Here is a 110,420-nt window from a genome sequence, read left to right as displayed (position 1 = left end):
GAGCTGCTGCTGCACATAGGCCACGGCGCCGATGTCCAGACCCCAGGTCGGCTGGTGCGCGACGATGAGGCGCGGTGCGCGGGTCGGGTATTTCCTGTTGTCGGCATCTTCTGCCTGCTCGGGCGCGAGCAATGCGCGTCCGAGGATCATTTTCTGCATATTCCCGCCGGAGAGCGAACGCGCCGGGGACATCAGGCCGGCGCCGCGCACGTCGAATGCTTTTTCGATGCGCCGCGCGTGCACTCGCGCGGCCGCGCGTCGCACGAACACGGACCAGCGCGAAAACACCGGGCTGCGCAGCCGCTCCGAAACCGCGTTCTCCCACACCGGCATGTCGCCGACCACGCCGACTGCGTGCCGGTCTTCGGGAATGCGTGCCACCCCGCGCTGCACCAGACGAGAGGGCGAGGGCGGCAGCGCGCGGCCCATCAGCAGGGCCGTGCCGGAGACAGCGCGGCGTGTGCCGCACAGCAGTTCGGCCAGTGCGACTTGGCCGTTGCCCGAAACGCCCGCAATGGCGGTGATCTCCCCGCCGCGCAGCGTGAGCGACACCTCCCGAAGCGGGCTTGAATGGTCTTGCGCGCCGCTCTTGGCCGATGCGGTGCTCACACGGTCGAGCACGCAGACCGCATCGCCGACAGACCCGGCTGGCCGCCGCTGCGGAGCTTCGACCGCATGCCCGACCATCCACAACGCGAGTTGCGCCTGAGTGGTGTCGGCCGTGCGCGCCTCGGCCACCAGCTTGCCGCCGCGCAGCACGGCAATGCGCCGCGAGACCCGCAGCACCTCGCCCAGCTTGTGGCTGATGAAGATCACCGAGAGGCCCTGCGCCACCATCTGCGCGAGCGTGGCGAACAACGCTTCGCTTTCCTGCGGCGTTAGCACGGCAGTCGGCTCATCCAGGATGAGAATGCGCGCGCCGCGGTACAACGCCTTCAGTATCTCGACGCGCTGCCGTTCGCCGACGGAGAGGCTGCCGATCTTCGCGTCAGGCTGCACCGGCAGGCCGAAGCGCTGTGCCACTTCGAGCAACCGGGCGCGAGCCGCGGTGCGGCGCGAGAACACGCGCCAGAGCGGCTCCGTGCCCATCATCACGTTGTCGAGCACGCTCAGGTTGTCGGCCAGCGTGAAGTGCTGGTGCACCATGCCCACGCCCGCCGTCAGCGCCGCCTTGGGGTTGCCCGGAGGCAAGGGCGCGCCGAAGACTTCGATGCTGCCTTCGTCCGCGACATAGTGGCCGAAGAGGATCGACATCAGCGTCGACTTGCCCGCGCCGTTCTCGCCGAGCAACGCGAGCACTTCGCCGGCCTGCAGGTCGAGGGAGATGGCGTCGTTGGCGACGAGGGAGCCGAAACGCTTGGTGATGCCTTGCAGGCGGAGAACAGTAGTGCCGTTCATGAAGGTCTTGCTCCTTCCCCTTTCGGGGGAAGGCTGGGATGGGGGCAAACAGCGCTCATAACGTCACTGCGATCGATCGAGCGCCGCATGCCCCCACCCCGACCCTCCCCCGGAAGGGGAGGGAGTGAAGGCAGGGTCACTTCCATGCAGCCAGGAACGCCAGCATGACCTTGGCCGAGTTGTCGGCCGCAATGCCCATGAAGGTGCCCATTTCGTTCGCGCCTTCGCCGCCGCCGGCCAGGTCGCTGAGCGAGCGGAAGGCGATGTAGGGCACGCCATTGCTGTAGGCCACCATGCCCACGGCCGCGGTTTCCATGTCGAGCACGTTGGCCTGGAAGGTCTTGAAGGTGTACTCGCGGTAGGCCTTGTTGTCCATGAAGGCCTGGCCCGAAACACCATTGCCGCCGACGACGAGCTGGGGCTTGCGCGCCAGGCACTTGCCGGCACTGCAGTTCGCCAGGTCGACGTTGCGGATGCTGCGCGCCACCTCGAGCATCTTCGGATCGGCCTCGAACCAGAACTTGCGCTCGATGCCCGGCTTTGCAGCCGAGCGCACCTCTACCGGACGCGGATGCATCATGCCGAAGTTGGGCAGCGTGGCATCCTTGATGAACGGCGGCGCGGTGAACTTGCCCGGCGCGGTTTCGCGCGCCATCAGCACCTCAAGGTACTGGCCCCACTGGGCGGGCACCGTGACGTCGCCGACATGCAGCGATGGGTTCACCCCACCCGCAATGCCGCTGAACACGATGCTGGTCACGCGAAAGCGGTCGAGCACCAGCTGCGTGTTCATCGTCGCATTGGTCATGCTGATGCCCGAGAGGAACAGCACCACGGGCTTGCCTTCCAGCGTGCCGGTGGTGAACTCGACGCCGTTGACGCTGTGCCTGGCCGGCCCCTCCAGTCGGCTCAGCAACAGCTTGAGCTCAGGCTCGAAGGCCGAGATCACCGCGATGCGCGGCGTGTCGTCCAGCCGGATGCCGTTGGCGGTAGTGCCGGCAGGCTTGTAGACGCCGGCGCAGCCCGCAAGACCGATGGCCAGCACGCCGGCCGCAAGAAGAGAACGCCAGCGCATCTTCAACGGTCCTCTCACTTGGCGGTCGATTTGGGCTGGGAGTCGTCGACCTTGATGGTGACCTTGCCCGCCAGGATGTCAGCTTGCTTGGCCTTGACCTTGGCGACGATGTCGGCCGGAACCTTCTTCTCGAAAGTGCCGAGTGGCGCGAGCTCGGAGCCCTTGTGTTTCATGGTCGAGTAAACGCCGTAGTCCTCGGCGGTGAACTTGCCTTCCTTCACGAGCTTGATCGCGCGGTCGGCCGAAGGCTCGAAATTCCACAGGGCCGAGGCAACCACCGTGTCCGGGTACTGCGCCTGCGTGTCGATCACATTGCCGATGGCGAGCTTGCCTTTTTCCTTGGCCGCGTCAGAGACGCCAAAGCGCTCGGCGTACATCACGTCGGCACCCTTGTCGATCATTGCGAAAGCCGCTTCCTTGGCCTTCGGCGGATCGAACCAGCTGTTGATGAAGCTCACGCTGAATTCGACTTTGGGGTTGGTTTCCTTCGCGCCGGCCATGAACGCGTTCATGAGCCGGTTCACCTCGGGAATCGGAAAGCCGCCAACCATGCCGATGCGGTTGCTCTTGGTCATGCCGCCCGCCACCATGCCGCTCAGGTACGCCGGCTCCTGAATGTAGTTGTCGAACACGCTGAAGTTGGGCGCCTGCGGCTTGAGCGACGAGCCCATCAGGAAGGCGACCTTGGGAAAGTCTTTGGCCACCTTGCGTGCCGCCGCTTCCACGCCGAACACTTCGCCAAGGATCAGCTGGTTGCCGCCCGTGGCGTACTCGCGCATCACGCGCTCGTAGTCGGCATTGCTGACGTTCTCGGTCGCCTTGTATTCGATCTCGCCGCGCGCCTCGGCAGCCTTGAGCGCCTTGTGGATGCGGCCCACCCATTGCTGCTCGAAGGGCACGGTGTACACCGCCGCCACCTTGAGCTTGGCCTGCGCCAGCGCAAGGCCGGGTGCGCCCGCCGCAAGGGCCGCGGCAATGGCGGCGGAACGAATGATCAACTGACGGCGTGCTGTCACGGTGCTTCTCCTCGAGGTATGAAAATCTTCTTGTTGCCGACCGAATCGCGGCAGCCGCCGCCTGAGGCATCGGCTTTACTTCGTGCCGAATATGCGGTCGCCAGCGTCGCCAAGGCCCGGCAGGATGTAGCCGTGGCTGTTCAGCTCGCGGTCGATTGCGGCGGTGTAGATCGGCACGTCGGGGTGGGCCTTCTGCATGGTCGCCACGCCTTCGGGGCAGGTCAGCAGGCAGACGAACTTGATCGATTTCGGGTTCAGCTCTTTCAGGCGCTCGACCGCAGCCACCGCCGAGTTGCCGGTGGCCAGCATCGGGTCGACCACGATCACGTCGCGGTTCTCCATTTCGCCCGGCATCTTGAAGTAGTACTCGACGGCCGTGAGCGTCTTGGGATCGCGGTACAGGCCGATGTGGCCGACGCGCGCGCCCGGCACCACGGTGAGCATGCCGTCCAGAATGCCGGTGCCCGCGCGGAGGATGGACACCAGCACCAGCTTCTTGCCGTCGATGACCTTGGCCTGCATGGTCTCGAGCGGGGTCTCCACTTCGATGTCCTGCATCGGCATGTCGCGCGTGACCTCGTAGGCCATGAGCATGCTGATTTCGTTCAGGAGCCGCCGAAAGCTGTTGGTGGAAGCGTCCTTGCGGCGCATCAGCGTGAGCTTGTGCTGGACGAGGGGGTGGTCGACGAGATGGACGTTGCTCATTTGATTTTTCTGCCGTTGCTGGACCCGCGAGTCTAAAAGACGGTGCCGTCGCTTTCGATCAGGAGCGGTGGCGCTCCGTCACGCAAGCGCTGTGCCAGCACGCGGCCCGCCGCCCAGGTGCCGCCCTCGAGCACGCAGGCCAGCGGCAGTTCCTCCTCGGTGCGGTCGAGCATCTTGCGCACGCGGGGCGCCAGCTCGTCGAGCAGCGCCACGGTGAGTGCACGCCATTCGACGATGAACTCGTCTCCGGCTTTCCAGGTGCGCGCAAGAGAAGCCGGGTCTTTCGGCACGATCACGCCGCTGTCGATCAGGAGGCCGCCGTTGCGGTATTCGGGCAGGGCGGTGAGCGCATCGAGCTGGCGCACCTTCACGCCCGCCCACTCGAAGGGCTCGAGCAGCGAATAGGTGAGCCATTGCGAGAGTTTGTGGAACGGCATCCATCCGTTGGTGAGGCCGGGCCCGCGCACCGCGCTGTGGCGCCAGCAGTCGCCAAGCGCAAGGGCCGGGTCGCTCGAACCGATGCCGCCCGTGGTGTCGCTGCCGTCGACGGCAATGCTGTCGATGGAGTTGGCCGAGGGCCAGATGCGCGAGAGCGTTTCGAGCAGCAGCGACAGGATCTGGTGCGCGGTGATTTCTGCTGTGGGCGGTGCGGCAGCGCCAAAAGGAGCGACCAAGGCGTCGAACATGCCGGCCGGCCGGCCGTCGTCGCCGAATGTTTCGGGCTGTTCGCTCATCGCTTCGCCCAGCCGGCGCAGCAGCACGGTGCGGCCGGCAAGGCCCACCAGCGGATTGACGTCGCTCACCTGGAAGGCATCGCCGAGCCGGTCGGTGACCAGGCCGCGCAATCCCGCCGCGTCGGCTTGCAGCGGATGGTCCGGGTCGGACGAGAAAAGCCCGCTCGTGAAGGCATGGAAGCTCGCCACGCCCAGGCCTTCGGATCGCGTGAAACGCTGGCCCGTGGCCGGCTCGGTGTAATGCCAGTTGGGGCCGGCGCCGGCATCGAGCAGCACGCTCACCAGCACCAGGTCGATGTGGGCGCGGGCCCGCTGGCGGGCGTCGATGCGGTCGCCGAGCAGTGCGTCGAGCTGCTTCAGCCGGTCGACGCCGCCAGCCTCGAAGTGGCGCCAGCGGCTGTGATACGGAATGGTGTCCCATGGGTAGCGCTCGCGCGTGACCTCGGCCACGGCGCGGGCCGCGTCGTCCGCTGCATCGTCGCCGCCGATGCGAAACCATCGCGACTCGCCGCTGCGTGCGCGAGCGAGCAGCGCGGCCGCGCGCTCGCGAATGGCACCGGTGGTGCGCAAGAGGGTGGCGGCGCCCGCGGGGCGGCTGGTGTCGGGCGCGAATTCGGTCGCCGGATCGATGTCGCCCGCGCTGCCGGCCGGCAGGTTGCCCGATCCGTCCGCGGGCAGGTAGTTCTGGCTGTGTTCCTTGTTGTCGCTCATTCGCTCAATCCCCGGCCCTTGGCCTTCTTGAGTTCTTCGGCGGTCGGCACCGGGCCGGGCGTGAAATAGCCGGCGGCCATCTTCGCGTCCATCTCGACCCGGGCGTCGGCCGGAATCAGTTCGTCCGGAATGTTCACGCGCTCGCCGATCTCGATGCCCGAGCCGGTGATCGCGTCGAACTTCATGTTGCTCATCGACACGAGCCGATGGATTTTCTTGATGCCGAGCCAGTGGAAGACGTCCGGCATCAGTTCCTGGAAGCGCATGTCCTGCACGCCGGCCACGCACTCGGTGCGTGCGAAATACTGGTCGGCCGTGTCGCCGCCCACCTGGCGCTTGCGTGCGTTGTAGACCAGGAACTTGGTTACCTCGCCGAGCGCGCGGCCCTCTTTGCGCGAATAGGCAATGAGGCCGACGCCGCCGCGCTGCGCGCCCTGGATGCACTCCTCGATGGCGTGCGTGAGGTAAGGGCGGCAGGTGCAGATGTCGGAGCCGAACACGTCGGAGCCGTTGCACTCGTCGTGGATGCGCGCGGTGAGCTCCACCTCCGGGTTGGCCAGGTCGCGCGGGTTGCCGAAGATGTAGAGCGTTTGTCCGCCGATGGGCGGCAGGAAGACTTCCAGGTCGGAGCGCGTGACGAGTTCGGGGTACATGCCGCCGGTTTCCTCGAACAGCGTGCGGCGCAGGTCGGTTTCGGAGCAGCCGAATCGCCGCGCCACTTCGGGCAGGTACCACACGGGTTCGATGGCGGCCTTGGTCACCATGGCGGCACCGCCGGTGGTGAGAAAGTGGCCGTCGGCCTTGAGCCGGCCGCTTTGCAACGCCTCGATCACCTCGGGCAGGATCACATGCGCCTTGGTGATGGCGATGGTCGGGCGAATGTCGTAGCCGGCCGCAAGCTCCGCGGAAAACACATCGGCCACCAGCGCGCCCCAAGGGTCGAGCGAAACGATGCGGCCCGGCTCGCTCCACTGCGGATAGGGGCCGATCACGTCGGTGGGCGCGGTGTTGGTGAGGTCGGCCTTGTGTTCGCGCTTGAGCGCGCCTGCCGCCACGGCAAGCGCGCGGTAGACGCTGTAGGAGCCGCTGTGCGTGCCGATGACGTTGCGGTGCGCCCGCTTGGTCGTGGTGCCGACCACCGGCCCGCGCTCGGTGGCGGTGGCCGCGCCCCATCGGATGGGCAGCGCACCGAAGCCGCCGGCATGGGAGGTCAGCCGGATATGGCCGGTCGACGAGGAAGCGTGGAGCGGGGGAAGGGGAGAGACGGAGATCGCTGGATCCGCGGAAATGCCAGGGGTCGCGGGAGGCGCCGAGATGGAGGAACGGGTCGCTGTGCTATCTGCGGACATTGGAGGCCCTCAAAAAATGCAATGTACCGATGAGCCGCGCCGCTGGCAAGCAGCGGCGCGCTCATGGCACTTGCCTTCGCGGGCACTCGCGGAGCACGCCCGGGGAGGGGCCTGCTTCAGGCGGGCGAGGAGCGCAGTCCGTAGGCCTTGCCGCCGACGAAGAGGTATTCGGCGCGCAGCACCGGATCGCCTTTTTCGCCGGTGAAGGTGAAGCCCAGCACCGAGACGGGAGTGCCGGGCGTGATCTCCTCGACGCCCCACGCTTGAAGACGCGTGAGAGGGGCCAGCTCGACAAGCCACTTGCGGTCGCGGCGGGTGGGCAACTGGGCCTTGGCCAGCAACCCGGGGCCGTCGACGGCCGTGCTCTGCTTGGGCAGCGGGCGCTGCTTCAGGTCGGCGGGCAAGGTCGGGTTCTCGGGCAGTTCCAGCTCCAGCTCGCCATGAGGGTTGCGCCACATGACCTTGGTTGCGCGGCCCTCCAGGTAGAGCGGGCGGTCCTGGTCGAAACTGCTCCAGCCGTGGTGAGCCCACGCCGGAAGGGCCAGGCCCAGCGAACCAGCAACGAACATGCGCCTTTGCATCATCTCGGACTCCTTGTTCAGTTCAGATGTAAGCGATCCAACGCCCGCAGATGATGACAGCGAGCCAAAACCCCAACGACAGCAGGCATTGCACCTTGGGTATGGCGCCGGTGGCCGCAAGGCCGCCGCGCGCGTGGAACCAGGCGGCGTTGGCGCCGGCCAGGCAGATCATGAGCAGCTTGACGCGGAATGCCGAGTTGGCGAGCAGTTCGCCGGGCTGGCTGGCAAACATCGTGAGGCCCGTCGCGGCGCACAGGCCAAAACCGGCCAGCGCCGGCAGCAGCGTAAGGCGGGCCAAATGGCTTTGCGACAGTTCCTTGCCTACGCCGAGCACGCGCAGCTCGAACACAAGCAGCCCGCCGAACAGCATGGCAATGCCCACGATATGCACCACCTCCAGCGCCGGATAGGCCCAGGGGTGCGAAGCGAGGCCGGCCAGCATCCGCGTGCCTCAGGTGCGGGCCGAAGCCGGTTCAGGGGCCAAGGGGCATGCGGCAGCAGGTGGCACGGGCGCTCCTTCAGTGGGTTCGGGCAAGCTTAGCCCAGGACGCGACGCGGCGGACGCCGGGGTCCGGCGGGTAACGGCACAATCCGGCGGAACCTTTTTCTTGAACGGGCTGTAACCAGCCGGTCCGATGGCACGAAACACTATGGACAGCAGGACGCGAATGAGCGACGCCGAGGCGGCGTTGCGGAGCCTGTTCCTGCGGGGCCTTGCCGGTGACGCAGCGGCTTACCGCGAATTCCTGCAAAAACTCAGCGCGCACTTGCGCGCTTTTCTGGGCAAGCGCCTTTTCGGCTGGCCCGACGAAGTGGAAGATCTTGTCCAGGAATGCCTGCTCGCCATGCACAACCAGCGCCATACCTACCAGAGCGACCAGCCGCTGACGGCCTGGGTGCATGCGATTGCGCGCTACAAGATGATCGACCTGCTGCGCGCCAAGTCGGCACGCGAAGCGCTGCATGATCCACTGGACGATGACCTGGCCGTGTTCGCCGAATCGGCCATCGACGCCAGCGATGCGCGCCGCGACATCGGCGGCCTGCTGCAGACCCTGCCTGAGCGCCAGCGCCTGCCCATCGTGCATGTGAAGCTCGAAGGCCTTTCGGTGGCCGAAACGGCAAGCCTGACCGGTATGTCGGAATCGGCCGTGAAGGTCGGCATTCACCGCGGCCTCAAGGCGCTCGCGGCCAGACTCAGGAGCAAGACGCCATGAAAACCGACGATCTCGTGGCCATGCTGGCCACCGGTGCCGCGCCCGCGCCGCGCCGCGCCGCCGGGCGGCGCCTGGCGCTTGCCGTGCTGGCCGGCGTACCGCTGTCGTTCGCCATCCTGCTCACCGAATACGGTGTTCGCCGCGATCTGGTGCAGGCCATGTTCTGGCCGATGTTCTGGGTCAAGGTGCTGTTTCCGCTGTGCATTGCGGCGGCGGCCTTCGTGGCGGTGCAGCGCCTCGCGCGCCCGGGCGTTCCGGTGCGGCGCGCCTGGATCGGCATTGCCGTGCCGCTGCTCGTGGTGTGGGTGCTGGCGGCGATGTCGTGGTTCAACGCGCCGCCCGAAGAACGCATGCCGCTGCTCATGGGCGAGTCGTGGCGCATCTGCGCGGTCAGCATCGGGCTCATGGCGCTGCCCGTCTTCGCGGCGGCGCTGGTGGCGTTGCGGGGGCTGGCGCCCACGCGTCCGGCCTTGGCGGGCGCGGCCGCCGGCGGTCTGGCGGGCGGGGTGGGGGCGGCCGTGTACGCGCTGCACTGCATGGAACTGACGGCACCGTTCCTCGCGGTCTGGTACGTCAGCGGCATTGCGGTGCCGGTGGTACTGGGCGCAGTGCTGGGGCCCCGCTTGCTGCGCTGGTAGATCGCGCCGAGATCGCGCCGGCCGGGCGGGGCCCGGCCTCAGCGCTTCTTGGCCCCGAAGATGCCGCCCAGAACGCCGCGCAGGATTTCCTTGCCGACCGAAGTGCCCATGGTGCGCACCGCCGACTTGGCCATGGTCTGCACCAGGCCGTCACGCTTGCCGCCGCGCGGGCCGGTGCTGCCGAAGAGCAGGTCGTTCAGCATGCTGCCGCCGCCCTCGGAAGATTCCGCCGCACCCTTGGCACCCGGCTTGGCCGCCGGTGCATCTGGCGCGGTCTCGGCGCGGCCCTTGAGTTTTTCGTAGGCCGATTCACGGTCCACCGTCTTTTCGTACACGCCGGCGACAAGCGAATTGGCGATCACGGCCTGGCGTTGTTCGGCAGTGACAGGGCCGATCTGGCTGCCCGGCGGCACCACGAACACGCGTTCCGTCACGCTCGGACGCCCCTTGGCGTCGAGAAAACTCACCAGCGCCTCGCCCACCGCAAGTTCGGTGATGGCGGTTTCGATGTCCAGGCCCGGCTTCTGGCGCATGGTGGTGGCCGTGGCTTTCACTGCCTTCTGGTCGCGCGGGGTGAAGGCGCGCAGCGCATGCTGGACGCGGTTGCCCAATTGGGCCAGCACCGAATCCGGAATGTCGAGCGGGTTCTGCGTCACGAAATAAACGCCCACGCCCTTGGAGCGCACGAGCCGCACCACCAACTCGATGCGTTCGACCAGCGCCTTGGGCGCTTCGTTGAACAGCAGATGGGCCTCGTCGAAGAAGAAGGCCAGCTTGGGTTGGTCCGGGTCGCCGATTTCGGGCAGCTGTTCGAACAGTTCAGACAGCATCCAGAGCAGGAACGTGGCGTAGAGCCGCGGCGAGTTCATGAGCTTGTCCGCGGCCAGGATATTGACCACGCCCTTGCCGCCCACGGTTTGCATGAAGTCGGCAATGTTGAGCATCGGCTCGCCGAAGAACTTGTCGCCGCCCTGGGTTTCGATCTGCAGCAGGCCGCGCTGGATGGCGCCCACGCTGGCCGCGCTGATGTTGCCGTATTCGGTGGTGAACTGGCTCCCGTTCTCGCCCACGTACTGCAGCATGGCGCGCAGGTCCTTCAGGTCGAGCAGCAGCAGGCCGTTGTCGTCGGCAATCTTGAACACCAGGTTCAGCACGCCGGCCTGGGTTTCGTTCACGTCGAGCATGCGGCCCAGGAGCAGCGGGCCCATGTCGGAAACCGTGGCCCGTACCGGGTGGCCTTGTTCACCGAACACGTCCCACAGCGTAACGGGGCAGGCGGCCGGTTCGGGCAGGTCGATGCCGCGTTCCTTCAGCGTGGCCGCCATCTTCTCGCCGATGCTGCCTTTCTGGCTCATGCCGGTCAGGTCGCCCTTGACGTCGGCCATGAACACCGGAACGCCGATGCTAGAGAGCTTTTCAGCGATGGTTTGCAGGGTGACCGTCTTGCCGGTGCCGGTGGCGCCGGTGATCAGGCCGTGGCGGTTGGCCAGGCTGGGCAGCAGGGCGCACTCGGTGGTGTCGTGGCGTGCTATCAGGAGAGGGTCGGCCATTGAGGGCTCCGGGTCGTATCGAAGCGGGCAGTCTAATCAAGCGGCGCTCCTATAATCCACGGCCCCCGAGGTAGTTACGGAAAAAGTTTCAGGAGGTTTTTTTGTCATCGACTGCTCAGCCCCCCATTCCCGCCGTTGGCGATTCACCTGAACAGTCGCCGATTGAAAAAGAGTTGGCCGTCTTGCTCGTGAACGCGCTCAATCTGGAAGTCGCTCCCGAAGACATCGTGCCGACCGACCCGCTCTACGGCGAAGGCCTGGGCCTCGATTCCATCGACATCCTCGAAGTTGCACTCGAGGTGTCCCGGCGCTACGGCTTCCAGTTGCGTTCGGACGACGAGCGCAACCAACAGATCTTCCAGTCGCTGCGCACGCTCGCGACCCACGTCGCCCAGCACCGCAGCGCCTCCTGATCCATGTCTCGATGGCGACTGGCGCTCCTGCTGCTGGTGGGAGTGGCCTATGCCGGCCTCTCTCACTGGATGATGCTGTTCCACCCCACCGAGCCGTGGGCGGTGGTGGTCTTGCTCGGCCCGCTCTGGCTGGCAGCCATGGGTTTTGCCGCCAGCAAGCTCGGCCGTTGGGGCTTCATTGCCGCCATGCTGCTCGGCATAGCGGGCTTTGCGCTCGTGTTCCTGGGTGAGGCGGGCGATACCAATCGGCTCTATGTGTTCCAGCACGTGGCCATCAACGGCCTGCTGTGCGGCTGGTTCGGCGCTTCGCTGCGCGGGCCCGGCCTGCCGCTGATCACCCAGTTTGCCCAGCGCGTGCATCCGCTCAAGGGCCATATGCTGGCCTACACCACGCAGCTCACCCGCATCTGGACCGCGTATTTCGCGCTCGTGGTCGTCTCGTCGATCGTGGTGTACCTGAGCCTGCCTTTTTCGGCCTGGTCGCTGCTGGCCAATGTGCTGACCCCGCTTTCGGTGACCCTGCTTTTCGTGGGCGAGCACCTGGTGCGCTACCGGCTGCACCCCGAATTCGAGCGCACGCGGCTCATTGATGCGGTGCGCGCCTTCCAGGGAACATCGCCCATCGACAACGGCACCGGCAGCCGGTAGAGCAGGGCCCTGCGTGACCGCCGAAACCCGCCTGCTGCCGCTCATCACCAACCGGGACCTCGGCGCGCCCCTGGCCTGGCGCGCCGGCGTGCCGGTGAGCACGCGCCAGTTCCTGGCCGACGTGGCCCGGTTCGCGCCGGTGCTCCCCGCAGAGGGCAAGGCCGTCAACCTGTGCGTCGACCGCTACGCCTTTGCCGTCAGCCTGGCCGCTGCGCTGGTGCGCGGCCATGCAAGCCTCTTGCCGCCCGACGCCCGGCCCGACACGCTCGCGCGGCTGCTCGACTCCGGTGGGTCGAATCTCTTCGCGCTGACCGACGATGTCGGCCTGGCCACCCCCGGCATGCCGCGCGTGCTGATCGAAGACCGGTCCAGCCCCGAAGGCGGCGCCGGGCTCGAGGTGCCGGCCGTCGACGGCGGCATGCACGCCGTGAGCCTGCTGACCTCCGGCTCGACCGGCGTGCCCCAGCCGCACGCCAAGCGGTGGGAAACACTGGTGGGCGATGTGGCCGTGGCGGTGGAGCGGCTCGCCAGCCTGCTCGGGCGGCCATCGCTTGCCGGCCTGACGCTGGTTGCGACCGTGCCGGTTCAGCACAGCTACGGACTCGAATCGTCGGTGCTGCTGGCCATGCTGGGCGGCGCCGCATTCGAAAGCGGACGGCCGTTCTTTCCGGCCGATGTGGTGAAAACGCTGGCCTCGGTGCCGCGCCCGCGTGCGTTGGTCACCACACCTTTCCACTTGAAGACGCTGCTGCTCTCGGGCATCGAGCTGCCGCCTGTCGACCTGATTCTTTCGGCTACCGCGCCGCTATCGCCGCAGCTGGCGGCCCAGGCCGAGCAGGCGCTCGGCGGCGTGCTGATCGAAATCTACGGCAGCACCGAGTCCGGCCAGGTCGCCACCCGCCGCACCACGCAAAGCGAGGTCTGGGAGAACTTCGGCAACATTCGCGTGCATGCCGAACCGGGCGAGGGCGACGGACCCGAGCGCTTCATTTTCAGCGGCGACTTCCTGCCCGAGCCCACGCCCATGGCCGACGTGCTCGAACTTCTCGATGCGCGCCGCTTCCGGTTGTTCGGCCGGGCCAACGACCTGATTCACGTGGCGGGGCGGCGCAGTTCGCTCGCGCATCTGAACTATCACCTCAACAGCATTGCGGGCGTTGAAGACGGCGCGTTCTGGCTTCCCGACGAAGTGGCCGACGGTGTGGTGCGTCCCGTGGCTTTCGTGGTGGCGCCCACGCTCTCGGCCGGCGAAATCATCACGGCGCTGCGGCAGCGGCTCGAGCCGGTGTTCGTTCCGCGGCGTGTGGTGCAGGTCAAGGCTTTTCCGCGCGAAGGCACCGGCAAGCTCACCGTGCGCGCGCTGCGCGAATTCGCGCTTGCGCAGCTTGCGGGAGACGACACCCCGGTGGAGTTTGCCCATGCGGTGCCCGTTGATCACCCGGCGTTCGCGGGCCACTTTCCCGGTCAGCCGCTGCTGCCTGGGGCGCTGATACTGGCCGAGGTCATGGAAGCAGTGCAGCGGGTGCCGGCACTGGTTGCCCGGCTTGGCACGCACCCCACGCTTGCTGCTGCCAAGTTTCTGGCGCCCGTGCGGCCGGGGAGCATGCTCTCCATCGAACTGCAACCCGAGGCGGGCGCCGCGCGCGGCGTGCGTTTCGACGTGCGCTGCGACGGCGTGGTGGCTGTCACCGGCCGCTGGACCGCGGCGCCAGGCTCCGCGTGATGAAGCACACCGAAGCCGAGACGCACGCCGTGAAAGAGGCGTCGCAGACGGGGCAGCGCGGCGACTGGGCGCGCGCCCCCGAGCGCAGCAACATGCTGGCCCTGCGCTTCATCTGCATGATGGCGCTGGTTTTCGGGCGCCACATCACGCGGCTGCTGCTGCCGCCGATCAGCCTGTACTTTCTCTTGTTCGCGCCCACGCCGCGCCGCCACATCAAGCGCTACCTGTTCAGGGCCATTGGCCCGCGCGCGGGGTGGATCGACGGCTATCGCCTGCTGCACGCCTTTGCCTCGACGGTGCTCGACCGCGTGTACTTCCTGCGCGGGCGCATGGATCTGTTCGACGTGAAGGTCAAGGGCAACATGCCGCTGGAGACCGAGGCGCTGCAAGGGCGGGGCGCCTTTCTGCTGGGCGCGCACGTCGGCAGCTTCGAGGCGCTGGGCGCCTGCAAGCACCACAGCCAGCACAAGCAGGAGTTGCGGCTCGCGATGCTGATGTATCCCGACAACGCGCAGCGCATCACGGCCATTCTGAACGCGATCAGCCTCCCTGAAGCGCGGCCTCACGTGATCGCGCTGGGCCGGCCGCATTCGATGCTTGCCCTGCGCGACTGGCTCGACCACGGCGGCCTTGGCGGCATGCTGGCCGACCGTACGCTGCCGGGCAGCGAGGACCAGCCCGCGCAGCAGCGCGGCAACAACATCGTGCTGCCCTTTTTGGGCCAGCCGGCCAGCTTCAACGACGGCCCGTTCCGCCTCGCGGCGCTGCTGCGGCGCAAGGTGTTCTTCATGGCCGGCCTGTACGGCGGCGGTGCGCGCTACGATGTCCAGTTTGACCTGCTGGCCGACTTCAGCGAACGCGCCTCCGACCCCGCCGAGCGGGAACGCCGCATCCGCGCGGCGGTCGAAGCCTACGTGGCGCACCTCGAAGCGCTGTGCCGCGCCTACCCCTACAACTGGTTCAATTTTCATGATTTCTGGCTCGAAGATTCGGTTTGACTGGCTTTGCAGGAGCCTGCTGCTGGCACTGGCCTGCTGCGCCGCGCCCGCGTGGGCTTTCGACTTGTCCGAGCTGATGGGTCTTCTTTCCAAGCAGAAGAGCGGCGAGGCGCGCTTCACCGAGCAGCGCTTCGTGCACGGCCTGGAAGGCCCGCTCGATGCGCGGGGCACGCTGAGCTTCGAGGCGCCGGACAAGCTGGTGCGACGCACCTTGTCGCCGCGCGTCGAAACCATGGCGGTCGAAGGCAACACGCTCACGCTCTCGCGCGGCGGCCGCAACCGCACGCTTACGCTCGACAGCATGCCCGAGCTGCTCGGCCTGGTCGAAGCCATGCGCGGCACGCTGACGGGCGACGGCACCACGCTGCAGCGCTATTTCCGCAGCACCGTGGGCGGGTCGGCCAGCAACTGGACGCTCGACCTCACGCCCATCGACAGCCGCCTGGCGGCGCAGATGCGCAGCATCCGCATCTCGGGCCGCGCCAGCGAAGTGCTGGGCCTTGAAATGGAATTCGTCGGCGGCGACCGCTCGGTGATGAACATCACGCCCGAGCGCGCGGGCGCCGCTCCCGCGGCTCCCTCTGCGCCAGCGGGCGCTGCCGGGCGCACCACGCCGTGATCGCACGCGAGACCGGGGGAGGGCCGCCGAGCTGGCAGCGCCGCGCGTTGGTGCTGCTGGTGTGGGCGCTGGTCCTGATCGGCGGCGGGCTGCAGATCGCGCGCACGCATTTCAGCGCCGACCTTTCGGCCTTCCTGCCCAAGAGCCCCGACGTGCGGCAGCAGGTGCTCATCGAGCAACTGCAAAGCGGCGTCGCCTCGCGCACGCTACTGCTCGGCATCGAGGGCGGCGCCAGCGTGGAGCAGCGCGCCGCGGTGTCCCGCGCGGTGGCCAAGGCCATGCGCCAAAGCCAGCTGTTCGACCTGATCCAGAACGGCGATACGGGGGACTGGACCGAAGCCGGCACCTGGGTCTTCGATCACCGCTACCAGCTCTCGCCGGGTGTCAAGCCCGAGCAGTTCACTGTTGATGGACTGCGCGATGCAATCAACGAGACGCTCTCGATGCTGGGCACGCCGGCCGGCAACGTGATCAAGCCCTTGCTCGACCGCGACCCCACCGGCGAGACGCAGCGCATTGCCGTGGACCTGGCGCCGGCCAGCGCGCCGCGTACGGAGGGCGGCGTATGGATGTCGCGCACCGCGCCCCGCGCGCTCATGATTGCCACCACGCGCGCCGCGGGCAGCGACCTCGACGCACAGGCCGCGGCCATCGCGCGCGTGCATGCGGCCTTCGATGCCGCCACGCGCGGCATGGGCGAGGCTGGGCCCAAGCTGCTGCTCAGCGGCCCGCCGGTGTTCTCGGTGCTGAGCCGGGACAAGATCAAGACCGAAGCGATCCACCTTGCAATCGTGGGCGGCATCGTCATGGGTGGGTTGCTGCTGCTGGCGTTCGCGTCGCCGCGCGCGCTGGTCATCGCGTTCCTGCCCGTGGCCACGGGCGTGGTCATCGGCACTGCCGCGGTGAGCGTGGTGTTCGGCTCCGTGCACGGCATGACGCTGGGCTTTGGCAGCACGCTGATCGGCGAGACGGTCGACTACGCCATCTACTACCTCATTCAGGCGCGCGGCGCGGCCGTGGCCGGCACCGGCTGGGCCAGGTGGCGCGACGTGCATTGGCCCACCGTGCGGCTCGGGCTGCTCACATCGGTGTGCGGGTTTGCGGCGCTGGTGTTCTCTGGCTTTCCAGGCCTCGCGCAGCTGGGCGTTTTCTCGATAGCGGGGCTCGTGGCCGCCGCGCTCGCCACGCGCTACGCGTTGCCCATGCTCGCGCCGGACGGCGCCACCGGGATGGGCATGCGCAAGTACATGGCGCGCGGCGCCGGCCTGCTGGTTCGCGGCCTGCCGCGCCTGCGCTGGGTGCTGGCCGGACTGGGCGTGGCCGCGCTGGCGCTGGTCATCTGGCAGGGCGGCCATCTCTGGCGTGCCGACCTCGGCGCGATGAGCCCGGTGCCCAAGTCGGCCCAGCAGCTCGACGAAATGCTGCGCGCCGACATCGGCACCGGCGATGGCAGCACGCTGGTCGTGGTCTACGGCGCCGACGAAGAGGCCGCACTGCGCAATACCGAGGCAGCCGCGGCGCGGCTCGAGGCGCTGGTCGACAAGGGCGAGCTCGGCGGCTTCGAAACCGTGACGCGCGTGCTCCCGAGCGTTGCAACGCAGGCGGCGCGCCTGGCCAGCCTGCCGGACGACGAGACCCTGCGAACCCGGCTGGCCGAGGCCACGCAAGGCTCACCTTTGCCCGCCACGCGTCTCGGTCCTTTCCTGGCCGAAGTCGAAGCCGCGCGCAAGCTGGCGCCCGTGCGGCGAGCCGACTTGAAGGACGGCCCGCTCGGTTCGGTCGTCAACACGCTCATGTACCAGCGCCCGGGCGGCGGCTGGTCGACGCTGGTGGTTCTTCATCCGGGCCCGAAGTTCGATGCGGGGCGGCTCGAGGCGGCGCTTGCGGGCGCGCCTGAAGTGCAAGTGGTCGATGTGGGCCGCGAACTTGCCGGGCTCTATCAACGCTACCTGCATGAGGCCTTCGTGCAGGTGCTGCTCGGCGCATTGGCCGTGGTGGTGCTGCTCGGCATCTACCTGCGTTCGGGCAAGCGCCTGCTCGCGGTGTGCCAGCCGCTGGTCGTTGCGGTGGTGCTCACGCTCGGCGGCATGGCCGTGCTCCAGGTGCCGCTGGGCATCCTGCACCTGGTCGGGCTGCTGCTGATCGTCGCGGTCGGCTCCAACTACGCGCTGTTCTTCGACCAGCTGCGCGTGGCGGGCCGGGCCGATGAGGACACGCTGGCCTCGCTGATGCTGGCCAACCTGACCACCGTGGTGTCGTTCGGGCTGATCGCGATTTCGGACATTCCGGCGCTGTCGTCAATCGGCCGCGTGGTCGCGCCGGGTGCCTTGCTGGCGCTGCTGCTCTCGGCCGCCTTCGCGAGCCGCATGGCGCCGCCGCCCGCACGCGGCTGATGGGAAAATCCCGAGCCATGTCATCCGCATCCGCCGCACCGTCTGAATCGTGGCCCTGGCCGCCGGCCATTCGCGCGAGCGCGGCCTTGCACGTGGCCGCCATCGGCGCGGGCGCGCTGGTGCCGGGGGCGATGCCCTGGGCCATCGGTGCCGTCGTGCTGAACCATGCGCTCATCACCGGTGCGGGGCTCACGCCGCGCAGCAGTCTTCTGGGGCCTAACGTCACGCGCTTGCCCGAGGCGGCCGGCGCCAGGCGCGAAGTGGCCATCACCATCGACGACGGCCCCGAGCCCGAGGTCACGCCCCGGGTGCTCGACCTGCTGGACGCGCATGGCCAGCGTGCCACCTTCTTCTGCATTGCCGAGCGCGTGCTTGCGCACCCGGCGCTCGCGCGCGAGATCGTGGCGCGCGGCCACAGCATCCAGAACCACACCGCGCGGCACCGGCACAATTTTTCTTTTCTCGGGCCCCGGGGCTTTGCGAGCGAGATTGCGCGGGCGCAGGAAATCCTCACGGAAACCACGGGCCACCGCCCGACCTGTTTCCGTGCGCCGGCCGGCCTGCGCAATCCGTTCCTCGAGCCTGTGCTGCATCGCCTCGGCCTTTCGCTCGTGAGCTGGACCCGCCGCGGCTTCGACACGCGCGAAGGCGACCCTGCCAAGGTCATGGCGCGCCTTGCCCGCAACCTGCAGGCGCGCGACATCCTGCTTCTGCACGACGGCAACGCCGCGCGCACCCCTGAAGGAAATCCCGTGTTGTTGGAGGTATTGCCCTTGTTGCTCGAACGCCTGCGCGCCGAAGGCCTTAGCGCCGTCACCTTGCCCGAGGGCCTGAAGCGATGAGCGCGGTGCTGCCTTCCTCAACCGGCACGACCGACAGCGCATGGCGCGAACTGCACGAGGCCGCCACCATTCCCTACAAGAAGGGTGGCAGCTTTGCCTGGCACTTTGCGCGCGGCAAGCTGGGACGCGACCCGGTGTTTCGTGGGCTGCTCGAGCGCGGCTTGATCGGCCCGGAGCATCGCCGCGTGGTCGACATCGGCTGCGGGCAGGGGCTTTTTGCGAGCCTGCTCGCATCGATGAGCCAGATGCAGGCACAGGGCCGCTGGCCGGCGTCATGGAAGCGCACGCCGGCGGCGGCCGACTACACGGGCATCGAGCTCATGCCCAAGGACGTGGCGCGTGCCGAGGCTTCCATCGGGCATCTGCAACCGGCGCCGAAGCTGGTCTGCGCCGACATGTGCTCGGCGGCGCTGCCGGACTGCGATCTGGTCGTGATTCTCGACGTGCTGCACTACGTGAACATCGAGGCGCAAGACGGTGTTCTGCAGCGCGTGCGCGATGCACTGCGGCGCGGCGGCAACCCGAACGCGCGGCTGCTGCTGCGCGTGGGCGATGCGTCGAGCAAGCGCGGTTTCGCCATCAGCCAGTGGGTCGACCGCACCGTGACGCGCATCCGCGGCCACAAGGTGTCGCCCACCTGGGGCCGTCCGCTGGCCGACTGGATCGCGGTGCTGCAGCGGCTGGGTTTCAGTGTGCAGAGCATTCCCATGAGCGAGGGCACGCCGTTTGCCAACGTGCTGCTGGTGGCCGACCTGGAGCCCTCTGCGTGACAACGGCTCCGCAAACGCTCGACCGTGCGGGCATTGCGCAGCGCATTCCGCACAGCGGCAGCATGTGCCTGCTCGATCGCCTCGAGCGCTGGGACGCCGAATCCATCCATTGCAGCACCCGCACGCATACACAGCCCGACAACCCGCTGCGAACGGCGGGCGGCCTGCTCGCGCCCAACGCCATCGAATACGCCGCGCAAACCATGGCGCTGCACGGTGGTCTGCTGGCCGCCGAAGGAAGTACGCCATCGGCCGGCTTTCTGGCGAGTGCGCGCAACGTACGCTTCTCGGTTGCTCGCCTCGACGACGTTGCCGGCGCACTGCAGGTGCAGGCGCGACGCCTTTCGGGCGACACGAACCAGATCCTTTATGAATTCGCGGTGAAAGACAGCGACGGCCTCATGCTGGCCGAAGGCCGCGCCGTGGTGGTGCTGAACACACCGCTTGCAACCGGAGCCACTGCCTCATGAGCCTCGAAGGAAAACGCGCACTGATCACTGGCGCCAGCGGCGCATTGGGCGCCGCCATGGCCGAGCGCCTAGCACGCGATGGCGCCACCGTGCTTCTGCACGCCAATTCGCGGCCCGAAGCGGTGGAGCAGCTGGCAGCCACGATTGCGGCGGCTGGCGGCAAGGCCGAATGCCACGTTTTCGACCTGCGCAGCGACGAAGCCTGCCGTGTGGCGTGCGAACGGATGCTCGAAGATGGGACGGTCCAGATCGTCGTCAACAACGCCGGCGTGCACGACGACGCCGTGCTGCCCGGCATGCGTGCCGAACAGTGGCACAAGGTGATCGACGTTTCGCTCAACGGCTTTTTTCGCGTGACGCAGCCGCTGCTGCTGCCGATGATGCGCACCCGCTGGGGCCGCGTGCTCAATATCTCGTCGGTCTCGGCGCTGACCGGCAACCGCGGGCAGGTCAACTATGCGGCCGCCAAGGGTGCGCTCAACAGCGCGACCAAGGCGTTGTCGCTCGAAGTAGCGTCGCGCGGCGTCACGGTCAACGCCATTGCGCCGGGCATCATCGCCTCGCCCATGGCCGACGCAACCTTCGACCCCGCCATGGTCAACCAGATGGTCCCGATGAAGCGCGCCGGAACGCCGCAGGAAGTGGCGTCGCTGGCCTCATTCCTGGCCAGCGACGAGGCGGCCTACATCACGGGGCAGGTAATTTCCATCAACGGCGGAATGATCTGAGCTTGCTGCCGGGGCCCTCCGAAGCGCTATCTCTGAAAAGGCGGCGCCCCCCGGAGCTTGCGAAAAACAAGCCCAGGCAGCCGCAGCACGAATTCGACCATCAGCCGCGTGTGCATCCACGTCAGCAGCACGTTGTCGCGCCCATAGCGAAAGTGCGAAACCCCGCCTTCCTCGGCCGTCAGGTACTTCACCGGCGCATCGATGTTCACGGGCTTGACACCCCGCCAGGCCAGCCGCACGACGGCTTCGGTGTCGAAGTCGAAGCGGCGCATCCACGGCTGCCGCGCCATCACGGCGATCAGGTCGGCCACCGGGTACACGCGAAATCCGTAGAGCGAATCGCCGACGCCGGCAAACAGGGTTTCCAGCTGCGTCCAGCCGTTGGACACGCGCCTTCCGCGCACGCGCAGCAGCGGGGCGGAGGCGTCGAACACCGGCCGGCCGAGCACCATGGTTTCGGGCCGCGCCTGCGATGCGGCCATGAACGAAGGAATCAGGTCGGCCGGATGCTGACCGTCGGAATCCATGGTCAGTGCATGTGTGAAGCCGGCCTCGCGTGCCGCGCGCAGGCCGTGCAGCACCGCCGCGCCCTTGCCCTGGTTCTGCGGCAGCAGCCAGACCCGCAGGCCCGGGTCGCGCGCAGCCATTTGCTGCAGGCGTTCGCCGGTGCCGTCGGTGCTGCCGTCCACCACCACCCACACGGGGTTCCATTGGGCTCGCGCCGCTTCGACGGTCGAAAACAGGCGCTCGCCCGTGTTGTAGCTGGGGATCAGGACAAGGTGTGTGCGCGAGGCGTCTGGCATGCGGGGGACGCGTCGGTGGCGCGCTGTTCCATGTTTTGGCGAAAGTATTGTTCCAGCTCCGATTGCAGCACATGGCTGTCTTGCAACGGCGCGAACCGCTCACCCAGCCGCAGCTTGAAGACGATGGGCAGCGGCGGCACGCGCCACAGCGGCCAGCCCTTGCTGAGGTACGGCGAATCGGTTTCGATGAACACGGTCTGGATGGGGGCTTGCGCGAGCTTGGCAATCAGCGTTACGCCGTGCCCGAAGGGGTTGAGCGGCGGCGTTACCGTGCGCGTGCCTTCCGGAAAAATGACCAGCTGCCCGCCGTTGCGAAGGTCTGCCACGGCCAGGCGCACCATGGTGCGCGCCGATTCGTTGCTGATGTAGCGCGCAAGACGCGCACCCGCGCCAAGAAAGATGTTGCGCAGCAGGTCGGCCTTCATGATGCAGGCGCTGCGCGGCAGCCGAGCCACCAGCAGCAGCGCATCGAGCATCGTGGGGTGGTTGGCAACGAAGATCACGCCGGGCTCGCTGCGCATCGGGTCGAGGCAGCTCGCATCGATGCGCATCATTCCGGTCACCGAGGCAAGGCCCCAGAACATTCGGTAGGCAAGGGCGATGGTCAGGCGGCCCAGCTTGCGTGCGGGTGCCTCCGGCATGACCGGATACAGCAGCATGGCGACGAAGTTCCAGACCAGCGAAATCAGGCCCAGGAACAGCAGCAGCGCGTAGAGCATCAACGCGAGCGGAATGGTCGTGAGAATGCGCAGCACGCGGGTCATCGACATCTCGTCGGTCCGGTCGAATCGCAACAACGGGTCAGTCCCGCAGGCGGCCCGGGGCGACGGCATGGGCTTCGATCTCCACCAGCAGGTCGCTGCGGCAGATGTCCGCCTCCAGGTAGACCGCATGGCGGATCATCGGCGCGTCGGCGCCCAGCGCGTTCTCGAGCACGCTGCGCACCGCGTCGGTGTCGGCCGGATGGCGCACATAAACCACGCAGTCGAGCATGGCGAGCGAAAACGTGGCCGTGACCTGGCTGTTGGCCGCCGCGATCACCGCCTCGAGGTTGCGCAGCGTTTCGCGCGTTTGCTCCAGCACGTCTCCCTGGTGAACGGTTTCGTGGCCCACGATGCTCGCGGTGCCCGAGATGAAAAGCGCCACGTCGCCATTGCCGACATCCGCCAGCGCGGCGCGCGAAAAGGTGGGCGAGCGCGGGCCGTAGGTTTCGGGATAGCGGTAGGCCGAAACCTGGCGCGGATTCTCGACCGGCACGGGCGCCGTTTGCCCGGCCAGGAACCGGATGGACAACGCCCCCTGGTGAATGCCCAGCGCGCACGCCGCTGGGGCGCCTTCGAAGGCAGCGCGGCCGGCCTCGAAAAACGCTTCTTGCCGCCCGAGGTTGAACTGGCGGTATCGCTCCAGCCCGCCGCCGTCGGCATTGATCTGCGGCAGGTAGTTCCAGATGCGCAGCAAGTGCGGCGTGGCGGCGTCGTCGAGTGTCTTGAAGAGATCGTGGTACGCGCTGTGCGCGATTTCGGCGAGGTTCTGTTTTTCCGCGGATTCATCGATGTCGATGGCACCGAGCAGCCAGTGGCCGTTGCTGCGCCAGCGGGCGATGCCCGTGGTGCCCGACTGGACCTGCCCGCCGTTCACGTGCCACACGTCGGCCATGGCGCCCTCTGCGGAAAGTACGCGCGCGTTGACCGTCGGCATCCATGCCAGCCCGTGCGGCGTGCCGTAGCCGAGCGCTGCAAAAGGCGCGGTGACGTTGGCGGCCAGCGCAAGGCTGTCGGACAGTGAAAGGCGCTCGACGCGCAGATGAGAAATTTCGCCCTGTACTCGCACGGTCAGCCGGCCTCGACGGTGTTTTCTGGCTTGCGGGCCATGTATTCGGAAAAAACGCCCAGGCTTGCATGCCGGCGCACTTCGGTGAAGCCGGCGGCGCGCAATGCCTCCAGCACGCGCTCGGGGGGAATGCAGGCTTCGATGGTGTCCCAGTAGTAGCGCCACAGCTCCGAGGTGTTGCTGCGGCGGCCGACGACCCGGGCAATCAGCGGCACCACCGCGCGCATGTAGCCCTTGAGCAGGGCGGTGGCGATGCGGCCCTGCGGTTTGGTGATTTCGAGCACCACCAGGCGGCCGCCGGGGCGCAGCACACGGTGGAACTCGCTGAATGCGGCCGCCACGTCGCTGATGTGGCGCATGGCGTAGCCCATGCTCACGAAGTCGCAGCTGGCATCGGGCCGGGGCAGCGATTCCGCCACGCCCGGCACCAGCTCCACGCCCGGCAGGTTGATCTGTTCCATCATGCCCACGCTGGGATCGACGCCCACCAGCTTGCCCGTCGGGCCGATGATCTTGAGCGCCTCGCGCGCAACCAGCCCGGTGCCGATTCCCACGTCGAGCACCTGCGCGCCCGCAACGAGGCCGGCTTGCGTCAGCGCGGCCCGCCGGTATGCCGGGCCGGTGCCGAAGGCGAGCACGCTCTCGATGCGGTCGTAGTCGGCGGCGGTGCTGTCGAAGATGCGGCGCAGAAACGCCTGGTGCTCCGCCTCGTTCTTGTAGTACAGCGGCAAGGGGGTGTGCGGCGGCAGGATGGCCGGATTCCCGGGAGCGACAGAAGGCGATGGCGTCATCGAAGGATTATCACCAAAAGACCTGGCCGCTTCGGCTCCGCCGACGGGCCGTTGCGTGCGCCGGACAGTAAACTCGGAGCCTGCTTTGAAAACACAGGATTGCGAGAAAGAAGTCATGGCCGGACACAGCAAATGGGCAAACATTCAGCACCGGAAGGGCCGCCAGGACGAGAAGCGCGGCAAGCTCTGGACGCGCGCCATTCGCGAAATCACAGTGGCCGCCCGCACTGGCGGCGGCGACCTAAGTGCTAACCCTCGGTTGCGGCTGGCGGTTGAAAAAGCCAAGGCAGTCAACCTGCCGATCGACACCGTCAAGCGCAACATCGACAAGGCCACCGGCAACCTCGAAGGCGTGAATTACGAAGAAATTCGTTACGAGGGGTACGGAATCGGCGGTGCGGCAATCATCGTCGACACCATGACCGACAACCGCGTGCGTACCGTGGCCGAAGTGCGCCACGCATTTTCCAAGCACGGCGGCAACATGGGCACCGAAGGCTCGGTGGCCTTTCAATTCAAGCACTGCGGGCAGATCATCTTTGCGCCCGGCACCGACGAAGACAAGGTGATGGAGCTTGCGCTCGAAGCCGGCGCCGAAGACGTGGTGACCGACGATGACGGCGCCATCGAGGTGCTCACCGCCGTTGGCGACTTCGAAGCCGTGAAGAACGCGCTGGAGGCCGCCGGCCTGAAGCCCGAGGTGGCCGAGGTCACCATGCGGCCTGAAAACACCGTCGAAATAACCGGCGAAGACGCGGCCAAGATGCAAAAGCTGCTCGATGTGCTCGAAGACCTGGACGACGTCCAGGAGGTCTATCACAACGCGGCGCTTTCCGAATGAACGACATACAGCGAATGAAGGCCTGCGAATGAAGGTACTGGTAATTGGAGGAGGGGGCCGCGAACACGCCTTGGCGTGGCGCCTGGCGCAGGCCAACCGGGTCAGCCGCGTGTACGTGGCGCCGGGCAATGGCGGCACCATGAGCGACGAGCGCTACGACTGCATCGACATCACCGAGCCCGCCGCGCTGCGCGAGTGGGCCATGAAGGAAAAGATCGCTCTGACCGTGGTCGGCCCCGAGGCGCCATTGGCTGCCGGCGTGGTGGATGAATTCCGCGCGCACGGCCTGCGCATCTTCGGCCCCACGCAGGCCGCGGCGCAGCTGGAAAGCTCCAAGGCGTTCTCCAAGGCGTTCATGAAGCGCCACAAGATTCCCACGGCCGAGTACGAGGCCTTTACCGACGCGGCCGCGGCCCACGCGTACATCGATGTCAAGGGCGCACCCATCGTCGTCAAGGCCGACGGCCTCGCTGCCGGCAAGGGCGTGGTGGTGGCCATGACCGCGCAAGAGGCGCACGAGGCCGTCGACTTCATGCTGGTCGACAACAAGTTCGGCGTGTCGCACAACGACGGCGGTGCGCGCGTCGTCATCGAAGAGTTCCTGCAGGGCGAAGAAGCCAGCTTCATCGTGCTGTGCGACGGCAAGAACGTGACCGCGCTGGCCACCAGCCAGGACCACAAGCGCCTGCTCGACAACGACGAAGGCCCCAACACCGGCGGCATGGGGGCCTATTCGCCCGCGCCGGTGGTCACGGCCGAGGTGCACGCGCGTGCCATGCGCGAGATCATCCTGCCGACGATTCGCGGCATGGAAAAAGACGGCATTCCGTACACCGGTTTTCTCTATGCCGGCCTCATGATCGATCCGTCGGGCCACCCCAAGACGCTCGAGTTCAACTGCCGCATGGGCGATCCCGAGACGCAGCCGATCATGATGCGGCTCAAGTCCGACCTGTTCGAAGTGTTCTGGCACGCGACCGACGGCACGCTCGACCAGGTCGAGCTGCAGTGGGACCGGCGCGTGGCGCTGGGTGTGGTGATGGCGGCGCACGGCTACCCGCTCTCGCCGCGCAAGGGCGACCGCATCACGGGCATTCCGGCCGAGGCGCCCGATGCCGTGGTGTTCCATGCCGGCACCACGCAGCAAGACGGCGAACTCAAGACCAGCGGTGGCCGCGTGCTTTGCGTGACCGTATTGGCGGACAGCGTGAAGCTCGCGCAGCAGCGGGCTTATGAAGTGGCGGCGCGCATCAACTTCGACGGCGCGCAGTACCGCAAGGACATCGGGTACCGGGCGGTTCACGCGCGCAACAACCCGCAGGCTTGATGCAGCAGACCAATCCGGCAGCAGTCGGCGACTACCTGCGCGGCCTTCAGCAGCAGATCGTCGAAGCGGTAGAAGCAGCGGACGGCGGCGCCTGCACGCGCGATGCCTGGCAAAAAGAACCCGGAGAAAGCCTGCAAGGCCACGGCCTTACCTGCATTCTCGAAGGCGGAGAGCTGTTCGAGCGGGCGGGCTGCGGTTTTTCGCAGGTGCGCGGGCCCAGGCTGCCGCCTTCAGCCACGCAGAACAGGCCTGAACTCGCGGGCGCCCCCTTCGAGGCCATGGGCGTTTCGCTGGTGTTCCACCCGCGCAATCCTTACGTGCCCATCGTTCACATGAACGTGCGCATGCTGGCCGCGTTGCCTGAGGGCAAGGACCCGGTGTGCTGGTTCGGCGGCGGCATGGACCTGACGCCTTGCTACGGCTTCGAGGAAGACGCGGTGCACTTTCACACCGCATGCCGCGATTCGCTCGCTGCATTCGGCGACGACAAATACCCGCGCTTCAAGACGTGGTGCGACGAGTATTTCTTTCTGAAGCACCGCAATGAGCAGCGCGGCATCGGCGGCATCTTTTTCGACGACTTTTCCGAAGGCGGTTTCGAGAACGGTTTTGCCATGCTGCGTTCCGTGGGCAATGCTTTTCTGCCGGCTTACATGCCCATCGTAGAGCGCCGCCGCGGCATGCCGTGGGGCGAGCGCGAACGGGCGTTTCAGCTGTACCGGCGCGGGCGGTACGTCGAGTTCAACCTGGTGTGGGACCGCGGCACGCACTTCGGGCTGCAATCGGGCGGGCGCACCGAATCGATCCTGCTGTCGATGCCGCCGCTTGCAAGCTGGGCCTATCGCCAGCAACCCGAACCTGGCAGCCCCGAAGCCGCGCTGTACAGCGACTTCATCGTGCGGCGCGACTGGTTGTGAGTTTCTCCGGCGCTCCGCGCATCGGCGTTTTCGGCGGCGCATTCGATCCGCCTCACAACGCCCACGTGGCCCTGGCCGAAGCAGCGCTTTCGCAGCTCGGCCTGGCCGAACTGCACATCATTCCTACTGGCCAGGCTTGGCACAAGAGCCGCACGCTCACGCCGGCGCAAGACCGTCTTGCGATGGCGCGGCTGGCTTTTGCAGGGCTTGCGGGCACCGTGGTGGTCGACAGCCGCGAAGTGTTGCGCGACGGCCCCACTTACACGCTCGATACTCTGCATGAGTTGCGGAATGAACAACCCGGCGCGCAGCTGGTCTTGATCATGGGTGCCGACCAGGCCACCGCCTTGCCCACATGGCACGGCTGGCAGGCTATACTCGGCATTGCTATTGTTTCTGTAGCGTATCGCGCACTATCGACGGGCGGCATTGCTCGTTTTGATCCGAAAATGCTGCCCGGCCTTCCGGCTGGCGCACGTTTCGAAGCGCTCGAATTACCGGCCATGGACACCAGCGCCACCGAAATCCGGCGGCGCGCGGCGCTTGGCGAGGACATTTCCTCGCTGGTTCCGTCCGCCGTTGCACGCTATATTGACCAACACCACCTTTACCGCCCTGCCTGATGACCACTGAAGCCGCCGCCAAGAAAGACACCCAAAAACTCCAGCGAGCCATCATCGATGGACTCGAAGACGTCAAGGCGCAGGACATTCAGGTTTTCGACACAGAGCATCTTTCGCCGCTGTTCGAGCGCGTGATCGTTGCCTCGGGCACCTCCAACCGCCAGACCAAGGCGCTGGCCGCGAGCGTTCGCGACGCGGTGCGCGAGGCCGGCTTCGGCAAGCCGCGCATCGAGGGCGAGGACAACGGCGAGTGGATCATCGTGGACTGCGGCGCAGCCGTGGCGCACATCATGCAGCCCGCCATCCGCCAGTACTACCACCTCGAAGAGATCTGGGGCGACAAGCCCGTGCGCGCAAAGCTCGGCGGCACCAAGCCCGCCCTTGCAACCGCCGCCAAGGTGACCGAAGAGAAGAAGCCCGTCGCCGCCAAGATGCCCAACCTGCGCCGTACCAGCGCGGCCAAGACCGCCATTCGCGCGGCCGAGCAAGAGGCCAAGGCCGAAAAGGCCAGCCGGAGCCCGGCGAAGAAAACCGCCGCGAAGAAGGCGCCTGCCAAGAACGCTCCCGCCAAGAAGACCACGACCGCGCGCGTGCCGGTCAAGGTCGTCGGCAAGCCCGCCGCGAAGAAGCCCGCGGCAAAGAAGGCGCCTGCCAAGAAGGCGCCAGCGCGCCGCGCATGAAGCTCCTGGTGGTCGCCGTCGGGCAGCGCATGCCCGACTGGGCGCAGACTGCCTGGGACGACTACGCCAAGCGCTTCCCGCCGGAGCTCAAGCTCGAGCTGCGTGCGGTCAAGACCGAACCCCGCGGCTCCAAGTCGCTCGAAACCCTTTACGCCGCTGAACGCGAGCGCATCGAAGGCGCCATTGCAAGGGGCATGCGCATCGTTGTGCTCGACGAGCGCGGCACCGCGCTCACCACCAAGGCACTGGCCGCGCGCCTGCAAAGTTGGCAAGGCGAGGGCGATGACGTCGCGCTCGTCATTGGCGGGCCCGACGGGCTCGACCCGGCTTTCAAGGCTGCGGCACATGAACGCATTCGCTTGTCCGACCTGACCCTGCCGCACGCCATGGCGCGCGTGCTGCTGGTCGAGCAGCTGTACCGGGCCTGGTCCGTCAACGCGGGCCATCCGTACCACCGGGAATGACACCAGACTTCATCTATCTCGCGTCGCAGAGCCCGCGCCGTGCCCAACTGCTCGGCCAACTTGGCGTTCGCCACGAACTGCTGCTTGCCGGCCCCGATGAAGACGCCGAATCGCTCGAAGCGGCGTTGCCCAACGAATCGCCCACCGCCTATGTGCAGCGCGTCACAGGGCTCAAGCTCGACGCTGCCGTTGCGCGGCGCAAGCGCCACGGCCTGGCCGATGCGCCGGTGCTCTGCGCAGACACCACGGTCGCGCTGGGCCGCACGATTCTCGGCAAGCCCGAAGACGCGCGCGACGCCGAGCGCATGCTCGCGTTGTTCTCCGGCGCCACGCACCGCGTGCTGACGGCCGTCGCGCTGCAGCACGGCCGCCGCCGCCACGCCGCGCTCAGCGTTTCGCGCGTGCGCTTCGCGGCCATCGGCAAGAAGCAGATCGCGCGCTATGCCGCAAGCGGCGAGCCGCTCGGCAAGGCCGGCGCCTACGCAATTCAAGGGGCGGCGGCTGCGTTCATCGAACACATCAGCGGGTCCTATTCGGGCATCATGGGACTCCCGATGTTCGAGACCGCGCAGCTCCTTCGCAGCGCCGGTTTCAATACCTGAGAACTCCATGCAAGACATCCTGATCAACTGGTCCCCGCAAGAGACCCGTGTGGCGCTGGTCGAGCACGGCGCCGTGCAAGAGCTGCACATCGAACGCACGCTGGAGCGTGGGCTGGTCGGCAACATCTACCTGGGCAAGGTCTCGCGCGTGCTGCCGGGCATGCAGTCGGCCTTCATCGACATCGGCCTGGAACGCACGGCCTTCCTGCATGTGGCCGACATTGTGGCGCCGTTCACGCCGGGCTCGCGGCCGAGCGCACCCGCGCCCGACCGCGACCACCGCAACGGCGGGCCGATGGTGCCCATCGAGAAGCAGGTGTTCGAAGGCCAGTCGCTCCTGGTGCAGGTGATCAAGGACCCGATCGGTACCAAGGGTGCGCGGCTCTCGACGCAGATCAGCATTGCGGGCCGGCTGCTGGTGTTCTTGCCGCAAGACAACCACATCGGCGTTTCACAGAAGATTCCTTCGGACCAGCGCGAATCGTTGCGCACCCGAATGCTGGCGCTGATCGAGGCTGCCGCGGCAGCCGACAGCGGCGGCGTGGTGCCGGCCAACACTGGGGGCTTCATTCTGCGCACCAACGGCGAAGACTCGTCCGATGCCGAACTGGCCGAAGACATCGCCTACCTTCGCAAGACTTGGTCTCGCATTCGCGATTCGTCGGGCAAGGTGCCGCCCATGTCGCTGCTGCACCAGGACTTGAGCCTGCTGCAGCGCGTGCTGCGCGACATGACCAGCGAAGACACGCAGACCATCCGCATCGATTCGCGCGAGCAGTTCGAGGTGCTGCTGAAGTTCGGGCTCGAATACATGCCCCAGGCGGCCGGCAAGCTTCAGCACTACAAGGGCGAGCGGCCGATCTTCGACCTGTATTCGGTCGACGAGGAAATTGCGAAAGCACTGGGTCGGCGGGTCGATCTCAAGTCGGGCGGCTACCTGGTGGTCGACCAGACCGAGGCGCTCACCACGGTGGACGTGAACACAGGCGGCTTTGTGGGCGCGCGCAATTTCGACGACACCATTTTCAAGACCAATCTCGAGGCGGCGCAGGCCATTGCGAGGCAGCTGCGGCTGCGCAACCTGGGCGGGATCATCATCGTCGACTTCATCGACATGGGGCGCGACGACCATCGCGAGCAGGTGCTGGCGGAGTTTCGCAAGCAGCTCGCGCGCGACCGCGTCAAGACCACCGCGGGAGGCTTCTCGCAGCTTGGGCTGGTCGAGATGACGCGAAAGCGCACGCGCGAATCGCTGGCGCACATGTTGTGCGAGCCCTGCGCGGCGTGCGGCGGGCAAGGCATCGTGAAAACGGCGCGCAGCGTGGCCTACGACGTGATGCGCGAGATATTGCGCGAGGCGCGGCAGTTCACGCCGCGCGAATTCCGCATCGTTTCATCGCCGCAGGTGATCGAACTGTTCCTGGACGAAGAAAGCCAGCACCTTGCGGGCTTGAGCGACTTCATTGGCAAGCCTATTTCATTGCAGGCCGAGCCCGCCATCGGGCAAGGGCAATACGACATCGTATTGCTCTGACCCGAAGGCCTCGGTTCAGAGCGTCGGGTCCTGTCCCGGCGTTGCACTGCGCACAGCCAGCGTCTGCAGGCGTGCATAGAGCCCGTCGAGCGCCATCAGCTGTTCATGGCTGCCTTGCTCGGCAATGCGGCCCTTTTCCATCACGATGATGCGGTCGGCATGCTGGATGGTCGAGAGCCGGTGCGCCACGATCAGCGTGGTGCGGTTCTGCATCAGGCGCTGCAGGGCGTCTTGCACCAGCCGTTCCGATTCGGTGTCGAGCGCGGAGGTGGCTTCGTCGAGCAGCAGGATGGGCGCGTTCTTGTAGAGCGCGCGCGCAATCGCCAGGCGCTGCCGCTGGCCACCCGAAAGCTGCGTGGCGTTGTGGCCGAGCACGGTGTCGATGCCCAGCGGCAGGCTCTCCACATGGCTGGACAGGTTCGCTGCATCTATGCACTGCTGCACCCGGTCGCGATATATCTCGGAGCCCAGCGCCACGTTGGCGGCCAGCGTGTCGTTGAGCATCACCACGTCCTGGCTCACCATGGCGAACTGCGCGCGCAGGCTCTTGAGCTCCCATTCGGCGGTGTCGTGGCCGTCGAGCAGCACCTGCCCGCCGCTCGGCAGCACGAAGCGCGGCAACAGGTTGACCAGCGTGGTCTTGCCGGAGCCCGAGGGGCCGACGAAAGCCACCACTTGCCCGGGCTCGATGGCAAGGCTCACGCCGTTGAGCGCGCGGGCTTCGTCTTCGCCGCGGTAGCTGACCACCGCATCGCGCAGCTCGATGCGGCCTTGCGCACGCTCGATGCGGAAGCTGCCTTGCGGCTCGGGGGACACATCGTCGATCAGCACCAGGCCGCGCTCGAGGGCGGCCAGGCCGCGGGTGATGGGCGCGGCCATGTCCGCGAGGCGGCGAATGGGCGCAATCAGCATCAGCATGGCGGTGATGTAGGCGACGAAACCGCCCACCGTGAGGCCTTGCTCGCCGCTTTGCCAGAGCGCAATCATCACCACCACCGACAGCGCAAGCGACGCCATCATCTGCGTGAGCGGCGTCGTGGCTGCCTGCGCGATGGTCGACTTCACGGCCAGCCGGTTCAGGCGCTGGCTCAGCTGCTCGAAGCGTTCGCCTTGCGCTTCTTCGGCGCCGTGCAGCCGCACCATGCGGTGCGCGAGCACGTTTTCTTCCACCACGTAAGCCAACTCGTCGGTGGCTTGCTGGCCTTGCTGCGTCAGGCGATAGAGGCGCTTGGAGAACACCTTCATGATCCACGAGATGCTCGGCACCAGGAAGGCGACGATGAGCGTGAGCTTCCAGTTCAGGTAGACCAGGTAGGCGAGCAGCGCAACCAGCGTGAAGCCGTCGCGCGAAAGCCCGAGCAGCGCCTGCACCAGCAGCATGGAGCCGGTCTGCACCTCATACACCACCGTGTTGGAAAGCGCGCTGGCCGACTGGCGTGAGAACAGCGCCAGCTCGGCCCCGAGCAGCCGCTGGAACAGCACGCGCCGCAGCCGCTGCATGCCTTCGTTGGCAATGCGCGAGAGCGCGTATTGGGAAATGAACTGCGCAATGCCGCGCACCGCAAACAGCAGCAGCACGGCAGCGGGCACCATCCAAAGCGCCAACTGGCCGCGGTTGAATCCGCGGTCGAGCAGCGGCTTGAGCAGGGCGGCCATCAAGGGCTCGGTAATCGCGGCCATCAGGGCGCCGACGATCCCGACGGCCCACCAATGGCGTGAGCCGCCGAACCAGGTCATGAGGCGCGCCAGCCGGCGAATCAGGGGAGGGCGTGCGGTCTCACTGCCGGGGGATGCTTGCATGGCGGCGGATTCTACGGGGCGCCCAAACAGGCCTTCAGCAAGGTGTCATGTAGGACCGCGCCGCCCAATACACGTTTTGTGACGGCACGATCAAACCAGTGTGTAACATGTGGCCCGTCGCATCGGGTAGAACTTTTTTCCCCGAAACATCTCCGAACCGCATGAACAAGCCGTTGCCAGTTTCCATTCCAACTCCTTCTTCATCGTTTTTTGCACGCCGCGGTCTTGTCGCGGCTCTTGCTGCAACTCCCATGCTGCCCGCGCTCGCCCAGTTCCGGGTCGAGGTGTCGGGCGTCGGGCTGACGCAGTTGCCCATTGCGCTGGTCCCGTTCAAGGGCCAGGACGCCTCGCCCCAGAAAATTTCCGAGATCGTGCAGGCCGACCTCGAACGCAGCGGCCAGTTTCGCGGCGTCGATGCCTCCGGCCAGGCGCTCGACGAAGCCTCGCGCCCCGACCTCGCGCTGTGGCGACAGCGCACCGCGGATTCGCTGGTGGTCGGCAGCGTCACGCGGCTGGGTGACGGCCGCTTCGACGTGCGCTTTCGCCTCTGGGACGTGGTGCGCGGACAGGATCTCGGCGGCCAGAGCTACACCGTTCCGCAGGGCGACCTGAGGCTCGCGTCGCACCGCATTGCAGACTACGTCTATGAAAAGCTGACCGGCGACAAGGGCATCTTCTCGACCCGCATCGCCTACGTGACCAAGGGCGGCAGCCGCTATTCGCTGTGGGTGGCGGACGCCGACGGCGAGAACGCGCAGGCCGCGCTCGCGAGCCCGGAACCCATCATTTCGCCCGTGTGGTCGTCCAACGGCCAGCAACTCGCGTATGTGTCCTTCGAATCGCGCAAGCCCGTGGTGTACGTGCACAACGTGGCCAGCGGCCAGCGCCGCCTGCTTGCAAACTTTCGCGGCTCCAACAGCGCGCCGGCATGGGCACCCGACGGCAACTCGCTGGCGGTTACGCTCAGCCGTGACGGCGGCTCGCAGCTCTACACCATCGCGGCCAGCGGCGGCGAGCCGCGACGCCTGACGCAGAGCGCCAGCATCGACACCGAGCCGGTCTACTCGGCCGACGGCAGCACGATCTACTTCGTGAGCGACCGCGGCGGTGCTCCCCAGATCTACAAGATGAGCGCCGGAGGCGGCGCGCCAACCCGTGTCACCTTCAGTGGCACCTACAACATTTCTCCTTCTGTCAGCGGCGATGGTCGGTGGTTGGCCTACATCTCCCGCGTTGGCGGTGCCTTCAAACTCCACGTGATGGAGTTGGCAACCGGCAATGTCTCGGCCATCACCGACACCTCGGCAGACGAGAGCCCAAGCTTTGCCCCCAATAGCAAGCTGATCGTCTACGCAACGCACCTGCAAGGCCGCGAAGCGCTCATGACGACCACGCTGGACGGAAAAATCAAGGCACGGCTGGCGGGGCAGGCGGGAGACATTAGAGAACCGGACTGGGGTCCGTTTCAAAAGCAATGACCAAGGTTTATTTGAGGAGTACCCAATGTTGAAACGTACGATTTATTCGCTGGCCATCGTGGCTCTGATTGCTGGCTGCTCGTCGGGCACCAAGCTCAACGACACACCGGTGACCGACCGCTCCGGAACCGCCGGCAGCCAGCAGGGCAGCGCCAGCGGCGTCGCGCCCGTCACCATCGACCCCAATGCCGGCACCGCGCAAGGGCCGGTCGGTATCGAACGCATCGTCTATTTCGACTACGACAGCTACACGGTCAAGCCCGAGTTCCAGTCCCTGATCGACGGCCATGCCCGTTTCCTCAAGGCCAATCCGCAGCGCCGCGTTTCCATTGAAGGCCACACCGACGAGCGTGGCGGCCGCGAGTACAACCTTGCGCTGGGCCAGAAGCGTTCCGAAGCCGTCCGCCGCTCGCTGACGCTGCTGGGCGTGAACGATGCCCAGATCGAAGCCGTGAGCTTCGGCAAGGAAAAGCCGGCGGCTCAGGGCTCGGGCGAAGACGTCTGGGCTCAGAACCGCCGCGCTGAACTCCGCTACACCCGGTGATGCAACACGCTCTATTGCGAGGCGCGGCACTGGCTGCCGCCTTGCTCTGCGTTTCGGCGGGCTCGCAAGCCGCGTTGTTCGAGGATGACGAGGCGCGCCGCGCCATCCTCGACCTGCGGCAGCGTGTCGAAGCCATGCGCCAGCAGACCGACCAGCGGCTGACCGACGAAAACGGCCAGCTGCGCCGCAGCCTGCTCGACCTGCAAAACCAGATCGAGCAGATGCGGGGCGATCTTGCGCGCATGACCGGCCAGAACGAGCAGCTGCAGCGCACGCTGAGCGAAATGCAGTCCCGCCAGAGCACCATCGACGACCGGCTGAAGCAGAACGAACCCACGAAGGTTTCGGTGGACGGACGCGAGTTCACCGCCGACCCCAAGGAAAAAGCCGACTTCGACGCCGCGCTCGGCATCTTCCGTGCGGGGCAGTTCGCGCAGGCGCAGACCGCCTTCGCGGAGTTCGTCAAGCGCTACCCGCAGAGCGGCTACAACGCCTCCGCGTTGTTCTGGCTCGGCAATGCGCAGTACGCCACGCGCAACTACAACGAGGCCATTGCGAACTTCCGCTCCATGCTGTCGCTCGCGCCCGACCACGCCAAGGCTCCCGAGGCCGTGCTGTCGATCGCGAACTGCCAGATCGAGCTGAAGGACACGCGCGCCGCGCGTCGCACGCTGGAAGACCTGACCAAGGCCTATCCGCAATCCGAAGCCGCCCAGGCGGGCCGCGAGCGCCTCTCGCGCCTGCGTTGAAGCCGGCGGAGCACTCCGCTTGAATGCAATCCTTCCGGAAGCACTGAACGCCGCCGCGGCTGTCGTCACCGACACCGCTGCGCCTGACTTTGCGCGCCGCTTCGGCGGCCTCGAACGCCTCTATGGCGTGGCGGGCGCCGCGCGCATCCGCAACGCGCATGTGCTCGTCGTCGGCATCGGTGGCGTCGGCTCCTGGGCGGTCGAAGCCCTGGCGCGCAGCGGAGTGGGGCGGCTGACGCTGATCGACCTCGACCACGTCTCGGAGTCGAACATCAACCGCCAGATCCACGCGCTCGATTCGACCGTAGGGCAAGCCAAGGTCGAGGCGATGCGCGATCGCATTGCGCAGATCAACCCCGAGTGCAAGGTGTTCGCCATCGACGAATTCGTCGAGCCCGGCAACTGGACTGCGCTGCTGGATGCGTCGCAGGCCGAGAACGGGCCCGCAACCGCCGTCATCGATGCATGCGACCAGGTGAAGGCCAAGCTCGCGATGGCGGCATGGGCACGCGCATCGCGCGCCGCCTTCGTCACCGTGGGTGCGGCCGGCGGCAAGCGGCAGGCGCACAAGGTCGACATCGACGAACTTTCGCTCGTCACGCACGACCCGCTGCTTGCCCAACTGCGCCAGCGCCTGCGCAAGGAACACGGCGCACCACGCGAAGGCCGCAAGATCGGCGTGGCCTGCGTCTTCAGCCGCGAAAGCGTGGCACCCCCCGATGCCTCCTGCGCCATCGAAGGCGACGGCTCGCTCAACTGCCATGGCTACGGTTCAGTGGTGAGCGTGACGGCCACTTTCGGCCAATGCGCCGCAGGTTGGGTTCTCGACAAAATCGCGGGCAACGTCGCGCTATAATCTTTGGCTTTGCCGGATTCAACTCTGGCAAAGAAGCGAAAAAGAAAATGGTTCCGGGACGTTAGCTCAGTTGGTAGAGCAGCGGACTTTTAATCCGTTGGTCACTGGTTCGAATCCAGTACGTCCTACCACCCGAATCGCGTGAATATTGAAAGCCTGCTGTCGAGAGATAGCAGGCTTTTTTGTTGCCAAAAAAACAGCCCGCACAAGGGCGGGCTGGAAGGTGACCTGCTGGAGGAGGGAGGATCAGAGAGGATGCAGGCCACGGGGAGAAGGAGCCTCTACTGTGCCCGCCGAACCTGCACGCAACCTGACCTGGCGCGTGCGTCAGTCTTCGTCTTCCCACTTGCCGATGACGGTGCCCAGCACGATGAACTCCGCGCGGATCGGCTCGTGCCTGGGGTTCAACGGCAGCAGCCAGCGGCGGCCGTCTTCTTCCTTGAAGACCTTGAACGTGACCTCGTTGTTCGACTCGAGCCTGGCGATGATGCGTTCGCCGTCGGCGGGCGCTGTTCGCAGCGTGTCGACGAAGATGATCGATTCCGCGGGGTAGCTCTTCAGGTGGCCGTGCGGGGCGGTCATGCTGTCGCCGCGCACGCGCAATGCATAGGTGTTGCCGGCGCTGTGATGCGCAACGCAGGGAATCCATCGCTCGGCATCGATCGGACCTCGGCCGCCGCCGCCGGCCCATGCGGCCGCCTGCGTCCATGCAATGAGCGGCACCGTACCGGGCGTGCCCGGGCTGAATGAAGGGCTCGAGGGCGGCGTTCGCGTGACGCGGTACGGGCCGGGAGGTTCATTGGCGTTGTCTCGGGCCGGACGCAGCTGCACTTCGTCCCATGGAGCGGGGCCGTCGCCGGTGTCGAGCCAATTGGGGTCGACGCGGTACGCGCGAGCCAGGGCGAGCAGGCCCATCGAGCGGCCGGTGTCGCCCCGTTCGATCTTCGAGATGTTCGACTGCTTGACGCCCGAAGCGGCTTCGGCCTGCTTCTGGGTCATCTTGGCGTATTTGCGTGCTGCCAGTGCACGCGCTGCAATAGTCTCCATGGGCGCAGATTTAAGCGCAGGCGAATATTCAACTTGGACTCTAGAATAGTTGAAAGGGAGTATTTGCCATGAAACCACGCAAGTTGGTGCTGGCGCCGAAAGCCTCAGGGCCAACGCAAAAGCAGACGGAAAAACGAGCGCGCGGCATAAAGCCGTGCCACGGTCAGGTTCACCCCATGGGCTGAACCATGCAAAAGCCATCGACACCGGGCCTGTGGCTCGACCGGGCGCTTTGCGCGCTGTTGGCGCTGCTGTCTGCCGCAGCGCTCTTCTACGGAATTCGCCTGCGTGACTACGGCCTGGGCGGGCTGGCCATTTCAGGTCTGGTCACCGCGGCTTGCGTCGGCCTTGCGCTGTTCGACGACTGCGCCTTCAGGCGGGCGCGTGCGGTTCGGGAGGCGATAAGGCGAGGGTCGAGCTGACGCGCACGCAGTCCTTGATGTGCTGCTCGCCCAACGCACGCAAGGCGGCGTAGCCTAACGCGGCCGAAACGATCTGCCCGGCAATCGGCACGTACTTGGCGGCTTGCTTGGCCGTGAGCTTCACGCCGGCATGCCTGGCGAGCTTGATCAGCAGGTCGCGCGTGACCAGCCGGCCCACCAGCAGGGCGCCAACCGTGGTGGCAGCCTTCTGGATGCGCTCGCGCTGGTGCGGCGCGAGCTTTTCGACCTGGGTGACCGAAAGGCCGAACTCGGCGCTGATCTGCGGCACGAGCCGCGAGAGCAGGGCGGCATCGGCCGCCCAGTCGACGCCGGGCACCGGAATGGCGCTGGCGGCAGCGGCCATCAGGGCCTTGCGGCCGATCAGCCGGCGGCTGCGGTGGACCGCGGCAATGAGCTTTTCGTCACCCCGGGCCAGTTCGATGGCGGACGGCATGGCGCGTGTCTCCTTTGCAGGTTCGGTTCAGGCCGCCAGCGCCTCGAGCTGGTCGGACAGGGCCAGCCAGCGCTCCTCGAGGCGGCCGATTTCTTCGTTGAGGATTTTCAGCCGCTTGCCTGCTTCGGCAATTTCAGCCGACGGCAGCGGCTGCGCAAGGCGCGCCTCCAGCGCCGTGCGTTCGGCGCCTGCCGCGCCCAGGCGTTCGTCGATCTGCGCAATTTCGCGCTTGATGGGCTTGGCCTGGTCGCTGCGTTGCTGGCGGCCCTGGGCGTCTTGCTTGCGCTGCTGCGGGTTCTTGCTGGCGGCAGCGGATTCGCTCTCGGCGGCAGCCGGCGCAGGCGCAGCCACGGCGGGTGCAGCGGCACTTGCGGCCTCGCGCACGGCCACCTTGGCCTCTTCGCGCAGCCGCTTGGCTTCGTCGAGCAGGTAGCGCTGGTAGTCGTCGAGGTCGCCGTCGAAATCGGTGACCACACCGCGGCCCACCAGCCAGAATTCGTCGCACACCGAGCGCAGCAGCGCACGGTCGTGGCTCACGAGCATCAGCGTGCCTTCGAACTCGTTCAGGGCCACGGCCAGGGCCTCGCGGGTGGCCAGGTCCAGGTGGTTGGTGGGCTCGTCCAGCAGCAGCAGGTTGGGGCGCTGCCACACCATCATCGCGAGCACCAGCCGCGCCTTTTCGCCGCCGCTCATGGTGCCCACGGGCTGCTTCACCATGTCGCCGCTGAAGTTGAAGCTGCCCAGGAAGCCGCGCAAGGCCTGCTCGCCGGTGGCCTCTTTCACGCTGCTGCCGAGCTCGCGCGCCATGCGCACCATGTGCTCGAGCGGTGTGTCCTGCGGGCGCAGCACGTCGAGTTCCTGCTGCGCAAAGTAGCCGATGTTCAGGCCCTTGCCTTCGGTCACCTGGCCGGCCAGCGCGCCCATTTCGCGCGCGATGGTCTTCACCAGGGTCGACTTGCCCTGGCCGTTGGCGCCCAGAATGCCGATGCGCTGGCCCGCCAGCACCGAGCGGCTGACGCTGCGCAGAATGGTCTTGGGCTCTTCGCCTTCGATCTCATAGCCGAAGCTCGCATTGCTGATCGAGAGCATCGGGTTCGGAATGTTGCCGGGCTCCTTGAACTCGAAGGTGAAGTCCGCTTCGGCCAGCAGCGGCGCCACGCGCTCCATGCGCTCCAGCGCCTTGACGCGGCTTTGCGCCTGCTTGGCCTTGCTGGCCTTGGCCTTGAAGCGGTCGATGAACTTCTGCAGGTGGGCGATCTTGTCCTGCTGCTTGCTGAAGGCGACTTGCTGCTGCTCCATCTGCAGCGCGCGCATGTCCTCGAACTTGCTGTAGTTGCCGCCGTAGCGCGTGAGCTGGGCGTTGGCAATGTGCAGGGTCACGTCGGTCACCGCATCGAGAAACTCGCGGTCGTGGCTGATGACGATCATGGTGCCGGCGTATTTCTGCAGCCAGGCTTCAAGCCAGACGAGCGCGTCCAGGTCCAGGTGGTTGGTGGGTTCGTCGAGCAAAAGCAGGTCGCTTGGGCACATCAGCGCGCGGGCCAGCTGCAGGCGCATGCGCCAACCGCCCGAGAAGCTGTTCACGGGCTCGTCGAGCTCATGCGACTTGAAGCCCAGGCCAAGAATCAGCGCCTGCGCGCGCGGCACTGCGTCGTGTTCGCCGGCATCGGCCAGGTCGGTGTACGCGTGGGCCAGTTCCATGCCGATGTCGCCATCGTCGGGGTTAGCCTCGTAGGCGGCCTCGATGGCGGCCAGCTTCTCGCGCAGCTCGGTCAGGCGGGTGTCGCCGCCCACCACGAATTCGGTAGCCGACTCGTCGGTTTCGGGCATGTTCTGTGCCACCTGGGCCATGCGCCAGTGCTTGGGCACCGAAAAGTCGCCGCCGTCTTCGTGCAGCGTGCCGTTGAGCAGCGCGAACAGCGTCGACTTGCCCGCGCCGTTGCGGCCCACCAGGCCGACCTTTTCACCGGGGTTGAGAGTGACGGTGGCGCCGTCGAGCAGAACCTTGGCGCTGCGGCGAAGAATGACGTTTTTGAGAGTAATCATGAAATAGGAACCGTAGGGGCGATTATCCCGCCCAGCCCCGGACGGCCTGGCGCAAAGGGGCATAGGGGCGAAGAGCGCCCGATAAAGGGGCCGCAGCGCAGGCTGCGGAAAGCGGTGGAGGGGCTTGGCCGGCGCAGCTAACGCGCGCCGGCGCCGGCCAGCAGGGCGGCGCGGGTGACCAGCAAGACCTGGTCCTCGCCCGCCGACGTTTCGAGCCACACCACCTCGAGCTGCGGAAACGCCGCCTCGAAGTAGTCGCGCTCGTTGCCGATTTCAAGCACCAGCACCGCCTGCTCGCTCATGCGCGAAGGCGCGTCGGCGAACAGCTGGCGCACAAAGTCCATGCCGTCGGTGCCGCCGGCCAGCGCCAGTTCAGGCTCGGCGCGGTATTCGGCGGGCAGGGCGGTCATGCTCGCGCTGTTCACATAGGGCGGGTTGCACAGCACCAGGTCGTAGGGGCCGGCTACCTTCTTGAGGCCGTCCGACTCGATCAGCGTCACGCGTGCGTCGAGCTGGTGCCGCGTCACGTTGATGGCGGCCACCTCGAGCGCTTCCACCGACAGGTCGGCGGCGTCCACCGTCACGTCCGGATAGGTCAGCGCCGCGAGCACGGCCAAGCTGCCGTTGCCGGTGCACAGGTCGAGCACGCGCTGCGTGTGTTCGCCGAGCCAATAGTCGATGCTGCCGTCTGCAATCAGTTCGGCAATGAAGCTGCGCGGCACGATGGCGCGCTCGTCCACATAGAAGGGCACGCCCTGCAACCAGGCTTCCTTCGTGAGATAGGCGGCGGGTTTGCGCGTGGCAATGCGCTCTTCGATGAGTGCTTGCACCTTGGCGGTATCGGCGGGGGACACGGGTGTGTCGGCCACCGCGTCCAGGTCGTCCAGCGGCAGCTTCAGGCGCCACAGCACGAGCCAAGCGGCTTCATCAAAGGCGTTGGCGGTGCCGTGGCCGAAGGCGACGCCGGCTTCTTCGAGTCGCTTTGCGCCGGCCTCGATGAGTTCGATGACCGTGCTCATGGATTTGCTCCTTCCCCTTTTGGGGGAAGGTTGGGATGGGGGCGGGCAGAGCGTTCAATAGATGCGCCGATTGCCCCCACCCCGGCCCTCCCCCGGGAGGGGAGGGAGAAAGACAAGCGCTTCATGATGGGTTGAGCAGCACTTCGAGCCGCTCCAGCGTGCGCTTGTAGATGTTCTTCAGCGTCTCGATCTCCGCCACATCGATGTGCTCGTCGATCTTGTGGATGCTGGCGTTGACCGGGCCCAGCTCGACCACCTGCTTGCAGATCTTGGCGATGAAGCGGGCATCGCTGGTGCCGCCGCTGGTCGAGAGCTCTGTCTGGATGCCGGTTTCGTCGGCAATGGCCGCCTGCACCGATGCCACCAGCTCGCCGGGCGTGGTGAGAAACGGCAGGCCGCCGACAGTCCAGGCAAGGGTGTAGTCGAGCCCATGGGCATCGAGCACCGCGTGCACGCGCTTCTGCAGCGATTCGGGTGTCGATTCGGTCGAAAAGCGGAAGTTGAAATCGACAACGGCGCTGCCCGGAATCACGTTGCTCGCGCCGGTGCCCGAGTGGAAATTGCTGATCTGCCAGCTGGTGGGCTGGAAGTACGCATTGCCTGCGTCCCAGCCGCCGGCCGCGTTGATGGCTACCAGTTCGGCCAGCGCGGGCGCAAAGGCGTGAACCGGGTTTTTTGCCAGGTGCGGATACGCGATGTGCCCCTGCACGCCGTTCACCGTGAGCTTGCCGCTCATGGTGCCGCGGCGGCCGTTCTTGATCATGTCGCCGCAGCGCTGCACCGCGGTGGGCTCGCCGACGATGCAGTAGTCGATGGTTTCGCCGCGCGCGGCAAGGGCGTTGCACACGACGACCGTGCCGTCGACGCCGGGGCCTTCTTCATCGCTGGTGAGCAGCAGCGCGAGCGTGAGCTTGGGGTCGGGCGTGGCCTTGAGAAACTCTTCGATCGTCACCACGAAGGCGGCAACCGAGGTTTTCATGTCGCAGGCGCCGCGCCCGTAGAGCTTGCCGCCGCGATGCGTAGGCGTGAAAGGATGGCTGGTCCACTGCTCGACCGGTCCGGTGGGCACCACGTCGGTGTGGCCGGCGAACACCAGCGTTTTTGTTGCCGCGGCGCCGGCGGGGCGGCGCACCGCCCACAGGTTGGTCACGCGAAAGTCGGCCGGGCCGCTCTCGATGGTTTCAAGCGTGAAGCCCAGCGGTGCCAGCCGCTCGCCGATGATCTGTTGGCAGCCCGCATCCTCGGGGGTGACGGAGGGGCGCGAGATGAGTTGTTCGGCGAGCTGGAGCGTACGGGACATCAGATAAAAAGCCAGGGAAGGGCCGGGTCGGTCAGAACTTCACGTCCAGCGTGATGTCGGTAAAGGTGGGTTCGTCGACCTGGTCCGTCAGGTGGCGGTCTTCGGTCTTGGGCTTGGGCGCGGCGCGGTTCTGCAGGCGCCACATCAGGTTGGTGGGCGAGTCGGACTGGGCCAGGCCTTCTTCGCGCGTCACGCGCTCTTCGGTGATGAGGCGGGCAATGTCTTCTTCGAAGGTCTGCGAGCCTTCGGCCATCGATTGCTCCATGGCTTCCTTGACGGCAGAGAAGTCGCCTTTTTCGATCAGCTCGGCCACCAGGGCCGTGTTGAGCATGACCTCAAGCGCCGGTACGCGGCCGCCGGTGGGCGTGCGCAGCAACCGCTGCGACACGATGGCGCGCAGGGCCGAGCCCAGGTCGCCCAAGAGCGTGGGGCGCACCTCGACCGGGAAGAAGCTCAGGATGCGGTTGAGCGCACGGTAGCTGTTGTTGGCGTGCAGCGTGGCCACACACAGGTGGCCCGATTGCGCGTACGCAATGGCGGCCGTCATGGTTTCGCGATCGCGGATTTCGCCGATCTGGATCACGTCGGGCGCCTGGCGGAGCGCGTTCTTGAGCGCCACCTGCAGCGACTCGGTGTCGCTACCCACGTCGCGCTGGTTCACCAGCGACTTCTTGTTGGTGTAGGTGAACTCGATGGGTTCTTCCACCGTGAGGATGTGGCCGGTGGCGTGCTCGTTGCGGTAGTCGAGCATCGAGGCCAGCGTGGTCGTCTTGCCCGCGCCGGTAGCGCCGACCATCAGGATCAGCCCGCGCTTTTCCATGATCAGCGTCTTGAGAATGTCGGGCAGGTTCAGGTCGGCAAAGCTGGGAATGGTCGAGGCAATGTGCCGCACCACCACCGCATAGCTGCCGCGCTGGCGCATGGCGCTGATGCGGTAGTTGCCGGCCCCCTCGAGCATCACGGCCATGTTGAGTTCGCCGGTTCTTTCCAGCTCCTGGATGCGGTTTTCCGGCACCACCTCGGCCAGGAGCGCGAGCGGCGCGGTGGCGGGCAGCACCTGCGCATTGATCGGCACGCAGGTGCCGTTCATGCGGATCAGCACCGGGGAGTGCGCCGAGAGATAGATGTCGGAGGCCTTGCGCTCGGCCATCAGACGAAGGATTCGCTCCATCATGTTCATCGATCTCTCTCCTCGGATGCTGTTGTTGTCTAACGGAAAAAAGCAGGCAGGAAGCTCAGTCGCGCAGCAGGTCGTTCAGGCTGGTCTTGGAGCGCGTTTGCGCATCGACCGTCTTGACGATGATTGCCGCGTAAGTGCTGTAGTCCTGGCCCGACTTGGTCTTCTTGGGCAGGTTGCCGCTGATGACCACGCTGCCGGACGGCACGCGGCCGAAGAAGGTCTCACCGGTGTCGCGGTTGAAAATGGGGGTGCTCTGGCCGATGTACACGCCCATGCCGAGCACCGAGTTTTCTTCGATCACAACGCCTTCGACCACTTCGGAGCGGGCGCCGATGAAGCAGTTGTCTTCGATGATGGTGGGACCGGCCTGCAGCGGCTCGAGCACACCGCCAATGCCCACGCCACCCGACAGGTGCACGTTGGCGCCAATTTGCGCGCAAGAGCCCACGGTGGCCCAGGTGTCGACCATGGTGCCTTCGCCCACATAGGCGCCGATGTTCACGTACGAGGGCATCAGGATGGCGCCCTTGGCAATGTAGCTGCCGCGGCGGGCCACGGCCGGGGGCACGATGCGCACGCCCGATTCCTTCAGCTCGCCGGCCGACAGGTGCGAGAACTTGGTCGGCACCTTGTCATAGAAACCGAGCGAGCCGGCCTGCATCTGCTCGTTGTCCTTCAGGCGGAACGACAGCAGCACGGCCTTCTTGATCCACTGGTGCACCGTCCACTTGCCCACGCCTTCGCGCGTCGCAACGCGCAGCTTGCCGTTGTTCAGTTCGGAAATCACATGCTCGACGGCTTCGCGCACTTCGGCGGAAGCGGCGGTGGGCGAGACATTGGCGCGGTCTTCCCACGCGGCGTCGATGGTTTGTTGCAGTTGCTGGGTCATGGGAGAGTCTCAGGTAAAAAATGGGGCCGGGAAAGCAGCGGTTCAGCGCTCGCCTTTTGCGCCGGACTGAACGAAGCGGACGATGCGCTCGGCGGCTTCCACGCATTCGGCGGTTTCGGCCACCAGCGCCATGCGGATCCGGCCGCGGCCGGGGTTGGGGCTGTGTGCCGTGTCGCGCGCCAGATAGCTCCCCGGCAAAACCGTAACATTGTATTGAGCGTAGAGCTCGCGGGCGAAGGATTCGTCGTCGCCAGCCCACACTTCGGGCACCCCCGCCCAAAGGTAGAAGCTGGCGTCGGGCAGGCGAACGTCGAGCACCGGTTCGAGCAGTGGCGTGACGGCGTCGAACTTGGCCCGGTACTTGGCGCGGTTTTCGACCACGTGGGCTTCGTCGCCCCAGGCTGCAATGCTGGCCGCGGCCACGGTGCCGCTCATGGCGCTGCCGTGGTAGGTGCGGTACAGCAAGAAGCTCTTGATGATGGCCGCATCGCCCGCCACAAAGCCGCTGCGCAGGCCCGGCACGTTGCTGCGCTTCGAAAGCGAGGTCAGCGCAACCAGGTTCCTGAAGTCGCTCCGGCCCAGCTTTGCCGCAGCCTCAAGGCCGCTGAGCGGGGGCTCGTCGCGGAAGTAGATTTCGCTGTAGCACTCGTCGGCCGCAATCACAAAGCCGAAGCGGTCGGACAGCGCGAACAGCTTCTTCCATTCGTCCAGGGGCATCACGGCGCCGGTCGGGTTGCCTGGCGAGCAGACGAACACCAGTTGCGTGCGCTCCCAGACCGAATCGGGAACGCTGTCCCAATCGACCGCAAAATTGCGCGACGCCACGCTCGGAACGTAATAGGGCTCAGCGCCGGCGAGAAGCGCCGCGCCTTCGTAGATTTGATAGAACGGGTTGGGCGAAACCACCACCGGCGCGGGCGATTTGCTGGCGTCGACCACCGTTTGCGCCAGCGAGAACAGCGCCTCGCGCGAACCGTTGACCGGCAGCACCTGCGCCGCCGGGTCGAGTTGCAGAGCGTAGCGGCGTTTCAGCCAGTCGGTAAACGCGGTGCGCAGCTTCAGGTTGCCGGCTGTGGCGGGGTAGGCCGCCAGTGTCGACATGCTGGCCGCCAGCGCCTCCTTGATGAACTCGGGCGTGGCGTGCTTGGGCTCGCCGATGCCCAGGCTGACGGGCGCGAAATCGGCATTGGGCTTGACGCCCTCGAAAAGGAGCCGCAGCCGCTCGAAGGGGTAGGGCTGGAGCTTGGAAAGCAGGGGATTCATGGCCCGATTATGAAGAAAGTCCGGCTTCTATCGATTTGATGCGTGCTCGTGATCGCCAGTCCCATTCACCTGTTCATATGATCAGGTATGGCCATGGGGCCTCAGGGAAGGAAGAACATGGGCAACAAGCCCCCGAGATCGCGCTACGCGCGACAAGAAGCTCGCATTGACAACTGGCAAGTGAGCCGGCCCGCCAGTCGCGGCAGGCGTTTTGCTGGCGTAGTGATCGACCAAGCGTTGGTGTTCTCCACGTTTGGGCTACTGACAAAGTCCACGTTGTGGGGTAACTGGGATCTGGACTCTGGGGCCAGCCCTTGGCAACCCCATTTTGATCACGCGTATCTGGGCTTCGTCATCTTCTGGGGCATGCAGGGATATCTGCTTTTCACCCGGAATCAGACCATTGGCAAGTGGTTGCTCAACATGCGCATCGCCCGACCCGATGGTTCGCATGTGTCGGGCATTCGGATACTTGCACGCTACGGCCTTAGCCTGATGGCGTCGCTTGTTCCTGTGTGGTCTTTGCTGATCAATTGCCTCGTCGACCCTGTCTTTATCTTCGGCGCATCACGCCGGTGTCTGCACGACGAAATCGCGGACACCGTCGTGCTCGAGATCCGACGTCCTGCCTGACCCGAACACACATTTCGCGACCCAGCGCGGTTGCAGCCGATTTACAGGGAATAAGAACTATGACCATGGACATGAGCTTGGCCTTTTTTGTGTTGATCTACGCTTGGGTCACCAAGAAGATCGATGATTTCAGCAGCCACTTCATGCACAGCGCCATGTCCGCGGTTGCCGCCGTTGTTCTTGTGCTGTTCACAGCCTGGATCATGGTGCAGGGCTTTCGCATTCTGACGGGCCAATCGCGCGAGCCGATGATGGGCTTGGTGGTCAATGCGAGCCGCACGACCCTCATCCTGATCGCCGCCTCCACGATGGCTTTGGGGGGCTCCAGCATCCAGACCTTCTTTACCGACACCCTGGCCTCGGGCATCAATGGCCTGGTCACGGGGAGCGATGACTCGCCGGCAAAGGTGATCGATAAGAACCTGGCCTATACGGCGGTGGCGATGGGCGCCATCGAGGGAGCACAGGGGCTCAACGCCAGCAATAGCGCCGACAACGTGGCGGCTGCGGGCCGCGCCTCCCTGATCGCCATGCTGGGCGTGGCCGGCCCACCGATTACGGCGGCGGCTTTGCTGCTGACCTATAAGGTGGCGCTGGCCTTGTTCATCGGGTTAGGGCCGATTTTCATCATCTGCCTGATCTTCAAGGTCACCGAGTCGATGTTCTGGCGCTGGCTGAACTACGGACTAGGCACCTTGTTCTCGTTGGCGGTGCTCAGTTTTATGGTTTCGCTCGTATTGGATCTGACACTGCGGGTGGCCGCGGCGCTATGGGCCGGCAATGCGATCATGGCTTTGCTCGACCAGCAAGGCGGTGCTGGGCTGACCAATCAGGCGATGCAGCAAGGGGGTATTGGCCTCTTGATGACGGTGCTGCTGGTCACCGCGCCGGCGATGGCGGGTAGTTTCTTCGGGGGGACGTTGGGGCAGTTCCAGCCGTTCTCGCAAATGGGTGGTGCATCGCAACCGGGTACGCAAGGGCCTTCGGGGCAGGCGCCCGGGTCGTATCAGCAGCAAACGACCCAGACGACGCAAACGGCGCCTCCTGATGAGACGGGCCGCGGCCCTCTTGGCGGTGCCCGCACTGCAGGCGTCCCCTCTCCCTCTCCGATCGACGCCGTGAAAAGGAGCTAACCATGTCAAAACATCTCTTGCGTAGTTTGCTCGTGATTGCCTTGTGGCTGCTGGGAACTGGGGTGGGCCATGCCGAAGGGAGTTGCCCTCCTGGGATGTATCCAAACAACCCCGGTAGCACCAGCGGGGTGAACGGTTGCAACCCCATTCCAGGCTATGGAAATCAGCAGGCGCCGCAGCCGCCGGCCCAGCAGTGGGAGCGCCGGTGGGGAGCAATTGCGACGGACGGGCCTCAAGGCGCCTTGGGCGTAGCCACCGACAAGCAAAGCAAACGAGAAGCGTCACGGGTGGCCATGCAGGATTGCCAATCGAAGGGTGGGGTGAATTGCAAGATTGACATTGCATATGACAACCAGTGCGTTGTGGTCGTCGTTGGCGATGGCGGGTACAACGTACCGAACGCGCCCACAGCGGCCGAAGCTGTTGAGATGGGCATGAAGACATGTCGCAGTGCTGGACGTACCAACTGCCACGTTTACTACTCCGCCTGCAGCCTGCCAGCGCGAATTCGGTAAACGGCCATGAAACGCCTCGTTGCCACTACGCTCCTTATTCTTTTCACCCTCACGCTCCCCGCTTGCGGACAGTCCATGAAAAACCCGGATATCAAACTTAACCCGCATCCCAAGATGCGTTATGAATTGACGCTGACCGTTCATGATGCCCCCGGGTCGTTTGAATCAGTCACGGGGTTCATGCAATACGAGGTGCAGAACGAACAGGAGTGCGTGCCAGCAGATGCCATCAGCGGACACCACCAGCGTCTGTCCAGTGACCCCGACATCGAGTTAAGGCGCGTCGGCGACAGTCAAACTTACAAGGGCACGGTCTATCTGGATTGGGTGCAGGACGGCGACTATTACGGATTGGGAATGTGTCGCTGGAAGATGGTCGGCTTCTCGGGCGTGATGAAGGCAGGCGACGTGACCTTCAATCCGTTTATTTCGGGCGACCAGATCGCGACAGAGCAGTCAAAGACTGAATTCTTCGCCAAGAAGATCTACGGGGAAAAAATCGAAGCGTCCCAAGTTCCTGTTCCGGACGAGTTGCGCACGACGCCCGGGTTGCATGTTGGTGGAGTGGCGTATTCCGAATGGATTGCCCAACAACCTGAAAAGTTCTTCTCCACCACCCTGAGCGCCAAGGAGGACTTCCAATGAGCATCGACGCCAACGAATACGCTCGCCTGTCCAACGATTCGTACAACGATCGCTCCCAAGAGAAGAATTCCAACAAGACGGTCTCCATCGGAGGCATCGACTACAAGATTCTCGACGTTACTAATGACCCCAAAACGGGTTATCAGGGCACGGCCTACCAGCGCATGGACACCGGCGAAGTAGTCATTGCCCACCGGGGCACTGAACCGGACGCCAAGGATATCAAGGCCGACGCAGGCATGGTCTTCAACGGACGCAACAGCCAACTCGACGGTGCTGTGGCATTTACGGAAAGGGCCATGGCAAGAGCGCGTGAAACGCAGCCCAATTTTGCCAAGCCCATTGCTGTCTCCATCACCGGCCACTCCCTGGGTGGCACGCTGGCCGAGATCACGGCGGCCAAGTACAGCTTGCATGCCGAAACCTTCAACGCGTACGGCCCAAAGGATTTGGCCGACTTAAAGCGCTATGGCGTCGACGTGCATGCTCAGCATCCGAATATCGTCAACCATGTGCGTGCCACCGACGTGGTCGGCGCCGGGGCCCCGCACTTGGGACAGGTAAAGATTTATGCCGCGCAGCAGGACATCGAAAGCCTCCGCCATGGCCGCTATATCGGGGGTTCGCAGCTGCCGGGCAATCCGCTGTTGGCGGCGGACGTCGCAGCGCACTCGATCACGAATTTCCTGCCAGGCAACGAAGCACTGGGCGAGTCGGTTATGAACGCGGCCAACGAGGCGCGCGCGCGTGCCTATGCCGGCCCCATCGCGCAGTATCGCCATGATGTGATGAAAGGGCGGATCGACTTGCGCACGGTGGCGGACCATAGCCTGCCGCCGATCCCGACCGCGAGTGGCCTGCGGTTGGGTGTGCAGGCGGCGGATGCGGCCAGCACGGTGGCGGCGGAGAAAGCAACGCAAGCTATGTTGTCGGGTGCACAGGCGGTCGGATACCGCGCACAGGCTGTCGGCGATGCCACGGGACAGGCCTACGACGCCACGAGCACCGCGGTCGTCCACGCAGCCAAAGCGACTGGCAAGGCCGTCGCTTCAGGCGCACAGGCGGCCAGCAACGCGGCCGAGCGAGCCTACGATGCAACGCGCGACTCGGTGATCACGGGTGCCCAGCGGGCAGGGCAAGCACTTCAGGAGAGCGGCCAAAAGATCCGCGATGACGCCTCCCGTGCCATTGGTAAGCTCACCCGTCCGTGGCTCCACAGCCAGACAGAGGCAGCCCCGCTCTTGAACCAGCCAGAGCATCCTGGCAATGGGTTCTATAAGCAGTCGCTTGCCGGCTTAGAAAAAATCAATGCCGAGCGCGGCATTCCCTCTGATCACCGCACCTGCAATGCCGCTGGCACCTTGGCTGCAGGAGCTTGTCAATCCGGCTTCAGACAGATCGACCACGTGGTGCTGAATGAGGACGGCAGCAAGCTCATTGCGGTGCAAGGTAAGCTTGGCTCGGCGCATTCCAAGGTGATTGATGTGGACACGATGGTGGCGCTGAACACGCCCTTGGCGCAGAGTTCGCAAGCCTTCGTCGATGCGCAAAATCAGCAACAGAACCAGCGTTTGCAGCAGGCGAATCAGCCTGTCCAGACGCAGGCTGCCCCGGTTCTGTCTTGAGGATGCTCGCCGACCGCTCCGGCCTGCTCAGGAGCCGCTGCGCCGGTAGAACGCGAGCGACCCGGCCAGCGCCAGTAGCATCGCGCCGCAGGTGCGATCGATCCAGCGGGCCGCGGCGGCTGTCAGCAGGCGCATCGCCCGCGCACCGACGAAGGCATAGACCAGCATGACGGCTGCATCGAGCGAGGCGAACAGCACGGCGATGATGGCGTACTGCATGCCTTGCGCGGCCGCCGGGTCGATGAACTGCGGCATCAACGCCGAGCAGAACAGGTAGCCCTTGGGGTTGGTGACTGCCACCAGGAAGGACTTGAGGAAAACCTTGCGACCTTCCTTGGGCATGCCCACCGCCGGCTCGCCTGCATTGGCCCGCGGCGCGTCGAAGCTGCCGCCTTTGGAGCGCAGCATGCGAACGCCCAGCCAGGCGAGGTACACAGCGCCCACCCACTTGAGCATGGAAAACCAGAACTCAGAGGCGGCCAGCAAGGCGCCCAGGCCCAGCGCCACGGCGCCGACCAGGACGAAGTCGGACAGCATGGCGCCCAGGATGCCCGGCAGCGCGCCGCGGACGCCGCGTCTCGAGCCGTTGCTCAGCGCCAGCAGCACGGTCGGGCCGGGCGTGGCAATGGCGGCCAGCGCCACAATGGAGAACAGCAGGGCGGTGGCGAGCGTCATGGCGGCGGGCTTCCTTTATGGGTTCAGATTTTCTTGACGAGCACCTGGCTCTTGCGGTCCCAGTTGTACTTGCGCTTGCGGGCTTCGGGCAGCCAGTCGGGGTTGACCTGCTGGAAGCCGCGCTTCAAAAACCAGTGCATGGTGCGCGTGGTGAGCACGAAGATGCTTTCCAGGCCCATGGCCTTGGCGCGATGCTCGATGCGCTTGAGGATGCGCTCGCCGTCGCCCTGCGATTGCGACTGGGGCGACACTGTCAGCGCTGCCATCTCGGCCGTGCGAGCCTCGGGGTAGGGGTAGAGCGCCGCGCAGCCGAAGATAACGCCGTCGTGCTCGATGACGGTGTAGTGGCCCACGTCGCGCTCGATTTCGGTGCGGTCGCGCTTCACCAGCGTGCCGTCGCGCTCGAAGGGCTCGATCAGCTGGAGGATGCCGCCGATGTCGTCCACCGTGGCTTCGCGCAGGCTTTCGAGCTTTTCGTCGATGACCATGGTGCCGACGCCGTCGTGCACGTAGATTTCAAGCAGCAGCGAGCCGTCGAGTGCAAACGGCAGGATGTGGTTGCGCTCCACGCCGGCCTTGCAGGCCTTCACGCAGTGCTGCAGGTAGAAGGCGGTGTCGGTGGGCCGCTGCGGCGGCGGCAGCGAGGCCAGCAGCTTCTCGGCTGCGGCAAGCGGCAGTTCGGTGTCGATGGGGTTGTCTTCGCTTTCGGGCAGTTCGCTGTCGATGCGGATGCCCGGAATTTCTGTCAGGAAGATCAGCTTGTCCGCCTGGATCGAAATGGCCACACTGGTGGCAACTTCTTCCATCGTCAGGTTGAAGGCCTCGCCCGTGGGCGAGAAGCCGAAGGGCGACATCAGCACCATGGCGCCGAAATCGAGCGTGCGGCGAATGCCGACCGCATCCACCTTGCGCACCAGGCCCGAATGCTTGAAGTCCACACCGTCGACCACGCCGATGGGGCGCGCGGTAATGAAGTTGCCCGAGATCACGCGGACGGTCGAGCCGGCCATCGGCGTGTTCGGCAGGCCTTGGCTGAATGCGGCCTCGATCTCGTAGCGCAGCTGGCCGGCGGCTTCCTGGGCGGAATCGAGCGCCACCTCGTCGGTAATGCGGATGCCGTGCGAATAGCGCGCCTCGTGCCCCTTGGCGGCGAGCTGTTCGTTGACCTGCGGGCGGAAGCCGTGCACCAGCACGATCTTGACGCCCATGCTCTGGATCAGCGCCAGGTCTTGCGCAATGTTCTGCAGCTTGCCCGCCGCAATGGCCTCACCCGCCAGGGCGACCACGAAAGTCTTACCGCGGTGCGTGTGGATGTAAGGCGCGACCGAGCGGAACCAGGGCACGAAGGTGAAGTTGAAAACGGTGGACATGGAGCGTGATTGTGCATTCTTGAACGAAGGTTCGCGCGGCTCAGGCCAACGCGCGCAGCAGCCGGGCGGCACTGGACCCCGCAACGGGGCCGCCCGGCGCCTCGGCAGGCTCCGAGCCGGGGAGCTTGCGCGCCTTGAAGGTGGCCAGCAGCGCGGCGTAGGCGTCGGTCGCATCGGCCGCATCGATTGGCAGGTCGAGCATTTCGGCCAATTGCTGCGGCGCCACTGAGCCCTCGCGCACCAGCGCATCCACCACCGCCATGAAGGCGGGCGTGTGCGCCTCGAGCAATGCCAGGGCGCGTGCATGCTCCTGCGCGAGCAGCGCTTCGATCTCGGGGTTGGTGGCCCTCAGGTCGGTGTTGAGGTTGTCATCGGCGTCGTTGGCCACGTCGGTGCGGCTCAGCCGTGTGCCGAAGGCGTAATGGCGCACGTACTGCGCGGCGTGGGCGGTGGCTTGGCGGAAGTCTTGCGACGCGCCGGAAGTACAGGCTTGTTCGCCGAACACCAGCTGCTCTGCCGCACGGCCCGCCAGGCTCACGCAAATGCGGTCGCGCAGGTTCTGCCGCGACCATGCCTTGCGGTCTTCGTAGCTGTTGTAGCCGCCTTCGAACGATGCGACGTTGATCTTGATCTCCTGCGGCGCGCGTCGGAAGAGCAGGCCGTAGGCCACGCCGTGGCCGGCCTCGTGCACGGCCAGCAGGGCCCGAAAATCTTCATTCGAGCGTTGCTTGAGCCGATTGAGCTCGAGCCTGACCGCAAAGCTGCGGCGCACCTCGCGCTTGCCTTCCCGGTACCGAGCCACGATGCAAGCCTTGTCGCCCGTCGTTTCAAGCGACAGCCACACCGGCTCTGTACCGCCCGCGCCTTGCTCCAGCGCCCAGAGTGCCGCGTTGACCAGCGTCGCGCTCAGGATCGCGTGGATCGAGGAGAACAGCGGGCGCGTGCCCTGTGCCGGGAAAACGGCGTTGGCGTAGATCTGCTCGTACACGCTCGACTCGAGCATGAAGCGCACACCCGAGCTTTCGCGGATCTCTTCCACGTAGCGGTCGCAGATCGAAAGAATCAGCTGCACATAGGTGGCCCGGCTGAACGACGGGTAGATGACGTGGTTGTTGCCCAGCCGCGCAACCTGTTCGGGCTTGAAGCGTTCGGCCAGCGCCTTCTTCACGTCGATCAGCGAGAGCTTCTTCGTCAGCGCATGGAAGATGTCGGCATCGGTGTCGCAGTCTTCAACACGCCGCGCGGTTTCGGCATACATCTCGTCGAGGTTGCCCGAGACGAACACCAGCAGCTTGCTGTAGTCGGTTTCCCAGCTTTGCTGCGTATCGCGGAAAGCGCGCAGCCGCGCATGCACCTCGGAAGGCTTCCACGCCATGATTTGCAGCAGCGTTTCGGGCAGCTTGAGGCAGCGCTTGATCTCCTGCGCTTCCCAGGGGGCGAGGTGGAGCTTTCGCTTCTTTGCCTTCTTCTTGTCGGCGGGGCCGTCGCGGTCCTGCTCGTATTCGGCTTGGGCGAGCGATGCCTCGATTTCACCGAGCATCGACAATGCCGGCGGCAGCCGGCCGTCGGAGAGCAGCGCCCACACGTCCTGGTAGCGCTCGACCTTGGCGTCGTGGCCGTTGCTCTCGAGTGTGCGAAAGCGCTGGAACTCGTCGAGCACCAGGATGCCCGGCGTGCCTTCGTCGATGCCCGATTCGGCCAGCATGGCCGAAATCGAACCCCGGCTGCTGTAGCCCGAGCCATGGCTGAAGCCGTCCATCTGCACTTCGATGAAGCGGTCGTAAAAGCCCAGGTGCTGCGCGAGCCTGCGCACCAGCTGCGTCTTGCCGGTGCCCGTGAGGCCCCACAGGCACACGATGACCGGGCGGCTGATGAGTTGCGGAAATACGTACCACGCCCGCAGTGAATCGATCACGCGGTCGATGATGTCGTCGATGCCGAAGAGCTCGGTCTTGAGCGCCTGGGCAACTGCCTGCAGATGGCGCGTCCGCTCGGAGAGCGCCGCATGCAGGTCTGGATGAATGTCGTTGGACATGGAATTCTTGAAAATAAAAACGGAAATGAAGAAGCCGCCGCTCCCTCGCGGGCGAGAAGGCGGCAATGCAGATGCTGTGTGAGGGTCGGTTGCTGCGCTTCGGCCGTGGAAGCGAGCAGGGCGTCCGGTGCAACGGACGCGCGGGCTTCTTCTTCAGGCCGGACGCGGCAGCTCGACCCCGCCATGCACCGGGGCATGGCTTGCGCGGCGGCCGCGCAAAGTGGGGGGTACGAGGAAGGAGGTCATGGGCGCAATCGTAGCGGCGGGTTGCGCGGGAGTAAAGACTATTTACTCCGCCTGTTGCGTGGCAGCCGCGCATTGTGGGAGCCGTGCAACAGTGGCGGCGCGCGCCGATAATCGACGGTTTGCCTGCCGCGCCTTCCCCGAATAGCTTTCCCTTGACGACCACGACACCTTCCGCTCCCTTGCGCATCGACTTTCCCGAATCGCTTCCCGTCTCGGGCCGGCGCGATGAAATCATGGCCGCCATCGAGGCGAACCAGGTGGTGATCGTCTGCGGCGAAACGGGCTCCGGCAAGACCACGCAGTTGCCGAAGATTGCGCTGGCGCTCGGCCGCGGCAAGCTCCATGCGCCGCCGGGCAAGGGCCGGCTCATCGGCCACACGCAGCCGCGCCGCATTGCGGCAAGCTCGGTGGCCAAGCGCATTGCCGAAGAACTGAAGACGCCGCTGGGCGACGTGGTCGGCTTCAAGGTGCGCTTTCAGGACCGACTGAGCCGCGATGCCTCGGTCAAGCTCATGACCGACGGCATCTTGCTGGCGGAAACGCAGACCGATCCGCTGCTCAAGGCCTACGACACGCTGATCATCGACGAGGCGCACGAGCGCTCACTGAACATCGACTTCCTGCTGGGCTACCTGCGCGAGATTCTTCCGCGCCGGCCCGACCTGAAGGTGATCGTGACCTCGGCCACCATCGATGCCGACCGCTTTGCGCAGCACTTTGCGTCGGGCAAGGGACCTGCGCCGATCATTTACGTGTCGGGCCGTACTTTCCCAGTCGAGCAGCGCTATCGGCCGTTCGAGGAGTCGCGCGAGCATGACCTGAACGACGCCATTGCCGATGGCGTCGACGAGCTCTGGCGCGATCCGCACAACGCGGGCGACATCCTCGTTTTTCTGCCCGGCGAGCGCGAGATCCGCGAGGCCGCTGACCACCTGCGCCGCCACCTGAGCCACCAGCCGCTGCTGCGCAACGCCGAGGTGCTGCCGCTGTTCGCACGGCTGTCGGGCCCCGAGCAGGACCGTATCTTCGACGGCCACACGGGCCGGCGCATTGTGCTCGCCACCAACGTGGCCGAAACCTCGCTCACCGTGCCGGGCATCCGCTACGTGATCGACACCGGTACGGCGCGCGTCAAGCGCTACAGCTTCCGCAGCAAGGTCGAGCAGCTGCTGGTCGAGCCGATCAGCCAGGCCGCGGCCAACCAGCGCGCGGGCCGCTGCGGGCGCGTGGCCAACGGCATCTGCATCCGGCTTTACGACGAGAAGGATTTCGAAGGCCGGCCGCGTTTTACCGACCCCGAGATCCTGCGCTCCTCGCTCGCGGGCGTGATCCTGCGCATGAAGTCGCTGCGCCTGGGCGACGTGGCGCGTTTTCCGTTTCTCGAAGCGCCTTCGCCGCGCGCGATTGCCGACGGCTACCAGCTGCTGAACGAGCTCGGCGCGGTCGACGACGCCAACGAACTCACGGCTACGGGCGCCGAGCTGGCCAAGCTGCCGCTCGATCCGCGCGTCGGACGGATGATCCTGGAGGCGCGCACGCGTGGCGCGCTCGAAGAAGTGCTGGTCATCGCGTCGGCCCTCAGTGTGCAGGACGTGCGCGACCGGCCGATGGATGCGCAGCAGCAGGCCGACCAGGCGCATTCGAAATTCGACGACGAGAAGAGCGAGTTCAGCGGCTACCTGCGGCTGTGGAAATGGATTTCCGATGCGCGCGGTGGGCATGGCGATACGCACAAGCTGAGCAACCGCCAATACGAACAGCTGCTGCGCCAGAACTTCATCAACATCCGCCGCGTGCGCGAATGGCGCGACATCCATTCGCAGCTGCTCACGGTCGTGACCGAGCACAAGTGGCGCATCAACGCCGAGCCCGCGGGCTACGAACCTCTGCACCTGTCGATGCTGGCGGGCCTGCTCGGCAACGTGGGCTGGAAGCTGGAAGACGACGAGGCGTATCTCGGTGCGCGCGGCATCAAGTTCTATCGCCATCCGGGCGCGCACCTGAAGAAGAAGCCGGGCCGCTGGATCGTCGCGGCCGAGCTGGTCGAGACCACGCGTCTCTTCGGCCGAGGCATTGCCAACATCGAGCCGCAGTGGCTCGAACAGGTGGCCGACCATCTGCTGAAGAAGCAGTTGCTCGACCCGCATTGGGAGAAGAAGGGCGCGCAGGTTTCGGCGTTGGAACGTGCAACGCTGTACGGGCTCGTGGTCTACAGCGGGCGCCGGGTCGACTTCACCAAGGTCGATCCGGTGGCGGCGCGCGAGATCTTCATTCGCGAAGCGCTGGTCGGCGGGCAATGGGAAAGCAAGTTTCCGTTCCTCACGGCCAATCGCAAGCTGGTGCGCGAAGTCGAAGGGCTGGAGCACAAGGCGCGCCGGCAGGACGTGCTGGTCGATGAAGAATTGATCTTCGCCTTCTACGACGCGCAGTTGCCCGCCGACGTGGCGAGCGGCATCAGCTTCGAGAACTGGTACCGCCATGCCTCGAAGGAGCAGCCGCGCCTGCTGTACCTGACGCGCGAAGAGCTGATGCGCCACCAGGCGGCAGGCATCACCACACAGTCGTTTCCGCCCACGCTGCGGCTCGGCGGTGTCGATTGCGCCGCGAGCTACCTGCACGAGCCGGGCGACGCGAAGGACGGTCTCACGGTGAGCGTGCCGCTTTTTGTGCTCAACCAGGTGAGCGAAGAGCGCTGCGAATGGCTGGTTACCGGCATGCTCAAGGACAAGATCCAGGCGCTGCTCAAGAGCCTGCCGCAGCGCCCGCGCTCCAGGTTGGTGCCACTGCCCGATTCGGCGGCAAAGCTGGCGGAAGAACTCTCGGCGCCCGAGGTGTTCGGCCACGGCTCCCTGACCGACGTGCTGCTCAAGCGCGTGCGCGATGCCACGAGCATCGACGTGAAGCGCGCCGACTTCAAGCTCGACATGCTGCCGCCGCACCTGTTCATGAACCTGCGCATCGTGGACGAGCACGGGCGCCAGCTTGGCATGGGGCGCAACCTGGGGGCGCTCAAGGCCGAACTGGGCGCGCAGGCGCGCGGTGCCTTTCAGGCGTTGGCGGGGCTCAACGTCAAGGCATCCGCGGAGCGAAAACCGGCGGATGGTGCCGATGGGCGCGCGCAAGCCAAGGGCAACGCCGCCGCGCCGGCACAGGCCGCGCCGAGCTTGCCCGCCGGCCAGCGCTACACGAGCTGGAGTTTCGGCGAGCTGCCGGAACTGATGGAAGTGCGCCGCGGATCGCAGTCGCTCATCGGATTTCCGGCGCTGCGCGACGAGGGTGACGCCGTCACCATCGAAGTGTTCGACGAACCCGCCGTGGCCGCCGCAAAGCACCGCGCCGGCCTGCGCAGGCTGTTTGCGCTGCAGCTGAAAGACGCGCTCAAGTACCTCGAGAAGAACATCCCCGATCTGCAGAAGATGGCGGTGGCCTACATGCCGCTCGGCACATCGGAAGAGTTGCGCACGCAGATCATCGACGTGGCGATCGACCGCGCGTTTCTGCAGGAGCCGCTGCCCACCGACGAGTTTGCATTCAAGCGCCGGCTCGAAGAGGGCCGGGGCCGGCTCACGCTGATTGCGAACGAGGTGGCGCGGCTTGCATCGACCATCCTGGTCGAATACGCAGCTGCCGCGCGCAAGATCAAGGACACCAAGATCCAGCCCGAAGCCGTGCAGGACGCCGCCCAGCAGTTGCAGCGCCTGGTGGGCAAGCGGTTCATTGCCGATGCGCCGTGGTCGCAGTTGCAGCATTTCGCGCGCTACCTCAAGGCGATCGTGCTGCGGCTCGACAAGCTGCGTGCCGACCCGGCGCGCGACGCCGCCAAGCTGGCCGAACTGCGCCCGCAGGAGCAGCGCTACTGGCGCCTGGTGGCGGAGCGCAAGGGCGTGGTGGACGATCGCATGCTCGAATTCCGCTGGCTGCTCGAAGAGCTTCGCGTGAGCTTCTTCGCGCAGGAACTGCGCACGCCACAGCCAGTCAGCATCAAGCGGCTGGACAAAGCCTGGGCCCAGCTGCAGGCCTGATCGCAGGCCGCAAAAAAGAAGCCCGCTTGCGCGGGCTTCTTCAGGTGCGAGAAATTTCAGTGAGCGCTATATGCGTCCCATGAGCACCAGGATGATCACGATCACCAGGACGAGGCCCAGGCCACCGCTTGGCCCGTAGCCCCAGCTGCGGCTGTAGCCCCAGCTCGGCAGCGCACCGATCAGCAGCAAGATCAGAATGATCAGCAGAATGAACGAGAGGGACATGCTTTTCTCCTGGACGTTGTTGTTACGAGATCGATGCTCGTTGTCCCGGAGCGCAAAACACGACGGAAAGCCGCTCCTTCGGCGGTCAGGACTGTCCTACCGTTGGCGTCGGCCTTGAAGCCGCCTCAGCACTCAAAGGCGGGCGAGACGGTCCAGCGCGGAGATCAGCGTCTCGTCCTTCTTGGCGAAGCAGAAACGGACCACTCGCTGGTCGAAGCCGTTGCCGTAGAAGGCCGACAGCGGAATGGCCGCCACCCCGATCTCGCTGGTGAGCCACAGGCAGAAGTCGGCTTCGGAGAGATCGCTGACTGCCGAGATGTCGACGCACTGGAAGTAGCTGCCTTCGCTACGCAGCAGCTTGAAGCGGGTCTTTTCGGCGAGCCCTGCGGCAAAAAGGTCGCGCTTGTGCTGGTAGAAGGCCGGAAGCTCGAGGTAGGGCTTCGGGTCGGCCATGTACTGCGCGAGCGCATGCTGCATGGGTGTGTTCACCGTGAACACGTTGAACTGGTGCACCTTGCGGAATTCCGCCATGAGCGGCGCCGGCGCCGCCACGTAGCCGACCTTCCAGCCGGTGACGTGATAGGTCTTGCCGAAGCTGCTCACGATGAAGCTGCGCGCCGCAAGGCCCGGGAAGCGGGCCACGCTTTCGTGCTGCGCACCGTCGTAGATCATGTGCTCGTACACCTCGTCGGCAATCACGAACACGTCGGTCGGCGCGAGCAGCTCTTCGAGCTTGCGCATTTCGACCGCGGTCCAGATGGTGGCGCTCGGGTTGTGCGGCGTGTTGACGATGATGGCGCGCGTGCGCGGCGAGAGCGCGGCGGCAATCTTGTCGAAGTCGGGCCGGAACGTGCCCGGGGTGAGGGGCACGCGCACCACGCTGCCGCCTGCAAGCTCGATGTTGGGCACGTAGCTGTCGTAGCAAGGCTCCAGCACGATGACCTCGTCGCCCGCGCGCACCACGGCAAGAATGGCCGTGATGATCGCCTGCGTGGCGCCCGCGGTCACCGTGATTTCGGTGGCAGCGTTGTAGCTGTGGCCGTAGAGCGCGGCAATCTTGCCGGCAATGGCTTCGCGCAGTGCGGGAATGCCGGGCATCGGCGGATATTGGTTGTGGCCCGCGGCCATGGCGGCCGTCACGTCTTCGAGCAGCTTTGGATCGCAGTTGAAGTCGGGGAAGCCCTGGCCGAGGTTCACCGCGTTCTTCTCGGTTGCCAGCGCGGACATCACGGTGAAGATGGTGGTGCCGACGGCGGGCAGCTTGGTGGTGATCTCCGGCGTGCGTGGGGCGGAAAGAACAGTGCTCATGGTCGTGGTCGGAAGCTGGGGCTGCTGAATATCAAAGATCGTAGTCTTGCTGATGCCCGCTCAGGGCCTTGGCAATCAGGTTGCGGTCGAGCCGGTCGGACAGCAACTCGGCAAACTTGAAGACGAAGTTGCGAAGGTAGGCACTGCGCTTGAACGCCACGCGTGCAATGTTCTGGCCGAACACATGGCCCATGGGGCGCACCACGAGGTCGGCGTTCGACTCGTCGCGCACCGCCATCTCGGCCACGATGCCCACGCCCAGGCCAAGCCGTACATAGGTCTTGATCACGTCGGAATCGATGGCCTCGAGCGCGATGCGCGGCGTGAGCTTTTTCTGCGCAAAGGCGTGGTCGATGCGCGTGCGGCCGGTGAACGACGGGTGATAGGTAATGATGGGCTCGTGCGCCAGGTCTTCGAGCGAGATGCGCTCCTTGGCCGCCAGCGGGTGGTCTTTGGGGAGCACCAGCACGTGCTGCCATTCGTAGCAGGGCAGGGTCACCAGCTCTGCGTAGTCCGCGAGCGATTCGGTCGCAATGCCCACCTCGGCAATTTCGTCGATCACCATGCGCGCCACCTGGTCGGGCGAGCCCTGGTGCAGGCTCACGTTCACCTTGGGGTAAGCCTCGCGGAGCTTGGCCACCGGCACCGGCAGCACGTAGCGCGCCTGGGTGTGGGTGGTGGCAATGGAGAGGGTGCCGCTGTCTTGCGCGCTGAATTGCTCGCCGATGCGCTTGAGATTGCCCACTTCCCGCATGATCAGCTCGATGCTGGCAATGACGTGCTGGCCCGGCTCGGTGACCCGCTTGAGGCGCTTGCCGTGACGGGCGAAGATCTCGACGCCGAGTTCTTCTTCGAGCTCGATGATGGCTTTAGACACCCCTGGCTGCGAAGTATGGAGCGCCTTGGCCGCCTCCGTGAGGTTCAGGTTCCGCCGCACGGCTTCCTGAACAAACTTGAATTGGTGCAGATTCATATCAAATTCCGTCTTATTGCGGAATTCATTATGCCTTCGGAGTCTATCGAAATGCCCGGGAGTTCAAGATTTGGTTGCGATTCTGGCCAGCAGCTCGACCAGTTCAGGCTCTTCGCCCACGATGTTGGCAAGCTGGAATTCGACTTGGGGCCAAGTGCCGCGCAGGGCGTCGAGTTGCAGCGGAAGGTCTTCACGGGCGTGCTTGCCCATGCCCAGGAACAGCGGAACGACCCTGAGCGACTTGGCGCCGCTCGCAATCAACGCTGCCGACGCGGTGCGCAGGTCGGGCGTTGCCAACTCCATGTAGGCGCAAACCACCCGCGCCTGCGGATCGAGCGCCGTGACGCGCGCGGCCACGGCCTCGATGGGCTCGCGCCAGCGCTCGTCGCGCGAGCCATGGGCCAGGAGGATGATGCCCCTTGCATTCACCGTCGTCATGTCCGGCTTCCCGCTTCTATCTTCGAAGAACGAGCCAGCTGAATGCGGCAAGCGACATGACCGAATAGATCAGCCCCGGCGCAGCGGCGGTCAGCCATGGTGACCAGTTGCTCAGGTTGCCGAGATAGCCGAACACGTTGTTCAGCAGGAAAAAGCTGATGCCGATCATCACGCCGCCGAACACATAGGTGGTGATGCCGGTCTGGCGGAAATGCAGGTACGCGAAGGGCAGGGCGAGCACCACCATCACCAGGCACGAAAGCGGATAGAAGACCTTGCGCCAGAACTGGATCTCGTAGCGCTGGGCGGTCTGCCCGTTGGCTTCGAGGTGGCTAATGTAGTCGAACAGGTCGATGGTGCTCATGCGGTCGGGCCGCAAAAGGGCGACCGACACCATTTCGGCCGTGAGGGTGGTCGGCCACTCGATCTCTGGCACCCGGCTGGTCAGGATGTGTGCCTTGTTGGCGTCGCTGCGCGTGTCGTAGTCCTGCAGCTCGACATCCGACAAGACCCAGCGGTCGTCGAGGATGCGGGCAGAAGTTGCGAGCAACTGCTTGCGCACATAGCCCTTTTCGTCGAACTCGAAGATGCGCGCATTCCGAAGAGAGCCGTCGCGCGAAATGGACAGCACGTTGACGGCGTACGACACGTTGTCGCGCTTTTCCTTGAGCCACGCGCCTGTATTGCCGACCAGCGAGAAGGTGCCCTGGTAGCGCGACTTGAGCAGCTGACCCGTGCGCTCGGACGCAGGCGCGATGTAGTCGCCGATGGCAAAGGTCAGGAAAACGAACCCGACACCCAGCAACAGCAAGGTGCGCAGCGCGCGCCAGGGGCCGAGGCCGCTGGTGCGAAGAATGGTGTATTCGGAGCTTTGCGCCAGCCGCGCCATCACGAAGATGCAGCCGATCAGCACCGTGATCGGGAGCAGCTCATAAAGGTGGCTCGGAATGAGCAGGGTCACGTAGACCAGTGCCTGCGCCGGGCCGTAGGCCAGGCTTTCGGGCTTGCCGATGGATTGCAGTTCATCGACAAAGTCGAAGAAGAAGAACAGGCTCAGGAAGCCGAGCGTCACGAAGGCCACGGCCTTCAGTGCCTCGACGTAGATCAGGCGTCGGATTGTTTTCACGTGGTCGGGTCGATCTTGGTGGGCTGGGACTGCAGGCCGCCGGCAATGACGCGTTCCGTCCTGCGCCGCCTGCCCCAGTTGTTATTGCGCAAAACCAGCCATGCCACGCCGATCAGCAGCACGCCGCCGTGAAGCAGCAGCATGAAGGAGCCCATACCGTAGCGGCCCGAGCTGATCCAGCTTTGGCCGAGGTTGAGCATGTTGTAGTAGACGACGAAGGCGAACAGCGCGAACAGCAGGTTGCCGCTGCGTCCCACGCGCGGGTTGACGCTGGAGACGGTCAGTGCGAGCAGCACGAAGTTGATGGCGGCCAGCAGCATGCCGATGCGCCAGGCGAGTTCGCCGCGGTTCGCGTCGCCGGGCTCTCGCAGGAGCTGGAGCGTAGGCTTGGCGCGGGCCGGCGTGGAGTCGGTGGTAAACGAGTCGTTGCCGCCGGCGCGGGTGCCGTAGGTCTCGAATTCGCTGATCTTGAGGCCCGAGGTTGCCGTGGGCAGCAGCGGGCGTTCGACCCGCTGGCCGTTGCTCAGCATGAGGTAGCGGTGCTCGCCCACGTTCTCAATGCGGCCGCTGCGCGCCGATGTGGTGATCTGCAGCCCCCGCTCGATGGCCCAGATGAACACGTTGGTGGCCGTGGCGCCGTCGGGCGTGTCCTTGTCGATGAAGAAGACGCGGATCCGGCCGGCCGACTCACGGAATTCGCCGGGCGTGACGCGTTCGATGTCGCTGCGCCTTTCATACTGCGCGCGCATGCCGATGGTCTGCGAGTTGGCCCAGGGCCAGCCCAGCAGAGCCATGATGGCGATCAGCGCGAGCACCGGCCAGGCAAAGCGGAACAGCGGCTGCACGAAGTCGACCAGGCCGCGTCCGCTGGAGAACCAGATCACCATTTCGCTGTCGCGGTACATGCGCGACAAGGTGCCGACAATGGCGATGAACAGGCTCAGGCTCAGGATGGTCGGCATGTAGCCGAGCACCGTGTACGCCATCACGAGGAACACTTCGGACGGGTTCACGCTGCCCTTGGAGGCGAGCCCGAGCGTGCGGATGAGCATCATGGTCATCACGATGGTGACCAGGACCACGAGGGTCGCTCCGAAGCTGCGCGACAGCTCCTTGCGTAGGGAAGAATGGAATAACATCGTTCGAGGAAAAAAAGGATTATGGACTTTCAGCTCAAGACCCTCACCGTCGCCCGCGCCGCGGCCGAAAAATCCGACGTTCTGATCGTGCTCGTCGGCAGCGCCCCCATCACCGCCAAGGACCCGCTTTCCGCCCTGATTGCCAGCGCGCGCAAGGCCGGCGACCTGCCCGACAAGGCCGGCAAGCTGCTCGCGCTCTACCATCCGGACGAGGTGGTGGCCTCGCGCGTGGTGCTCGCTGCCATTGGCGACGGTAAGCCTGCGTCGGTGCGCAGCGGCGTCATCGCGGCGGTCAATGTGGCCAAGGCCCATGCGCCCAAGCGGGTGGTGATGGTGTTTGCGCATGAAGCCGACGGCGCGGCGGTGGCCTGCGCCGTTGCCGCGGCGGCCGACGCCAGCTATGTCTACACCACAAGCAAATCGAAGGCTTCGAACGGCGACGGCGGGCGTTCCATCCGAAACCTCACGGTGGGTGTGAGCGATGCCACGGCTGTGAGCAAGGCCTTCGATGAAGCCCGGGCCACGGTGTCCGGCATCGAATTTGCCAAGGAATGGGGCAACCGCCCGGGCAACTATTGCACGCCCACGCTGCTGGCTGACGCCGCGCAAGGCCTGGCCAAGCTGCCCCGCATCAAATGCGAGGTGCTGGGCCCCAAGGAAGTGCAGAAGCTCGGCATGGGCTCGTTCGCGGCCGTGGCGCAAGGCTCGGCCGAGCCGCTGCGCTTCATCGTGCTGCGCTACCAGGGCGGCCCGAAGGACCAGGCGCCCGTGGTGCTGGTCGGCAAGGGCATTACTTTCGACACCGGCGGCGTCTCGCTCAAGCCGGCGGCCGAAATGGACGAGATGAAGTTCGACATGTGCGGTGCGGCCAGCGTGCTCGGCACCTTCCGCGCGCTGGGCGAAATCCAGCCCGCTATCAACGTGGTGGGCCTGGTGCCCTCGTGCGAGAACATGAACGACGGCCGCGCCATCAAGCCCGGTGACGTGGTCACCAGCATGAGCGGGCAGACCATCGAGGTGCTGAACACCGATGCGGAAGGGCGCCTCATCCTGTGCGACGCGCTGACGTACGCCAAGCGCTTCGACCCCGCTGCCGTGATCGACATTGCCACCCTCACCGGTGCCTGCGTGGTGGCGCTGGGCGGCGTGCGCAGCGGCCTTTTCACGGCCGACGAAACGCTGGCCGCCGCGCTCCAGGCGGCCGGGGAAGAATCGCAAGACCGTTGCTGGCGCCTGCCGCTGGACGACGAATACGCCGACGGCCTCAAGAGCAACTTTGCCGATGTGGCCAATGTGGCGGGCCGTGCCGGCGGCGCCATTACCGCGGCCAAGTTCCTGCAGCGCTTTGCCGGCGATTTTGCGTGGGCGCACCTGGACATCGCAGGTACGGCCTGGAAGAGCGGGGCGGCCAAGGGATCGACCGGCCGCCCGGTGGGCCTGCTGGTGTCTTACCTGATGGAACGCGCACGCAGCGGTGCGGCCAAGGCCGCGCCCGCGCCGAAGGCCGCGCGCAAGAACGCCGGCCCCGCCGCGCGAAAGGCCTGGTCCGCACAGTGACGGAAATCGGCTTTCACTTCAATACGCCGGACAAGGTCAACTATGCCTGCCGGCTGGTTCGAAAGGCCGTGAGCGCGCGCGGGCTGCGCGTGGTGGTGGTGGGCGAGGCGCAGGTGCTGGAGGCGGTGGATGCCGCACTCTGGCAACTCTCGCCGTCCGACTTCATCGCGCATTGCCGCGGCGATGCGCAGGCGCACATGGTGGCCCGTTCGCCGGTCATTCTTTCGGCCGAGGGCGCGGATGTTGCCTCGCTTCCGCACCGCGAGATGCTCGTGAACCTGGGGCCCGAGGTTCCGGCGGGCTTCGAGCGGTTCGAGCGCCTGATCGACATCGTGAGCGACGAAGCCACGGACCGGCAGATCGGCCGCTCGCGGTGGCGCCACTATGCCGACCGGGGCTACACCATCCAGCCGCACGATTTTGCGAGGAGCGCTTCCTGATGGCCAGCACGCTGCGTACACCGCCCCGGTTCGTTCCTACCCTGACCACCGTGCTCGATCTCCCGGCCGAGCCCGTGGCCGCCGAGGCCGGCAAGCCGCCTGTTCCCGCCAGCACGCCGGCACCGCCGGTCGACCTCGCCGAAGCGGTGGCGTTGCCCCCGGCCGAGCAGCGGTCCGACGCCGAAATCGTGCGTCTCGAAGAGCAGCTCTTGCATCGGGTGCTGCAGCGCGTGGACCTGTCTTTGGAAGAGCGTTTGAGCGACACGGTGTCGGCCGCCGTTCAACAGCAACTCGACTCGATGCTGCCTCGGCTGCGTGAAGAAATCGAGGCCGTTTTGCGTGCTTTGGTCATCGAGGCAATGGCCGCCGAACTCTCGGAAAACACAGGGTCTACGCCAGCTTCCGGAGCATAAAGCTTCAGCTAAACTGCGCCGCAGGTCGGTAGGCGTGAGGGTGCCGCTGGTCCGCGGCGCGAAACTTGCGAGGTCTGCGCGCCCGGATCACACGACCGGTTTCTTGTTTAGTTTTATTTATCCATGTTCTGGAGGTTCTCATGCAATTGAAATGGACTGCGGTCGCACTGGCTGCACTCACGCTTGTGGCTTGCGGCAAAAAAGAAGAAGCAGCTGCACCCGCCGCACCGGCGCCCACGGCAGCGGCCCCGGCACCTGCAGCGCCTCCGGCAGACGCACTGGTCGTCAAGATCGGCCACGTGGCACCCACCAGCGGTCCGATTGCCCACCTTGGCAAGGACAATGAGTTCGGCGCCCGGATGGCCATCGAAGACCTGAATGCCAAGGGCCTCAAGATCGGCGACAAGGTCGCCAAGTTCGAGCTGCTGCCCGAAGACGACGCAGGCGATCCGAAGCAAGGCACGGCAGTGGCCCAGAAGCTGGTCGACAGCAAGGTCAACGGTATCGTGGGTCACCTGAATTCGGGCACCACCATCCCCGCTTCCAAGCTCTACAGCGACGCCGGCATTCCGCAGATTTCGCCTTCGGCAACCAACCCCAAGTACACGCGCCAAGGCTTCAAGACCACGTTCCGCGTGGTGGCCGACGACACGCAGCTCGGCGGCACGCTGGGCAAGTACGCTGTCGAAACGCTGAAGGGCAAGAACATTGCCGTGATCGACGACCGCACGGCCTACGGCCAGGGCGTTGCCGAAGAATTCGAAAAGGCAGCCAAGGCTGCCGGCGCGACCATCGTCGGCCACGAGTTCACCACCGACAAGTCGACCGACTTCAACGCCATCCTGACCAAGCTCAAGGCTGCCAAGCCCGACGTGCTGTTCTTCGGCGGCATGGACGCCGTTGGCGGCCCGATGCTCAAGCAGGTCAAGCAGCTCGGCCTGAACGTCAAGTTCATGGGCGGCGACGGCCTGTGCACCGGCGAACTGCCGAAGCTGGCTGGCGATGCCATCGGCGAAGAGATGGTGGTTTGCGCTGAAGCCGGCGGTGTCGACGGCGATTTCAAGCAGCCGCTGGAAGACTTCAAGGCCAAGTTCAAGACCAAGAACGGCGTGGATGTGCAGATCTATGCACCGTACGTGTACGACGCGGTCAACGTGCTGGCCGAAGCCATGGTCAAGGCCGGTTCCGCCGACCCTGAAAAGTACCTGCCGGAAGTCGGCAAGGTGCAATACAAGGGCGTGACTGGCCCGATCGCCTTCGACGAAAAGGGCGACATCAAGAACGGCGCGCTGACGCTCTTCACCTACAAGGGTGGCGTGCGTACGCAAATCGCCGTGGTGCGCTGATCGGCTTCACCGCATGGCGCAGCAATGCGCAAAAAAGAAAAAGGGCCTTCGGGCCCTTTTTTGTTGCCTGCCGCCTTACGCCGGTAATCAGGTGAGGGCAGCGTGGCCCGAGGGCCGGTCGGTGTTGCAGTATTCGATGAAGGCGTCGAGATCGCGCGATTTGTCGAAGACCGCGTCGGCGCCCAGTGCCTCGCAGCGGGCGCGGATGTCGGCCGTGACGTAGTTGCTCAGCACCACCACGCGCTGGCCGGGTCCGCGGGTCTTGCAGCCCGAGAGCACGCCAAGGCCGGAGCCTTCCTTCAGGAACAGGTCGATGATGAGAAGCTGCCAGTCGTGGGGATGGGCGGCAAGCCAGGCGAGCGCGGCCGACTCGGTTTCAGCAAACCCGACGACCTGTCCATTGACAAGGTCCTCGAGGGCCGGAACCAGGTTGTCTCTGATGGTCTTGTTGTCCTCTACGAGGAACGTGATGAGGGCCATGCCGTGGTTTCGCTTTGAGAACCAATAGCGTAGCGTGCCGGATGAGTCCGCAGCGTAGGAGAAGGGATAAGGCGCAATCCATTCGGCCGGGACGGACCGAAAAGACGGTCAGTCCGACGCGCCAGCTCGAATCCTTGCCTTGAGTTCTTCCGCCTCGGCCTGGCTTTCGTCCCGCTCGGCAGTGGCTTCGAGCCGCTTTTCGATTTCTTCGCTCAAGGCCGCGTTGACCTCGGCCAGTGTTTCCGCCGACTTGGCCAGCTTTTCCTCGAGCTGGCTGGTGTGCTCGATGGCCTGGGCCACGTCGCCCACCTGTACTTCTTCAGGCAGCCCCTGTTCGAGAACCGTGTTCACGACCGCAAGGTTGTCCGATGCCCGCTGCACGTCCGCGGCAACCGCTTCGGTCTTCTCCAATGTCTGTTCGAGTGACGTGTCGCCACGCGATGAAGTTTGTTGCTGTCCGGCCATCCGGGCTCCTTTAGCAGGCGTGAAAAGTAAGACCTTTGGATGGTACCGCCAGACGACCTCGGTTGGCGGTGCCGGGCGCGTTGCTGGAGTACAACGGCGCCCACAAAAAAGCCCAAGGTGCCTTGGGGCAACTCGGGCTTTCTTCTTTTTCTGCATGTTCGCGAACGGTTACGAACAATCAATCTCTGGCGGAGCAGGCGGGATTCGAACCCGCGGAGGGCTATTAACCCTCACACGCTTTCCAGGCGTGCGACTTAAACCGCTCATCCACCGCTCCTGAGCCCTCGATTGTAGCAGTCGCTCAGGCCGGATTTTGCGGTTTGCCGGCCTGGACCATGCGCATGGCCGAGGCGATGAGCGCCGCCGTTTCGCTCATGTTGCTCGGCACGATCAGCGTGGTCTTGGAATCGGCCGCCACCTTGCCGTAGGCATCGACGGCGCGCTCGGCCACCTTGAGCTGCACGGCCTGTTCACCGCCCGGCTGGCGAATGGCCGCAGCCACGCGCTCGATGGCGTCAGCCGTGGCGGTGGCCACCGCCGTGATCGCGGCCGCCTCGCCCTGGGCGTTGTTGATCTGGGCCTGCTTTTCGCCCTCGGAGCGGGCAATGAAAGCCTCGCGTTCGCCGGTGGCGATGTTGATCTGCTCCTGCCGGCGGCCCTCGGAGGCGGCGATGAGGGCGCGCTTGCCGCGTTCGGCGGTGATCTGCGCCTGCATGGCCAGCAGAATTTCCTTGGGCGGCGTCAGGTCCTTGATTTCGTAGCGCAGCACCTTCACGCCCCAGTTGAGCGCCGCCTCGTCGATCGCCGCAACCACTTGCGCATTGATGACGTCGCGTTCCTCGAAGGTCTTGTCGAGCTCGAGCTTGCCGATCACGCTGCGCAGAGACGTTTGGGCCAGCTGCGTCACGGCCACGATGTAGTTCGACGAGCCATAGCTCGCGCGCATCGGGTCGGTCACCTGGAAGTACAGGATGCCGTCGACCTGCAGCTGGGTGTTGTCCCGCGTGATGCAGATCTGGCTGGGCACGTCGAGCGGAATTTCCTTCAGGCTGTGCTTGTAGGCGACCCGGTCGATGAAAGGGATCAGGAAGTTGGGGCCGGGCGTCATGGTGCCGTGGTACTTGCCCAGGCGCTCGCGCACCCATGCGTTCTGCTGCGGTACGAACTTGACCGACTGGCTGATGAAGATGATCGCAATGACCAGGATGATGATGGGAACCGAAAATTCCATGATGTTTCTCCTCTTGAATTCTGTGTTTAGGTCTTTTCGACCACGAGGCGGCTGCCGATGACTTCGACCACGCGGTGCTCTCCGGCCGACGGGACGCGGCCCGCGCGCTGCACCACCGTCCACTGGGCGCCACGATAGCGCACGGTGGCGGTGCCCTCGGGGCTCCATGCCTCCACGTGGATGATCTCGCCGATGTCCATGTTGACGTCGCGATTTGCCTCGGTGGGCGGGGCGGCCGGCCGCCTGCGCTGCACGGCATACCAGACCAGCACCGCACCCACGCCGACCACGGCCGCCACGACCAACTGCGTGACCATGCCCATGCCCAGGTGCGCGGCAATGGCTGCGGCTGCAAAGCCGGTGGCCAGCAGCAACAGGTAGACCGTACCCGAGAGCAATTCGAGCACGATCGCGGCTCCCGCTATCAGCCACCAGATGGTGGAATTCGCCATGTCTTCTCCTCTTTGATGGACGCTCGACATTCTGAGTCAAAAGCTCACGCAATCCTTCATCCGAATTCCGTACACTTCGCGCCTCATTGCCTGTCCGGAGCCCTGCTCATGAAATTTCGCTTCCCCATCGTCATCATCGACGAGGACTTCCGCTCCGAAAACACCTCGGGCCTCGGTATTCGCGCGCTTGCGCAGGCCTTCGAAAGCGAGGGCTTCGAGGTGCTGGGCGTCACGAGCTATGGTGACCTGAGCCAGTTTGCCCAGCAGCAAAGCCGTGCCAGCGCGTTCATCCTGTCGATCGACGACGAGGAATTCACCGTGGGCCCCGACCTGGACCCGGCCGTGCTCAGCCTGCGAAACTTCATTGGCGAAGTGCGCCGCAAGAACGCCGATGTGCCGATCTATATTTACGGCGAAACCAAGACTTCGCGCCATATTCCGAACGACATCTTGCGCGAGCTGCACGGCTTCATCCACATGTTCGAGGACACGCCGGAGTTCGTGGCGCGCCACATCATCCGCGAGGCCAAGAGCTACCTCGAAGGCGTGCAGCCGCCGTTCTTCAAGGCGCTGATCGACTACGCCGAAGACGGTTCGTACTCGTGGCACTGCCCGGGCCACTCGGGCGGCGTGGCGTTCCTGAAGAGCCCCGTAGGCCAGATGTTCCACCAGTTCTTCGGCGAGAACATGCTGCGCGCCGACGTCTGCAACGCGGTGGAAGAACTCGGCCAACTGCTCGACCACACCGGCCCGGTGGCGGCCAGCGAGCGCAATGCGGCGCGCATCTTCAACGCCGACCATTGCTTCTTCGTGACCAACGGCACCAGCACCAGCAACAAGATGGTGTGGCACCACACGGTGGCGCCCGACGACGTGGTGGTGGTCGACCGCAACTGCCACAAGTCGATCCTGCACGCGATCATCATGACCGGCGCGATTCCGGTGTTCATGAAGCCCACGCGCAACCACTTCGGCATCATCGGCCCGATTCCGAAGAGCGAGTTCGAGCAGAGCGCCATCAAGGCCAAGATCAAGGCCAACCCGCTGCTCGCCGACGTGGACCCGAACAAGGTCAAGCCGCGCGTGATGACGCTCACACAGTCGACCTACGACGGCGTGATCTACAACACCGAGACCATCAAGAACATGCTCGACGGCTACGTCGACACGCTGCACTTCGACGAGGCGTGGCTGCCGCATGCGGCTTTCCACCCGTTCTACGGCGCCTACCACGCCATGGGCAAGCGCCGCGTGCGCCCCAAGGAATCGCTGGTGTTTGCCACGCAGTCGACGCACAAGCTGCTGGCAGGTATCAGCCAGGCCAGCCATGTGCTGGTGCAAGACTCGCAGAACCGTGCGCTCGACCGCGACCTGTTCAACGAGGCCTACCTCATGCACTCGTCGACCAGCCCGCAGTACGCGATCATCGCGAGCTGCGACGTGGCCGCCGCCATGATGGAGCCGCCTGGCGGCACCGCGCTGGTGGAAGAGAGCATTCTCGAGGCGCTCGATTTCCGCCGCGCCATGCGCAAGGTGGAAGAAGAGTTCGGCAAGGACGAATGGTGGTTCAAGGTCTGGGGCCCCGAAAAGCTCGTCGACGAAGGCATTGGCCGCGCCGAAGACTGGATCATGACGGGCGAGAAGAACGGCAAGCCGAGCAAGAGCAAGAAGTCGCCGCGCAACTGGCACGGCTTTGGCGAGCTGGCCGATGGCTTCAACATGCTCGACCCGATCAAGTCGACCATCGTGACGCCCGGGCTGGACCTCGAGGGCAACTTTGCCGAAACGGGCATTCCCGCGAGCGTGGTGACCAAGTTCCTTGCCGAGCACGGCGTGATCGTGGAGAAGACCGGGCTCTACAGCTTCTTCATCATGTTCACCATCGGCATCACCAAGGGCCGCTGGAACACGCTGCTCACTGCCCTGCAGCAGTTCAAGGACGACTACGCGCGCAACCAGCCGATGTGGCGCATCCTGCCTGAGTTCTGCCAGCAGCACCCCGGCTACGAGCGCCTGGGCCTGCGCGACCTGTGCCAGCACATCCATCAGCTGTACGCGCGCTACGACGTGGCGCGCCTCACGACCGAGATGTACCTGAGCGACCTGACGCCGGCCATGAAGCCCAGCGACGCCTTTGCCCACATTGCGCACCGCAAGACCGAGCGCGTGGAAATCGACGAACTCGAAGGCCGTATCACCACCAGCCTGATCACGCCGTACCCGCCGGGCATTCCGCTGCTCATTCCGGGCGAAGTGTTCAACAAGAAGATCGTCGACTACCTCAAGTTCTCGCGCGAGTTCAACCTGCAGTGCCCGGGCTTCGAGACCGACATCCACGGCTTGGTGGCGCGCATCGACGAAACCGGCAAGAAGCGCTATTACGCGGACTGCGTGGCCGCGCCGAAGAAATAACAAAGAGCCGAGGAAGCACGCGGCACGCTCGGCGTGCTGCGTTCAAGAGGACAGGTCGATCCGCACCCGCATGAAACGGGCGAACCTCGGCAGGCCGCTGGCGTTCAAGCCGTTGAAGCGGTAGGTCACCCAGCTGCCGACCGCGGGCGGATTGTCGCGCTCGGCATCGGTCAGGCCGGTGCCGAGCTTGAAGCGCTTGCCTTCGGGCGTTTCGACCAGCAGCGCACCCAGCCGCCCGCCGTGCCTGCCTTTGCCCGGCACATGACCCACCACGCGGGCATCCGCGTCTTCATGGGGCTTTACCTTGAGCAGGTCGTTGTTGCGTTCCGCGCGATAGAGCGATCCGCCCCGATGCAGCATGAGGCCTTCGCCGCCCATCTTCACCGTCTTGTCGAGCAGTGCCTGCAGATCCGCATGCGTGGTGGCCCGCTCTTGCGGCACAGCTACTACCCAAGGGGCGTCAGTGATCGGCAGCAGCTTGCGCAGCGCCGCCAGCCGTGCCGTGAAATCACCGCCCTGGCTCGGCAGGTCGAACACCATGAAGCGGATGCTGTGCCAGGCGCCATCGTTGGGCGTCTGGCTGCGCGCGGTAGAAACGGCGTGCGCAAACTGGCCCCGGCCGGCCCACAACTCGCCGTCGAGCGGCTGCTTGGGCAGCGGTGCGGTAAACCAGGCGGGTGCCGCCACCGGCTCGCCGCCGCGCGTCCAGAGGCGCTTGCCGTCCCAGTAGCCGCGCACCCCGTCGTACTTTTCGCTGACCCAATAGTCGGCCAGCGACATGCCGGGGCGATAGACCTCGGCCAGCATCAGCGCTGGGGCGACGGCGCGCGCCGCGGCCGCATTGGCCGCCAGCGCGCCGATCCCGGCGAGCAAGAGGGAACGTCGGGTTAGCAAGAAGTCGTTGCCAATCGATGAAGGAATGTTCTGTCGAAGCCGGGAGCCAGTCCCTTATTCGGCCATTCCCGCCACGACGTTGCTGAAGCCGCCATCCACGTAGGTGATTTCGGCCGTGACGCCGCTGGCCAGGTCGCTCAGCAGAAAGGCGGCCACGTTGCCGACTTCTTCGATCGTCACGTTGCGGCGGATCGGAGAGGCGTCTGCCACGGCGGACAGCATCTTGCCGAAGCCCTTGATGCCGCTGGCCGCCAGCGTCTTGATGGGGCCGGCGCTGATGCCGTTGACCCGCATGCCCTTGGGGCCGAGCGACGCCGCGGTGTAGCGCACTGAAGCTTCGAGCGAGGCCTTGGCCAGGCCCATGGTGTTGTAGTTGGGCAGCGCGCGCTCGGCGCCCAGGTAGGTCAGCGTCAGCAGCGCCGATTTGTCGTTCAGGTAGGGCAGGGCCGCCTTGGCCATGGCCGGAAAGCTGTAGGCGCTGATGTCGTGCGCAATCTTGAAGCCCTCGCGCGAGAGCCCTTCGAGAAAATCACCCGCAATGGCTTCACGCGGAGCGAAACCGATGCTGTGCACGAAACCATCGAACTTGGGCCAGGTCTGCGCCAGATCGGCAAAAAGCTTGTCGATCTGCGCGTCGTCGCCCACGTCGCAATCAAAAATCAGCTTGGAGTCGAAATCGGCGGCGAATTCGGTGATACGGTCCTTGAACCGCTCGCCGACATAGCTGAAGGCGAGCTCGGCGCCTTGTTCGTGGCAGGCCTTGGCGATGCCGTAGGCAATGGAGCGATTGCTCAACACGCCGGTGATCAACAGTTTTTTGCCGGAAAGAAAGCCCATGAAGTTGCCTCGTGAAAATCTTGGGCAGAATTCTCGCATGCGAGGTTGGCTGCTTTTATTGTTGGCGTTCTCGGCGGCTCCTTCGTGGGCCGCCCATGCCTATGCGCAATTCGGCGATATCAAGTATCCGCCCGGTTTTACGCACTTCGGCTACGTGAATCCCCAAGCGCCAAAGGGGGGCGAATTCAGGCTGGTGCCGCCCACCCGGCCGACGAATTTCGACAAGTTCAATCCGTTCACGCTCAAGGGCACCGCGCCTTCGGGCCTTGGCGCGCTCATGTTCGAGAGCCTCATGACCGGCAACTCGGAGGAGCCGACCACGGTGTACGGCCTGCTGGCCGAAGATGTGGATGTTCCGGCCGATCGGCTCTCGGCGACCTTCCGGCTCCATCCCAAGGCCCGCTTCAACGACGGTTCGCCGGTGCTGGCCGCCGACGTGGTGCATTCGTTCGAGACCCTGACGGGCAAGCTCGCCGCGCCGCAATTCCGCACCATCTATGCAGAGGTGAAGAAGGCGACCGCAGTCGGCGAACGCACGGTGCGTTTCGACTTTGCAAGCCCGAATCGGGAACTGCCCCTTGTGATCGGCGGCATGGCGGTCTTCAGCCGCAAATGGGGCGGTGGCAAGCCCTTCGACCAGATCGTCACTGAAGTGCCCATCGCCTCCGGTCCCTACAAGCCAGCCAGCGATCGCCTGGGCCGCGACATCACCTACGTGCGCCGAGGCGACTATTGGGCCGCCGACCTGCCGGTGCGCAAGGGGCTCTTCAACTTCGATCGCGTCGTCTACAAGGTGTACCTGGACGAGACCGCACGTTTCGAGGGGCTGAAGGCTGGCGAGTTCGACTTCATGCGCGAGTTCACTTCGCGCAACTGGGCGCGCCAGTACAAGGGCAAGCAGTTCGACAGCGGAGAGATCGTCAAGCGCGCTTTCGAGAATCAGAACCCGGGCGATTTCCAGGGCTACATCTTCAACACCCGTCGGGACAAGTTCAAAGACGTGCGCGTTCGCCAGGCCATCGGCCTTGCCATGGACTTCGAGTGGCTCAACCGACAGCTCTTCTATGGACTCTACAAGCGGGTACAGGGCTATTTTCCGAACAGCGAGTTTCACGCCGATGGCCCGCCCAAGCCCGACGAGTTGGCGCTGATGGAACCGCTGCGCGACAAGCTCAAGCCCGAGGTGTTCGGGCCCGCACCAAAGCCTTCGAGCACCGAGCCTCCCGGCAGCCTGCGCGACAACTTGCGCCAAGCGAGGGCGCTGCTGGCCGAAGCCGGATGGACTTACCGGGACGGCGCCCTGCGCAACGACAAGAACGAGGCCTTCACGATCGAATTCTTGAACGACCAACCCACGATGATCCGTGTCGTGACGCCCCTGCAGGCGGCGCTAAAGAAACTGGGTATAGAAACTACTTTCCGCACGGTCGATTTCTCGCTGGCGCAGCAGCGCATGGACAACCATGACTTCGACATGACCACCCGGCGTATTCCCGGCAGCACTGCGCCCGGAGGCGAACTCTTCGAGCTGTTCGGTTCGAAGGCCGCGGAAACCACGGGGTCGGCCAACTCCTGGGGCATTGCCGACCCGGCGGTGGACGCCGTCCTCGGCAAAGTGGTTGCTGCGACCACCCGGCCAGAACTCGCGACAGCTATGCGAGTGCTCGACCGGGTGCTGTCGCACGGCCATTATTCGATTCCCATGTACTACGGCAGCGCCTTCCTGATCGGCTACCGGCCGGCCGGCGTCATCCTGCCGCCGACCATTCCGCCGTACTACGATGCCGGCGACTGGGCGCTCACCACTTGGTGGGCATCGCCCACAAACAAGTGAACAAGGCTCGTGTGACCCGGAGGACTGCACCCTGATGGCCAGCTACATCCTCAAGCGCCTGCTGCTAATGATCCCGACGCTCCTGGGCGTACTGATCATCACCTTCGCAGTCATCCAATTTGTGCCCGGTGGCCCGGTCGAGCAGATGGTGTCGCAGCTGCAGGGCCGCGACTCGGGCGGTGAGAGGGCCGCGGCTGGAGGCGCTGGTTACCGTGGCCGCCAGGGGCTCGATCCGCAACGCATCGAAGAGATCAAGACACTCTACGGCTTTGACAAGCCCGCGCATGAGCGCTTCTGGCAGATGCTCAAGTCTTTTGCACGGCTAGATCTTGGGCAGAGCTTCTACCAGCGCAAGGCGGTTTGGGACCTGGTGAAGGAAAAGCTACCGGTATCGATCAGCCTGGGCCTCTGGACCTTTTTCATCAGCTATTTGATCGCAGTACCGCTCGGCGTCGCGAAGGCAGTGCGGGCCGGCTCGCGGTTCGACTTCGTCACCACACTCATCGTGCTGGTCGGCTATGCGATTCCCGGTTTCGTGCTGGGGGTTGCGCTGCTCGTCGTCTTCGGCGGGCAACTGCAGTGGTTTCCCTTGCGCGGGCTGACGTCGCCCAACTGGGAAACCATGAGCTGGGGGGCAAAGATCGTTGACTATCTTTGGCACATCACGCTGCCTGTAACGGCCATGGTGCTCGGTAGTTTTGCGGTGACGGCCATGCTCACAAAAAATTCGTTTCTGGAAGAAATTCGCAAACAGTACGTGCTGACCGCCCGTGCCAAAGGTTTGGCCGAGAAGCAGGTGCTGTGGAAACACATCTTCCGCAACGCGCTGATTCCGATCATTACGGGATTCCCGGCGGCCTTCATCGGCGCCTTCTTTACAGGCTCTCTGCTGATCGAAACGCTTTTTTCGCTCGACGGCCTCGGATTGCTTAGCTACGAGAGCGTGATCCGGCGCGACTATCCCGTGGTGCTGGGCACGCTGTACCTGTTCACGTTGATTGGCCTGTTGACCAAGCTCATTTCCGACCTTTGCTACGTCTGGGTCGACCCGAGGGTGAAATTTGACTGACGTATTGCCCGTCTCGCTCAGCCCGGGGCGCCGCGCCTGGCGCCGCTTTCGCCGGAATCCGCTCGGATTCTGGAGCCTTGCCATCTTCACGGTGCTCGTCGTCCTGAGCTTGTTTGCCGAGGTGTTGTCCACGGACAAGCCGCTTGTCGTGCGCTACGAGGGACAAACCTATTTCCCGGTGCTGCGCGACTACGCCGAAAAAACCTTCGGCGGCGACTTCGAGACCCCCGCCGACTACCTCGATCCGTTCATTCGTGAGCGGATCACCTCAGGCAAGAACTGGGCGATCTATGCGCCCAACCCATACGGGCCGCAAACGCTCAACTACTTTGCCAAGCTGCCGAACCCAGCCGCGCCATCGCGAAGCAACCTGTTCGGCACGGACGATCGCGGGCGCGACCTGCTCGCCCAGTTGATCTACGGTTTTCGCGTGAGCGTGCTGTTCGCCTTGGCGCTGACCGCCATTGGCGTGGTGCTGGGGATCGCGACGGGTGCCATCCAGGGCTTCTTCGGCGGCAAGACCGATCTGGCATTCCAGCGCTTCATAGAGATATGGGCATCGATGCCGGAGCTATACCTGCTGATCATCTTCAGTGCGATCTTTACGCCCAGCGTGGCATTGCTGCTGATCCTGCTCAGCCTGTTCGGGTGGATGGGCCTGGCGGACTACGTGCGCGCCGAGTTCCTGCGCAACCGGCAGATGGACTATGTGCGTGCCGCCCGCGCCTTGGGCGTCGGCAACCTGCAGATCATGTGGCGCCACATCCTGCCCAACAGCATGGTGCCGGTCGTCACCTTCCTGCCGTTTCGCATGAGCGCGGCCATCCTGGCGTTGACCTCGCTCGACTTCCTTGGCCTGGGTGTGCCGCCGGGCACGCCGTCGCTCGGCGAGCTGCTGAGCCAGGGCAAGGCCAACATCGATGCCTGGTGGATTTCGCTTTTCACTTTCGGGGTGCTGGTCGTCACGCTGATGCTGCTGACGTTCATGGGCGACGCACTGCGAGATGCGCTCGATCCACGAAAGGCCGACAAATGAGCGAAATGACCCATCAGCCGCTGCTCGACGTAAAGGGCCTGCGCGTCGCGTTCGGTGGCAAGAGCGTGGTGCACGGCGTCGACTTCCGCATCGCCGTGGGCGAAAAGCTCGCACTTGTCGGCGAATCGGGCTCGGGCAAGACTGTCACGGCCCTGTCGCTGCTGCGGCTGGCGCAGAACGCCGAAGTGACCGGCTCCGCCAAATTGTTCGACGCGCGAAGCGGCTCGAATGCGCGCGATCTGCTGTCGATTCCGGAGCGTGAACTGCGCGGCATCCGCGGCAAGGAGATCGCGATGATCTTCCAGGAGCCGATGACGGCGCTCAATGCGCTCTACAGCGTGGGCGACCAAATTGCCGAGGTGCTGGAACTGCACGAAGGGCTTTCCGCGCGGGAGGCGCAGGCGGCTGCCGTCCGGTTGCTTGCCGACACCGGAATTCCCGAGCCGGAGCGCCGGGCGAGGTCGTTTCCGCACCAGCTTTCGGGCGGCCAGCGCCAGCGCGCCATGATTGCCATGGCGCTCGCCTGCAAGCCACGCCTGCTGCTGGCGGACGAACCGACCACTGCGCTCGACGTCACAGTGCGCGCGCAAATCCTCGACCTGCTTGCCGACCTTCAGCGCAAGCACGGCATGGCCGTGCTGTTGATCACGCACGACCTCAACCTGGTGCGCCGGTTTGCCGACCGCGTCGCGGTGATGGAAAACGGCCACATCGTCGAGCATGGCGCTGTCGGCACCGTGTTCGAAGCGCCGCAGCATGCCTACACGCGCAAGCTGATCGACAGCCATCCGGAGCGCGACGTCCCCGCGGTGGCCGTGGGCGCGGGTGCGAAGCCGGTGCTGGAGGCCACCGGGCTGCGGGTGAGCTATCCGGTGTCCAGGCCGGGCATTGCGGGCTGGTTCCGCAAGGGTGAATTCATCGCGGTGGAGAACGCCGATTTCCGCATAGCCCCCGGCGAAACGCTGGGCGTGGTCGGCGAATCCGGTTCGGGCAAGTCCACGCTGGCGCTGGCCGCGCTCGGGCTGTTGAAGTACCGCGGCGCGCTGAAGGTGGACGGCAAGGGGTGGGCGGTCGACCGCGCGTCCGACCTGGCCCTGCGCCGGGTCATGCAGGTGGTTTTCCAGGACCCGTTTTCTTCGCTCTCGCCCCGCATGACGGTTGAGCAGATCGTAGGGGAGGGGTTGCGAGTGCACGCACCCGAACTGGGCACGGTGCAGCGGCGGGCGCGAGCTCTTGCAGCCTTGGCCGACGTGGGGCTGAGCGAGGCGCAGTTTCCGTCGTTGCTCGACCGCTATCCGCACGAGTTTTCGGGCGGGCAGCGGCAGCGGCTCGCAATTGCGCGCGCATTGATCGTCGATCCGCAGCTGCTGGTGCTCGACGAGCCCACCAGTGCGCTCGACGTCACGATCCAGAAGCAGGTGCTGGGATTGCTCCAGCGCCTGCAGCGCGAGCGTGGCCTGAGCTATTTGCTCATCACGCACGACGTCGAGGTGATCCGCGCCATGGCGCACCAGGTCATCGTGATGAAGGACGGCGCCATCCTCGAAACCGGCCCGGTCGAGCGCGTGCTCGATGCACCCGAGCACCCCTATACAAAGAAACTGGTGGCCGCCGCGCTGCTGGAATAACAACGGAACTGAAGAAAAATGTCGGGAGTCGGACAAAACCGGCGCGGTGCCTGGCGCGCGGCGCTGGCCTGCATGGTCACTTTGGCTGTGGCCATGGGCCTGGGGCGTTTCGCCTTCACGCCCATGCTGCCGATCATGCTGCACGAGGGAAAGCTGCAGCTCGAGGCCGGAGGCGTGCTAGCTTCACTCAATTACCTGGGTTACTTCCTGGGAGCAGTCAGCTGCGCGGCCATCGGCATCAAGGCCAAGAGCATGGTGCGCGGCGGGCTGGCCGCCACGGCGGTGCTGCTGATCGGCATGGGCGTGCTCCACAGCTTTACCAGTTGGGGCATCCTGCGCACGGCCGCCGGCGTGATGAGCGCCTGGGTTTTCGTCTTTGCATCGGGGTGGGGCCTCCGGCGATTGGCCGAAACCAATTCCCCGGCTCTGGCCGGCGTGATCTACACGGGGCCGGGCATCGGCATTGCCATGACGGGCCTGCTCGGCGGGGCATTGGGCCGCTGGGGTTCGGAAGCGGGATGGATCGGTCTGGGCGTGCTCGCGGTGGTGCTGGTGGCGCTGATCTGGCGGATATTTGATGACGGCGACCTGCCCGCCGCCACCGGTTCCACGGCGGCACCTCCGGCTGCAGCCGGGCCGGCTGCTTCGGCGTCGGCTCGCAGCGACGCGATCTGGCTGGTTGCGCTGTATGGCCTGGCCGGCTTCGGCTACATCATCACCGCGACGTTCCTTCCGGTGATCGCCCGCCAGGCCCTGCCGGGTTCGCCCTGGCCCGACTTCTTCTGGCCGCTGTTCGGGCTGGCCATCATTCCAGGCGCGCTGATCGGCGCCCGCGCGCCCGTCCACTGGGACAACCGTTTGCTGCTGGCCGTGGCCTATGCGCTCCAGGCGCTGGGCGTGGTGCTGTCGGTCGCATGGCCGACGATCACGGGCTTTGCCCTTGGGAGCCTGCTGCTCGGCATGCCGTTCACGGCCATCACGCTTTTTGCCATGCGAGATGCCCGCCGCTTGCGGGGAAATGCCGCGGCCGGGCTGATCGGCTTCGCGACGGCTTCCTATGGGGTCGGGCAGATCATCGGGCCGCTGTTTGCGGCGCCGCTGGCCCAGCGGACCGGGTCTTTCCAGCTGCCGCTGCTGGTGGCCGCCGCCGCATTGGCGCTTGGTTCCGTGCTGTTTGCGCTGGTCTGGTCCAAATCCCGGCGCCGGCAGGCGTTTTGAGCCGCTCCAGCCACTTCATTTATCACAGGAATAGCATATAATTCGAGGCTCACGACCAAACGGGCGGGTACCAACCGCCCGTTTTTTTTGGTCTATGCATTTTCAATGCGTGGCATCCGTGGCGGGCGGGTGGCGCGTACAAGCATTTCGCACAGGCATTTTTACAAGGCGTTTTCGAACACGTGGCATTGCAGCAGATTGTGGAACAAACCGTAGCCGGACTCGGCTACGACCTGGTCGAGATCGAACGGTCGGCCGGGGGATTGCTGCGCGTGACGATTGATTTGCCCTGGACGGCCCCCACATCGGAAGCTGTGGCTGCCGGTATTCCCGAGCCTTTCGTGACCGTCGAAGATTGCGAAAAGGTCACGCGGCAGCTGCAATTTGCGCTCGAGGTCGATGGTGTCGATTACAAGCGGCTCGAGGTTTCCTCGCCGGGTATTGACCGTCCGCTGCGCAATGAGCAGGATTTCGAACGTTTCGTGGGCGAGATCATCGACATCACGCTCAAGGCGCCGATGGGTGCCGCGGCGGCGGGGCAGGTGTCTGCTACCCGCAAGAAGTTTCGCGGCACGCTGGAGCGCGTGGAAGGGGCCAACGGAGCCCCGGGCTGGCAAATCGTCTGGAGCGATGCGCCCGAGCCCAAGCCGGGTCAAAAAGTGAGCAAGAAGCGCGCGCCTGCAACGTTGCATGCGCTCGGCTTCGTGCTGGACGAGCTGCGCGATGCGCGGCTTGCGCCAATTGTGGATTTCAAGGGCCGCAAGGCCAAAACCCAACCGGGTTTTTCGGATATTGACGACGGAACGAATGTTCCGGACTGACTAGAGGAGTGGTGGCATGAATCGCGAAATGTTGATGTTGGTGGATGCGATCTCGCGCGAGAAGAACGTCGAGCGCGACGTGGTTTTCGGCGCAGTCGAGTCCGCACTGGCGCAGGCCACCAAGAAGCTCCACCAGGGCGACGTGGACATCCGCGTCTCGGTTGACCGCGACAGCGGCGACTATGAAACCTTCCGCCGCTGGCACGTCGTTCCGGACGAGGCCGGCCTGCAGCTGCCCGACCAGGAAATCCTCCTGTTCGAAGCCCGGGAAGAAATGCCCGACATCGAGGTCGACGAATACATCGAGGAAGCGGTTGAATCCGTGCCCATCGGCCGTATCGGTGCCATGGCGGCCAAGCAGGTCATCCTGCAGAAGATCCGCGACGCCGAGCGCGAGATGCTGCTCAACGACTTCATGTCGCGCGGCGACAAGATCTTCGTGGGCACCGTCAAGCGCCTGGACAAGGGCGACATCATCGTGGAGGCCGGCCGCGTCGAAGGGCGCCTGCGCCGCAGCGAGATGATCTCCAAGGAAAACCTGCGCAACGGCGACCGCGTGCGGGCCATGATCATGGAGGTCGACCTGACGCTGCGCGGCGCGCCGATCATCCTGTCGCGCTCGGCACCCGAGTTCATGATCGAGCTGTTCCGCCAGGAAGTGCCCGAAATCGAACAAGGCCTGCTCGAAATCAAGAGCTGCGCCCGCGACCCGGGTTCGCGCGCCAAGATCGCCGTGCTGTCGCATGACAAGCGTGTCGACCCCATCGGCACCTGCGTCGGCGTGCGCGGCACGCGTGTCAACGCCGTCACCAACGAGCTCGCCGGCGAGCGCGTCGACATCGTGCTGTGGAGCGAAGACCCAGCGCAATTCGTGATCGGCGCCCTGGCTCCGGCCAACGTATCGTCGATCGTGGTCGACGAGGAAAAGCACGCCATGGACGTGGTGGTCGACGAGGAAAACCTCGCCATCGCCATCGGCCGCGGCGGCCAGAACGTGCGCCTGGCTTCCGACCTGACCGGCTGGAAGATCAACATCATGGACGCCAACGAGTCTGCGCAAAAGCAGGCCGTCGAAACCGATGCCAGCCGCAAGCTCTTCATGGAAAAGCTCGACGTCGACGAGGAAATCGCCGACATCTTGATCTCCGAAGGCTTCAACAGCCTCGAGGAAGTGGCCTATGTGCCGATCTCCGAAATGCTGGAGATCGAAGCTTTTGACGAAGACACCATCAACGAGCTGCGCACGCGCGCCAAGGATGCGCTGTTGACCATGGAAATCGCCAAGGAAGAGGGCGTCGAGACCGTCTCGCAGAATCTGCGCGACCTCGAAGGCCTCGACCCCGAGCTGATTCCCAAGCTGGCCGAGGCGGGTGTGCACACCCGCGACGACCTCGCCGACCTCGCGGTCGATGAACTCACCGAGATCACCGGCCACAGCGCCGATGACGCCAAAGCCCTCATCTTGAAAGCCCGCGAACATTGGTTCGCCGGCCAAGAGTGATGGTCATGGAGGCACGAAACCAATATGTCCAGTACCACTGTCGCCGAGTTCGCGAACGAGCTCAAGAAGACTCCCGAAACCTTGCTTGACCAGCTCAAGAGCGCAGGCGTGCCCAAAGCGGCACCCACCGATGCACTCACCGAGGCTGACAAGCAGCGCCTGCTCGGCTTTCTCAAAGCCAGCCACGGCACCGCCGAGCCCGAGCGCAAGAAGATCACGCTGACGAAAAAGTCGACCAGCGAGATCAAGCAGGCCGACGCCACCGGCCGCGCCCGCACCATCCAGGTCGAAGTGCGCAAGAAGCGCACCTTCATCCAGCGTGACGACGGCCACCCGGCCGTGCCCGAAGCGCAACCCGTGGCCGAAGCGCCCGCCGCGGCACCCGCCGCACCCCGCATCGACGAGGCCGAACTGGCCCGCCGCGAGGAAGAGGCGCGCCGCCAGGCCGAGCTGATCCGCCGCCAGGAAGAAGAACTGGCCGAGAAGCGCCGCCTGCGCGAAGAAGCCGAAGCCCGCGAACGCGAACAGGCAGAAAAGGCCGAGCGCGCCGAACAGGCCGAGCAGGAAGCCGCCCGCGTCGCCGCCGAGAAAAAGGCTGCTGCCGAAGCCGCCGCCGCGCCCGCCAAGGAAGCGGCCAAGCCGGTGGCAGCACCTGCGGCCGCCGCAGCTGCTGCCGCGGAGCAGCAAGCCGCAGACACCAAGCTGGCCGCCCAGACCGCCGCCACGCAAGCCAAGGAAGACGCGAAGGCCAAGGCCGCCGCTGAATCGAAGGCCCGTGCCGACGAGGAAGCCGCTCGCGCCAAGGACCTCGACGAGCGTCGCCGCAAGGCACTCGCCGAAGCCGAAGCCATTCGCGCCATGATGAACGCACCGGCCCGCGTGCTGGTGCCGCACAAGGCGCCCGAGAAGCCGCAGCCCGAAAAGGCCGCGGTCAAGGGCACGCTGCACAAGCCGGCCGCGCCCGCGGCTCGCCCCGGTGCGCCCGCCGCAGCCGGAGCTCCCGCAGCGCCTGGCGCCGCCGGTGCCGGCAAGGAAGTCAAGTCGGCCAAGCTCTCGTCGAGCTGGGCTGGCGATCCTGCCAAGAAGAAGGAAATCAAGACCCGCGGCGATGCCAGCGGTGGTGTCGGCCGCGGCAACTGGCGCGGAGGCCCGCGTGGCCGCCGTGGCAGCAATGACCGTGGAGGCCACGAAGAGCATGTGCAGGCCGCACCGGTCGAGGCGCGCATTCTTGAAGTGCACGTGCCTGAAACCATCACGGTGGCCGAGCTCGCGCACAAGATGGCCGTCAAGGCGCAGGAAGTCATCAAGCAGCTCATGAAGCTGGGCCAGATGGCGACCATCAACCAGTCGCTCGACCAGGACACCGCCATGATCCTGGTGGAGGAAATGGGCCACAACGCGGTCGTTGCCGCGCTGGACGACCCGGAAGCCTTCACCGACGAGGACGTGGGCGCGCAAACCGCCGAAGCGCTGCCGCGCGCACCGGTCGTGACCGTCATGGGCCACGTCGACCACGGCAAGACCTCGCTGCTGGACTACATTCGCCGTGCCAAGGTTGCCGCGGGCGAAGCCGGCGGCATCACGCAGCACATTGGTGCATACCACGTGCAAACCGAGCGCGGCATGGTGTCGTTCCTCGACACCCCGGGTCACGAGGCTTTCACGGCCATGCGTGCCCGCGGTGCGCAGGCCACGGACATCGTCATCCTGGTGGTGGCGGCCGACGACGGCGTCATGCCGCAGACCAAGGAAGCCATCAAGCACGCGAAAGCTGCTGGTGTGCCGATCGTGGTTGCCATCAACAAGATCGACAAGCCCGACGCCAGCCCGGACCGCGTGAAGCAGGAACTGGTGGCCGAAGAAGTCGTGCCTGAAGAGTACGGCGGCGACGTGCCGTTCGTGCCGGTGTCCGCCAAGACGGGCCAGGGCATCGACGACCTGCTCGAACAGGTACTGCTGCAGGCCGAAGTGCTGGAACTCAAGGCGCCGGTGGATGCCGCCGCCAAGGGCCTGGTCATCGAAGCCCAGCTTGACAAGGGCCGCGGCCCGGTCGCAACCGTGCTGGTTCAGTCCGGCACGCTCAAGACCGGCGACGTGGTGCTGGCCGGCTCGACCTATGGCCGCGTGCGCGCCATGCTCGACGAAGACGGCCGGACCATCAAGACCGCGGGTCCGTCGATCCCGGTCGAGATCCAGGGCCTGACCGAAGTGCCGCAAGCGGGCGACGAGTTCATGGTGATGAGCGACGAGCGCCGTGCGCGCGAAATTGCCACCTACCGTGCCGGCAAGTTCCGCAACACCAAGCTGGCGAAGGCCCAGGCCGCGAACCTGCAGAACATGTTCACCGACCTTTCGGCCGGCGAAGTGCAGACGCTGCGCATCATCATCAAGGCCGACGTTCAGGGTTCGCAGGAAGCACTGGCCCAGTCGCTGCTCAAGCTGGCGAACGAAGAAGTCAAGGTGCAGATCGTGTACGCCGGCGTCGGCGGCATCAGCGAAAGCGACATCAATCTCGCCATCGCCTCCAAGGCCATCGTGATCGGCTTCAACGTGCGTGCCGATGCCGGTGCGCGCAAGCTGGCCGAAGGCAATGGCGTGCAGCTGAACTACTACAGCATCATTTATGACGCTGTGGACGAGATCAAGGTTGCGATGTCGGGCATGCTGGCACCGGAGCGCCGCGAGGAAATCATCGGCTCGGCCGAGATCCGCACGGTGTTCGTGGCCTCGAAGATCGGTACGGTCGCAGGTTCGTACATCACCTCGGGTTCGGTCAACCGCAGCGCGCATTTCCGCCTGCTGCGCGACAACGTGGTGATCTACACCGGCGAAGTCGACTCGATCAAGCGCATGAAGGACGATGTTCGCGAAGTCCGCGAAGGCTTCGAGTGCGGTATCAAGCTCAAGAACTACAACGACATCAAAGAGGGCGATCAGCTCGAGTTCTTTGAAATCAAGGAAATCGCCCGTACGCTGTAAGCGTTCGACGCGAGAGAGTCCATGCCGAAAAGAAAAGCCGCCGCGCCCAACCGCGCGTTCAAGGTTGCCGATCAGATCCAGCGCGATCTGACGGAGCTGATCGCGCGCGAGTTGAAGGACCCGCGCGTGGGCATGGTCACGATCCAGGCGGTCGAGGTCACGCCCGACTATGCGCATGCGAAGGTGTTCTTCAGCGTGCTCACAGGCGACGTGGACGAAACCACCGAAGCGCTGAACCAGGCCGCGGGGTTCCTCCGCAATGGCCTGTTCAAGCGCCTGCACATCCACACCGTGCCAACGCTGCACTTCCTGTTCGACCGCACCACCGAGCGTGCGGCCGACATGAATGCGCTCATTGCGCAGGCCGTCGCTTCGCGTTCGAAAGACGACTAGCCATGAACGCGCCACGCACAAGGGTGCAGCGGCGCCCTGTGCATGGGGTGTTGTTGCTCGACAAGCCGCTGGGACTTTCCAGCAACCAGGCCCTGCAAAAGGCCAAGTGGTTGCTGCGCGCCGAAAAAGCGGGCCATACCGGCACGCTCGATCCACTCGCGACCGGTGTGCTGCCCCTGTGCTTTGGCGCAGCCACCAAGTTCAGCCAGTTGCACCTCGACGCAGACAAGACCTACGTGGCCACAGCCCGCCTTGGCGTGAAGACCGCCACCGCGGACGCCGAGGGCGATGTCATTGCCGAGCGCCCGGTGCACGTCACGCCTGAAGACCTGGCCCGTGTCGAGGCGCAGTTCACCGGCCCGATCCGCCAGGTTCCGCCGATGCACAGCGCGCTCAAGAAAGACGGCAAGGCGCTGTACGAATACGCGCGCGAAGGCATTGAAATAGAGCGTGCGCCACGCGACGTGGTCATTCATCGGCTGAGCATCACGCGAACGGACGAAACCGCCCTGCGGATCGTTGCCTCGGTGAGCAAGGGCACCTACATTCGCACCTTGGGTGAAGACATCGGCGAAGCCCTGGGTTGCGGCGCGCACCTGACCTCGCTGCGCCGCACGGCAACCGGCGGCTTCGGCGAGGCGCAGTGCGTCACGCTCGAGGCGCTCGAGGCCATGGGCGAGGAAGAGCGCCTGGCACAACTCCTGCCTGCCGAATCCCTGGTGGACGGCCACAGCCGCGTCATGCTCGGCAACGAAGATGCGGCACGTTTTCTCTCGGGCCTGCGCCGCCGCGGCAGCTGGGCCGATGCCGACGAGGTGGCGGTGTTCGGCATCGAACCGCGGGCCTTCCTGGGAACGGCCCACATCACGGCCAACGAATTGATTCCGGGGCGCTTGCTGAACCCCATCGAAATCCAGCAAATTCTTTTGAACGCACAACAGACCGAAGCGACACCATGAGTACCAAGCAAATCCGCAATATCGCCATCATTGCCCACGTGGACCATGGCAAGACCACGATGGTCGACCAGCTGCTGCGCCAGTCGGGCACCTTTGCCGAGCACGAGAAAGTGGTCGACACGGTGATGGACAACAACGCCATCGAAAAAGAACGTGGCATCACCATCCTGGCCAAGAACTGCGCCGTGACCTGGGAAGGCACGCACATCAACATCGTCGACACCCCCGGCCACGCGGACTTCGGCGGTGAAGTGGAGCGCGCGCTGTCCATGGTCGACGGCGTGGTGCTGCTGATCGACGCACAAGAAGGCCCGATGCCCCAGACCCGCTTCGTGACCAAGAAGGCGCTGGCCCTCGGCCTCAAGCCGATCCTGGTCGTGAACAAGGTCGACAAGCCGGGCGCCAACCCCGACAAGGTGGTCAACGCCGCCTTCGACCTGTTCGACAAGCTCGGCGCGACCGACGAACAGCTCGACTTCCCCGTGGTCTACGCCTCGGGCATCAACGGCTGGTCGTCGCTGGAAGAGGGCGCACCCGGTGAACAGTGGGGTCCCGACATGTCGGCGCTGTTCAACACCATCCTGAAGCACGTTCCGTCGCAAAAGGGTGACCCGGACGCGCCGCTGCAGCTGCAGATCTCCGCCCTCGACTTCTCGACCTTCGTCGGCCGCATTGGCGTGGGCCGCATCAGCCAGGGCACGCTCCGGCCCATGACCGACGTGCTGGTCATGGAAGGTCCGGACGGCAAGACCGTCAAGGGCCGCGTCAACCAGGTGCTGACTTTCCAAGGCCTGGACCGCGTGCAATCGACTGAAGCCGGCCCCGGCGAAATCGTGCTGATCAACGGCATCGCCGACATCGGCATCGGCGTCACCGTGACCGACAAGGACAAGCCCGCGCCGCTGCCCATGCTCAAGGTCGACGAGCCGACCCTGACCATGAACTTCTGCGTGAACACCAGCCCGCTGGCCGGACGCGAAGGCAAGTTCGTCACCAGCCGCCAGATCTGGGACCGCCTGCAGAAGGAGCTGCAGCACAACGTTGCGCTGCGCGTTAACGAAACCGACGAAGAAGGTATTTTCGAAGTGATGGGCCGCGGTGAACTGCACCTGACCATCCTCCTGGAAAACATGCGCCGCGAAGGCTACGAAATGGCCGTGTCGAAGCCGCGCGTGGTGTTCCGCACCGTGAACGGCGAGAAGCACGAGCCCATCGAGCTGGTCACGGCCGACATCGAAGAACAGCACCAGGGCGGCGTGATGCAGGCACTGGGCGAGCGCAAGGGCGAACTGGTCAACATGGAACCGGACGGCCGCGGCCGTGTTCGCCTGGAGTACCGCATTCCGGCGCGCGGCCTGATCGGCTTCACGAATGAGTTCCTGAACCTGACGCGCGGCTCGGGCCTCATCAGCAACATCTTCGACAGCTACGAACCGCACAAGGGCGACATCGGCAGCCGCAAGAACGGCGTGCTGATCTCGATGGACGACGGTGAAATCTTCACCTACGCCCTGGGCAAGCTGGACGACCGCGGCCGCATGTTCGTGAAGGCCAACGATCCGGTGTACGAAGGCATGATCGTCGGCATCCACAGCCGCGACAACGACCTCGTGGTGAACGCCACGCGTACGAAGCAGCTGACCAACTTCCGCGTGAGCGGCAAGGAAGATGCGATCAAGATCACGCCCCCGATCGACCTCACGCTGGAATACGGCGTCGAGTTCATCGAGGACGACGAACTGGTCGAAATCACGCCCAAGAGCGTGCGCCTGCGCAAGCGTTTCCTGAAGGAAAGCGACCGCAAGCGCGCCAGCCGCGAAACGGCGAGCTGATCGCCGGCACCGACACCGACACCGACCACCGATGCTGCGCCTGACGCACGGAGGGGCCGTGTGGATGATGGTCGCCGTGACCCTGATGTGGGCCACGGCGGGCGTTGTCACGCGGCACCTTGCGCAGGCGCATAGTTTCGAGATCACCTTCTGGCGCAGCCTCTTCACGCTGCTTGCGCTGCTGGTGATCTTGCCGCTTTGGCGGGGCCGGGCGGTGTTTTCGCAGATACGGCGCGGCGGCCGCGCGCTGTGGATTTCGGGCGTCTGCTGGACGGTGATGTTCACCGCCTTCATGGTGGCGCTCACGCTGGCTTCCACTGCCAGCGTGCTGGTGACCATGGCGCTCGGGCCGTTGTTCACGGCGTTGGCCGCGCGCATCTTCATCGGCCACCGGCTGCCCGTTCGAACCTGGCTCGCCATCGTGGTGGCCGGGCTCGGCATTGCGTGGATGTACGGCACGCAGCTGGTGCAGGGCGGGGCGGCGGGCGGATCGCTGCTTGGAACCCTGGTGGCGCTTTGCGTGCCACTGGCCGGTGCCACCAACTGGACGGTGGTTCAGCATGCGAATGCCAAGGGGCAAGACATCGACCTGGTTCCCGCGGTGCTCATCGGCGCGGCGCTCAGCGCGCTATTCACACTGCCCTTTGCGCTGCCTTTTCAGGCGAACGCGCACGACCTCGGCCTGCTTGCCTTCCTGGGCGTGTTCCAGCTGGCAATTCCGTGCGTGCTTTCCGTGCTTTGCGCGCGGGTGCTGAAGGCGCCTGAGGTCGCCTTGCTCGCGTTGCTCGAGGTGATCTTCGGCATTGCGCTGGCGTGGCTTGGTGCCGGCGAAACGCCCGCGCCCAGTGTGCTGACCGGTGGCGCGCTGGTCATTGGCGCACTGGTGTTCAACGAGTTGCTCGCATTGCGCGGACGGCGCACCACGGCGGCAGACAGCGTGCTGCCCAGCGCGCACTAGGCGGACCGAAACAAGAAAAAAAGCCCCGACTTTCGCCGGGGCCTTTTGCATTCAGCGGATGGCCGGCCTCAGGGGCGGGCAACCTTCCAGGCGCCGTTCAGGACGCCGTCGCCGGTCTTGTCGCCCGGCTTGCTGTCCTTCGTCCAGTAGTAGAGCGGAGAACCCTTGTAGGCCCACTGCCTCTTGCCGTCTTCACGCACGATGATGGTGTAGCCGCCCATGGGCTTGGCGGTTTCGGCCACGGGGAGCGGCGGCCAGTTGGCGGCGCACTGGGCGTTGCAGGCGGAGGTGCCGGCGCCGGGAGTATCGCGGGCGAAGGTGTAGAGCGTCATGCCGTTCGGTCCGACGAGCACGCCGTCGGCGGTGCGAGTGGGGGTGTCGGGTGCGCTGGCGGTCTTGTTGGACATGCCACCGCAGCCGGCGAGCAATGCCGCCGCGAGGATCGAGGCGCTGAGCAATTTCATGCAGTTTCTCCTTCAGTTGAAAAATCGCGAACACAAGCCAGTTGGATGCGCGAGCCGGCAGTTTATGCCGGCCTCAAGGCAAATCGCGGTAGGCGGGCGTCGCGAGTTCAGCAAAACATCACGTGCACTCAGGGCTTGGCGGTTTTCCAGGCCCCGCCAACGCCGTCGCCGGTCTTGTCGCCCGGCTTGGTGTCCTTGGCCCAGTAGTAGAGCGGCCAGCCCTTGGCCGCCCACTGCTTCTTGCCGTCGTCCCGCGTGACGAGGGTGAAGTCGCCGGCCGGCTTGTCGGCGTCCGTGGCCATAAAGGGTGGCCAGTTGGCCGCGCAGCCCCCATTGCATGCCGACTTGCCGCTGCCGGCGGTGTCCTTGTCGAAGGTGTAGAGGGTCATGCCGTTCGGGCCGACCAGCGCGCCGCCCGCGGCCTTGGGCTGGGCGAGAACGGGAAGCGCGAGCAGGCTGCCGAGCAGCGCCGCGGTAATGCCGGCGGAAGAAACGCGAAGAGGCGACATGGAAGACTCCTGGTTGGTGCACCGACCAGCCGGCGGCACCGCATAAACACCTGCAGTGGCGTTTTATTCCATGCCGCGCAAAAAAGAAACTAGCGGCTGCGGCTTTTCATGGCGCGCTCCACCTCGCGCTTGCCTTCGCGGTCCTTGATGGTGTCGCGCTTGTCGTGCTCGGCCTTGCCCTTGGCGAGCGCAATCTCGCATTTGACCTTGCCCGCCTTCCAATGCAGGTTGAGCGGCACCAGCGTGTAGCCCTTTTGTTCGACCTTGCCGACCAGCCGGCGGATTTCTTCCTTGTGCAGCAGCAACTTCTTGGTGCGGACGGAGTCAGGGTTGACGTGGGTCGACGCACTCTTGAGCGGATTGATCTGCAGGCCGACAACGAACAGCTCGCCGTCGCGAATCACCACGTAGCCGTCGGTCAGCTGCACCTTGCCTTCGCGCAGGGACTTGACTTCCCAGCCCTCGAGGACGATGCCGGCCTCGAAGCGTTCTTCGAAGAAATAGTTGTACGCGGCCTTCTTGTTGTCGGCAATGCGGGAGGAGGTATCTTGTTTCTTGGTGGCCATGGCTCGGAAAGATGGGGACGCATGGCTTCAATACAATCCGTCGCGCACGCTGTCCCGATTCTATGAAAACCGTCAACAAGTCCGTCCTCATCTGGTACAGCGCCGAAGAGATGTACGCGCTCGTCACCGATGTGGAGAAGTATCCGCAGTTCCTGCCCTGGTGCGACAAGGCCCGGGTCATCGAGGAAGACGAGGCCGGCATGACCGCCGAAGTCGGCCTGGCTTTTGCCGGCCTTCACCAGAGCTTCACCACCCGCAACAGCCACGTACCGGGGCGCGAAGTGCACCTCAAGCTGGTCGACGGGCCGTTCTCCAATCTCGACGGCATCTGGAAGTTCGCACCCGTGGGCGAGCCCGGCGACCGGGCCTGCCGGGTCGAGCTGCACATGAGCTACGGCTTCAGCAACTTTGCGCTGCAGGCGCTGGTGGGGCCGGTGTTCGACACCGTTGCCTCCAGCCTGGTCGAGGCCTTCGTGAAGCGCGCCGAGCAGGTCTACGGCAAGGAAGGATGATCGAAGTCACGCTGAGCTACTCGCCCGCACCGCGCGAGGTGTTCGAGCAAGTGCTGCGGCTGCCGCCCGAGGCCACCGTGGACGATGCCGTGAAGGCCAGCGACCTCGCGCAGCGCTTCCCGCAAATGGATTGGCGCCAGGCCATGACGCCCGGAATCTGGGGCAGGGAAGTCGAATGGAACCAACTGCTCAAGGACGGCGACCGCATCGAGTTATGCCGGCCCTTGGCGGTGGACCCCAAGGTGGCGCGCCGCGAGCGCTTTCAGCGGCAGGGCGCACGGGGTACCGGCCTTTTTGCAAACCGCCGCAAGGGCGGCAAGGCCGGCTACTGAGTCTTCGAGACTACTTGCAGTCGCTCTGGATGATCGACTGAAGGCGCTTCTGCTCGGCGGCCCGGGCCGTGTCGTCCATGATTTCGCGCTCGCCCTTGGCGTTGACCTTGGCCACGCGGATGCCGCTGTCGAACGTGGCCTTGCCCTGGCGTGCGCGCTCGCAGTTCTCGGCCTTGATCTTGGCGTTTTTCTCCGCCTCAGCGGCCTGCTTGGCTTTTTCTTCAGCCTGTGCCTTCTTGGTCTTTTCCTCGAGCTCCTTGTCGACCGTCGGCGGCTTGGGCGCTGCGGCGGCTTCGCGGGCCTTGGGGGCGGCTGCCTCGTCGGAGGCGGCACCCTCGGCGGGAGCCGAGCCAAAACCGGTGCGGGCCGGGGGCGGCGAGCCCGCGCGGCGCAGGATGTTCTTCTCGGGAATAGCGGGCGGCGGTGCCTGGTCGCTGAAGACCTTCTTGCCGCTCTTGTCGATCCATTGCCATTGCGCGCTGGCCGACAGCGGCAGCAGGCAAACACATCCCAGTACGAGCCAATGCGCGAATTTCATGCGGCGAGTTTAGCTGGGCCTTACGTTTTGCAACACGAAAGGCCCACGCTTTCCACGCCGCCGAGTTGGGAATTGGCGACGTTTGACGCTCTCGCAACCCGCGCCGATATCGGTCGAAGCCCCCTCAGGGGACGGGTAAGTACCGGGCATCGTTACAATCCGTCTTTTGGAGCTTCACCCATGCGCCTTCTCGGCAAAGCGCTCACCTTCGACGACGTGTTGTTGGTGCCAGCGTTCTCCCAGGTCCTGCCCAAGGACACCTCCCTCGCCACCCGCTTCTCCCGCAACATCGCGCTCAATCTGCCGCTGGTTTCCGCCGCGATGGACACCGTGACCGAGGCTCGCCTCGCGATCGCCATTGCGCAAGAAGGCGGCATCGGCATCGTGCACAAGAACTTCACCGCGGCCGAGCAGGCTGCGCAGGTTGCCAAGGTGAAGCGCTACGAATCCGGCGTGCTGCGCGACCCGGTGGTGATCACACCCACGCACACGGTGCTGCAGGTCATGCAGCTGTCCGACGAGCTGGGCATCTCGGGCTTTCCGGTGCTCGACGGCGGCAAGGTGGTGGGCATCGTCACGGGGCGCGACCTGCGCTTCGAGAGCCGCCTGGACGTGCCGGTGAGCGAGATCATGACGCCGCGCGAAAAGCTCATCACGGTGCCCGACGGCACCACCCTTGCTGAAGCCAAGGCGCTGCTCAACAAGCACAAGCTCGAACGCCTGCTGGTCATCAACAGTGCGTGGGAGCTCAAGGGCCTGATCACCGTCAAGGACATCACCAAGCAGACCAGCTTTCCCAATGCAGCGCGCGACCCGAGCGGCCGCCTGCGCGTGGGCGCGGCCGTCGGCGTGGGGGCGGGAACCGAAGAACGCGTCGAGGCGCTGGTCAAGGCCGGTGTCGATGCCATCGTGGTCGACACCGCGCACGGCCACAGCGCCGGCGTGATCGAGCGCGTGCGCTGGGTCAAGAAGAACTATCCGCAGGTCGACGTGATCGGCGGCAACATTGCCACCGGCGACGCAGCGCGTGCGCTGGCCGACGCCGGCGCGGACGCCGTCAAGGTCGGCATCGGCCCGGGTTCTATCTGCACCACGCGCATCGTTGCCGGCGTGGGCGTGCCGCAGATCATGGCCGTGGACAACGTGGCCACTGCGCTGCAGGGCACCGGCATTCCGCTGATCGCGGACGGCGGCATCCGCTATTCGGGCGACATCGCCAAGGCCATTGCCGCGGGCGCAAGCACCGTGATGATGGGTGGCATGTTCGCGGGCACCGAAGAAGCCCCCGGCGAGATCGTTCTGTTCCAGGGCCGCAGCTACAAGAGCTACCGCGGCATGGGCTCCATTGGCGCCATGCAGCAGGGCAGTGCCGACCGCTACTTCCAGGAGTCGACCACCGGCAATCCCAATGCCGACAAGCTGGTGCCTGAGGGCATCGAAGGCCGTGTGCCGTACAAGGGCTCGATGGTTTCCATCGTGTACCAGATGTCGGGCGGCTTGCGTGCCAGCATGGGGTACTGCGGCTGCGCCACCATCGAAGAGATGAAGAACAAGGCCGAGTTCGTCGAGATCACCACGGCGGGCATTCGCGAGAGCCACGTGCACGACGTGCAGATCACCAAGGAAGCGCCGAACTACCGCGCCGAGTAAGCCTGATCTGGCCAGATCTTGAAAGTCAGGCCAGATTGGGATTAGAATTTGGGCCAGATTCCAACTTTCTGGCCCAAATGCAATCCATCGGCATCGCCGAAGCCAAGAACAACTTCTCTGCCCTGATCGACATGGTCGAAAAGGGCGAGGAGGTTCGCATCACCCGCCACGGCAAGGAGGTGGTGCGCATGCTGCCGGTGCGGCGCAAGCCCGTCATCACCGACGAGCAGATCGAACGCGAACTCGGCCAGATCGACGCGCTGCACGCCAGCATCAAGCCCGGCCAGCCCGTGCGCGCGTTGCTCGACGAAGGGCGCCAATCGTGACAGCCTTCGTCATGGACGCTTCCGTCACCGCCGCCTGGCTGCTGCCCGATCACGCCAGCGAGCACACCCGCAAGCTCTACGCCGCCATTCGCCGCGACGAAGTGGAGCCGCAGGCGCCCAACGCCTGGCAATGGGAGTGCGCCAACATCCTTGCCAACGGCGTTCGCAGCGGCCGCATTCCTCCTTCGGCCGTCGAAGGGCTGTGGAGCGTGCTCGATGCCATTCGCCACCGCGTGGAACTGCACGAACTCGCGCCGGCCCAGCACAAGGCGGTGTTGGCCGTCGCCATCGACGCCGGCGTTTCGCTATACGACGCGGGTTACCTGTGGCTCGCCAAATCGCTCAATCTTCCGCTCGCCACCTTCGACGAGCAACTCATCCAGGCTGCGCCGCAAGCGGGCGTCAGGCTGTTCGACATTTCAACGCTCTGACCGAGTCTTCTCCATGCAACACGACAAGATCCTCATTCTCGATTTCGGCTCGCAAGTCACGCAGCTCATCGCACGCCGCGTGCGCGAAGCACACGTGCTCAGCGAAGTGCACCCTTGCGACGTGACCGACGAATGGGTGCGCGAATACGCAGCCGACGGCCACCTCAAGGGCGTGATTCTTTCGGGCAGCCACGCGAGCGTGTACGAAGAAACCACCGACAAGGCGCCGCAGGCCGTGTTCGACCTGGGCGTGCCGGTGCTCGGCATCTGCTACGGCATGCAGACCATGGCGCACCAGCTCGGCGGCAAGGTCGAGGGCGGCCACAAGCGCGAGTTCGGCTTTGCGTCCGTGCGCGCCCATGGCCACACCGCGCTCTTGAAAGACATCGCCGACTTCACCACGCCCGAAGGCTTCGGCATGCTCAACGTGTGGATGAGCCACGGCGACAAGGTCACCGAACTGCCCCCGGGCTTCAAGCTCATGGCCAGCACCGAGAGCTGCCCCATTGCCGGCATGGCCGACGAGGCGCGCCGCTACTACGCGCTGCAGTTCCACCCCGAAGTCACGCACACCGTACAGGGCAAGGCGATCATCGATCGCTTCGTGCTCGGCATCTGTGAGGCGAAGCCCGACTGGGTCATGCGCGACCACATCGCCGAAGCCGTGCAGAAGATCCGCGAGCAGGTGGGGGATGAAGAAGTCATCCTCGGCCTCTCGGGCGGCGTGGATTCGAGCGTGGCTGCCGCGCTCATCCACCGCGCCATTGGCGACCAGCTCACCTGCGTGTTCGTCGACCACGGCCTCTTGCGCCTGAACGAAGGCGACATGGTCATGGAGATGTTCGAAGGCAAGCTGCACGCGAAGGTGATTCGCGTCGACGCCAGCGACCTGTTCCTCGGCAAGCTCGCCGGCGTGAGCGACCCTGAAGCCAAGCGCAAGATCATCGGCGGCGAGTTCGTTACCGTGTTCAAGCAGGAAGCCGCCAAGCTCAAGGCGGGCGATGGAGGCCACAAAGGCGCCACCTTCCTCGCGCAAGGCACCATCTACCCTGACGTCATCGAATCGGGCGGTGCCAAGAGCAAGAAGGCCGTCACCATCAAGAGCCACCACAACGTGGGCGGCTTGCCCGAGCAGCTCGGCCTCAAGCTGCTCGAGCCGCTGCGCGACCTCTTCAAGGACGAAGTGCGCGAACTGGGCGTGGCACTCGGCCTGCCGCCGGAGATGGTGTACCGCCATCCGTTCCCCGGCCCGGGCCTGGGCGTTCGCATCCTCGGCGAAGTGAAGAAGGAATACGCGGACCTGCTGCGCCGCGCCGACGCAATCTTTATCGAGGAGCTGCGCAACTTCAAGGACGACGCCACCGGCAAGACCTGGTACGACCTCACGAGCCAGGCATTCACCGTGTTCCTGCCTGTGAAGAGCGTGGGCGTGATGGGCGACGGCCGCACCTACGACTACGTGGTCGCGCTGCGCGCCGTGCAGACCAGCGACTTCATGACCGCCGACTGGGCCGAGCTGCCTTATGCGCTGCTCAAGAAGGTGTCGGGCCGCATCATCAATGAGGTGCGCGGCATCAACCGGGTGACGTACGACGTGTCGAGCAAGCCGCCGGCAACGATCGAGTGGGAGTGAGGTTCACTTCTCCATAAAAAAAGCCGCTGCTCCCAGCGGCTTTTTTTGTTCCTAGTTGCGCTTCCAGGGGTTCCACCAGCGCCGGGAAGGTTGCCACGGTGCGAGTGGCCGGGTGTCCAGGTCGTAATTCATGGGTGGTACATCGCCGCGAAGCTTTCGTACCTTCACCTCAAGGGCATGGGCGATGCCGCGTGCATGCCGGTCTCCGCGAAGCGCGCGCCTGCGCCACTCTGCCGCCTGCGCGGCCAGGGCATGCTGATCTGAGTCGTCCAGTTCCACCATGCCGGCATTGTTTATTTTTGCCGATCGCTGGCTGTAGGCGGATGGAGTACGCGCTTGTACGAAAAGATACAAACGCCCGCCTTTTTGCGACAGCGCGTTCAGGCGGCGCTGTCGCCAAGCCCGGGCGCACTCAAGCCGCGACCACGATCGGAAAACGTGCCCGCAGCCCGTCCGCCCCGCGCTCGAAAGGCACCGTGATAGCGTCCCTCGCAGCTTGGGGAAGGTTGCGCCAGAGAAAGTCGCGCGCGTTGCCAGGGTCGCCGGCCACGTAGAGCTGCGTGGTCAGCAGTTCACGCGTGCCCAGCTTCACCTTGACGTGAATGTGCGGCGTCCGGCCGCTGTAGGGCACGGGACGGATGGTGCGGAAGCGGTAGCTGCCGTCCTCGCCGACTGCCACGCGGCCAAAGCCCTGAAAGGCCGCATCGGCGCGATCACCGTCACCGGGGTGGTGGTAATGGCCGTTTTCGTCGCATTGCCAGATCTCGACCTGCGCGCCGCGCAGCGGCTTGCCGTCCAGGTCGGTCACCGAGCCGTCGACCCACGCGGGCTGGCCGCCACGGTAGTTCAGCGTGCCGTTGCGCAGCAGATCGTTGTCGGAATCGCTCGGCAGGCGGACGGGATAGAACGGCCCTTCGGTTTGCGATGGCGTGGCCATTCGGGCCGCTGCGGGCTGGGCCCGGGCGCCCAGCCAGAGCGCGGGAAAGACGACCATTGCCGCGGCGACGCTGCGCCGTGGAAGGCCGCCCGCTCGGCCAGTCCGCTCGGACGGTGCTCGATCCGGTGCGGATTCGACCCGGACAGATCCTGGTTCTGGCGTGGCGTGCATGGCTTGTCAGAGCCGCGGCGCACGCGCGAGTTCCGCGCCTTCGTCAATCGGCGATTGGGCGTGCTCGCGGCTTTTGGAACGCGCTGCGACCACGCGCCGCCTTCGCCCGGACCACACACCCTTGCGCATGGTCGTTGATGAGGCCCATGGCCTGCATGAAGGCGTACACGGTGGTCGGCCCGACGAACTTCCAGCCGAGCTTCTTCAGCGCCTTGGAAAGCGCAATGGAAGCCTCCGAGGTCGAAGCGCTCTGCGGTTCCGCAAGCGAGCCGGCATCGGGCTCATGGCTCCAGAAAAAGGCCGCCAGCGAGCCGTGGCTCGCGACCAGTTCTTGCGCACGGGCGGCATTGTGGATCACCGCCTCGATCTTGCCCCGATGCCGGACGATGCCCGCGTCTTGCAGCAGGCGCTCGACGTCTTTCGCGGTGAAGCGGGCCACCTTGTCGAAGTCGAATCCGTGGAACGCCGCGCGGAAGTTTTCCCGCTTGGCAAGGATGGTGCGCCAGCTCAACCCCGACTGGAAGCCTTCCAGGCAGAGCTTCTCGAACAGGCGTCGGTCGTCTGCCACCGGAAAACCCCATTCGGTGTCGTGATAGGCAAGAAATTCCGGCGCGCTTGCGCACCAGCGGCAGCGTGGGTGGCCGTCGGGGCCGTCGATCAATGTGGTCATCAGGTGGATGCGGTATAGGGATAGTCAACCCAGCAGAAAGCCGAGCCGCTCGTCGGCGCGGGCCGGCGCAATTTCCATGATCTCGGCGCTCACGACCTTCTCGGCAACGAACGGATCGGCGTCGACGCGCGCCTGCAGCTCGGCCATGGTCGTGCGGTGCGCAAGCACGGTACCACCCTGGTTGGGCTTGAGGCTGCCGGCGAGCATGAACACGCCGTCGTCGAAACCGCGCTGGAGCCACGCCTTGTGGCCTTCCATCCACTGGGCTGCATTGGCCTTGTTGCTTGAGAATTTGAGGAGCACGATGAACATGGTTTTCTCTGTTTGTGGAGGGTGATGGGTCTGGGGGTCAGCGGTTGCTGGTGGCTGGCTTGCGCGCGCAGGACTCGAGCCACTCGCACAGCTGCCGCACTTCCTGCTGCACGAAGGACTTGTCGCGAAAGGCATTGGCCAGCACGGCCACGCCCTGGCTCCGGGCGAGCAGGTGCATGGCGAGCGCATCGGCATCGGCCTTGCGGCCCAGCAGCGCGAACTGCTTTCGCAGCCAGACGCGGAACAGGGTGAACAGGCCGTTGGCCTGCTTCAGCGAGGGATGGTCCAGCTTGGCGAGTTCGGTAGACAGCGTGCCCACCGGGCAGCCGTGCCGCATGATGAGAGATTGGTTGGCAACCAGGATGTGAATGAAGCTTCGGATGCGGCTTGTGGGATCAGGACCGCATGCTTCCCATTGCGCCAGCATGCCGCGCGTCTGGCCAAGGCGCGCGGCAATGACCGCATCCAGAATTTCGTCCTTGGTCTTGAAGTGATGATAGAAATTGCCGCGCGAAATGTTCACCACCTTCGCAATGTCGGCGAACGAAGTGGCCTCGAAACCTCGCGTGTAGAACAGCTGGTCCGCAGCATCCACGATCTGCTCGCGTGTGGTCTTGTCGGCCATGGCGGTCATCTGCAATCCGGTATCTCCTGCAACTAGGACGGCTGTCCTAAACGGCGCGGAGAATAGGGCAGCCGCCCTGATTCGTCAAGAACGCAAATCGCCTGGCCGATGCGGGTGCTTTCGGTAAGCTATGGGCCCAGCAGCAGTCCGAATCTCCGGGGGAAGACGCTCTTATTTTTGCCATGCCCGAACAGCTTCTTCTCCCAGGTATCGATCCTCCGCCGCCGCCCCTGCGCCGCGTTCGCGGCACAGCGCCCCGCAAGGAGCGCCTGCCGCGCTCACTCTTCCTGGCGATCTTTCCTCACGCTGAAGACGCCGCTTCGATTGCCGCGCTGGGCGCGCGCCTCAAGGACCGGCATGCACTGAAGGGAAAGCTGACCGAGGCGCATCGCCTGCATGTCACGCTGCATCACCTCGGCAGCTATCCGACGGCGGTGCCGCGCAAGCAGGTGCAGGCCGCCATCGACGCGGCAGCGAGCGTGGCGCCTCCGTCTTTCGATGTGGTGTTCGACGAGGTCATGCGGTTCGACAAGAGCAAGGCATTCGTTTTGTGCGGCAGCGAAAGCGGGACATCAGCGCTGGCAGCCTTCAGGCAGCGTCTTGGCGAAGCGCTGGCCGATGCGGGCTTCAAGCCCGATCACGGCTTCACGCCTCACATGACCCTGGCCTACACGCCCACCAAGGTCGAGCGGCATCCGATCGAGCCGGTCCGGTGGAGGGCGGATTCGTTCGCCCTCATCGAAAGCCACGTGGGCGAAAGCATCCATGAGGTGCTCGGTCAGTGGCCCGCGGTCCGGCCCGCCTGAAGTTCTTCGCCGCCGCGCTCTAGTCGCTGTCCGCAAAATTGTCGAACAGCAATCCGCGCAGCCACTGGTTGCCCGGGTCGCGATGCACCTTCGCGTGCCAGAACAGGTTGATTGCAATCTGCGGCAGCGGCACCGGGTGAGGGCGCCACACCAGGCCGAACGGCTCCGCAATGCTCTGCGCCAGCCGCTCCGGCACGGTGGCGATCATCTCGCTCGATCGCAGGATGTGGCCAATGGCCACGAAGTGCGGCACCCTGAGCCGAATGCGCCGCTGTATGCCTTGCGCAGCCATCACGTCGTCGGCCTTGCCGTGGCCCGTGCCGGCGGCCTGCACCAGCACGTGGTCGGCCGCGCTGAAGTCCTTGAGCGACACGCTGCGCTTGCGCGCCAGCGGATGAGCACTTGAGAAGAGGCACACATAACGCTGCAAGAACAGCCGGCGCTGAAACACGCCTGCCTTGAGCTGCGGCAGCAGACCGATGGCAATGTCGACGTGGCCGGCCTCGAGTTCATCGCGCAGGCTGGCCGCGGCGTTGTTACGCACCGTGCTGATCGTCACGCCCGGCGCCGTGCCGGACAGCGTTTCCATGAGCTTGGGCGTGAAGTAGATCTCGCCGATGTCGGTCATGGCAAGCGTGAAGCTGCGCGTGCTGCTGGCGGGGTCGAACACCACCTGCTGGTTCAGGGCCGAATGCAACGCGCCCATTGCGTAGGCCACCGGTTCGGCCAACTGCAGCGCAAAAGGGGTGGGCTCCATGCCACGCGCCGTGCGCAAGAAAAGCTCGTCGCCCAGCAGCTTGCGCAGCCGCGCCAGCGCATTGCTGATGGCCGGCTGCGAAAGGCCTAGCGATTGGGCCACCGCCGAGACGCGCTTTTCGGCCAGCATGCGGTCGAACACCAGCAGTAGGTTGAGGTCGATGTCCTTGAGTTGCATACGGACCTTTATTCATGGCGGTGATGTAGCCGATTCACCGGATTCTATTGGTCAATCTGTGTTCGCCGCGCATCATCCGCTCCAGAGACAGGCCGGCCTCTTGAGCCGGCGCAAAGAAAAGCCCCCGATGGACCTGCACATTCACCCGATTGCCCGCACGCTCGAAGTCCGCCCCGGCGCGAACCTGCTCGAAGTGCTGCGCGAGCACCATGTGCCGGTGTCTTACAGCTGCATGTCGGGGCGCTGCGGAACCTGCCGCTGCAAGGTGGTGGCTGGCCAGGTGCTCGACGCCGGGCAAGACGCGATCCGCCCCGACGGGCAGGGTGAGCGCTACGTGCTGGCTTGCCAGAGCACGCTGACCGAAAGCTGCACCATCGAGATTCCGGAGCCCGACGAGGTGGTGGTGCATCCGGCGCGCATCCTCAAGGCGATCGTGACCGGCATCGACGTGCTCACGCACGACATCCGCCGCCTGCGACTCAAGCCGAACAAGCCGCTGGAGTTTTCACCGGGCCAGTACGCGCAATTGCAGTTCGCGCCCGACCTGGCGCGGCCGTACTCCATGGCCGGATTGAGCCGCGATGCGGAGCTCGAATTTCATATCCGCAAGGTGCCCGGCGGGCGCGTCACTGCGCACATCTTCGAACAGTTGCGCGTGGGCGATTCGGTGCGGGTCAGCGGCCCGCTCGGCACGGCCTACCTGCGCACGAAACACCGCGGGCCGATGCTCTGCGCGGCCGGTGGAACGGGGCTTGCACCGATTCTCTCCATCGTTCGGGGCGCGATTGAGGCCGACCTGATGCAGCCGATTCACCTTTACCTCGGCGTGCGCTCCGACGCCGACGTGTACGGGCTCGCCGAGCTCACCGAACTGCAAGCGCGGCATCCGGGACTGAAGGTGCATGTGGTGGTCGTTACCGGTCCCGCGAGCGAGAACCAGCGCCAGGGCCTCATCACCGATGCCATCCGCGCCGACTGGCCCGGCAGCCTCGACGGCTGGCGTGCCTACCTCTGCGGTTCGCCGCCGATGGTCGAGGCCGTGACCCAGCTGGTGCATGCGCGCGGCCTCGCACCCGAGCAGACCCATGCCGATGCCTTCTACCTGCAAGGCACCTGAAGAACAGAGACAGACGGACAAGAAAAGGAGACCCGCGATGAGCACGCAAGATGTATTTCCGATCGAGCTGCGATGGGAAAGCGAAAAGACCAGCCGCATTCCCTTCATGGCCTACACCGACGAGGCGCTGCACAAGAAGGAGCTGCAGCGCTTCTTCTACGAAAAGCACTGGTGCTACGTGGGCCTGGAAGCCGAGATTCCGAACCCGGGCGACTTCAAGCGCACGGCCATCGGCGAGCGCTCCGTCGTCATGTCGCGCGACGAAGCGGGCGCCATCCACGTGTTCGAGAACGTCTGCGCCCACCGCGGCATGCAGTTCTGCCGCGAGCGCCACGGCAACAGAAAGGAGTTCGTCTGTCCGTACCACCAGTGGAACTACACGCTCAAGGGCGACCTGCAGGGCGTGCCATTTCGCCGCGGCGTGAAGCAGGACGGCAAGGTCAACGGCGGCATGCCGGCCGATTTCAAGACCGAGGAGCACGGCCTCACCAAGCTCAAGGTGGCCTCGCGCGGCGGTGTGGTGTTCGCATCGTTCGACCACGACATCGAGCCCTTCGAGGACTTTCTCGGCCCCGACATCCTTGGCTACTTCGATCGCCTGTTCGACGGCCGCAAGCTCACCATACTCGGCTACAACCGCCAGCGCATTCCCGGCAACTGGAAGCTGATGCAGGAGAACATCAAGGACCCATACCACCCGGGCCTCCTGCACACATGGTTCGTCACCTTCGGGCTCTGGCGTGCGGACAACAAGTCGGAGCTCAAGATGGATTCGCGTGGCCGCCACGCCGCGATGATTTCCACCCGCGGCAGTGCGGGCAAGGCCGCACAGGTCACGCAGGTGTCCAGCTTCAAGGAGAGCATGCAGCTCAAGGACCCGCGCTTTCTGGACATCGTGCCCGAGCCCTGGTGGAACGGGCCCACGGCGGTAATGATGACGCTGTTTCCCAGCCTCATCCTGCAGCAGCAGGTCAACAGCGTGTCGACGCGCCACATACAGCCCGTGGGGCACGACGCCTTCGATTTCGTCTGGACGCACTTCGGCTTCGAGGACGACACCGAGGAGATGACCCAGAGGCGCCTGCGACAGGCCAACCTGTTCGGGCCGGCCGGTTTTGTCTCGGCCGACGACGGCGAGGTGATCGAGTTTTCGCAGGAGGGCTTCGAGCAGAAGCCGTATCACCGCACGCTCGCCGAACTGGGCGGACGCGAGGTCGAGAACACCGATCACATGGTCACCGAAACGCTGATCCGCGGCATGTACCGCTACTGGCGCGAAGTGATGGAGGCGGCATGAACCTCGACGCCAACGCCTACCTCGAACTGTCGCGCCTGTACGCGGCCTATGCGCATGCCGTCGATTCGGGGCAGTGGGACTTGTGGCCCGCGTTCTTCATCGACGAGTGCAGCTACAGGCTGCAGCCGCGCGAGAACCACGAGCGCGGGCTGCCGCTTGCCACGCTGTCTTTCGAGAGCCGGGGCATGCTCGAAGACCGGGTCTACGGCATCAAGGAAACGCTGTTCCACGACCCGTACTACCAGCGCCACGTGGTAGGCCTGCCGCTGGTGCACAAGGTCGATGCCGACGGCACGATCCACAGCGAGGCCAACTACGCGGTGTTCCGCACCAAGCTCGACCAGGTCTCGACGGTGTTCAACGTCGGCCGCTACATCGACACGGTGGTTGCGACCCCTGACGGACTGAAGTTCGCGACACGTCTTTGCGTGTTCGACAGCGAGATGATCCCCAACTCGATCATCTATCCCATCTGAGCCCCCCAAGTTTTCGAAGGCATCCACCTATGACCACAGTGACATGGATCGACGCGGCGTCGGTCGACGAGGTTCCCACCGACGACGTGGTGGGCATCGAAGTGCAGGGCAGGGACATTGCCCTGTACGGCACCAAAGGCGGCATTCACGCGACCGACAACATCTGCACCCACGGCCACGCGCGACTTTGCGACGGATTCCTTGAGGGCCACGAGATCGAATGCCCGCTGCACCAGGGTCGCTTCGATGTGCGCACCGGCAAGGCGATGTGCGCGCCGCTCACCGAGGACCTGCGCAGCTATCCGGTGAAGATCGAGGGCGGGCGGGTGTACCTCGCCATCGAGCAGTAGGCGCTCCGCCAAGCCGTCTGTTGCGCATCGGGTCTGGGCAATCTGTATCTGTTGCGCCAAACGCGGATGGCGACAATGAGGCCATCGTTTGATGGAACCATGGAAACCGTATGACCGCGCAGACCCGAGACCAGATTGCCGACCGAATTGCCGCCGAGCTGGGCCACAGCTTCGAAGGCGAGCTTGTTGCCGGCGGCAACTACATCCCTGTGGTGCGCGACGGAAACACCCTCTACACCAGCGGCCAGGTGCCGCGCGTGGGAACCACCGTTGTCGTCACCGGCCGCGTGGGCGACCAGGTGTCGCTCGGCAAGGCCCGCGAAGCGGCGCAAATCTGCACCTTGCGCTGCCTCACGCTGCTGCGGCGCGAGCTCGGTTCGCTCGACGAAATCGGCAAGCTGCTGCGCGTGGGTGTGTTCGTGCAGTGCACCGCCGACTTCACGCAGCAGAGCGAAGTGGCCGATGCCGCATCGGAGCTCCTGCACCGCGTGTTCGGTGATGACGGCGTGCATGTGCGCACGGCGGTCGGGGTGTATGCGTTGCCCAAGAACGCAAGCGTCGAGCTGGAGATGACCGTCGTCGCCAGGCCCGCCGCCAGTTGATGCGCTAGCGCTTCGGCAGGTCGACGATGTCGCGCGCCAGCGCGGCGATCGTGAGCGGCGCGCACCCTTCGGCGTTGTTGCTCACGGTGACATAGGCGCGCTGGCCTGCGCCAGTGGTGCCTGCAATCACCTTGGCCAAAGCCGCGCGCGTTTCCGGATCGGGGTCGACGATCTTGTCGAACGGCCCGTAGAGTTTTTCCGCATCTTCATAGCCGAAGCGGCCGTGCCGGCGATGCAGGTTCCAGCGGCACACCAATGGGCCTGGCCACAGCGCGCGCAGCATCGGCAACTGGTCTTCGATGGGCGGCATCTTGGCGTGCAGCCCATGCAGAAGGTCGCGCCCGTGCTGCGCAGCATGTCGGCGAAGGCGGGGCACAGCAGTTGGGGGTCGCGCACCTCCACGGCAATGACCGCGTCCGGGGCCGCCTGCTGCAAGCCGGGCAGGGCCTGCAGCATGTCGCCGATGCGGGTGAGCAGTGCGGGCTGGTCGGCCAGCAGTTGCGAAGGAATCGGGCTCAGCTGGAACACCAGCGCACCGATGCGGTGGCCGAGGCCCTCGAGCGCGGGCTGCACAAATTCCTGGATGGCGATCTCGCTGTTCAGAAACACCGGATTCACCTGCGTGCCGCGGCCGCTCTCGTCGCGCACCGTGGCGTCGGTCACCAGGCTCGGCGCCTTCACCACAAAGCGAAAGTCGTCCGGCACCATGGCCGCATAGCGCGCGTACTGGCTTGCCGTAAGCGCGCGGTAGAAGTTGCGGTCCAGGCTCACGGTGCGAAAGAGCGGGTGTTGCGCCAGCGCGGCGAGCCCGTTTTTCGAGAGCACCGATTCGGCGTATTCGCCGTCCCATACCAGGTTGGCCCAGCCCGGATAGCTCCATGAAGAGGTACCGAGCCGAAGCGCCGGCGGAAGCGCCGCGGCCAGCTCGATGAGTGCCGGGTCGGCCGCCATCGCCGCCACAGTGCCGCCGCGTGGTTTCTTCTTTGCGGGCGGCTCGGCCTCGGGCTCTTGCGGCGCCGCTGGTGGCGCCTCGGGTGGGCGCGGAAGATCGGGGAAAAGGGAGTCCTGCACTTCAGCCATGTCTGGGGCCGCATTCTCGGCCAACATCGGCCGGCCTTGCCGCGGCGGGCACAATTCGCGCCATGAAACAGTGGTTGCGTACGCAGGTGGGCTGGTGGCTGGCATGGCTGGCCCTTACGGCCGTGGGCGCGGTGTGGCTCGCGCGCGCAGAGCTGGCCCAGCTGCAGCAGGCTTTCGAAGCCGACGTGCGCATTGCGCACCGCCTCATGAGCCAGCAGATGGTGCAATACGACGCAGTGCTGGCCACGCTGGCGCTGCTTGAAACCGGCAGCGGCGCAGATCGCCCGGAGCAGCGACTCTCTTCGGTCTATCCGTCGATCCTGCGCGTGCAGCGGCGCGCGGGGGACGAACCTTGGCCCGACGAGAAGCATGCGGGCGCCTTGGCCGCAGCAGAAGCCCAGTCGCGCAGCCAACGACGCGCCGAACTGGCCGCCGTCGATCTTGCGCAAGGCCGATACCAACTCGTGATCGGCGCCACGCCCGTGAGCTATTCGCTCGAAATCGACCTGGCCGGCTCGGTGCCGTGGCGCGACTGGCCGATGAATCCCAAGCAAAGTCCGGTGCGCGTAAGCCTGCAGCGGGGCGGGCAGCAGTTTGTCCTGCAGCCGGGGCATGCAGCCCCGGCGGATACGGGCGGCTGGCGCTTCGGCCTCACCAAACCCCTCGCGTCTCCGAGCCAGCCTTTCGACCTTGCGGCCGAGCGCCGCGTGGGCTGGGCCGAACTGCCATGGCGCGGCATTGCAGGCTGGGCCGCGGCTGTGGCGTTGCTGCTCGCCGGCTTGTGGACCGCCCAGCGCCAGCGCATTGCGCGCCGCCGTGCCGAAGAGCTGCTGCGCCTCGGCCAGGTGGCGCGGCTCAATGCGCTGGGCGAACTCTCCGCGGGCTTGGCGCACGAGCTGAACCAGCCGCTTACGGCCGTGCTGGCCAACGCGCAGGCCGCGCGGCGGCTGCTGGACGACGATCCACCCGAGCTTGCTGCGGCACGAGACGCCATGGGCCAGGCCGTGGAGCAGGCGCGCCGCGCGGCCGGCGTGGTCGGCCGGCTGCGCCGCGTGATCGAGCGCCCGGAGGCCGGTGGCGACGTCAAGCCGTTGGTGCTGCAGGAGGTGGTGCGCAGCGCCATGCATCTGCTGGCGCCGGAGTTCGCGCAACGCGGCGTTGCCGCCCAGTTCGACGCCACCGCGCAGGCGCCAGTGCGCGTGCAGGCAGAGGCGGTGGCGCTCGAGCAGATCGTGCACAACCTGCTGATGAACGCCTTGCAGGCGCTCGACCTGGTGCCCGTGTCCGAGCGGCGTCTTGCGGTTTCGGTCGGCCGCAACGGCCAGGAGGGCGTGCTGACCGTGACCGACAACGGGCGCGGCATTTCGCCCGAGGCCATGCCGCGTCTTTTCGAGCCCTTCTTCAGCACGCGTGAAGGCGGTTTGGGCCTTGGCCTGAGCCTCAGCGAAACGCTGGCGAGCGGCATGGGCGGCAGCCTGAGCGCGGCCAATGCGACGCCGCGCGGCGCGCGCTTCACGCTGCTGCTGCCGCTGGTGGCGGCCTCGACCAAGGAGCGTGCGGCATGAACAGCACGGCCCCGCATTCGCCGTTGTCGCCGCTCGTTCATCTCATCGATGACGACCAGGCGGTGCGCGACAGCCTCTCGCTCTTGATTGGCACAGTGGGCCTGCGGGTGCAAGGCTGGGCCGATCCGCAGGCCTTCATCGACAACTTCGACCGCGCGAGTGTCGGCGCCATCGTGCTCGACGTGCGCATGCCCGGCATCAGCGGGCTCACCGTGCTCGACCGGCTGGTGGCGCAGGGCGTCGACCAGCCCGTGATCATGCTCACCGGCCACGGCACCGTCGAGATGTGCCGCCGCGCCTTCAAGGCCGGTGCGGCCGAGTTTCTCGAGAAGCCGGTGGACGACGAGCAATTGCTCGAAGCCCTGCAGCACGCCGTGCGCCAGCATGTGCGCTCCCGCGAACGCGCGCAGGCCGACAACGCCGCGCGCGAGCGGGTGGCGCAGTTGTCGGAGCGCGAGCGCGAGGTGCTCGCCTTCATCGTGCAGGGGCTGACCAACAAGGAGATCGCGCGCATGCTGGCGCTGTCGCCCCGCACGGTCGAGACGCACCGGGCCAACCTGTTTGCCAAGCTCGACTGCGATTCGCTCGCGCAGCTGATTCGCCGCTACGCCGTGCTGGTGGCCGGGGACGCTTGAACCCGGCCGCTCCGTAGTTCTACGGAGCGCCGGGCGTAGCCGTACGAATGGCCGCGGCGGCCGGTGTTTTCTACAGTGGCGCAGCTGTCGGCAACGCGCCGGCGCAACCACCCGCATCCACTGGAGAAATCGAAAAATGCGTTCCACCCTTCGCCTTGGCGGCCTCGCCATCCTGCTTGCCGCATCCGCCGTACAGGCCCAGACCGCCGCGCCCGCGGTGCGCACTGAAAAGAACATCTCGCTTGCGCTGGCCAACCAGATCGCGGCCGAAGCCGTGGCTGCCTGCGCCGCCAACGGCTACAACGTGGCCGCCACCGTGGTCGACCGCGCCGGCACCGTGCGTGCCGTGCAGCGCGCCGACAACGCCGGTCCGCACACGCTGGCTTCGAGCGAGCGCAAGGCCTGGACCTCGGCATCGGCCAAGAACGCAACGCAGGCCATGATGGAGGGCTCGCAGAAGAACCCGGCCGGCGCCAACCTGGTCTACCTGCCGGGCGTGCTGCTGCTGGGCGGCGGCGTGCCGGTGAAGTCGGGCAACGAAGTGATCGGCGCCGTGGGCGTAGGCGGTGCGCCTGGCGGCCATCTGGACGAGCAGTGCGCCAATGCCGCGCTGGACAAGGTCAAGGGCCTGCTGGGTTGATGATGATGAAGCGCGGCATCTGGTCCGGGGCTCTGGCGGTCGCGCTCGGCATGGGCGCGGTGCTTGGCGCGCAGGCCCAGGTGCAGCCGCAAGCGGCCGAGGTGCTGGCCTATGAAGGGCTGCACCGGGCCGCCTGGCATGGCGACCTGCCAAAACTCAAGAGCCTGATTGCCTCCGGCGCCAACCTGGACGCACGCGATGCGCGGGGCCGCACGCCCTTGCACGTAGCCGCCCATGCGCGGCAGCGCGAAGCGGTGAAGCTGCTCGCCAAGGCCGGCGCGAAACTCGATGCGCTTGAAGACGATCGCTACGACGCGGTCACCATCGCGTCGGTGGCCGATG

Annotated in this window: 110 protein-coding genes, 2 tRNA genes and 1 pseudogene (2 of these 113 running past the window's edge); 65 read left to right on the top strand and 48 right to left on the bottom strand. The window is 65.4% G+C overall.

What is annotated here, in order from left to right:
* The 8 genes from V9L20_RS17770 to V9L20_RS17735 form a co-directional block, all read right to left on the bottom strand.
* A protein-coding gene (locus tag V9L20_RS17770) for an ABC transporter ATP-binding protein (RefSeq protein WP_337297597.1) crosses the window boundary here: on the bottom strand, window positions 1-1,398 show its 5' portion. The gene continues 201 nt to the left of window position 1, outside the view; the window shows 1,398 of its 1,599 coding nt (coding positions 1-1,398); it begins with the start codon at window positions 1,396-1,398; the stop codon falls past the left edge of the window.
* A gap of 136 nt (window positions 1,399-1,534) precedes the next feature.
* Complete coding sequence (locus V9L20_RS17765) at window positions 1,535-2,473, bottom strand: 5'-methylthioadenosine/S-adenosylhomocysteine nucleosidase (RefSeq protein ID WP_337297596.1); 939 nt, start codon at window positions 2,471-2,473, stop codon at window positions 1,535-1,537.
* 14 nt (window positions 2,474-2,487) lie between these two features.
* Complete coding sequence (locus V9L20_RS17760; protein ID WP_337297595.1) at window positions 2,488-3,489, bottom strand: BMP family protein; 1,002 nt, start codon at window positions 3,487-3,489, stop codon at window positions 2,488-2,490.
* A gap of 75 nt (window positions 3,490-3,564) precedes the next feature.
* Window positions 3,565-4,194 (bottom strand): uracil phosphoribosyltransferase, encoded by a 630-nt coding sequence (gene upp / locus V9L20_RS17755; protein WP_013541661.1) that lies wholly within the window; start codon window positions 4,192-4,194, stop codon window positions 3,565-3,567.
* A 32-nt stretch (window positions 4,195-4,226) separates the two neighbouring features.
* Window positions 4,227-5,639, bottom strand: a complete 1,413-nt coding sequence (locus V9L20_RS17750; RefSeq protein ID WP_337297594.1) for a URC4/urg3 family protein — start codon at window positions 5,637-5,639, stop codon at window positions 4,227-4,229.
* Window positions 5,636-6,988, bottom strand: coding sequence for a GTP cyclohydrolase II (locus tag V9L20_RS17745; RefSeq protein ID WP_337297593.1), 1,353 nt, complete (start codon window positions 6,986-6,988; stop codon window positions 5,636-5,638). Before V9L20_RS17745 ends, V9L20_RS17750 begins: the two co-directional genes overlap by 4 nt.
* A gap of 116 nt (window positions 6,989-7,104) precedes the next feature.
* Window positions 7,105-7,572, bottom strand: coding sequence for a DUF6152 family protein (locus tag V9L20_RS17740; protein WP_337297592.1), 468 nt, complete (start codon window positions 7,570-7,572; stop codon window positions 7,105-7,107).
* A gap of 19 nt (window positions 7,573-7,591) precedes the next feature.
* Window positions 7,592-8,011, bottom strand: coding sequence for a hypothetical protein (locus V9L20_RS17735; RefSeq protein WP_258506609.1), 420 nt, complete (start codon window positions 8,009-8,011; stop codon window positions 7,592-7,594).
* Window positions 8,012-8,204: 193 nt separating this feature from the next.
* On the opposite strand from V9L20_RS17735, the gene V9L20_RS17730 reads away from it, so the two are divergent.
* Together V9L20_RS17730 and V9L20_RS17725 are read left to right on the top strand one after the other, a co-directional pair.
* The gene (locus V9L20_RS17730; protein WP_409514003.1) at window positions 8,205-8,786 is read left to right on the top strand and encodes a sigma-70 family RNA polymerase sigma factor; all 582 of its coding nucleotides are present in this window, start codon (window positions 8,205-8,207) and stop codon (window positions 8,784-8,786) included.
* Window positions 8,783-9,424 (top strand): DUF1109 domain-containing protein, encoded by a 642-nt coding sequence (locus V9L20_RS17725; RefSeq protein WP_337297591.1) that lies wholly within the window; start codon window positions 8,783-8,785, stop codon window positions 9,422-9,424. Before V9L20_RS17730 ends, V9L20_RS17725 begins: the two co-directional genes overlap by 4 nt.
* A gap of 38 nt (window positions 9,425-9,462) precedes the next feature.
* On the opposite strand, the gene V9L20_RS17720 is transcribed toward V9L20_RS17725, so the two are convergent.
* Window positions 9,463-10,974: a helicase HerA-like domain-containing protein gene (locus V9L20_RS17720; protein ID WP_337297590.1), complete on the bottom strand. Its 1,512-nt coding sequence runs from the start codon at window positions 10,972-10,974 to the stop codon at window positions 9,463-9,465.
* 101 nt (window positions 10,975-11,075) lie between these two features.
* Between V9L20_RS17720 and V9L20_RS17715 the strand changes: the two genes are divergently transcribed.
* The 10 genes from V9L20_RS17715 to fabG are packed head-to-tail and all read left to right on the top strand — an operon-like array spanning window position 11,076 to window position 20,578.
* Window positions 11,076-11,387: a phosphopantetheine-binding protein gene (locus V9L20_RS17715; RefSeq protein WP_055796895.1), complete on the top strand. Its 312-nt coding sequence runs from the start codon at window positions 11,076-11,078 to the stop codon at window positions 11,385-11,387.
* A gap of 3 nt (window positions 11,388-11,390) precedes the next feature.
* Window positions 11,391-12,035 (top strand): hypothetical protein, encoded by a 645-nt coding sequence (locus V9L20_RS17710; RefSeq protein WP_126746037.1) that lies wholly within the window; start codon window positions 11,391-11,393, stop codon window positions 12,033-12,035.
* Between the two features lie 13 nt (window positions 12,036-12,048).
* Window positions 12,049-13,758, top strand: a complete 1,710-nt coding sequence (locus tag V9L20_RS17705; protein ID WP_337297589.1) for an AMP-binding protein — start codon at window positions 12,049-12,051, stop codon at window positions 13,756-13,758.
* A complete protein-coding gene (locus V9L20_RS17700; protein WP_258506603.1) occupies window positions 13,758-14,756 on the top strand; it encodes an acyl-CoA synthetase in 999 nt (332 codons plus the stop codon). Before V9L20_RS17705 ends, V9L20_RS17700 begins: the two co-directional genes overlap by 1 nt.
* The gene (locus V9L20_RS17695) at window positions 14,728-15,375 is read left to right on the top strand and encodes a LolA-related protein (protein WP_337297588.1); all 648 of its coding nucleotides are present in this window, start codon (window positions 14,728-14,730) and stop codon (window positions 15,373-15,375) included. The genes V9L20_RS17700 and V9L20_RS17695 overlap by 29 nt, the downstream gene beginning before the upstream one ends.
* Window positions 15,372-17,768, top strand: a complete 2,397-nt coding sequence (locus V9L20_RS17690) for an MMPL family transporter (RefSeq protein WP_337297587.1) — start codon at window positions 15,372-15,374, stop codon at window positions 17,766-17,768. Before V9L20_RS17695 ends, V9L20_RS17690 begins: the two co-directional genes overlap by 4 nt.
* Complete coding sequence (locus tag V9L20_RS17685; protein ID WP_337297586.1) at window positions 17,768-18,610, top strand: polysaccharide deacetylase family protein; 843 nt, start codon at window positions 17,768-17,770, stop codon at window positions 18,608-18,610. Before V9L20_RS17690 ends, V9L20_RS17685 begins: the two co-directional genes overlap by 1 nt.
* A complete protein-coding gene (locus V9L20_RS17680) occupies window positions 18,607-19,380 on the top strand; it encodes a class I SAM-dependent methyltransferase (RefSeq protein WP_337297585.1) in 774 nt (257 codons plus the stop codon). The genes V9L20_RS17685 and V9L20_RS17680 overlap by 4 nt, the downstream gene beginning before the upstream one ends.
* The gene (locus V9L20_RS17675) at window positions 19,377-19,850 is read left to right on the top strand and encodes a hydroxymyristoyl-ACP dehydratase (RefSeq protein WP_337297584.1); all 474 of its coding nucleotides are present in this window, start codon (window positions 19,377-19,379) and stop codon (window positions 19,848-19,850) included. The genes V9L20_RS17680 and V9L20_RS17675 overlap by 4 nt, the downstream gene beginning before the upstream one ends.
* Complete coding sequence (gene fabG / locus V9L20_RS17670; protein ID WP_337297583.1) at window positions 19,847-20,578, top strand: 3-oxoacyl-ACP reductase FabG; 732 nt, start codon at window positions 19,847-19,849, stop codon at window positions 20,576-20,578. Before V9L20_RS17675 ends, fabG begins: the two co-directional genes overlap by 4 nt.
* Before the next feature lie 26 nt (window positions 20,579-20,604).
* Here fabG and V9L20_RS17665 read toward each other — a convergent pair whose 3' ends face one another.
* Genes V9L20_RS17665 through V9L20_RS17650 form a run of 4 tightly spaced genes read right to left on the bottom strand, consistent with a single transcriptional unit; the run spans window position 20,605 to window position 24,002 of the window.
* Window positions 20,605-21,381, bottom strand: a complete 777-nt coding sequence (locus V9L20_RS17665) for a glycosyltransferase family 2 protein (RefSeq protein WP_337297582.1) — start codon at window positions 21,379-21,381, stop codon at window positions 20,605-20,607.
* Window positions 21,348-22,151, bottom strand: a complete 804-nt coding sequence (locus tag V9L20_RS17660; RefSeq protein ID WP_258506589.1) for a lysophospholipid acyltransferase family protein — start codon at window positions 22,149-22,151, stop codon at window positions 21,348-21,350. Before V9L20_RS17660 ends, V9L20_RS17665 begins: the two co-directional genes overlap by 34 nt.
* 31 nt (window positions 22,152-22,182) lie before the next feature.
* Entirely contained in the window at window positions 22,183-23,211 is a 1,029-nt protein-coding gene (locus V9L20_RS17655) for a chorismate transformation enzyme, FkbO/Hyg5 family (RefSeq protein ID WP_337297581.1), read from the bottom strand.
* 2 nt (window positions 23,212-23,213) lie between these two features.
* Entirely contained in the window at window positions 23,214-24,002 is a 789-nt protein-coding gene (locus V9L20_RS17650) for a class I SAM-dependent methyltransferase (protein ID WP_126746026.1), read from the bottom strand.
* A 115-nt stretch (window positions 24,003-24,117) separates the two neighbouring features.
* On the opposite strand from V9L20_RS17650, the gene V9L20_RS17645 reads away from it, so the two are divergent.
* The 8 genes from V9L20_RS17645 to rng are packed head-to-tail and all read left to right on the top strand — an operon-like array spanning window position 24,118 to window position 30,990.
* Window positions 24,118-24,843 (top strand): YebC/PmpR family DNA-binding transcriptional regulator, encoded by a 726-nt coding sequence (locus V9L20_RS17645; RefSeq protein ID WP_126746025.1) that lies wholly within the window; start codon window positions 24,118-24,120, stop codon window positions 24,841-24,843.
* 28 nt (window positions 24,844-24,871) lie between these two features.
* The gene (gene purD, locus V9L20_RS17640) at window positions 24,872-26,170 is read left to right on the top strand and encodes a phosphoribosylamine--glycine ligase (protein ID WP_337297580.1); all 1,299 of its coding nucleotides are present in this window, start codon (window positions 24,872-24,874) and stop codon (window positions 26,168-26,170) included.
* On the top strand, window positions 26,170-27,087 hold the full coding sequence (gene hemF / locus V9L20_RS17635) for an oxygen-dependent coproporphyrinogen oxidase (protein WP_337297579.1): 918 nt from the start codon (window positions 26,170-26,172) through the stop codon (window positions 27,085-27,087). The genes purD and hemF overlap by 1 nt, the downstream gene beginning before the upstream one ends.
* Window positions 27,084-27,710, top strand: coding sequence for a nicotinate (nicotinamide) nucleotide adenylyltransferase (nadD, locus tag V9L20_RS17630; RefSeq protein ID WP_258506583.1), 627 nt, complete (start codon window positions 27,084-27,086; stop codon window positions 27,708-27,710). The genes hemF and nadD overlap by 4 nt, the downstream gene beginning before the upstream one ends.
* Complete coding sequence (gene rsfS, locus V9L20_RS17625) at window positions 27,710-28,390, top strand: ribosome silencing factor (RefSeq protein WP_258506581.1); 681 nt, start codon at window positions 27,710-27,712, stop codon at window positions 28,388-28,390. Before nadD ends, rsfS begins: the two co-directional genes overlap by 1 nt.
* Window positions 28,387-28,854 carry a 23S rRNA (pseudouridine(1915)-N(3))-methyltransferase RlmH gene (rlmH, locus tag V9L20_RS17620; protein ID WP_081270496.1) on the top strand — a complete coding sequence of 156 codons (468 nt, stop codon included), beginning with the start codon at window positions 28,387-28,389 and terminating at the stop codon, window positions 28,852-28,854. The genes rsfS and rlmH overlap by 4 nt, the downstream gene beginning before the upstream one ends.
* On the top strand, window positions 28,851-29,456 hold the full coding sequence (locus V9L20_RS17615; RefSeq protein ID WP_337297578.1) for a Maf family protein: 606 nt from the start codon (window positions 28,851-28,853) through the stop codon (window positions 29,454-29,456). The genes rlmH and V9L20_RS17615 overlap by 4 nt, the downstream gene beginning before the upstream one ends.
* 7 nt (window positions 29,457-29,463) lie before the next feature.
* Window positions 29,464-30,990 carry a ribonuclease G gene (gene rng / locus V9L20_RS17610; protein WP_258506570.1) on the top strand — a complete coding sequence of 509 codons (1,527 nt, stop codon included), beginning with the start codon at window positions 29,464-29,466 and terminating at the stop codon, window positions 30,988-30,990.
* Between the two features lie 15 nt (window positions 30,991-31,005).
* Here rng and msbA read toward each other — a convergent pair whose 3' ends face one another.
* Window positions 31,006-32,790 carry a lipid A export permease/ATP-binding protein MsbA gene (gene msbA, locus V9L20_RS17605; RefSeq protein ID WP_337297577.1) on the bottom strand — a complete coding sequence of 595 codons (1,785 nt, stop codon included), beginning with the start codon at window positions 32,788-32,790 and terminating at the stop codon, window positions 31,006-31,008.
* A gap of 251 nt (window positions 32,791-33,041) precedes the next feature.
* Between msbA and tolB the strand changes: the two genes are divergently transcribed.
* From tolB to V9L20_RS17580, 5 genes are all read left to right on the top strand, one after another.
* The gene (tolB, locus tag V9L20_RS17600; RefSeq protein WP_258506567.1) at window positions 33,042-34,268 is read left to right on the top strand and encodes a Tol-Pal system beta propeller repeat protein TolB; all 1,227 of its coding nucleotides are present in this window, start codon (window positions 33,042-33,044) and stop codon (window positions 34,266-34,268) included.
* Between the two features lie 25 nt (window positions 34,269-34,293).
* Entirely contained in the window at window positions 34,294-34,812 is a 519-nt protein-coding gene (pal, locus tag V9L20_RS17595) for a peptidoglycan-associated lipoprotein Pal (RefSeq protein ID WP_258506566.1), read from the top strand.
* Window positions 34,812-35,561 carry a tol-pal system protein YbgF gene (ybgF, locus tag V9L20_RS17590; protein ID WP_258506564.1) on the top strand — a complete coding sequence of 250 codons (750 nt, stop codon included), beginning with the start codon at window positions 34,812-34,814 and terminating at the stop codon, window positions 35,559-35,561. Before pal ends, ybgF begins: the two co-directional genes overlap by 1 nt.
* Window positions 35,562-35,580: 19 nt before the next feature.
* Window positions 35,581-36,417, top strand: coding sequence for a tRNA threonylcarbamoyladenosine dehydratase (locus V9L20_RS17585; protein WP_443098597.1), 837 nt, complete (start codon window positions 35,581-35,583; stop codon window positions 36,415-36,417).
* A gap of 55 nt (window positions 36,418-36,472) precedes the next feature.
* A tRNA-Lys gene (locus V9L20_RS17580) sits at window positions 36,473-36,548 on the top strand.
* 196 nt (window positions 36,549-36,744) lie between these two features.
* Here the strand turns inward: V9L20_RS17580 and V9L20_RS17575 are convergent.
* Window positions 36,745-37,464 carry a helix-turn-helix domain-containing protein gene (locus V9L20_RS17575; RefSeq protein WP_337297576.1) on the bottom strand — a complete coding sequence of 240 codons (720 nt, stop codon included), beginning with the start codon at window positions 37,462-37,464 and terminating at the stop codon, window positions 36,745-36,747.
* A 188-nt stretch (window positions 37,465-37,652) separates the two neighbouring features.
* On the opposite strand from V9L20_RS17575, the gene V9L20_RS17570 reads away from it, so the two are divergent.
* On the top strand, window positions 37,653-37,886 hold the full coding sequence (locus V9L20_RS17570) for a hypothetical protein (protein WP_337297575.1): 234 nt from the start codon (window positions 37,653-37,655) through the stop codon (window positions 37,884-37,886).
* Here V9L20_RS17570 and V9L20_RS17565 read toward each other — a convergent pair.
* The 7 genes from V9L20_RS17565 to dapC form a co-directional block, all read right to left on the bottom strand.
* The gene (locus V9L20_RS17565; protein ID WP_157614029.1) at window positions 37,837-38,340 is read right to left on the bottom strand and encodes a hypothetical protein; all 504 of its coding nucleotides are present in this window, start codon (window positions 38,338-38,340) and stop codon (window positions 37,837-37,839) included. The two genes, V9L20_RS17570 and V9L20_RS17565, sit on opposite strands and share 50 nt — an antisense overlap.
* A 27-nt stretch (window positions 38,341-38,367) precedes the next feature.
* Entirely contained in the window at window positions 38,368-40,386 is a 2,019-nt protein-coding gene (locus V9L20_RS17560) for an ABC-F family ATP-binding cassette domain-containing protein (RefSeq protein WP_337297574.1), read from the bottom strand.
* A 137-nt stretch (window positions 40,387-40,523) separates the two neighbouring features.
* Window positions 40,524-41,405, bottom strand: coding sequence for a 50S ribosomal protein L3 N(5)-glutamine methyltransferase (gene prmB / locus V9L20_RS17555; RefSeq protein ID WP_337297573.1), 882 nt, complete (start codon window positions 41,403-41,405; stop codon window positions 40,524-40,526).
* A gap of 121 nt (window positions 41,406-41,526) precedes the next feature.
* Window positions 41,527-42,705 (bottom strand): succinyl-diaminopimelate desuccinylase, encoded by a 1,179-nt coding sequence (gene dapE, locus V9L20_RS17550; RefSeq protein WP_337297572.1) that lies wholly within the window; start codon window positions 42,703-42,705, stop codon window positions 41,527-41,529.
* A gap of 31 nt (window positions 42,706-42,736) precedes the next feature.
* A complete protein-coding gene (locus V9L20_RS17545; RefSeq protein ID WP_337297571.1) occupies window positions 42,737-43,885 on the bottom strand; it encodes a PilT/PilU family type 4a pilus ATPase in 1,149 nt (382 codons plus the stop codon).
* A gap of 55 nt (window positions 43,886-43,940) precedes the next feature.
* A complete protein-coding gene (gene dapD, locus V9L20_RS17540; RefSeq protein WP_281150973.1) occupies window positions 43,941-44,774 on the bottom strand; it encodes a 2,3,4,5-tetrahydropyridine-2,6-dicarboxylate N-succinyltransferase in 834 nt (277 codons plus the stop codon).
* A gap of 42 nt (window positions 44,775-44,816) precedes the next feature.
* Window positions 44,817-46,037, bottom strand: a complete 1,221-nt coding sequence (gene dapC, locus V9L20_RS17535; RefSeq protein ID WP_337297570.1) for a succinyldiaminopimelate transaminase — start codon at window positions 46,035-46,037, stop codon at window positions 44,817-44,819.
* A gap of 117 nt (window positions 46,038-46,154) precedes the next feature.
* On the opposite strand from dapC, the gene V9L20_RS17530 reads away from it, so the two are divergent.
* The 5 genes from V9L20_RS17530 to V9L20_RS17515 are packed head-to-tail and all read left to right on the top strand — an operon-like array spanning window position 46,155 to window position 50,588.
* Entirely contained in the window at window positions 46,155-46,670 is a 516-nt protein-coding gene (locus tag V9L20_RS17530; protein ID WP_157614015.1) for an RDD family protein, read from the top strand.
* A 59-nt stretch (window positions 46,671-46,729) separates the two neighbouring features.
* Window positions 46,730-47,803 carry a type IV secretion system protein gene (locus V9L20_RS17525; RefSeq protein WP_337297569.1) on the top strand — a complete coding sequence of 358 codons (1,074 nt, stop codon included), beginning with the start codon at window positions 46,730-46,732 and terminating at the stop codon, window positions 47,801-47,803.
* 2 nt (window positions 47,804-47,805) lie between these two features.
* Entirely contained in the window at window positions 47,806-48,318 is a 513-nt protein-coding gene (locus V9L20_RS27330) for a DUF4189 domain-containing protein (RefSeq protein WP_443098596.1), read from the top strand.
* A 6-nt stretch (window positions 48,319-48,324) separates the two neighbouring features.
* Window positions 48,325-48,963, top strand: a complete 639-nt coding sequence (locus V9L20_RS17520) for a hypothetical protein (protein WP_337297568.1) — start codon at window positions 48,325-48,327, stop codon at window positions 48,961-48,963.
* Window positions 48,960-50,588, top strand: a complete 1,629-nt coding sequence (locus tag V9L20_RS17515; RefSeq protein ID WP_337297567.1) for an XVIPCD domain-containing protein — start codon at window positions 48,960-48,962, stop codon at window positions 50,586-50,588. Before V9L20_RS17520 ends, V9L20_RS17515 begins: the two co-directional genes overlap by 4 nt.
* Before the next feature lie 27 nt (window positions 50,589-50,615).
* Here the strand turns inward: V9L20_RS17515 and V9L20_RS17510 are convergent, their stop codons facing one another.
* Genes V9L20_RS17510 through V9L20_RS17500 form a run of 3 tightly spaced genes read right to left on the bottom strand, consistent with a single transcriptional unit; the run spans window position 50,616 to window position 54,668 of the window.
* The gene (locus tag V9L20_RS17510; protein WP_337297566.1) at window positions 50,616-51,263 is read right to left on the bottom strand and encodes a LysE family translocator; all 648 of its coding nucleotides are present in this window, start codon (window positions 51,261-51,263) and stop codon (window positions 50,616-50,618) included.
* A 23-nt stretch (window positions 51,264-51,286) separates the two neighbouring features.
* Window positions 51,287-52,633, bottom strand: a complete 1,347-nt coding sequence (argA, locus tag V9L20_RS17505; RefSeq protein ID WP_281150970.1) for an amino-acid N-acetyltransferase — start codon at window positions 52,631-52,633, stop codon at window positions 51,287-51,289.
* A gap of 40 nt (window positions 52,634-52,673) precedes the next feature.
* Window positions 52,674-54,668: an AAA family ATPase gene (locus V9L20_RS17500; protein WP_337297565.1), complete on the bottom strand. Its 1,995-nt coding sequence runs from the start codon at window positions 54,666-54,668 to the stop codon at window positions 52,674-52,676.
* Window positions 54,669-55,066: 398 nt separating this feature from the next.
* On the opposite strand from V9L20_RS17500, the gene hrpA reads away from it, so the two are divergent.
* Window positions 55,067-58,936 (top strand): ATP-dependent RNA helicase HrpA, encoded by a 3,870-nt coding sequence (hrpA, locus tag V9L20_RS17495; RefSeq protein ID WP_337297564.1) that lies wholly within the window; start codon window positions 55,067-55,069, stop codon window positions 58,934-58,936.
* 66 nt (window positions 58,937-59,002) lie between these two features.
* Here hrpA and V9L20_RS17490 read toward each other — a convergent pair whose 3' ends face one another.
* From V9L20_RS17490 to lptF, 6 genes are all read right to left on the bottom strand, one after another.
* Window positions 59,003-59,161: a DUF3309 family protein gene (locus V9L20_RS17490; protein ID WP_157614004.1), complete on the bottom strand. Its 159-nt coding sequence runs from the start codon at window positions 59,159-59,161 to the stop codon at window positions 59,003-59,005.
* A gap of 132 nt (window positions 59,162-59,293) precedes the next feature.
* Window positions 59,294-60,469 carry a pyridoxal phosphate-dependent aminotransferase gene (locus tag V9L20_RS17485; RefSeq protein ID WP_337297563.1) on the bottom strand — a complete coding sequence of 392 codons (1,176 nt, stop codon included), beginning with the start codon at window positions 60,467-60,469 and terminating at the stop codon, window positions 59,294-59,296.
* Window positions 60,470-60,500: 31 nt separating this feature from the next.
* Entirely contained in the window at window positions 60,501-61,442 is a 942-nt protein-coding gene (locus V9L20_RS17480; protein WP_337297562.1) for a CysB family HTH-type transcriptional regulator, read from the bottom strand.
* A gap of 63 nt (window positions 61,443-61,505) precedes the next feature.
* Entirely contained in the window at window positions 61,506-61,880 is a 375-nt protein-coding gene (locus tag V9L20_RS17475; RefSeq protein WP_258506513.1) for a sirohydrochlorin chelatase, read from the bottom strand.
* Window positions 61,881-61,896: 16 nt separating this feature from the next.
* Window positions 61,897-63,006 carry an LPS export ABC transporter permease LptG gene (gene lptG / locus V9L20_RS17470; RefSeq protein ID WP_258506511.1) on the bottom strand — a complete coding sequence of 370 codons (1,110 nt, stop codon included), beginning with the start codon at window positions 63,004-63,006 and terminating at the stop codon, window positions 61,897-61,899.
* Window positions 63,003-64,145 (bottom strand): LPS export ABC transporter permease LptF, encoded by a 1,143-nt coding sequence (gene lptF, locus V9L20_RS17465; RefSeq protein WP_337297561.1) that lies wholly within the window; start codon window positions 64,143-64,145, stop codon window positions 63,003-63,005. The genes lptG and lptF overlap by 4 nt, the downstream gene beginning before the upstream one ends.
* 21 nt (window positions 64,146-64,166) lie before the next feature.
* Between lptF and V9L20_RS17460 the strand changes: the two genes are divergently transcribed.
* The 4 genes from V9L20_RS17460 to V9L20_RS17445 all read left to right on the top strand — a co-directional run bounded on the left by V9L20_RS17460 (window position 64,167) and on the right by V9L20_RS17445 (window position 67,901).
* On the top strand, window positions 64,167-65,702 hold the full coding sequence (locus V9L20_RS17460) for a leucyl aminopeptidase (protein WP_337297560.1): 1,536 nt from the start codon (window positions 64,167-64,169) through the stop codon (window positions 65,700-65,702).
* The gene (locus V9L20_RS17455) at window positions 65,699-66,142 is read left to right on the top strand and encodes a DNA polymerase III subunit chi (protein ID WP_157613997.1); all 444 of its coding nucleotides are present in this window, start codon (window positions 65,699-65,701) and stop codon (window positions 66,140-66,142) included. Before V9L20_RS17460 ends, V9L20_RS17455 begins: the two co-directional genes overlap by 4 nt.
* Window positions 66,142-66,555, top strand: coding sequence for a hypothetical protein (locus tag V9L20_RS17450; protein WP_337297559.1), 414 nt, complete (start codon window positions 66,142-66,144; stop codon window positions 66,553-66,555). The genes V9L20_RS17455 and V9L20_RS17450 overlap by 1 nt, the downstream gene beginning before the upstream one ends.
* A gap of 140 nt (window positions 66,556-66,695) precedes the next feature.
* Entirely contained in the window at window positions 66,696-67,901 is a 1,206-nt protein-coding gene (locus V9L20_RS17445; protein WP_258506504.1) for a branched-chain amino acid ABC transporter substrate-binding protein, read from the top strand.
* Window positions 67,902-67,988: 87 nt separating this feature from the next.
* Here V9L20_RS17445 and V9L20_RS17440 read toward each other — a convergent pair whose 3' ends face one another.
* The 5 genes from V9L20_RS17440 to V9L20_RS17420 form a co-directional block, all read right to left on the bottom strand.
* On the bottom strand, window positions 67,989-68,381 hold the full coding sequence (locus tag V9L20_RS17440) for a response regulator (RefSeq protein WP_126745936.1): 393 nt from the start codon (window positions 68,379-68,381) through the stop codon (window positions 67,989-67,991).
* Window positions 68,382-68,489: 108 nt separating this feature from the next.
* A complete protein-coding gene (locus V9L20_RS17435; RefSeq protein ID WP_258506501.1) occupies window positions 68,490-68,846 on the bottom strand; it encodes a hypothetical protein in 357 nt (118 codons plus the stop codon).
* Window positions 68,847-69,032: 186 nt separating this feature from the next.
* A tRNA-Ser gene (locus V9L20_RS17430) sits at window positions 69,033-69,123 on the bottom strand.
* 24 nt (window positions 69,124-69,147) lie between these two features.
* Window positions 69,148-70,077: an SPFH domain-containing protein gene (locus tag V9L20_RS17425; RefSeq protein WP_126745910.1), complete on the bottom strand. Its 930-nt coding sequence runs from the start codon at window positions 70,075-70,077 to the stop codon at window positions 69,148-69,150.
* A 26-nt stretch (window positions 70,078-70,103) separates the two neighbouring features.
* Window positions 70,104-70,529: an NfeD family protein gene (locus tag V9L20_RS17420; RefSeq protein WP_337297558.1), complete on the bottom strand. Its 426-nt coding sequence runs from the start codon at window positions 70,527-70,529 to the stop codon at window positions 70,104-70,106.
* A gap of 108 nt (window positions 70,530-70,637) precedes the next feature.
* On the opposite strand from V9L20_RS17420, the gene V9L20_RS17415 reads away from it, so the two are divergent.
* Complete coding sequence (locus tag V9L20_RS17415) at window positions 70,638-72,941, top strand: arginine/lysine/ornithine decarboxylase (protein ID WP_258506496.1); 2,304 nt, start codon at window positions 70,638-70,640, stop codon at window positions 72,939-72,941.
* Between the two features lie 42 nt (window positions 72,942-72,983).
* Here V9L20_RS17415 and V9L20_RS17410 read toward each other — a convergent pair whose 3' ends face one another.
* The gene (locus tag V9L20_RS17410; protein WP_337297557.1) at window positions 72,984-73,835 is read right to left on the bottom strand and encodes a DNA ligase; all 852 of its coding nucleotides are present in this window, start codon (window positions 73,833-73,835) and stop codon (window positions 72,984-72,986) included.
* 54 nt (window positions 73,836-73,889) lie between these two features.
* A complete protein-coding gene (fabI, locus tag V9L20_RS17405; protein ID WP_157613990.1) occupies window positions 73,890-74,672 on the bottom strand; it encodes an enoyl-ACP reductase FabI in 783 nt (260 codons plus the stop codon).
* Window positions 74,673-74,709: 37 nt separating this feature from the next.
* Between fabI and V9L20_RS17400 the strand changes: the two genes are divergently transcribed.
* The 12 genes from V9L20_RS17400 to V9L20_RS17345 all read left to right on the top strand — a co-directional run bounded on the left by V9L20_RS17400 (window position 74,710) and on the right by V9L20_RS17345 (window position 90,900).
* Window positions 74,710-76,506, top strand: a complete 1,797-nt coding sequence (locus V9L20_RS17400; RefSeq protein ID WP_337297556.1) for an extracellular solute-binding protein — start codon at window positions 74,710-74,712, stop codon at window positions 76,504-76,506.
* Window positions 76,507-76,540: 34 nt separating this feature from the next.
* Window positions 76,541-77,575, top strand: a complete 1,035-nt coding sequence (locus V9L20_RS17395) for a microcin C ABC transporter permease YejB (protein ID WP_337297555.1) — start codon at window positions 76,541-76,543, stop codon at window positions 77,573-77,575.
* Window positions 77,568-78,611, top strand: coding sequence for an ABC transporter permease (locus tag V9L20_RS17390; protein WP_337297554.1), 1,044 nt, complete (start codon window positions 77,568-77,570; stop codon window positions 78,609-78,611). The genes V9L20_RS17395 and V9L20_RS17390 overlap by 8 nt, the downstream gene beginning before the upstream one ends.
* Complete coding sequence (locus V9L20_RS17385) at window positions 78,608-80,239, top strand: ABC transporter ATP-binding protein (RefSeq protein ID WP_337297553.1); 1,632 nt, start codon at window positions 78,608-78,610, stop codon at window positions 80,237-80,239. The genes V9L20_RS17390 and V9L20_RS17385 overlap by 4 nt, the downstream gene beginning before the upstream one ends.
* A gap of 18 nt (window positions 80,240-80,257) precedes the next feature.
* Window positions 80,258-81,457, top strand: a complete 1,200-nt coding sequence (locus tag V9L20_RS17380; protein ID WP_337297552.1) for a YbfB/YjiJ family MFS transporter — start codon at window positions 80,258-80,260, stop codon at window positions 81,455-81,457.
* Between the two features lie 182 nt (window positions 81,458-81,639).
* Window positions 81,640-82,278, top strand: coding sequence for a ribosome maturation factor RimP (gene rimP, locus V9L20_RS17375; protein ID WP_258506478.1), 639 nt, complete (start codon window positions 81,640-81,642; stop codon window positions 82,276-82,278).
* A 16-nt stretch (window positions 82,279-82,294) separates the two neighbouring features.
* The gene (gene nusA / locus V9L20_RS17370) at window positions 82,295-83,779 is read left to right on the top strand and encodes a transcription termination factor NusA (protein WP_126745899.1); all 1,485 of its coding nucleotides are present in this window, start codon (window positions 82,295-82,297) and stop codon (window positions 83,777-83,779) included.
* 24 nt (window positions 83,780-83,803) lie between these two features.
* Complete coding sequence (gene infB / locus V9L20_RS17365; protein WP_337297551.1) at window positions 83,804-86,758, top strand: translation initiation factor IF-2; 2,955 nt, start codon at window positions 83,804-83,806, stop codon at window positions 86,756-86,758.
* A gap of 21 nt (window positions 86,759-86,779) precedes the next feature.
* The gene (rbfA, locus tag V9L20_RS17360; protein ID WP_126745896.1) at window positions 86,780-87,151 is read left to right on the top strand and encodes a 30S ribosome-binding factor RbfA; all 372 of its coding nucleotides are present in this window, start codon (window positions 86,780-86,782) and stop codon (window positions 87,149-87,151) included.
* A 2-nt stretch (window positions 87,152-87,153) separates the two neighbouring features.
* Window positions 87,154-88,110: a tRNA pseudouridine(55) synthase TruB gene (gene truB / locus V9L20_RS17355; protein WP_337297550.1), complete on the top strand. Its 957-nt coding sequence runs from the start codon at window positions 87,154-87,156 to the stop codon at window positions 88,108-88,110.
* Entirely contained in the window at window positions 88,107-89,942 is a 1,836-nt protein-coding gene (typA, locus tag V9L20_RS17350) for a translational GTPase TypA (protein WP_258506473.1), read from the top strand. The genes truB and typA overlap by 4 nt, the downstream gene beginning before the upstream one ends.
* 31 nt (window positions 89,943-89,973) lie before the next feature.
* Window positions 89,974-90,900, top strand: a complete 927-nt coding sequence (locus V9L20_RS17345) for a DMT family transporter (RefSeq protein ID WP_337297549.1) — start codon at window positions 89,974-89,976, stop codon at window positions 90,898-90,900.
* A gap of 68 nt (window positions 90,901-90,968) precedes the next feature.
* Here the strand turns inward: V9L20_RS17345 and V9L20_RS17340 are convergent, their stop codons facing one another.
* The 3 genes from V9L20_RS17340 to smpB form a co-directional block, all read right to left on the bottom strand.
* Window positions 90,969-91,364 carry a COG4315 family predicted lipoprotein gene (locus V9L20_RS17340; protein ID WP_126745893.1) on the bottom strand — a complete coding sequence of 132 codons (396 nt, stop codon included), beginning with the start codon at window positions 91,362-91,364 and terminating at the stop codon, window positions 90,969-90,971.
* Between the two features lie 128 nt (window positions 91,365-91,492).
* Window positions 91,493-91,873, bottom strand: coding sequence for a COG4315 family predicted lipoprotein (locus V9L20_RS17335; protein ID WP_337297548.1), 381 nt, complete (start codon window positions 91,871-91,873; stop codon window positions 91,493-91,495).
* A gap of 89 nt (window positions 91,874-91,962) precedes the next feature.
* A complete protein-coding gene (smpB, locus tag V9L20_RS17330; protein ID WP_157613979.1) occupies window positions 91,963-92,439 on the bottom strand; it encodes an SsrA-binding protein SmpB in 477 nt (158 codons plus the stop codon).
* Between the two features lie 62 nt (window positions 92,440-92,501).
* Here smpB and V9L20_RS17325 point away from each other — a divergent pair, with 62 nt between their 5' ends.
* Both V9L20_RS17325 and V9L20_RS17320 read left to right on the top strand, forming a co-directional pair.
* Window positions 92,502-92,951, top strand: coding sequence for a type II toxin-antitoxin system RatA family toxin (locus V9L20_RS17325; RefSeq protein ID WP_126745891.1), 450 nt, complete (start codon window positions 92,502-92,504; stop codon window positions 92,949-92,951).
* Entirely contained in the window at window positions 92,948-93,283 is a 336-nt protein-coding gene (locus tag V9L20_RS17320; protein WP_337297547.1) for an RnfH family protein, read from the top strand. The genes V9L20_RS17325 and V9L20_RS17320 overlap by 4 nt, the downstream gene beginning before the upstream one ends.
* 10 nt (window positions 93,284-93,293) lie before the next feature.
* Here V9L20_RS17320 and V9L20_RS17315 read toward each other — a convergent pair whose 3' ends face one another.
* A complete protein-coding gene (locus V9L20_RS17315; RefSeq protein WP_337297546.1) occupies window positions 93,294-93,821 on the bottom strand; it encodes a DUF4124 domain-containing protein in 528 nt (175 codons plus the stop codon).
* A gap of 180 nt (window positions 93,822-94,001) precedes the next feature.
* On the opposite strand from V9L20_RS17315, the gene guaB reads away from it, so the two are divergent.
* From guaB to guaA, 4 genes are all read left to right on the top strand, one after another.
* Window positions 94,002-95,471: an IMP dehydrogenase gene (guaB, locus tag V9L20_RS17310; protein ID WP_337297545.1), complete on the top strand. Its 1,470-nt coding sequence runs from the start codon at window positions 94,002-94,004 to the stop codon at window positions 95,469-95,471.
* A gap of 77 nt (window positions 95,472-95,548) precedes the next feature.
* On the top strand, window positions 95,549-95,797 hold the full coding sequence (locus tag V9L20_RS17305; protein ID WP_258506460.1) for a type II toxin-antitoxin system Phd/YefM family antitoxin: 249 nt from the start codon (window positions 95,549-95,551) through the stop codon (window positions 95,795-95,797).
* Window positions 95,798-95,808: 11 nt separating this feature from the next.
* The gene (locus V9L20_RS17300) at window positions 95,809-96,228 is read left to right on the top strand and encodes a type II toxin-antitoxin system VapC family toxin (RefSeq protein ID WP_337297544.1); all 420 of its coding nucleotides are present in this window, start codon (window positions 95,809-95,811) and stop codon (window positions 96,226-96,228) included.
* A gap of 13 nt (window positions 96,229-96,241) precedes the next feature.
* The gene (guaA, locus tag V9L20_RS17295) at window positions 96,242-97,861 is read left to right on the top strand and encodes a glutamine-hydrolyzing GMP synthase (protein WP_258506458.1); all 1,620 of its coding nucleotides are present in this window, start codon (window positions 96,242-96,244) and stop codon (window positions 97,859-97,861) included.
* Between the two features lie 412 nt (window positions 97,862-98,273).
* Here the strand turns inward: guaA and V9L20_RS17290 are convergent, their stop codons facing one another.
* From V9L20_RS17290 to V9L20_RS17275, 4 genes are all read right to left on the bottom strand, one after another.
* On the bottom strand, window positions 98,274-98,798 hold the full coding sequence (locus tag V9L20_RS17290) for a dioxygenase family protein (protein WP_443098595.1): 525 nt from the start codon (window positions 98,796-98,798) through the stop codon (window positions 98,274-98,276).
* 214 nt (window positions 98,799-99,012) lie between these two features.
* Window positions 99,013-99,639: a DNA-3-methyladenine glycosylase I gene (locus V9L20_RS17285; protein ID WP_337297542.1), complete on the bottom strand. Its 627-nt coding sequence runs from the start codon at window positions 99,637-99,639 to the stop codon at window positions 99,013-99,015.
* Between the two features lie 24 nt (window positions 99,640-99,663).
* Window positions 99,664-99,951: a YciI family protein gene (locus tag V9L20_RS17280; protein WP_258506451.1), complete on the bottom strand. Its 288-nt coding sequence runs from the start codon at window positions 99,949-99,951 to the stop codon at window positions 99,664-99,666.
* Window positions 99,952-99,988: 37 nt separating this feature from the next.
* Entirely contained in the window at window positions 99,989-100,585 is a 597-nt protein-coding gene (locus V9L20_RS17275) for a TetR/AcrR family transcriptional regulator (RefSeq protein WP_337297612.1), read from the bottom strand.
* 173 nt (window positions 100,586-100,758) lie between these two features.
* Between V9L20_RS17275 and V9L20_RS17270 the strand changes: the two genes are divergently transcribed.
* Complete coding sequence (locus V9L20_RS17270; RefSeq protein ID WP_337297541.1) at window positions 100,759-101,382, top strand: 2'-5' RNA ligase family protein; 624 nt, start codon at window positions 100,759-100,761, stop codon at window positions 101,380-101,382.
* A gap of 19 nt (window positions 101,383-101,401) precedes the next feature.
* Here V9L20_RS17270 and V9L20_RS17265 read toward each other — a convergent pair whose 3' ends face one another.
* A complete protein-coding gene (locus V9L20_RS17265; RefSeq protein WP_337297540.1) occupies window positions 101,402-102,316 on the bottom strand; it encodes a LysR family transcriptional regulator in 915 nt (304 codons plus the stop codon).
* A 127-nt stretch (window positions 102,317-102,443) separates the two neighbouring features.
* Here V9L20_RS17265 and V9L20_RS17260 point away from each other — a divergent pair, with 127 nt between their 5' ends.
* From V9L20_RS17260 to V9L20_RS17240, 5 genes are all read left to right on the top strand, one after another.
* On the top strand, window positions 102,444-103,433 hold the full coding sequence (locus tag V9L20_RS17260; RefSeq protein WP_337297539.1) for a 2Fe-2S iron-sulfur cluster-binding protein: 990 nt from the start codon (window positions 102,444-102,446) through the stop codon (window positions 103,431-103,433).
* Window positions 103,434-103,470: 37 nt separating this feature from the next.
* Entirely contained in the window at window positions 103,471-104,730 is a 1,260-nt protein-coding gene (locus V9L20_RS17255) for an aromatic ring-hydroxylating dioxygenase subunit alpha (protein ID WP_258506443.1), read from the top strand.
* Window positions 104,727-105,206, top strand: a complete 480-nt coding sequence (locus tag V9L20_RS17250; RefSeq protein ID WP_337297538.1) for an aromatic-ring-hydroxylating dioxygenase subunit beta — start codon at window positions 104,727-104,729, stop codon at window positions 105,204-105,206. The genes V9L20_RS17255 and V9L20_RS17250 overlap by 4 nt, the downstream gene beginning before the upstream one ends.
* Before the next feature lie 29 nt (window positions 105,207-105,235).
* Window positions 105,236-105,556, top strand: coding sequence for a non-heme iron oxygenase ferredoxin subunit (locus V9L20_RS17245; RefSeq protein ID WP_337297537.1), 321 nt, complete (start codon window positions 105,236-105,238; stop codon window positions 105,554-105,556).
* 110 nt (window positions 105,557-105,666) lie between these two features.
* Window positions 105,667-106,158 (top strand): RidA family protein, encoded by a 492-nt coding sequence (locus V9L20_RS17240; RefSeq protein WP_337297536.1) that lies wholly within the window; start codon window positions 105,667-105,669, stop codon window positions 106,156-106,158.
* Window positions 106,159-106,162: 4 nt separating this feature from the next.
* On the opposite strand, the pseudogene V9L20_RS17235 reads toward V9L20_RS17240, so the two are convergent.
* Window positions 106,163-107,238: pseudogene (locus V9L20_RS17235) on the bottom strand (DUF72 domain-containing protein).
* Between the two features lie 62 nt (window positions 107,239-107,300).
* On the opposite strand from V9L20_RS17235, the gene V9L20_RS17230 reads away from it, so the two are divergent.
* The 4 genes from V9L20_RS17230 to V9L20_RS17215 form a co-directional block, all read left to right on the top strand.
* The gene (locus tag V9L20_RS17230) at window positions 107,301-108,803 is read left to right on the top strand and encodes a sensor histidine kinase (protein ID WP_337297535.1); all 1,503 of its coding nucleotides are present in this window, start codon (window positions 107,301-107,303) and stop codon (window positions 108,801-108,803) included.
* Window positions 108,800-109,438 carry a response regulator transcription factor gene (locus V9L20_RS17225; RefSeq protein ID WP_337297534.1) on the top strand — a complete coding sequence of 213 codons (639 nt, stop codon included), beginning with the start codon at window positions 108,800-108,802 and terminating at the stop codon, window positions 109,436-109,438. The genes V9L20_RS17230 and V9L20_RS17225 overlap by 4 nt, the downstream gene beginning before the upstream one ends.
* Before the next feature lie 136 nt (window positions 109,439-109,574).
* Window positions 109,575-110,078, top strand: a complete 504-nt coding sequence (locus tag V9L20_RS17220; RefSeq protein ID WP_337297533.1) for a GlcG/HbpS family heme-binding protein — start codon at window positions 109,575-109,577, stop codon at window positions 110,076-110,078.
* Between the two features lie 2 nt (window positions 110,079-110,080).
* A protein-coding gene (locus V9L20_RS17215; protein WP_337297611.1) for an ankyrin repeat domain-containing protein crosses the window boundary here: on the top strand, window positions 110,081-110,420 show its 5' end (the start). The gene runs 359 nt beyond the window's last position; only the first 340 of its 699 coding nucleotides appear in the window; its start codon is at window positions 110,081-110,083; its stop codon lies beyond the right edge, outside the window.

The sequence above is a fragment of the Variovorax sp. CCNWLW225 genome, assembly GCF_037204045.1.
In the GTDB taxonomy this organism is placed as follows: domain Bacteria; phylum Pseudomonadota; class Gammaproteobacteria; order Burkholderiales; family Burkholderiaceae_C; genus Variovorax.
Note: the sequence above shows the minus strand (reverse complement) of the source record. Positions and strands in the feature narration are given on the sequence as shown.

Bases quoted from the DNA above. Each gene is read 5' to 3' on its own strand.
- V9L20_RS17765 (WP_337297596.1), bottom strand. From the start codon at position 2,473: ATGCGCTGGCGTTCTCTTCTTGCGGCCGGCGTGCTGGCCATCGGTCTT.
- upp (WP_013541661.1), bottom strand. From the start codon at position 4,194: ATGAGCAACGTCCATCTCGTCGACCACCCCCTCGTCCAGCACAAGCTC.
- V9L20_RS17750 (WP_337297594.1), bottom strand. From the start codon at position 5,639: ATGAGCGACAACAAGGAACACAGCCAGAACTACCTGCCCGCGGACGGA.
- V9L20_RS17745 (WP_337297593.1), bottom strand. From the start codon at position 6,988: ATGTCCGCAGATAGCACAGCGACCCGTTCCTCCATCTCGGCGCCTCCC.
- V9L20_RS17740 (WP_337297592.1), bottom strand. From the start codon at position 7,572: ATGATGCAAAGGCGCATGTTCGTTGCTGGTTCGCTGGGCCTGGCCCTT.
- V9L20_RS17735 (WP_258506609.1), bottom strand. From the start codon at position 8,011: ATGCTGGCCGGCCTCGCTTCGCACCCCTGGGCCTATCCGGCGCTGGAG.
- V9L20_RS17730 (WP_409514003.1), top strand. From the start codon at position 8,205: ATGGCACGAAACACTATGGACAGCAGGACGCGAATGAGCGACGCCGAG.
- V9L20_RS17725 (WP_337297591.1), top strand. From the start codon at position 8,783: ATGAAAACCGACGATCTCGTGGCCATGCTGGCCACCGGTGCCGCGCCC.
- V9L20_RS17720 (WP_337297590.1), bottom strand. From the start codon at position 10,974: ATGGCCGACCCTCTCCTGATAGCACGCCACGACACCACCGAGTGCGCC.
- V9L20_RS17710 (WP_126746037.1), top strand. From the start codon at position 11,391: ATGTCTCGATGGCGACTGGCGCTCCTGCTGCTGGTGGGAGTGGCCTAT.
- V9L20_RS17700 (WP_258506603.1), top strand. From the start codon at position 13,758: ATGAAGCACACCGAAGCCGAGACGCACGCCGTGAAAGAGGCGTCGCAG.
- V9L20_RS17695 (WP_337297588.1), top strand. From the start codon at position 14,728: ATGATTTCTGGCTCGAAGATTCGGTTTGACTGGCTTTGCAGGAGCCTG.
- V9L20_RS17685 (WP_337297586.1), top strand. From the start codon at position 17,768: ATGGGAAAATCCCGAGCCATGTCATCCGCATCCGCCGCACCGTCTGAA.
- V9L20_RS17680 (WP_337297585.1), top strand. From the start codon at position 18,607: ATGAGCGCGGTGCTGCCTTCCTCAACCGGCACGACCGACAGCGCATGG.
- fabG (WP_337297583.1), top strand. From the start codon at position 19,847: ATGAGCCTCGAAGGAAAACGCGCACTGATCACTGGCGCCAGCGGCGCA.
- V9L20_RS17665 (WP_337297582.1), bottom strand. From the start codon at position 21,381: ATGCCAGACGCCTCGCGCACACACCTTGTCCTGATCCCCAGCTACAAC.
- V9L20_RS17660 (WP_258506589.1), bottom strand. From the start codon at position 22,151: ATGTCGATGACCCGCGTGCTGCGCATTCTCACGACCATTCCGCTCGCG.
- V9L20_RS17650 (WP_126746026.1), bottom strand. From the start codon at position 24,002: ATGACGCCATCGCCTTCTGTCGCTCCCGGGAATCCGGCCATCCTGCCG.
- V9L20_RS17645 (WP_126746025.1), top strand. From the start codon at position 24,118: ATGGCCGGACACAGCAAATGGGCAAACATTCAGCACCGGAAGGGCCGC.
- purD (WP_337297580.1), top strand. From the start codon at position 24,872: ATGAAGGTACTGGTAATTGGAGGAGGGGGCCGCGAACACGCCTTGGCG.
- hemF (WP_337297579.1), top strand. From the start codon at position 26,170: ATGCAGCAGACCAATCCGGCAGCAGTCGGCGACTACCTGCGCGGCCTT.
- rsfS (WP_258506581.1), top strand. From the start codon at position 27,710: ATGACCACTGAAGCCGCCGCCAAGAAAGACACCCAAAAACTCCAGCGA.
- rlmH (WP_081270496.1), top strand. From the start codon at position 28,387: ATGAAGCTCCTGGTGGTCGCCGTCGGGCAGCGCATGCCCGACTGGGCG.
- V9L20_RS17615 (WP_337297578.1), top strand. From the start codon at position 28,851: ATGACACCAGACTTCATCTATCTCGCGTCGCAGAGCCCGCGCCGTGCC.
- rng (WP_258506570.1), top strand. From the start codon at position 29,464: ATGCAAGACATCCTGATCAACTGGTCCCCGCAAGAGACCCGTGTGGCG.
- msbA (WP_337297577.1), bottom strand. From the start codon at position 32,790: ATGCAAGCATCCCCCGGCAGTGAGACCGCACGCCCTCCCCTGATTCGC.
- tolB (WP_258506567.1), top strand. From the start codon at position 33,042: ATGCTGCCCGCGCTCGCCCAGTTCCGGGTCGAGGTGTCGGGCGTCGGG.
- pal (WP_258506566.1), top strand. From the start codon at position 34,294: ATGTTGAAACGTACGATTTATTCGCTGGCCATCGTGGCTCTGATTGCT.
- ybgF (WP_258506564.1), top strand. From the start codon at position 34,812: ATGCAACACGCTCTATTGCGAGGCGCGGCACTGGCTGCCGCCTTGCTC.
- V9L20_RS17575 (WP_337297576.1), bottom strand. From the start codon at position 37,464: ATGGAGACTATTGCAGCGCGTGCACTGGCAGCACGCAAATACGCCAAG.
- V9L20_RS17570 (WP_337297575.1), top strand. From the start codon at position 37,653: ATGCAAAAGCCATCGACACCGGGCCTGTGGCTCGACCGGGCGCTTTGC.
- V9L20_RS17565 (WP_157614029.1), bottom strand. From the start codon at position 38,340: ATGCCGTCCGCCATCGAACTGGCCCGGGGTGACGAAAAGCTCATTGCC.
- V9L20_RS17560 (WP_337297574.1), bottom strand. From the start codon at position 40,386: ATGATTACTCTCAAAAACGTCATTCTTCGCCGCAGCGCCAAGGTTCTG.
- prmB (WP_337297573.1), bottom strand. From the start codon at position 41,405: ATGAGCACGGTCATCGAACTCATCGAGGCCGGCGCAAAGCGACTCGAA.
- dapE (WP_337297572.1), bottom strand. From the start codon at position 42,705: ATGTCCCGTACGCTCCAGCTCGCCGAACAACTCATCTCGCGCCCCTCC.
- V9L20_RS17545 (WP_337297571.1), bottom strand. From the start codon at position 43,885: ATGAACATGATGGAGCGAATCCTTCGTCTGATGGCCGAGCGCAAGGCC.
- dapD (WP_281150973.1), bottom strand. From the start codon at position 44,774: ATGACCCAGCAACTGCAACAAACCATCGACGCCGCGTGGGAAGACCGC.
- dapC (WP_337297570.1), bottom strand. From the start codon at position 46,037: ATGAATCCCCTGCTTTCCAAGCTCCAGCCCTACCCCTTCGAGCGGCTG.
- V9L20_RS17530 (WP_157614015.1), top strand. From the start codon at position 46,155: ATGGGCAACAAGCCCCCGAGATCGCGCTACGCGCGACAAGAAGCTCGC.
- V9L20_RS17525 (WP_337297569.1), top strand. From the start codon at position 46,730: ATGACCATGGACATGAGCTTGGCCTTTTTTGTGTTGATCTACGCTTGG.
- V9L20_RS27330 (WP_443098596.1), top strand. From the start codon at position 47,806: ATGTCAAAACATCTCTTGCGTAGTTTGCTCGTGATTGCCTTGTGGCTG.
- V9L20_RS17520 (WP_337297568.1), top strand. From the start codon at position 48,325: ATGAAACGCCTCGTTGCCACTACGCTCCTTATTCTTTTCACCCTCACG.
- V9L20_RS17515 (WP_337297567.1), top strand. From the start codon at position 48,960: ATGAGCATCGACGCCAACGAATACGCTCGCCTGTCCAACGATTCGTAC.
- V9L20_RS17510 (WP_337297566.1), bottom strand. From the start codon at position 51,263: ATGACGCTCGCCACCGCCCTGCTGTTCTCCATTGTGGCGCTGGCCGCC.
- argA (WP_281150970.1), bottom strand. From the start codon at position 52,633: ATGTCCACCGTTTTCAACTTCACCTTCGTGCCCTGGTTCCGCTCGGTC.
- V9L20_RS17500 (WP_337297565.1), bottom strand. From the start codon at position 54,668: ATGTCCAACGACATTCATCCAGACCTGCATGCGGCGCTCTCCGAGCGG.
- V9L20_RS17490 (WP_157614004.1), bottom strand. From the start codon at position 59,161: ATGTCCCTCTCGTTCATTCTGCTGATCATTCTGATCTTGCTGCTGATC.
- V9L20_RS17485 (WP_337297563.1), bottom strand. From the start codon at position 60,469: ATGAGCACTGTTCTTTCCGCCCCACGCACGCCGGAGATCACCACCAAG.
- V9L20_RS17480 (WP_337297562.1), bottom strand. From the start codon at position 61,442: ATGAATCTGCACCAATTCAAGTTTGTTCAGGAAGCCGTGCGGCGGAAC.
- V9L20_RS17475 (WP_258506513.1), bottom strand. From the start codon at position 61,880: ATGACGACGGTGAATGCAAGGGGCATCATCCTCCTGGCCCATGGCTCG.
- lptF (WP_337297561.1), bottom strand. From the start codon at position 64,145: ATGTTATTCCATTCTTCCCTACGCAAGGAGCTGTCGCGCAGCTTCGGA.
- V9L20_RS17460 (WP_337297560.1), top strand. From the start codon at position 64,167: ATGGACTTTCAGCTCAAGACCCTCACCGTCGCCCGCGCCGCGGCCGAA.
- V9L20_RS17450 (WP_337297559.1), top strand. From the start codon at position 66,142: ATGGCCAGCACGCTGCGTACACCGCCCCGGTTCGTTCCTACCCTGACC.
- V9L20_RS17445 (WP_258506504.1), top strand. From the start codon at position 66,696: ATGCAATTGAAATGGACTGCGGTCGCACTGGCTGCACTCACGCTTGTG.
- V9L20_RS17440 (WP_126745936.1), bottom strand. From the start codon at position 68,381: ATGGCCCTCATCACGTTCCTCGTAGAGGACAACAAGACCATCAGAGAC.
- V9L20_RS17435 (WP_258506501.1), bottom strand. From the start codon at position 68,846: ATGGCCGGACAGCAACAAACTTCATCGCGTGGCGACACGTCACTCGAA.
- V9L20_RS17425 (WP_126745910.1), bottom strand. From the start codon at position 70,077: ATGGAATTTTCGGTTCCCATCATCATCCTGGTCATTGCGATCATCTTC.
- V9L20_RS17420 (WP_337297558.1), bottom strand. From the start codon at position 70,529: ATGGCGAATTCCACCATCTGGTGGCTGATAGCGGGAGCCGCGATCGTG.
- V9L20_RS17415 (WP_258506496.1), top strand. From the start codon at position 70,638: ATGAAATTTCGCTTCCCCATCGTCATCATCGACGAGGACTTCCGCTCC.
- fabI (WP_157613990.1), bottom strand. From the start codon at position 74,672: ATGGGCTTTCTTTCCGGCAAAAAACTGTTGATCACCGGCGTGTTGAGC.
- V9L20_RS17400 (WP_337297556.1), top strand. From the start codon at position 74,710: ATGCGAGGTTGGCTGCTTTTATTGTTGGCGTTCTCGGCGGCTCCTTCG.
- V9L20_RS17395 (WP_337297555.1), top strand. From the start codon at position 76,541: ATGGCCAGCTACATCCTCAAGCGCCTGCTGCTAATGATCCCGACGCTC.
- V9L20_RS17385 (WP_337297553.1), top strand. From the start codon at position 78,608: ATGAGCGAAATGACCCATCAGCCGCTGCTCGACGTAAAGGGCCTGCGC.
- V9L20_RS17380 (WP_337297552.1), top strand. From the start codon at position 80,258: ATGTCGGGAGTCGGACAAAACCGGCGCGGTGCCTGGCGCGCGGCGCTG.
- nusA (WP_126745899.1), top strand. From the start codon at position 82,295: ATGAATCGCGAAATGTTGATGTTGGTGGATGCGATCTCGCGCGAGAAG.
- infB (WP_337297551.1), top strand. From the start codon at position 83,804: ATGTCCAGTACCACTGTCGCCGAGTTCGCGAACGAGCTCAAGAAGACT.
- rbfA (WP_126745896.1), top strand. From the start codon at position 86,780: ATGCCGAAAAGAAAAGCCGCCGCGCCCAACCGCGCGTTCAAGGTTGCC.
- truB (WP_337297550.1), top strand. From the start codon at position 87,154: ATGAACGCGCCACGCACAAGGGTGCAGCGGCGCCCTGTGCATGGGGTG.
- typA (WP_258506473.1), top strand. From the start codon at position 88,107: ATGAGTACCAAGCAAATCCGCAATATCGCCATCATTGCCCACGTGGAC.
- V9L20_RS17345 (WP_337297549.1), top strand. From the start codon at position 89,974: ATGCTGCGCCTGACGCACGGAGGGGCCGTGTGGATGATGGTCGCCGTG.
- V9L20_RS17340 (WP_126745893.1), bottom strand. From the start codon at position 91,364: ATGAAATTGCTCAGCGCCTCGATCCTCGCGGCGGCATTGCTCGCCGGC.
- V9L20_RS17335 (WP_337297548.1), bottom strand. From the start codon at position 91,873: ATGTCGCCTCTTCGCGTTTCTTCCGCCGGCATTACCGCGGCGCTGCTC.
- smpB (WP_157613979.1), bottom strand. From the start codon at position 92,439: ATGGCCACCAAGAAACAAGATACCTCCTCCCGCATTGCCGACAACAAG.
- V9L20_RS17325 (WP_126745891.1), top strand. From the start codon at position 92,502: ATGAAAACCGTCAACAAGTCCGTCCTCATCTGGTACAGCGCCGAAGAG.
- V9L20_RS17320 (WP_337297547.1), top strand. From the start codon at position 92,948: ATGATCGAAGTCACGCTGAGCTACTCGCCCGCACCGCGCGAGGTGTTC.
- V9L20_RS17315 (WP_337297546.1), bottom strand. From the start codon at position 93,821: ATGAAATTCGCGCATTGGCTCGTACTGGGATGTGTTTGCCTGCTGCCG.
- guaB (WP_337297545.1), top strand. From the start codon at position 94,002: ATGCGCCTTCTCGGCAAAGCGCTCACCTTCGACGACGTGTTGTTGGTG.
- V9L20_RS17305 (WP_258506460.1), top strand. From the start codon at position 95,549: ATGCAATCCATCGGCATCGCCGAAGCCAAGAACAACTTCTCTGCCCTG.
- V9L20_RS17300 (WP_337297544.1), top strand. From the start codon at position 95,809: ATGGACGCTTCCGTCACCGCCGCCTGGCTGCTGCCCGATCACGCCAGC.
- guaA (WP_258506458.1), top strand. From the start codon at position 96,242: ATGCAACACGACAAGATCCTCATTCTCGATTTCGGCTCGCAAGTCACG.
- V9L20_RS17290 (WP_443098595.1), bottom strand. From the start codon at position 98,798: ATGGCCACGCCATCGCAAACCGAAGGGCCGTTCTATCCCGTCCGCCTG.
- V9L20_RS17285 (WP_337297542.1), bottom strand. From the start codon at position 99,639: ATGACCACATTGATCGACGGCCCCGACGGCCACCCACGCTGCCGCTGG.
- V9L20_RS17280 (WP_258506451.1), bottom strand. From the start codon at position 99,951: ATGTTCATCGTGCTCCTCAAATTCTCAAGCAACAAGGCCAATGCAGCC.
- V9L20_RS17275 (WP_337297612.1), bottom strand. From the start codon at position 100,585: ATGACCGCCATGGCCGACAAGACCACACGCGAGCAGATCGTGGATGCT.
- V9L20_RS17270 (WP_337297541.1), top strand. From the start codon at position 100,759: ATGCCCGAACAGCTTCTTCTCCCAGGTATCGATCCTCCGCCGCCGCCC.
- V9L20_RS17265 (WP_337297540.1), bottom strand. From the start codon at position 102,316: ATGCAACTCAAGGACATCGACCTCAACCTACTGCTGGTGTTCGACCGC.
- V9L20_RS17260 (WP_337297539.1), top strand. From the start codon at position 102,444: ATGGACCTGCACATTCACCCGATTGCCCGCACGCTCGAAGTCCGCCCC.
- V9L20_RS17255 (WP_258506443.1), top strand. From the start codon at position 103,471: ATGAGCACGCAAGATGTATTTCCGATCGAGCTGCGATGGGAAAGCGAA.
- V9L20_RS17250 (WP_337297538.1), top strand. From the start codon at position 104,727: ATGAACCTCGACGCCAACGCCTACCTCGAACTGTCGCGCCTGTACGCG.
- V9L20_RS17245 (WP_337297537.1), top strand. From the start codon at position 105,236: ATGACCACAGTGACATGGATCGACGCGGCGTCGGTCGACGAGGTTCCC.
- V9L20_RS17240 (WP_337297536.1), top strand. From the start codon at position 105,667: ATGACCGCGCAGACCCGAGACCAGATTGCCGACCGAATTGCCGCCGAG.
- V9L20_RS17230 (WP_337297535.1), top strand. From the start codon at position 107,301: ATGAAACAGTGGTTGCGTACGCAGGTGGGCTGGTGGCTGGCATGGCTG.
- V9L20_RS17225 (WP_337297534.1), top strand. From the start codon at position 108,800: ATGAACAGCACGGCCCCGCATTCGCCGTTGTCGCCGCTCGTTCATCTC.
- V9L20_RS17220 (WP_337297533.1), top strand. From the start codon at position 109,575: ATGCGTTCCACCCTTCGCCTTGGCGGCCTCGCCATCCTGCTTGCCGCA.